Consider the following 115,343-nt stretch of genomic DNA (forward strand, 5'->3'; position numbering starts at 1 on the left):
CATGACCCGCCTGATCGCCTCCACCCCGAACCTCCCAGGAGCGCCCGCCACCGGCGCCGTACTACCCGCCGCAACCCCCGTCACGGCCGCGGCGCCGGTGGCGACCTCCGCTCCCATCGCGGCCCCGGCCCTGAGCCACCCCGGTATGCCCGGCGCACCCTCCCACGAGGCCGCCACGTGACCCAGCCCGGGACGCGTGCGCCGGGTGAGCAGGGGGGCGGGCCGGGCGCGGGTGCCCGCCCCGGCGACGACACCTCCCTGGTGCGCCGCCTCAAACTGCTCGGCGTGTGCATGCTGCTGAGCGCCGTCGCGTTCAGCCTCGACCCGGCCCGGATCGTCGGCGACACCAAGATCGACCTGACGATCAACCCGCTCGGGTTCCTGGAACGGGCCCTCCACCTGTGGGACCCCTCCTACTTCGGGCAGCTGCAGAACCAGGCCTACGGCTACTTCTTCCCCAACGGCCCCTTCCACGCGCTGCTCATCGCCCTGGACATGCCCGAGTGGATGGTCCAGCGCACGTGGATGGCGGTGCTGCTGTGCGCCGCGTTCGTCGGCACGGTCAAGCTGGCCGAGGCGCTGGGCATCGGGACGGCCGACACCCGGCTGCTCGCGGGAGTGGCCTACGCGATGGCGCCCCGCGTCCTCACCCTGATCTCCTACAACTCCGCCGAGCTGCAGCCGATGATGCTGCTGCCCTGGATCATCCTGCCGCTGGTGTACGGCGCCCGCCACGGCCGCGACCCGATGCGGATGGCGATGCTCTCCGGCGTCGCGTTCCTCCTCTGCGGCGGCACCAACGCCGCCTCCGAGCTGGCGGTCCTCGTCGTCCCCCTGCTCTACCTCCTCACCCGCGCCAACGGGCCGCGCAAGTGGCGCCTGCTGGCCTGGTGGCTGGGGGCGCTGTTCCTCGTCTCGTTCTGGTGGCTGGCCCCGCTGCTGATCATGGGCCGCTACGTGTTCTCGTTCATGCCCTACACCGAGGACGCGGCCACCACCACCGGCGTCACCTCGCTCATCAACGCGCTGCGCGGCACCTCCAACTGGATGGGCTACGTCCCCACCCAGGGCCAGCCCGCACTGCCCGCCGGGGCCGAGCTGTCCACCGTGCCCTGGCTCATCGTCGCGACGGCCGTGGTCGCCGGGCTCGGCCTGGCCGGGCTCGTCAACCGGCGGACGCCCGAGCGGGTGTTCCTCGTGACCTCCGTGCTCACCGGGACGGCGATCATCGTCGCCGGGTACACCGGCGACCTCACCGGGCCGCTCGCTCCCACCCTGCAGGCGGCGTTCGACGGGGTGCTGAGCCCGTTCCGCAACATCCACAAGTTCGACGCGCTCATCCGGCTGCCGCTCGTGCTGGGGCTGGCCCACCTCCCCGTGGTCGTCGCCCTGGACGCGGCCGACCGCCGAGGCGGGCCCGTGCGCGCACTCGCGCTCCCGCCCGACCTGGTGCGCCGCGGTGTGGCCGGGGTGTGCGCGGTCGCGTTCCTCATCACCCTCACCCCGGTGGCGACCGTGGGCGTGGCCACCCGCGGCGGCTTCGAGCGCATCCCCGACTACTGGTACGAGGCGGCCAAATGGCTGGACACGCGCAACACCGGCGGCATGACCATGGCCGTCCCCGGTTCCGCGCGCGGCGAGTACGAGTGGGGGCGGCCCATGGACGAACCCATGCAGCCGCTGATGGAGAGCGCGTGGACCAACCAGCAGATCATCCCCTGGGGGTCGGCCGGCGTCTCCCGGCTGACCCATGAGCTCGACCAGCGGATCTCGTCGGGGCGCGGCTCAGCCGGGCTCACCGCGACGCTGTCCCGCATGGGCGTCACCTACCTGCTCGTCCGCAACGACCTGCAGCGCACCGGCAACAACGGCGGCTGGCCCGCCCGCGTCCACCAGGCCCTGCGCGACTCGCCGGGGATCACCCGGGAGGTCGCCTTCGGCCCCGAGGTCGGGTCGAACGACGCCTACAGCGGATCCGAGTGGTACGACCAGCCCTACCGCGCGGTGGAGATCTACAGCGTCGGCGGCGGCGTCGACGGCCGCGACGGCGGCCCCGCGCCACTCGTGGGCACCGTCCCCGCCGACGGGACGCTGCGCGTCACCGGCGGCCCCGAGTCGCTGCTGTACCTGGCCGAGCAGGGCCTGCTGCGCGACGACCGGCCGGTCATCGTCGGCGACGACCCCGGTGCCGAGGAGGTCTCCCCCGAGGACACCGTCGTCACCGACACGGCGCGGCGCCGCGAGGTCGTCTACTCCGACGTCCGGCGCAACGTCAGCCACACCCTGACCGCCGACGAGGAGCTGGAGCGGGACGCCCCGGCGCCCGACATCCAGGACCCGGCGTGGGAGCCCTACACGGCGGTGGCGGTCGACGACGGCATCGCCGCGGTCACCGCGTCCTCGTCGGAGGCCGGCGCCAACGCCGATCCGGGCACCCGCGACCCCGGCCGCCAGCCCTTCGCGGCGCTCGACGGTTCGTTCGACACCTCGTGGCGCTCCAGCTCCTTCACCGGCTCCATCGGGCAGTGGCTGGAGGTCGAGTTCGACGAGCCGCGCGACCTCGGGCAGGTCGGCATCGCCTTCGAGCAGATCACCGGCGAGCCGCCGCCCTCCGAGATCGCGCTGGTCACCGACGACGACCGCGTCACCGCACCGGTCGCCGCCACCTCCCGGCCGCAGGAGTTCACCCTCCCCAAGGGCAAGACGAGCAAGCTGCGGATCCAGGTCAGGAAGCTCGCCTGGGAGCCCGACTACCGGTTCGGCAGCCGCGTGGGCATCACCGATATCACGATCCCCGGTCTGGACGCCTCGCGCACCCTGAAGGTGCCGGGCGTCGCCGGGGCCGGAACCTTCGTGTTCACGGGGTCCACCGGCACCGTCCCCGGGTGCATGGAGGGGTCGGAGGTGTGGGTCTGCAACCCGCGCCTCGCCGTGCAGGGCGAAGACGCGTTCGGCTTGGACCGCACCTTCGAGGTCTCCGAGGACGCCGCGGGCGAGAAGCACACGATCCGCGGCGAGGCCGTCGTCACCGACCCGGTCGACGTCGAGAACGCCGCCAACCGGGCCGGCGGCTACCCCAAGGTCACCGCGTCGTCGACGTCGGTGCGCCACCCCGCGGCAGCGGGCCGCAACGCGTTCGACGACGACGAGAAGACCGTCTGGTACCCCGACCCCGACGAGGACCGGCCCCGGCTCGACGTCGACCTCGGGAAGAAGACGAAGATCAGCGGGATGCGGGTGGACTTCCCGCGCGGCATCGGCATCGCCCGGCCCATCCGGGTGACCGTGGACAGCGGCGACACCGTCCGCGATGCCTGGCTGGACGGCAACGGGTGGGTGAACTTCGCCGAGCTCACCGCGGACAAGCTGACCATCACCTTCGACCCGCCGGAGAACCAGCCGCTGGAGATCCAGCGGATCTCCCTGCCCGGAGTGGAGCCGCTGGAGCCCATCGAGGGCGGCGACGCCGCGACGGCGTGCGGGCTCGGCCCGGTGCTGCGGGTCAACGGCGAGCGCGTGGAGACCCGCATCGTCTCCGGGACGCTGGAGGACAAGCTCAACGGGCGGCCGCTGACGTATGAGAGCTGCGGCGACGTCGACCTGGAGCCCGGCACCAACCGGCTGGTCGTGCAGCCCGGCAACCAGTACGAGGTGGGCTCGGCCATCGTCGAGCAGGACGGCACGGACCGTGCGGAGGCGGCCGGGACCGGCGGCGACAGCGGCGGCGCGGACGGCAGCGGCGACACGGTCGCCATGGCGGAGGTGCCCCGGCTCGCCGGGTGGGGCAACAGCGAGCGCAGGTTCGACGTGGCCGTGAACGAGGACAGCTACCTCGTGGTCAACGAGAACTTCAACGAGGGCTGGGAGGCGACTGTCGACACTGCCGGCGCCGACGCGCCCCTGGAGCCCGTGCGCCTGGACGGGTGGAAGCAGGCCTGGAAGCTGCCCGCAGGGGCACACGGCACCGTCACCCTCACCTACACCCCCGACGCCCTCTACCACCTGACGCTGGGCGTCGGAGCGGTGCTCGCGCTGCTGGCGGGCCTGCTCGCGGCGCGCCGACCGAAGCGGGCGGGCCGCGCGGCACTGCTCGCCGACGCCGTCCCGGGCCGCGCGGGCCGGGTGGGGCGCGTCGCGCTGATCCCGGCGGGGGTCGGGCTCGGCGTGTGGGTCGCGGGTGCGGCCGGCGCCGCGGTCACCGGCGCGGTCCTGGTGTTCATGTGGTGGCTGGGGCGCCGCCCCTCGGCGCGCCTGCGCCACGCCCGACCCGAGCGCCCGGCCCTGGGCGGCCGCATCATCCGGTGGCTCGCCGGTCCGTGGACCGTCACCGTCACCCTCGCGTGCGCGGGACTGTCGCTGGCGGTGGGATCGTACCTGTCGCTGCACATGCCCTTCCACGACATCGGCGGCCTCCTCGGCGACCCGCTGCGCGGCTGGGTGGCCCAGCTGTTCTGCCTGCCGGCCCTGGCCCGCATGGTGGTGTCGCTCGGCGGCTTCACCGCACTGGAGCACCCGGAGCCGCACGAACCGGAGGAGCCGGAGGCCGACCACGCAGCCGCACCCTCGGCCCGGCCCGGAGCCCACGCCCGGGCGCTCGGCGGATCGGCCGACGAGCCGGACGGGGCCCCGACCGTCGACGGGCGGTCGCAGCAGGGCACCGACCGGGGACCGGACGACGACCGGCGGGTAGAGGAGGTGAAGACGTGACGTACGTCGACGCCGCTCCATCGACCGACGACGAGCCCGCGCGGGAACGCCCCGGCCGCGGCCTGCTGCGCCGCAACGCGGCGCCGCTGCTGGCGGCCTTCGGCGCCTTCTGTGTCACCTTCGCCCTGCTGCTGCGCTTCTTCATCTACGGCCAGCTCGCCGTCATCCCCGCCGACCTGCAACTGGAGCTGCGGCTGGCCGACGAGTCCGCGGCCTACCTCGACACCAGCACCTGGAAGACGGTGAAGGGCGCCGAGGTGGTGCGCAGCATCGGCGTCGACGGGAGGGTGAGCCCGGGGAACGCGGAATGGAGTACCTGGGACATGTCCGTCGACACCGGCACCAGCACGCACGTCATCGAGCACATGGACCGCCGCGTCATCGTGGACCGCGCGTCCGGAACGGCGGTGAACTGCTGCGGCGAGCACGTCGACGGCGACCGCGCCGTCCGGCAGGCGGGACTGGCGCTGAGCTGGCCGGCCGACGCCCTCGACGACGAGTACGCCTTCTACGACGCCGACATCCGGGCCGCGCCCCGGATGGTGTTCGACGGGGAGGAGAACATCGCCGGCACGGCCACGCGCCGGTTCGTGCAGCGCATCGAGCCGACCCAGGTCCCGCAGTCCGCCCGCGAGGTGCCCGCCAGCGCCCTCGGTCTGGACCGCCGGGGCACGGTCACCGCGACCCGATGGGTGGAGGTCGAGCGCACCTACTGGGTCGAACCGGTGAGCGGGAAGGTGGTCAACGCCGAGGAGAAGCGGAGGGAGACCCTGAGCGCCGAATCGGGCCGGGGGGAGCGCGTCCTCCTCGACGCCGACCTGGAACTCCAGGATGCCCAGGTCGCCGCCTACGCCGAGGACGCCCGCTCCACCCGCCTCCTGCTCACCGCGGTCCGCACCGACCTCCCCATCGCCCTGGGTGCGGTGGGTACGGTGCTGCTCCTCCTATCCCTGCTGCTCACGGCTCGCACTCGTTCCGGCCGGGGGTGATGACGGGGGGTGGGCGTCCTCGCCCGTGCCCGGGCGGGGAGACCACGCCGCCACGACCGGACCCGACCACTGACCACCCGACCCCACTGGGGGCGGACACCCGCCACGGGTGCCCGCCCTTGTCTAGACGCCGTCCGAGGCGCCGTGGCTGCTCATGCCCTGCGCATCGCGCGGATCCCGGCGAACAGCCCGACCAGCATGACGGCGAGCGCGGCGAGCGCCCCGTGCAGGAGGTGGGCGTCGAACACTCCGCTGAACAGGGCGCGCTCGGCCGCGACGATGTGGCTGAGGGGGTTGGCGGCGGCGACGGCCTGCATCCACCCCGGCCCCTCTTCCAGCGGGAGCAGCATTCCGGAGAGGATCATCAGCGGGAACAGCACGGCCTGCTGGATCGTCCAGAACATCCAGTCCTGGTTCTTCACGGCGAGCGCGAGCGCGTAGCTCAGGGAACCGAACCCCACGCCGAAGACGGCCAGGATCAGCAGCCCGACGACCGCGCCGAGCGGGTCCGGCCGGAAGCCGAACGGAACCGCGATCGCGATCAGCACGCACGCTTGGAGTGTCAGCGGCATCATCTCCTTCAGCGCCCGCCCGATGAGCAGCGGAGCGCGCCGCACCGGGATGACCAGCGTTCTCTCGTGAGCGCCGGTGTGCATGTCGAACTGGAGGTTCGATCCGGTCGAGGCGGTGGCGAACAGCGACACCATGACGAGTACGCCGGGGACGAACCAGTGCAGGTCGAGTGCTCCACCGCTGAAGCCGATGAGCAGCGGCGTGAACAGTCCGACGAAGACGAGCGGCTGCACCAGGCCGAAGACGATCGAGAGCGGGTCGCGCAGCACCGGTCGCAACTCGCGGACGAGCACGAGCCGAACGTCGCCGAGGAACGTGTTCGGATAGGTCGGCCCGTCGTAGCGCCCCCCGGCGCGGGGCGTCGGGCGGTCCTTGACGGTGGTCATGCCGCGATCGCCCCCAGCGCCTCGCTGCCCTCGGCGTCCTCGGTGTCCTCGGCGATCCCGCTCTCCCGCAGCCTCCGGCCGGTCAGCCGGAAGAAGACGTCATCGAGGGTCGCCCGCCTGGCCTCCGCGGTGCGCACGGTGAGGCTGTCCCGCGCGAGTGCGAGGACGATCTCGGGTAGGGAGAGACGGGCGTCGGCGACCGGAACCTCGATTCCGGCGCCCCGGCGTCGCGTGCCCGCACCGCCGCCTCCGGCCGCGTCCGCGCGCAGGCGGGACAGAGCGCTCTCGGCCTCTGCCGCGGAATCGAACCCCAACTCCACCCGGTCGCCGATGAGATCCTCCTTGAGGCCGGCCGGTGTGTCGTCCGCGATCACCCGTCCGTGGTCCATCACCAGGACGCGCTCGGCGAACGCGTCGGCCTCGTCCAGGTAGTGGGTGGTCATGAACACCGTGGTCCCATACTCTTCGCGCAGCCGCAGGATGTACCGCCAGAGACCGGCCCTGCTCTGCGGGTCCAGCCCGGTCGACGGTTCGTCGAGGAAGAGCAGGGAGGGTCCGTGCACCAGACCCATCGCGATGTCCAGGCGGCGTCGTTGACCGCCGCTGAGAGACGACACCACCTGCCGGGCGACCCGCTCCAGTTCGAGACGTGCCAGCAGGGCGTCCGCGCGGTGCGCCGCCGTGTCCCCCGGGAGGCCGTGGAAGCGGCCCTGCATGATGATCTCGTCGCGTACGCGGTGGTTGTGTCCGGCGCTGTTCAGCTGACCGATGTAGCCGATCCGGCTGCGAACCGCAGCGGGCTCCGAACGGATGTCGTGTCCGCACACGATCGCCTTGCCACCGCTCGGTTCCAGCAGCGTGGTCAGTAATTTGAGGCTGGTGGACTTCCCCGCCCCGTTCGGCCCCAGGAACGCCACGAGCTCTCCCGCACCGACCTGGAGGTCGAGTCCCTGCACGGCCCTTACCTGTTCGCGTCCGGAGGCGAACGTCTTGGTGAGCCCCGTCGCGTCGATCGCTTTCTCTTTCATGGCGGGCAAAGTAGCGATGGTTCAGGCCGGAAAGTGGCCGGAAATCGCGCTTGTATCGCGTCGATCCGGACCGTGCGGGATCGGCGTCCTGCCGAGGACCGGTTCATGAAGAAACGGGGAGGAGCACCCTATGAGCGGTGTCATGATCGCCAGGTCGCTGCGGCTGCTGTCCTTGCTGCAGGCGCGACGGTTCTGGTCCGGGCATGCGCTGGCCGCCGATCTCGGTGTCAGCGAGCGGACGCTGCGCCGGGACATCGACCGACTGCGGGAGGCCGGATACCGGATCACGGCCGAGCGGGGGGCCGGCGGCGGCTATTCGCTGGAGCCCGGGGCCGCCCTCCCGCCGCTGCTCCTCGACGATGACGAACTGGTGGTGCTGGCCGTCGGCCTGCGTTCGGTCACCGCGCGCGGGGTCGGGCACTCGGACCTCACCGCCCTCTCCGCCCTGGCCAAGCTCGAACAGCTGTTGCCGAGCCGACTTCGCCGCCGGGTGTCCGCGCTGCAGTCCCACGCGTTCCCCGACGAGGGCGGGTCGGCCCCGTCCGCGGCACCCGACCTGATCGCCCAGCTGGCGCTCGCCTGCCGGGACAGCGAACGCGTCCGGTTCCGCTACACCGATGCGAACGGCGCGATCGAGAGCTACTTCGTCGAGCCGCACTGCCTGGTTTCGGTGGAGCACGGCTGGTACCTCGTCGCATGGGAGATCGACGGGGGGACCTGGGAGGCGTTCGGTGTCAACCGTATGGACTCCTACTTCGCGACGGCGGCGCGCTTCCCACCCCACGGACTGAGCCAGGAGCGAGCCGCTGAGATCGCCCACGTCGCGGCCGGGCGCTTCGCGCGCGGCCACGTGGGGCTGCTCCGCATCCACGCCCCACTGGAGGAACTTCGGGCGGTGGCCGGCCCCTGGGCACGAGACGCCACCGCCGAGACCGACTCGACCACCCTGTGGCCGATCAGCGCCGACCAGCTGCAGGGCCTCGCCTTCGGCATCGCCTGGATCCCCGAGGAGTACGAGTTCGAAGTCCTAGAACCCGCCGAGCTCCGCTCGTTCATCCGCTCATTCGGAACCCGACTCCTGCGAGCGACCCACGACAGCCAAGGTTGACCAAGGGGCGCAGCACCACTACGGCTGCCCAGCGCGGCTCGTGCCCGCTGTCGAGAACACCGGGCTGCGGCATCGCGCGTCGCCGCCTGACAGCGAGGGGGACATCCGGAGAGGCCCATCCCCTGATTCGCCTCGGCACTCCACAGTCGAAAAGGTGCACGAACAGCACCCCCATCGTCAGCGGGTTCATGGTCGACGACGAGACCGTCGTCAACCCGTGAAAGGGTGCCCGGCCCCCTCCGCCGAGCACCCTTTGTGAGCCGTGTCGCGAGAGGACCCTCCCCTCCCGCGACACAGCGGTCTTCATGCGATGGTCGGCTGCAGCGGTCGCAAGGCTGCAAGATGCCGAATACCGTGCTGGGTCGGCGGAACTTCGGGACAGGAGGCCCGAACCTCGTGCCGGGTCCACAACCGGGAAGCCACCAGGAGTTCCAGGGCCTCGATGGTGGGGGCTTCCAGCAGGCGGGGGTGGTCGGGAACCATGGCCCACCAGCGTCGGGTGTGGGAGCCGTGCCAGACCACGGTGCCGGGGTAGCGGGCCCGCAGCCACATGGAGGCAGCGGTTTCGGGGCCGGCCATCACGCACCCCCTGCTTCCTCGCCGGTGGGCTTCCACGCGTGGCCGTTGGCGTCGAGGTGGAGTCCGCCGTGTTCGGCGGGTGCACGCCCAGCTCCAGCGATGGGACGTGCAGGCCGGCCCCGAGCTGGTGCGCCTGCTCATGCGCCAGATGTGCCTGGAGCCCTGCCAGCCGCGCCCGGACCGCGTCGCGCTCACCGGGCAAGAGGAGTCCGCGCCCATCACCGACCTGGTCCGCCGTGACTTCACCGCACCCGAGCCGGGCGTGAGACTGGTCGGCGATATCACTTATGTGCCGACATGGGAAGGGTGGCTGTATCTCGCGACGGTGATCGACTGCTGCACGAAGGAGGTCGTCGGGTACGCGATCGACGACAATTATCGCACCCCACTGACCAAGCGGGCCGTGGAGCACGCGGAGCGCGCAGGCCGTATCCAGGAAGGGGCGATTTTCCACTCCGACCGAGGAAGTAACTACACCTCTGCGGAGTTCGGTGGATTCCTGGAATCGAAATGCATCAGAAGGTCGGTTGGCCGGACGGGGATTTGCTTCGATAACGCCCTCGCGGAGTCGTTCTTCGGCGCGCTGAAGAACGAGCGTGTGAACAGGGTGGTGTATCCCAGTCGGGAGCGCGCCCGCCGCGACATCATTCGCTATATCGAATTCTGGTACAATCGCAAACGGCTTCATTCAGCGTTGGGATACAACACACCTGAAGAGATATACGCGGCCCATCAGGAGATGCGGTTGGCGGCGTGAGATAAGCGGTTGAACTCCCTGTCCGGAAACAGCAGGACCCCGCAGCTCGTTCAGCGTTAAGAAGCCGGACACCGACGGGGACTGATGGCTGCGACGGCAGCCAATGATCAGCGCTTCCGGAGGACCAGCAGCAGGTTCCAGGTGACGATCTCGCGCAGGCCCGGGATGTGGATGATGGGTTTCATCCAGGTGGGCAGGTAGCGGGGGAGGATGTCGATGACGTCGACGTCCGTGCGGGTTGTGGCCCACCTCAGCATCTCGGCGGCCGAGACCGCGAACATGGTGGAGCCGAAGTCGTTCTTCGGGCGGCGGCCGTGTTTCCGGGCGAACCGGTCGGCTGCGTAGCGGCCGCCGAGGTAGTGCCAGGGGGAGGTCTCGTGGCCGCCCCAGGGGGAGAGCCACAGGGTGTAGGAGAGGTAGACGGTTCCGCCCGGGCGGGTCACGCGGACCATTTCGTCGGCCATGCGCTGCGGGTCGGGCACGTGCTCCAGGACGTTGGACGAGAAGCAGACGTCGACCGAGCCGGTCCGCATCGGCATGTCCAGGGCGCTGCCGAGCACGGCGGTGTCGGGGACCCGGCCGTCGCGCAGGCGCAGTTCGCCGGCGTCCGCGTCGACGCAGACGCAGCGGGCACCGGCCGCGCGGAGTTCGTCGGAGAAGTAGCCCGGGCCGCCGCCCACGTCGACGACGACGGCCCCGTCGAGCGGGGTGTAGCTGCGGAGCTGGGCGACGGTGTCGCGGGCGAGGGTGCCGTAGAAGTGGTCGGGGTCGGTCTGCTCGCCGCGGAAGGCCGCGAACAGCGCGACCGAGCGGCCGAGTGTCGCGCGGAACGGAGCGGTCGACGGGCGGCCCGGCCGGGTTCCGGGGTGCGTGCCGGTCATGCGGTCCCGCCCCGGTTCCCGCCCGCCGGGGCGACGGTGATGAAGTGGCGCAGGTGCTGCCAGTGATCGCCGCCCCAGTACTCGTCCGAGGCGACGACGCGGGCGCCCGCGGGGGCCAGCACCGCGGCGAGCCGGTCCGGGGGGAGCGGGTGCATGCGCATCGGCGCCGGGTAGCGCAGGATGGCCCGCTGGGCGACGCGGATCAGCGGCCAGGGCATGTACTTGAAGACCAGCCCCTTGAACGTGCGCCGCTCCCGCGCCGGGACGCCGATGACCATGGCCCCGCCCGGCCGGACCACCCGGGCGAACTCGCGCAGGTAGCCGACGGCGAGTTCCGGTGGGAGGTGCTGCAGCACCAGGTCGGTGTAGAGGAGGTCGAACTCGGCGTCGCCGAACGCCCGCAGGTCGGTGGTGTCGTTCCGGCGGAACTCGATCCTGCCGCCGCTGCGGTCCAGGCGGCGCGCCTCGGCCAGCATCGGTTCGGAGATGTCGACGCCGACCACCGACGTGAAGTGCTGCGCGAGCGCGTTGGACAGCCGTCCCGCGCCGCAGCCGAAGTCCAGTGCGCGCCCGCCGTCGGGGCGAATCCCCAGCTCACCGAGGCGGCGTAGGGCACCATCGATCTCGGCGGCTCCGGAGGCGAGGAACTCGTCGTCGTCCCAGCCGCCGTTGCGCTTGGCCGGGTCGACGCACACCGCCCACAGCGGTTCGGCCGACCCCAGTCGGGTCCAGTCCTCACGCACCTCGTCGAGGCCCACGATCCCACCCCCTGGCGGCATCCGTAACCCGGGGGTGAACCCGGTTCCTGTTCTGATTTTGCCACCTGCATGGACCTGCGGTGACAATCACAGCGGCATGTGAAACTTGTTATATTGTGACATCTCTTTGTGTGGTGGCGTCAACTGCCCTGGCGCCGACTGGCGGAAGTGAGAGCACATGCCCGGTTCCGAAGGCACGCGGCAGGCGGCCGGGGAGCGCGACGGCGGTGGCGACTCCACCCCCGACGTTACCCCCGACACCGCGTCGCCCGCCGACTCCTCCGCCGAGGCCGCCCCGGTACCCGCCGCCGACGGTTCCTCCGCCGCCGACCGGAGCGGCCCCACACCCCTCCGCCGGGCCCTCGCAGCAGCCGACCACGGTCTGCGCGACCCCATCGTGGTCCTCGGCGGGGCGCTCATCACCGCAGCCCTCGCGCTGAAGATCTACGTCCTGGGCTCCGCCTACTTCGTCGAGGACGACTTCCTCTTCTTCGGCAACGCCGCCGCCAACAACCTCACCCCCGAGTACCTCACCGACCTGCACAAGGGCCACCTGATGCCCGGGGCGATGCTGCTCGCCTACATCCAGACCGCCATCGCCCCCTACGACTGGGGCCTGGCGTCCGGCATCATGCTGGCCTTCCAAGCGGGCGCGTCGGCCGCCGTCTTCCGGCTGCTGTGGGTGCTCTTCGGACGCCGCTGGGCCATCCTCGCCCCGCTGTCCGTCTACCTCTTCGCCCCGCTGAGCATGCCGGTGCTCGCCTGGTGGTCGGCGGCCCTGAACGCCGTACCGTTCCAGCTGGCCATGGCGCTGTCCCTGTTGTGGACGGTCCACTACCTGCGGACCGGTGCCCCCCGCTACGGCTGGATGACCGCGGGCGCGGTCGTCCTCGGCATGGCGTTCTCGGTGAAGGCGATGTTCCTACCGCCGCTGCTGTTCGTCATCGCCGCCGCGTTCCTGGTACGCGGCCGCTTCCCGCGGGTCCTGGCCACCACCCTGGAGCGCGACATGCCGTTCTGGGTCGGTATGGCCGCGCTGTCCGTGGGCCACGGCCTGCTCTACCTCACCAAGCAGGACTCCGCGCACGGCGAGGGCGCCGGGATGCCCAAGCTCGACACGGCGGTGTCGGCGGCGCGCAAGCTCCTCGGCGAGACCTTCCCCGCGGGTGTCGTCGGCGGCCCGTTCGAGTGGGGCCCGGTCACCCCGGCCGGCGGCCTGCTCGACCCGTCGATGCCGATGGTCGTCGGCGCCTGGTCGGTACTGGCCGTGGTCGTCGGCGCCAGCCTGCTGCTGCGCCGCCGGTCGTGGCGCGCCTGGGCGATCGTGCTCGGCTACCTGGTGGTCGTCGACGTCATCCCGACGCTCATCGCCCGCGGCCGCTACGAGGACGCCTTCGGCTACGACCCGCGCTACGTGGCCGACGCCGCGCTCGTGTTCGCGATCTGCCTCGCCTTCGCGTTCCTGCCCACGCGGGAGGAGTCCCCAGGGAAGGACGACCCGGGAAACGGGGCGCACGCGGGCGGCGAGGACGGCCGGGGCGGCGGGGCCTACCGGTGGACGCCGCCGCCCAAGCGCGCCCGCGACCTCACCGTCGCGGCGACCACGGTCTTCATCCTCGCCGCCGGGTACTCCACCTACGCCTTCGCCGACACGCTCAGCGGCGACCGGGTCCGCTGGTACCTGGACACCGTGCGCGGCCAGATGGGCGGGGTCCCCACCGAGGCGGGCGTGTATCCCCGCCCGGTGCCCGACGACATCGTGCTGCCGTGGAACGGCCCGCGCCGCCTCAGCTCCTTCGTGCTCAGCCCCCTGGCCGAGCCGGGTGTCGCCGAGCGCATCCGCGACCCCGAGCCCGCCGCAACGGCACTGGTGTTCAACGACGCCGGGTACCTCGTCCCCGCCAAGGCCAAGCCGGACAGCGCGTTCTTCGACAAACCGGAGGACGAGGAGTGCATGTCCACACTGGGCGGCGACGTGATGTGGGAGGTCGAGTCGTTCGGCGGTCCGACGATGATCCTCACGGTCGCCTACACCGCCGAGACCTCGACGCGCATCGGCGTCGTCCTCGGCGACTCGTGGATCGACACCGAGCTGCCCGCCGCCCCCAAGGGCGGAAACTGGTACATCCCCGTCCCCGGGGCCGGCGACAAGCTGCTGCTGCACACCAACACCGAGGAGCTGTGCATGCAGTGGGTGACCTTCGGCGAACTGGACCCGCAGACCGACGGCGACCCGTGGGCGCAGGCCGAGGCCGAGGAGAACGACGGCGGTGACGGCGACCAGGACGACTCCTGACCCCGTCCTCCGTTGATCTCGGCGAAGTGCACCGAACACTAGAAACCACCGCCGATATTCGGTGCGCTTCGCCGAGATCAACGAGAGGAAGGCGGCGCGGTGGCCCTGGCCTGTCCGCGCCCAGGGCCGACCGCGTTGTACCAGCGGCGGCTGGGCTCCTCCACCCACCGGTAGGTGGCGGCCGCGCACAGGATCGTGCCGATGGTGACGGGGACGATGTCGAACCAGAACGACCCGGTGAAGATCTCCTGGCCGGTGAAGCCGCGCCACAGGTAGAGCACCGCGAACTGCCACAGGAAGATGCCGTAGGAGATCTTGCCGAGGTAGACGCTGATGGGGTGGGCCAGCAGGACGCGCAGCCAGCCGCCTTCGGACCGGCGCGACGCCGCTCCGCCGGAGGGGCCGCCGGAGCGCTGGTCCGCCTCGGGGCTGGGCATGAGGGCGACCGGGGCGATGAGGAAGAACGCGAAGGCCGTCGCCGTGAGCGAGCTGAACCAGCCGACCCACAGGCCGTCCACGCCGACGAAGCGGGGCCCCGCCGCGGGGGTCGCGTGGAGGATGTAGACGACCGCGGCCAAGCCCCAGAACAGCGCGGCGTGGCGCGGCACGGTCCGGCAGAAGCGCCGCACCGGCCCGTCGGGGCCGGACTCCCGCCAGGCCCACTCGGAGACCACCGCCAGCGCCATGCCGACGGCGAACATGCCGAGTGTGCGCGGCAGCCACATGTGCAGGTACTGCCGCGGCTCCGGGTAGAACTGCGGGATCACCGCGAGCAGGCTGACCAGCACCATGATGCCGAGGCCGATGAGCAGGCGCCGGGCGCGGGCGTCGGTCGTGTCGGCGCCGGAGGTGCCGACACGACCCGCGTAGCGCGCCAGAAGGTAGGCGAACACGGGGAGCAGCAGGTAGTAGGAGACCTCGACGCACAGGCTCCACATCTGGCCCAGCCCGTAGGGCCCGGTTCCGACCCACCACGGGTCGAGGTTGTAGATGAAGGTCAGCGTCATGACCTCGACCCAGGCGCCGACCGAGTGGAGGTGGTCCTCGGACCAGATGAGCATCGCCGTGATCGCGACGATCCAGTAGGCGGGCAGCACCCGCAGGGCGCGCCGCCACAGGTAGGGCAGGACCGGCGGGCGCGGGGTGCCGTCGAGTGCGGCGCGTGCCCAGGGGCGGTAGAGCAGCAGGCCGGAGAGCACGAAGAAGAGCGGGACGCCGAGCTCGCCGCGGGCCAGCAGCGCGCCGACCGCACCGGGTTCCAGGGCGGTGCCGGTCTCGATCGCCACGTGGAACACCAGAACCATCAGGGCGGCGATGGCGCGGATGCCGTCGAGGCCGGTGAGGTGTCCGCGGACCTGGGGCAGGAAGCGGGGGTCGCGGGCGGCGGGGGCGTCCCGAGCGGTGTCGGCGCCGCCGCCGGTCGGGTCCCCGGCCGCGGTCCCGTCGGTTTCGGGTGGTGCTGTCACAGGCCGGCCTCCTCCAGATACCTGCGGCTGGCGGGTGTGGGCGTGGGACGCGAGCGCCGAGCCCTCGACACGGGGGTGCGGTGCGTGCAGGTCATCCGCTCCGTGTCAGACTAGAACGTGTTATAAAAATTCAGACACGCCCTGGTGACGTTGCACACCATGGAGAAGTACTCTACCCGAAAATGAAGCAAGTTCCAGATCCGCTTAACTCTGCCCGGGAGAACTCATGCGTCGAACCGTCGCAGTCGTCTGCATCGCGCTAGGGGTCTTCAGTCTGGTTCTGGCCCCGCTGCTGCGGTTCTGGGTCGCCGGTGCCGCGATGAAGGCTCCCCTCGACCAGTACAGCGAGACGGTCAACCGCGGTGACGACGTCACCTACTTCAGCGCCCAGGACCTTGAGCAGGTCGACCACGCCACCGTGGAGGCCTACACCACCGTGCGCGGCGATGTGGCCGCAAGCGACGCCGACATCGCCGTCTGGGACCAGTTCACCTGGGTCAAGGACGTCGACGAGGACTTCGCGTTCCTGTCCACCAGCCGCCGCGCCGGCCACGACCGCGTCACCGGTGAGGCCGTCGACTGCTGCGACGCGTCCGTCAACGAGGAACCGGTCAAGCAGAAGGGCCAGGCGTTCAAGTTCCCCTTCCTGACCGAGAAGAAGGACTACGAGTTCTTCGACACCGCCACCCGGCAGACGCTGCCCATCAGGTTCGAGGGCGAGGAGACCCTCGACGTCGACGGGGAGCAGATCGACACCTACAAGTTCGTGCAGGTGGTCGAGCCGACCAAGATCGAGGAGCGCACCCTGCCCAAGTCGCTGCTCGACATGGACGGCGACGGTGACGCCACCGCCGACGTCATGTACAACGTCACCCGCACCTACTGGATCGAGCCGACCACCGGCGCCCCCATCGACCTTCTCGAATCGCAGCACCGCGGCGCCTTCGTCGACGGCGAGGAGCGGCTGGTCATGTTCGACGGCGACATGCGGTTCACCGACGAGACCATCAAGTCCAACGTCGAGACCGCGGCCGAAGGCGCCTCCCTGATCCCGCTGGTCCGTACCACCATCCCGCTGGTCCTGCTCGTCACGGGCGTGGCGCTGGTCGCCCTCGGCGGCATCCTGCTCGCCACCGCCCGGACCGCGGCCCACGGCAAGCGCTGAGCACAGGTGACCCCGTGGCCGAACAGCTGCCCGCCACTCCGGCCCCGACGTTGACGCCCGCGGCGCCGACGCCGGGGCCGGGCGCGCGTGCGGCCGGACTGCTCCGGGCCTGCCGCCCCAAGCAGTGGCTGAAGAACCTGCTGGTGCTGGCCGCTCCCGGCACCGCGGGTGTGCTCACCGACCCCGGTGTGCTCGGCTGGACCGCGCTGACCTTCGCGCTGTTCTGCCTCGCCGCGAGCGGTACCTACCTGCTCAACGACGCCCGCGACGTGCACCGCGACCGGCTGCACGAACGCAAGCGGCACCGACCCGTCGCCGCCGGCACCGTCCCGGTCCCGCTCGCCGTCGGTACCGGGACCGCCCTCATCCTGGTCTCCCTCCTCGCCGCTCTGGCCAGCGGCAACCTGCCGCTGCTGGCCGTACTCCTCGGCTACCTCGCCCTCACCACCGCCTACACGCTGTGGCTGAAGGACATCACCGTCGTCGACATCGCCGCCGTCGCCGGGTGCCACGTGCTGCGCGCGATCGCCGGCGGCGTGGTCATCGGCGTCCCCCTCACCGCCTGGTTCGTCATCGTGGTCTCCCTGGCCGCGCTGCTGGTCGTCGCCGGAAAGCGCGAAGCCGAACTCCGCAATCCCGGCAGTGACGGGGCGCGGGCCGCCCTCGACGGCTACTCCCGCAGCTACCTGGTCCAGATCCGCACCATGGCCTCGGCGGCGATGATCGTCACCTACTGCCTGTGGGCGCTGGAGGGGGGCGCGGACCAGGCCCCCGACGGCTTCCGCGCCGCGAGCATCGTCCCGTTCTTCGTGTTCGTGCTCCGCTACCATCAGCTCGTCGACCGCGGCGTGGGCGAGGAGCCCGAGGAGATCGCGCTGCGCGACCGCCCGCTGCAGCTGTGCCTGTTCGCCCTGGTGGCCCTCGTCGGCCTGGGGATCTACACATGAACCGCCGAATGCTCACCGGGTGGGGCCGCACCGCGCCCACACTGGCGACGGTCGCCCGCCCGCGCACCGCCGAAGAGGTCGCGCTGCTGCTGCGCTCCGCGGGCGCGCCGGGGGAGTCCGCGCCGCCGGGTTCAGGGCGCGGCATCATCGCCCGGGGCCTGGGCCGCAGCTACGGCGACGCGGCGCAGAGCGCCGGCGGCCTGGTCCTCGACTGCTCGGCCCTGGCCCCCGGTGTGCGGCTCGACCGGGCCGCCGGCACCGTCACCGCGTCGGCCGGTACCAGCCTCGCCGACCTCATGGAGCACCTGCTGGCCCGCGGTCGCTTCGTCCCGGTGACCCCCGGGACGCGGCACGTCACCGTGGGCGGCGCGATCGGCGCCGACATCCACGGAAAGAACCACCACGTGGACTCCTCCTTCGGCGCGCACGTGCGGTCGCTGACGCTGGTCACCCCCGATGGCGCCGAGCGCGTCATCGGCCCGGACCGGGAAGCCGACCTGTTCTGGGCGACCGTCGGCGGCATGGGCCTGACCGGGGTCATCACCGAGGCCACGTTCGACGTCATCGCGGTGGAGACGGCGGCCGCGCGGGTCGACACCGACCGCACCCCGGACCTCGACGCGGCGCTGGCGCTGATGAGCGCGACCGACGACCGCTACCACTACACGGTCTGCTGGATCGACCTGCTGGCCCGCGGCGCCGCCCTGGGCCGGGGCGTGCTCACCCGCGCCCACCACGCCCGCCGCGCCGACCTGCCCGCCCGGTGGCGCCGCGCCCCGCTGCGCTACGCCCCCCGGACACTGGCGGGGGCGCCGCCGTGGGTGCCGCCGCGCCTGCTGAACGCGTGGAGCGTGCGGGCGTTCAACACCGCCTACCACGCCCGCGCCCCGCGCCGCGGCCGCGACGAGATCCAGGGCCTGGGGTCGTTCTTCCACCCGCTGGACGCCGTGCGCGGCTGGAACCGCATGTACGGGCCGCACGGCCTGGTGCAGTACCAGTTCGTGGTGCCGTTCGGCGAGGAGGTGGCGCTGCGCCGGATCGTCGAACGGCTGGCGTCGGCCGGCGCGCCGTCCTTCCTCACCGTGCTCAAGCGCTTCGGGGCACCGACGCCCGCGCCGCTGTCCTTCCCCATGCCCGGCTGGACCCTGGCCCTGGACCTCCCGGCCGAACTGCCCGGCCTGGCCCGCCTGCTGCGGTCCTGCGACGACCACGTGCTGGCCGCGGGCGGGCGCGTCTACCTGGCGAAGGACAGCAGGGCCGCGCCCGCCGCGGTCCACGCGATGTACCCGCGCCTCGACGAGTGGCGCGCGGTCCGCGACCGCGTCGACCCGCGCCGCGTGCTCGTCTCCGACCTCTCCCGCCGCCTCGACCTCTGACCCCGCCCCCTCTTCCGATGATCTCGGAGATATCGGGGTTTCAGCGGCGATTGTCACCCCACTATCTCCGAGATCAACGGACGCAGCGGGTCAGGGTGCGGCGACGCCGAGGCGGTCGAGGGCGGCGCCCACCTCGCGGTCCTCCTCGGCGAGGAACGCGCCGAAGTCGTCGCCGGTGAGGTAGGCGTCGGTCCAGTGGGCCGCGGCCAGGGCGTCCCGCCACTCCGGTGTGGAGTGCAGGTCGTCCAAGGCGCCGATGAGGACGGCGCGCTCCCGCTCACCGACACCGGGCGGGGCGAGCAGGCCCCGCCAGTTCATGAACTCCAGGTCGACGCCCAGCTCCCGCAGGGTCGGCGCGTCGATGCCCGGTGTGCGCTTGGGCCCGCTGACCGCCAGGACCCGCAGCTGCCCCGCCGCGATCGCCTGGCGGTACTCGCCCGCCCCCGCCGCCGCGGCGTCGACCTCGTGCTGGAGGAGTGCGGCCAGCGTCTCCCCGCCCCCGTCGTGCCACACGTAGTCGACCCGGTCGGGGTCCACACCGATCTCCTCGGCCAGCAGCATCAGCGGCAGGTGGTCGGGGCCGCCGGGGCTGGAACCGCCGCCCAGGGTGAGCCGGACGCCGGGGTCGCGCCAGTCCGCGACGAGGTCGTCGAACGTCCGGTAGGGCGAGTCGGGCGGCACCAGGACCACCATGGGCTCCTCGACCAGTCGGGCCAGCGGGGTGGCCGCGGTGACCGGGGGCTCGTCGTGGATGTGGGTGCGGGCGACCAGGCCCAGCCCCATCTGCAGCAGCAGCCGGGCGTTGCCCTCCTCGTAGAGCAGCCGGTGCAGGCCGGTCGTCCCGGCCGCCCCGGGCACGTTGACCACTTCGGCCTTCCCGGCCAGCCCCGTCTCCTCCAGGGCGGCCGCGACCGTGCGGGCGGTGGTGTCATAGCCGCCCCCGGGCGGGTTGGGCACCATGATGCGCACTTCGGGGACAGCGGGTGCCGGTGCGCATCCGACCACCGTCGCCGCCGCGACCAGCAGCGCCAGCGCCACCGCCAGGCTCCCCGCTCCCGTTGATCTCGGGCGTAGCGACCGAATTCCGGCGAGAACTCGGTCGCTACGCCCGAGATCAACGGGGATAGGGGGTGAGCGGCGCCCGGTCCACATGTGCGGTTTTCCTACCTCCGGTCGGCGGTGTCGGTGTCCCGGTCGTGCTTCCCCTCGGTGCCGTCGGCCGCGCCGCCGCGGCCGCCCCGCACCCGGGCGATCAGCGGACCCACCACCGCCAGCGCGGCCAGGGCGAGCAGTACCGCGGCCACCGGCGAGGTCACCAGCACCGTCCAGTCGCCCGAGGAGATCTGCAGCGCCTGGCGCATCGAGCGCTCCATCATTCCGCCCAGGATCAGGCCGAGGATCAGCGGCGCGGCGGGGAAGCCGTTCTGCCGCATCAGGTAGCCCACGACCCCGAAGCCGAGCAGCAGCCACAGGTCGAACACGCTGAAGCTCAAACCGTACACACCGACCACGCAGAACACGACGACCAGGGGCAGCAGCACCGCCTTGGGCGTCTTCAGCACCTTGGCGAAGACCGGGATGAGCGGCAGGTTGAGGACCAGCAGCACGATGTTGCCCACGTACATGCTGGCGACCACGCCCCAGAACACGTCCGGGCGGTCGGTCAGCATCAACGGGCCGGGCTGCACGCCGAGCACCAGCAGCGCGCCGAGCAGGATCGCGGTGGTGCCCGAGCCGGGCACGCCCAGGGTGAGCAGCGGGACGAAGGAGCCGACGGCCGCCGCGTTGTTGGCGGACTCGGGCGCGGCCACACCCTTGGGGTTGCCGGTGCCGAACGTGTGCCCGTCCTTGGCGATGCGCTTCTCCGCCGAGTAGGACAGGAACGACGCCACGGTCGCCCCGGCGCCCGGCAGCACCCCGGTGAAGAACCCGAGCACGGACCCGCGCCCGGTGGCGGGAGCGATCCGGGCGAGATCGCGGCGGGTCAGCCGCAGCGACGAGACGGTTCCGTCGGCGCCGCCCGCCCCGCGGCGGGCGAGCATCGCCAGGACCTCGGCCAGCGCGAACACGCCCAGCGCCACGATGAGGAACTCCACGCCCTCGTACAGCTCGGGCAGGTCGAAGGTGAAGCGGGGGGTGGCGGTCTGGGAGTCGATGCCGATGAGCGAGATCATCACCCCGACCACCGCCGCGATCAGCCCCTTGACCAGGTTCTTTCCCCCCAGGGACACCACGGCGGTCAGCCCGAGGACCATGAGCGCGAAGTACTCGGCCGGGCCGAAGCTCACGGCGAAGCGCGCGAGCACCGGCGCGATCAGCATGAGGAGGGCGACCCCCACCGTTCCGCCGACGAACGAGGCGATGGCGGCGATGGCCAGCGCCTTGCCCGCACGGCCCTGGCGCGCCATCGGGTACCCGTCGAACGAGGTCGCCACGGTCCCGGCCACGCCGGGCGCGTTCAGCAGGATCGAGGAGGTCGACCCGCCGAAGATGGCGCCGTAGTAGACGCCGGCGAGCATGATGATGGCGGTGGTGGGGTCCATCCCGAAGGCGATCGGGATCATCAGCGCGATGGCGCTCATCGGGCCCAACCCCGGCAGGATGCCGATGACCGTCCCGGCGAGCACGCCGATCAGGACGAACAGGAGGCTTTCGGGGGAGAACGCGATCCCGAACCCGTAGCCGATGTGACTGAGTGTTTCCATGGTCGACTCCGCGGGTCGGGGGTCAGAAGGGCAGCGGCCCGGGGGGCAGCGCCACGTTGAGGAAGTCGGACATCAGGAAGTACAGGCCTGCGGCGACGCCCACGCTGAGCAGCCCCGTCACCCAGTGGCGGCGGTAGCCGAGATAGGCGGTGGCCCCGGCGAGGTACACGGCGGTCGAGATGAGGAACCCCACCGGTTCGAGCAGCGCGATGTAGACGGCGATGGACGCGGCGAACAGGGCGAGTTCCAGCCGGGTGTCGCCGATCCGGCCCAGGCGGGCGTCGGGCCCGGGGCTTGCGGTGGTTGCGGTCGGCGCGGAGTCCGCGCCGACCCCGGCTTCCGGATCCCTGCGCTGGAAGAACAGCAGCACGGCCAGGAGCAGCAGGACGGCGCCGAGCCAGCGCGGCAGGGTCGCGGGCTGCACCGGCACCTGCACCGCGGTGAAGTCCGGCAGGTCGAAGGCGAGCACCAGGTAGCCCGCCGCGAACAGACCGATCGCCACCGCGAGGGTGCGGTCGGAGAAGCGGAAGGGCCCCATCACGCGTCCCCGCCCTTGCGCAGCCCGACCTCTGCGAGGATCTCGGCGGACTCCTCGCGGGTCCGGTCCAGGAACGCGCCGAAGTCCTCGCTGCCCAGGTAGGAGTCGGTCCAGCCGAGCTCGGCCGTCGCGGCCTTCCAACCGTCCTGCCCGACCATGTCGGCGAACACCTTCTCGTAGTAGGCGACCTGCTCGTCGGTCATGTCGCCCGGCCCCATGACGCCGCGCCAGATGTCGAAGGTGTAGTCGACGTCCTCCTCCACCAGTGTGGGCACGTCCGGCAGGGTGTCCAGGCGCTCCGGTGAGGAGACGGCCAGTGCCCGCAGGTCGCCCGACTCCAGCAGCCCGGCGGCCTCCGATGCGCCGGTGACGGCCGCGTCCACATGGCCGCCGAGCGCCTGGGCGATCGCCTCGCCGCCGCCGTCGAAGGGCACGTAGTTGAGGTCCTCGGGGTCGAGCCCGGCGGCGTTGACGGCCCCGGCCAGGGCGACGTGGTCCATGCTGCCGGGGGCCGAACCGCCGGCCACCGAGACCTTCTCGGGGTCCTCGCGCATCGCGTCGGTGAGGTCGCCGAAGGTCCGGATCGGGGAGTCGGCCGGAACCAGGTAGGCCATGTAGGCGGTGCTCAGCCGCGCGATGGGGGTGAAGTCGTCGTGGTCGTAGGTGGAGCCGTCGGTGAGCGGGACGAGCGTGATGGGCGGGCTCGTCACGAACAGCCGGTGCGGATCGTCGGGTGCGGCGGCGACGTAGGCCCAGCCGATGGCGCCGCCCCCGCCGGGCTTGTTCACCACCTGGACCGGCTTGTCGACGAGCCCGTCCTCCTCCAGGACACGGGCGCTGGTGCGGGCCAGCGTGTCCCAGCCGCCGCCGGTGGCGGCCGGGGCGACGATCTCGATCGGGCGGGTCGGGGACCAGGTGCCGTCGGCGTTCCGGCCGTCGCCCGAACCGCAGGCGGTGGCGGCCAGAACGAGGCCGACACCGGCGGCGGTCGCGGCCGCGACGCGGGCGGGAGGGGTGGCGGCGGGGCGTGCGCGGAACATGTGCGCCTCCGGGGCTTTCGGGGAGCGGGGGATGTCCGCCGACGGGCGGAGTGACGTAACGCACATGAAAACAGCGGGAAACGCGCCCGGAACAGCGTTGTGTCGGTTGTGCGGGCATTGGTGGTAGTGGACGTTTCGGTCATAGTGGTCATGGCCCCTGCCGCCGCCCCCCACCCCCGCCACGTGCGACGATGGCGCATCACCGCCGCTTCGGCCGAGAGGAGCCCCCGGTGCGCCGACCGCTGGCACGCCTGACCCTGGCCGGTCAGTTCCTCGCCCTGCAACTGGTGATCGTCGTGGCCGTGCTGATCGCCGTCGCGGGCGTGTCCCTGGCCCAGGCCGACGCGGGCTTCCGGCGGACCGAAGGGCAGCGCATGCTCGCCGTCGCCGAGACGGCCGCCTCGATGGAGACGGTGCGCGTCGGACTCGGTGACCCCAAGCGCGAAGGCATCCTGCAGCCCACCGCGGAGAGCCTGCGCGGCCTCGCCGGGGCCGACCACCTCGTCATCGCCCGCCCCGACCTGCGTGCGCTGAGCGGCGCCGACCCGCGCCGGATCGGCGCCGAGGTCGACACCGGCGACAGCGACGTCCTCGACGGGCGGGCGTGGATCGGCGTGGTGGACATCGGCGGTCGGCCGGTGCTGGCCGCCCACGCCCCGGTGATCGCGGCGGACGGCGAGATCCTCGGCTTGGTGGCGGCCGGACGCGACTATCCCGGCCTCGTCGAGCGGCTGGCCACCGCCGCGCCCACCCTGCTCGTCTACCTCGGCATCGCCCTGGTCCTGGGCGTCGCCGGATCCCTGCTGCTCGCCCGCCGCGTCAAACGCCAGACGCTGGGCCTGGAGCCCGGGGAGATCACCCGGCTCGCCGAGCACCGCGAGGCCATGCTGCACGGCATCAAGGAGGGCGTGCTCGGCCTCGACGAGCAGGACCGGGTCACCCTCGTCAACGACACCGCCGCGCAGCTGCTGCGGCTTCCCGCCGACACCGGGGGCCGTGGCCTGGCGGAGCTGGGGGTCGCCCCGGACCTCCTCGACGCCCTGACCGACCGGGTGCAGCAGTCCGACCGGGTGGTGCTGATGAACAACCGCCTGGTCACGCTCAACCGGATGCCGCTGTACCACCGGGGCCGCCCCATCGGCTCGGTGACCACGATGCGCGACCGCACCGCCCTGGTCGAGCTGCGGCACGAGCTCGACGCCAGCCGCACCTCGACCGAGGCTCTGCGCGCCCAGGCGCACGAGTTCAGCAACCGGCTGCACGTCATCGCTGGGCTGCTGGAGCTGGAGGAGTACGACGAGGTGGCGCGCTACGTGCACCGCATCGGCGGAGCGCGGGCGCGGCTCACCGAGGACGTCGCCTCCCGGGTGGCCGACCCGTCGGTGGCCGCGCTGCTCATCGCCAAGGCGAGCCTCGCCGCCGAGCAGGGCAGCCGGCTGCTCGTGTCGGACACCACCGACCTGTCCTTCCACGACGAACGCCTCTCCTCCGACCTGGTCACTGTCGTCGGCAACCTCGTCGACAACGCGCTGGACGCCACCCGGGGCGACGACGGGGCCTGGGTCGAGGTGGAGCTGACCGAAGAGGGCAGGGGCCCGGTGGAACCGGACGGCGGGGCGGGACCGGGGGGCGCGCGGTCGGCGGACGCGACCGCCGTGCGGGTGCGGGTCCGCGACTCCGGGGCCGGCGTCCCGCACGAGCTGGCCGAGCAGGTGTTCCGCAGCGGCTTCAGCACCAAGGAGCCGGGCCGCGACGGCGCTGCCCACAGCGCGGCGGCGCCCGGACGGCCCGCCGGCCGCGGGGTGGGCCTCGCCCTGGTCCGGCTGGTGTGCGCGCGGCGCGGCGGCCGGGTGGACGTGGCGGGGGCGGAATTCACCGCCCGGCTGCCCTTCGGCGCCGAGCCGGGAGCGCGGGCAGGGGCCGCCGGAGCCGCCAGGGCCGCCACGGCCGAGGACAGGACACACGACGTGGGAGGTGAGGCGTGATCCGGGTGCTGGTCGTCGACGACGACTTCATGGTGGCCCAGGTCCACCGCAGGCTGGTGGAGCGGGTCCCGGGGTTCTGCGTGGTGGGCGAGGCGCGTACCGGCGCCGAGGCGCTGCGGATGGCCGCGGAGCTCCGGCCCGACCTGCTGCTGCTCGACATCTATCTGCCCGACATGGCCGGGACCGAGGTGCTGCGGCGGATGCGCGCCGAGGGCCGCCCTGAGGCCGACGCGCTCGTCATCACCGCGGCCCGCGACGCGGCCACCGTGCGCCAGGCCCTGCGGGGCGGCGCGGTGAGCTACGTGATCAAGCCGTTCGAGGCCGAGACGCTGCGCGACCGGCTGCTGCGCTACCAGGAGGCGCGCGGGATCCTGCGGGGCGGCGGCGAGCACGGCCAGGCCGAGGTGGACCGCGTCTTCGGGCGGTCGGCACCCGCGGGAACCGCCGGGGCCGGGGCCCGCGAGATGCCCAAGGGACTGACCCGGGAGTCGGCGCGCCTGGTGGAGCGGGAGTTGAGCCGGGCGGGCGAGGTCTCGGCGTCGGAGTGCGCCGAACTCACCGGACTGGCGCGGGTCAGCGCCCGCCGCTACCTGGAGTTCTTCGTCGGCGAGGGCAAGGCGGAGGTGCGGCTGCGCTACGGCACGGCCGGGCGTCCGGAGCGCCGCTTCCACTGGATCGGTCCACCGTCGGCCTGAACCGGCCGCGGGCGTCGGCCGTGGGCGGCGGCGGACCTGTCGGGCCGGGCGTTGCGGGGCGGGCGTTGCGGGGCGGGGCGATGAGGGACAGGGGCATGGGTCGGTCGTCAGGGGGAGGGAGGAGCGTCGCCCATCAGTCCCAGCGGTCCTCGTAGTGCCGCTGGTGAAGTGGGCTGCGGGGCGCCCGCACGTTCCACACGAACGCCGCGAGGACGGAGCCGGTCAGGATCGCCAGCAGCGACAGCTCCAGGACCTGCGCGGGTACGGTGGCCGCCAGCACCGCGGTGACCACGATGACCCCGGCCATCCACGAGGAGTAGGGCGCGAAGGTGCGGTGGACGTGGTGCCAGCCCTCGTCCCCGTTCCCGGGGTCTGCCCCCGGGGAGCCGGCGCCGGGAACGGGCACATCGGGGCGTCTTCGCCGCGCGTTGCCGACGGCGAGGACGGCTGCGGTCAGCGCGGCGCAGATCAGGCAGACGACAGCGAATCCGACCACGGAGGCCTCCTGATTATTCGGTTGTCGAAGTTGTTCTCGGGGTACGGATGCGTCGTTGTCACCTACCCGGAGTAAGCGCTCCCAGTCCTCCTGTGAGCGGACTTCGATATTGCCCCTGGGCAATTGCAGAAAGAATTCTCCGGGCCGTGCCCGCCCCAGGGCGCCGGGGTACGCTGCGTTGCATGGAGCCCCTTTCCCCATCTCCCGCGCCGCGCCGGCGCGCCTCCGACGCCGACCGGGAGCAGGTGGTGCGCCACCTCAACCAGGCCTACGCCGAGGGGCGGCTGAGCCTGGAGGAGTTCGACGACCGCTCCAGTGCCGCCTACCGCGCCACCTTCGACGACGAGCTGCGGGCGCTGCTGCACGACCTGCCCGACGCGCAGCACGCGGTGGCCGCCCCCGTCGACACCGTCGAGCTGCGCACGGACAGCGCGACGATCAAGCGCACCGGCGACTGGGCGGTGCCGCGGCGGCTCAGGGTCACCTCCGCCTCCGGCACGGTGCGCCTCGACTTCACCGAGGCCAGGGTCCCCTTTCCGGTGGTGGACGTCGAGCTCACCGTGGACAGCGGGACCACGGTGATCATCCTGCCGCGCGGCGGTACGGCCGACCTCGACGGGGTGCGGACCGACCACGGCACCATCCGCTCCCGTGTCCCGGCGCGGCCCGAACCCGGGGTGCTGCACGTCCGCGTCAGCGGGTACACCATGTGCGGAACCATCAAGGTGCGCCAGGGCCGCCGCTGAGCCGCCCGCCTCGCGGTTCGCCCGGGTCGGCCCTTCCCCTGGCCGTCGGCGTCTGCGAGGCTACCGCCACGACCTCGGACAACGCGGAGGAATGCAACGATGCGCAACGCGGTGGGGGCGGTGGACACGGTCCTCCTCCTGGGCGGCCGGAGCGAGATCGGGCTGACCATCGTCGAACGCCTGGTCCGGGACGGCGCCCGCAGGGTCGTCCTGGCGGCCCGGCCCGCACCCGAGGGGGAGAAGGAGGCCGCCGGTGAGACGCGCGCAGCCCGGGACGGGGCCGCGGAGCGGCTGCTGTCCCTGGGCGCGACCGCCGTGCACACGATCGACTTCGACGCGGCCGCGCCCGACACCCACGCCGGCGTCGTCGCCGAGGCGGTGAAGCTCGTCGGCGACCTCGACGTCGTCGTCGACGCGTTCGGCGTGCTCGGCGAGCAGTCCGCCTTCGACGCCGACCCGGTGGCCGCCGCCGAGGCCGCCACCGCCAACTTCACCGGCCACGTCTCCACCGGAATCGCCGTGGCCGCGCGGCTCCGCGAGCAGGGCCACGGCACCTTCGTCGTGATCTCCTCGGTGGCCGGGGTGCGGGTGCGCCGGGCCAACTTCGTCTACGGCGCGGCCAAGGCCGGGCTCGACGGCTTCGCCCAGGGACTCGGCGACGCCCTGCACGGCACCGGTGCCCGGGTGATGATCGTCCGCCCCGGGTATGTGCCCACGCGGATGAGCGCCCATGTGCCCTCCGCGCCCTTCCCGGCGACGGCCCGCCAGGTCGCCGAGGCGGTCGCCGAGGGGCTGCGCAGGGGGTCCGAGGTGGTGTGGGTGCCGCGCAAGCTGCGGTTCGTCTTCGCGGGCCTGCGCGCCCTGCCCCGCCCCCTCTGGCGACGCCTCCCCCGCTGACACCTCCCTCCCTGTCGTTGATCTCGGAGATATCGGGGTATCCTGCGCGATTTTTACCCCGATATCTCCGAGATCAACGACAGGGGGTCGGGGCAGGGCCGGGAAAATGGCGTACAGCTCATCTAGAACGTGTTTCAGTTTCGTGTTTCCATGGCCGCATGCGAACCCGTGCGACCGAGATGTTCGGCATCGAGCTTCCGATCTTCGCCTTCAGCCACTGCCGCGACGTCGTCGCCGCGGTCAGCCGCGCCGGGGGCATGGGCGTGCTCGGCGCGCTCTACTTCACCCCCGAGGAACTGGAGCGCGAACTCACCTGGATCGACGCGCACACCGGCGGGCGGCCCTACGGCGTGGACGTCGTCATGCCCGCCGCCTACACCGGGGCCGACCTCGGTGCTGCCGACGGTGACGGGCTGCGCGAGCGGCTGGCCGCGTTCATCCCCGACGGCCACCGCCACTTCGTCGACGAACTGCTCGCCCGGCACGGCGTCCCCGAGCTCACCCACGACGACACCGCGCACCTCCTACTCGGGTGGACCGACGCCACCGCGCGACCCCAGGTCGAGGTCGCACTGGGGCACCCCATCGGCCTGCTCGCCAACGCCCTGGGCGCGCCGCCCGCCGACGTGGTGGAGCGGGCGCACGCCTCCGGCGTCCCCGTCGCCGGGATCGCCGGAAGCGTGCGGCACGCGCGCAAGCAGCGCGAGGTGGGCGTGGACGTCATCGTCGCCCAGGGCACCGAGGCCGGCGGCCATACCGGCGACGTGGCCACCATGGTGCTGGTCCCCGAGATCGCCGACGCGGTCGCCCCCGCCCCCGTGCTCGCGGCCGGGGGCATCGGCCGCGGCCGCCAGATGGCCGCGGGGATGGCGCTGGGCGCCGAGGGGGTGTGGACGGGGTCGGTCTGGCTGGCCACCGAGGAGGCCGACACCCCGCCCGCCGCGCTGGCCCAGATCCTCGCGGCGACCTCCCGCGACACCGTTCGGTCGCGGTCCATGACGGGCAAGCCCGCCCGCATGCTGCGCAATGACTGGACCGAGGCGTGGGAGGGGGAGGACTCCCCGGGGCCGCTGCCGATGCCGCTGCAGTTCATGCTGATCGCCGACGCGCTGCGCCGGGTCGGACGGGTCGGCCACCCCACGCTCACACCCTCCCCGGTCGGCCAGATCGTGGGCGGCCTGAACCGGGTCAAGCCCGTCTCCCAGGTGGTCTACGAGCTCATGGCCGAGTTCGGCGACACTCTGGAGCGGCTGAACGCGGCGACCGCCGATGACCGCACCGGTAGGCAGATCGGGGAGTCGGCGGGGGAGTCGGCCGGGCGGCAGGGGGCCGGGTAGGTGCCCCCGCCTCCGCGGCCGCTCAGGCCGTCCGCTGCTCCGGGGCGAGCTCCTGGCCCTGCTCGGGGACGCGGATGCCGGTGCCGGGCACCTCGGTGGTGACCAGGTCGTGCGGGACCGGGCAGCCCTGCGGGAAGGTGCCGATGCGGTTGACGTCGAACCCGGCGGGGTAGCTGCGGATGTTCGGGTTGTCCTTCTCCATGAGCGGCTCCACCCGAGGCGGCAGGAAGCGGACGACCTTGGCCCGGGCCCGCAGCCCGGCGCGCGCTGCCACCCGCCAGAAGCGCGACGGCTCGGGGTAGCGGAAGGCGGTGATGAGCCGGTCGTCGAGCAGGGCCATGCTGAACGGCCGGATGACGGGGCGCTGCCACGGCGGGTAGAAGTCGACCATCAGGTCGAGGGTGGCGTCGGAGACCGCGCGCCCGCCCTCGGAGTAGGCGAAGTTCTCCCGCTCGTAGGAGTCGAACAGCTCGTGGAACTCGGCGTAGGTCGCGGGGATCTCCTTGATCCCCATGTGGCGGCCGAGCTCGCGGTAGTAGTTCGTGGAGGCGGTGATCTCGTGCTCCGTCAGCCGCCGCCAGCCGTAGCCGAGGTCGTTGAGCCAGCGCACCGGCATGACCACGAACGTGCTCAGGACGTAGCGGTAGTCGTCGTTACCGATGTCGAACGAGCGGTGCATCTGGTTCATCCGGCGCAGCGCGTCGCGCCCCTCGCCCGGTTCGAAGCCGTGGTGCAGCATCGCGCCCAGCAGCAGTGCGGTGTCGTCGTACCGGTACTGGGTGCGCGTGGTGAACTCGCGGGTGCGGCCCAGCAGCTCGCCGATGCTGGGGACGGCGTAGGTGCGGTACAGGGCGAGCCCCAGGGCCTGGGTGATGTCCCAGGGGAACTCGTGCCAGGCGAGGATCTGGGTGATCCGCCGGAAGTCGGCTTCGGCGTCCAGCCGGTGGATCTCGTCGTACCAGTCGTACCGTTTCATGCGAACATCTTCCGATTCCGCCGTAGTTGTGGGGGATAGGCGGCGAACGAGCTATATGCGCGCTCACCGCCTATTTCCAGCCAGGGTAAGGCGACGGGAACCGGTAGCGCCACGCGGGTGCGACCCTGTGGATAGCCGCGGTCACCCAGGGCAGGCCGACCGGGCGCGGCGGGGGACGCTCACACCGGCATGGCCATGCTCTCGGCGACATGCCTGACCAGCGCCAGCAGCACCTGCTTGCTCGACTCCCGGTCGCGCACGTCGCACAGCACGACGGGCACACCGGGCGAGACGTCGAGCGCGGTGGCGACCTCCCCCACGTCGTAGCGGTGCGCCCCCTCGAAGCAGTTCACCGCGATGACGAACGGCAGCCCGCGCCGCTCGAAGAAGTCCACCGAGGGGAAGCAGGTTTCCAGGCGCCGGGTGTCGGCGATGACCACCGCGCCCAGCGCCCCCAGTGCCAGCTCCTCCCACATGAACCAGAAGCGCTGCTGGCCCGGAGTGCCGAACAGGTACAGCACGAGCTCGTCGGAGATCGTGATGCGGCCGAAGTCGAGCGCGACCGTGGTGGTGGTCTTGTCCTCCACCCCGTCGAGGTCGTCGACACCGAGGCTCGCCTCGGTCATCACCTCCTCGGTGTTCAGCGGGGTGACCTCGCTGACCGAACCGACGAGTGTGGTCTTACCGGCTCCGAAACCGCCTGCGACGAGGATCTTGATCGCGGAGGGGATGTGGTCCGCGGAGCGGTCAGAGTCGTTGGATGCCATCGAGTACCGCCTGGAGTATGTCCCGGCTCACCGGGCTCTCGGTCGTGTAGGGGGCGCGGGCCAGGACGTAGCCCCGGCCGATGAGGTCGCCGATCAGCACCTTGGTCACCGCGATCGGGAGGTGCAGGTGGGAGGACACCTCCGCCACCGACTGCGGGCGGCGGCAGAAGTCCAGGATGCGCAGCTGCTCGGGTTCGAGGGACACCTCGTCCACCTCGGCCCGCGCCGCGATGACCACACTGACCATGTCCAACTGGACCGTGTCGGAGCGTTCCCGCCCCTGCGCGATGACGTAGGGGCGCACCAGCGGGCCGATCTCGTCCGCGTCATGCTCCTGCTCCCTGCGATCTGGCATGGCTCACCTCCGCGTCAACCGGTGGAATCGTCGGCGGTGCCGCCGATGGTGGAGGCACTGGGTGAGCCGTTCTCCCGCGGAGCGGCGTTGAGGAACCGTCCGGCCTGCTCCACCAGGACGTTCATCTCATAGGCGATGAGCCCGACGTCGGACCCCTCGTCGGCGATCACCGCGAGGCAGGCGCCGCTCCCGGCGCCCGTGACGAACAGATAGGCGTGCTCCATCTCCACGACGGTCTGCAGCACCTGCCCGCCGCCGAACTGCCGGCCGGTGCCGCGGGCCAGGCTCTGGAACGCCGAGGCGACGGCGGAGAGCTGCTCGGCGTCGTCCTTGCCGAGTTCCCCCGACCGGCCGATGAGCAGGCCGTCGGCGGACAGGACGATGGCGTACTTGGCCCCGGCGGCTCGTTCGACGAGCTCGTCCAGCAGCCAGTTCAGGTCCGTTGCGGCGTTGTTGGTCAAGATCAGGTGTCCTTCTCGCTCTCGCTGTCGTGCTGGCGCTGCTTCGCTTCGAGCCGACCTTGCTCGGTGCCCTTCTGGAACGCGGCCATGTTGCGGCGCAGGCGCGCAGAACGGTCCTCATCCTGCTCCGTCGTGCGGGGGCGGGCAGGCGCGGGGGTCGCCTCGGGTGCCTCGGAGAGCTGCGGGGCCAGATTCACCTGGGGAGTGCGTCGGGGCAGCGCCGGGCGTCCGTCCTCGGTCGTGGTCGGTTCCTCCTTGGCGGCCGTGGGCGGGTCGGTCGGGGGCGGGGCGTCGGCGGGCGGAACGGGGAACACCGGCGACGCGTCCTGGGCGGGCCGCGAAGCCGTGTCGCGGCGCCGCGGCAGCTGCGGCGGCGCCGGGCGGTCCTGCGAGTGCCGGCGCAGCTCGTCGGCGCCCTTCCACACACCGGGCCGCGGCTCGCGCCGCGGGAGTGCGGGCCGCTCGCCCGTGTCGGCGGTGCCGGTCGCGGGCGGGGCGCCGGCGAGCACGTCGCCGGTGAGCGTGCCCGGAGCCAGGGCCGGGTCCTTCTCGGGCTTGGCCGCGGCGCCGGAGCCGTTCCGCGCCGCGCGGGCGGTGGGGTCCGACTCGATGTCGTCGTCGCCGGCGGTCCCGCTGCCGTCGCGTCCGTCGGTGCAGCGGCGCAGCCCGCCGGACGCGTCCGGCGCGGAGCTCCCTTCCCCCTCCGCGGAGGGGGAAGGGAGCTCCGCGGGCGGCGGGTCCTGTTCGGCGGTCTCGGTGGCCGCGGGCAGGATCCGCTGCTCGCCGGTGCTCTCCACGCCCTGCGGCAGAGCCAGCGGGTCGCCCGCGATGACGGCCGTGGGCAGCAGGACGATCGCCTGCACACCGCCGTAGGGCGAGGAGCGCAGCTGCACCTTGATGTCGTGGCGGTGCGCCAGGCGCGAGACCACGAACAGGCCCAGCCGCATCTTCTCGTTGAGCCGCATCACGTCGAACTCGGGCGGGTTGGCCAGCAGCTCGTTGGCGGCCTCGAACTCGTCCTCGCGCATGCCCAGCCCGCGGTCCTCGATTTCGATGACCACGCCGTTGGGCACCTGGTCACTGCTGAGGCGGACCTGGGTGTGCGGCGGCGAGAACGTGGTGGCGTTGTCGACCAGCTCGGCGACGAGGTGGATGACGTCGGCGACGGCCGGGCCCTTGAGCTGGACCCGCGCGATGTGCTGCCGGTCGACGCGCGTGTAGTCGCCGGACTCCGAGATGGCGCCCCGCAGCACGTCGATCAGCGGCATCGGCCGGTGCCAGGTGCGGCCCGGTGTCTCGCCACCCAGGATCAGGAGGTTCTCGGCGTTGCGCCGGGCGCGGGTGGCCAGGTGGTCGAGTTTGAACAGTTCGGTGAGGTGCTCCGGGTCCTCCTGCTCGTGCTCCATCTTGTCCAGGAGGCGCAGCTGCCGGTGGACGAGGGTCTGGCTGCGGTGCGCGATGTTGAGGAAGACGCGGTTGACGCCCTGGCGTAGCTCGGCCTGGCGGACCGCCGCCTGCACGGCGGTGCGCTGGGCGGTGTCGAACGAGCGGGCGACCTGGCCGATCTCGTCGTTCTCCTGGCGGGAGACGAGGTCGGGCAGCTCGGAGTCGAGGTCCACGGGTTCGTGCCGGGTCAGCCGCCGCATGATGCCGGGCAGCTTGACCTCGGAGAGGTCGCGGGTGTCGTCACGGAGCCGGTTGAGCCGCTGGATCAGGCTCTCGGCGGCCCGGCGGGCGTAGCCGAACGCCAGGATCGACAGCACGGCGATGCTGATGCTGCCCGCGACGGCGTAGGTGATGGACCGGACCGCCACGCCCGCCTGCAACTCCGAGGAGTACAGCGCCTGATCGGCGCCGATGTCGGTGAGGGCGGCCTTGACCGGGTCGTAGGCGGCGTGCCACTCCTCGGCGGTCACCGGCATGGACAGGTCGGGGGAGGCCGCACCGGTGACCGGGTCGGTGGTGTCGGCGATGGGCCGCTCGGAGATCTTGTCCTCGAACCGGCGCAGCTGCTCCCACTCCTCGCTGCGCCGCAGCTCCTGCAGGGACTCGGTGGTCTCAGGGCCGTAGTACTCGTGCAGCGACTCGACCATCCCCCGGTAGGAGCCGACGAACCGGGTGAACTCCACCTGGTCCTCACGGGACAGCTCGCCGGTCGCGAAGGCGCGGGCGATCTGTGCGTCGGCCTGGCCCAGGGTGTCGACGACGCGGAAGGTGTAGACGGCGGTCAGGCCCGGGCCGACCGTCTCGGCGGCGTGCCCGTTGCGGCCGACCTCCTCGTACAGGTCGGCCCCGGCCTCGGTGAGGGTGTTGTAGTACTCCAGCACCGCGGCGCGGGAGCCCTCGCCGTTGCGGACGTCGTCGTCGACGTGCCCGCGGAAATCGTCGATCTGGGCGAACTGCTCGTCCAGATCGTGGAGGCGCTTCTGGACGGACTCCGGCGAGTAGGGCAGCACATCCTTGAACTTGTCCAGGAAGCCGCTCATCTGCTCGTCGGAGGTCTCGCGCGCCTGGCGCAGCTCGTTCCGATGGCCGTCGGGGTTCTCCAGGAAGGAGATGGTGGCGGTGCGCTCGTCCATGACGGCGGTGAGCGCGACGGCCGAAGGGGTCAGCAGCTCCTTGTTGCCCTGGACGAGGGCGTACTGGAGCACGGCGCCGTAGCCGAGGTAGCCGGTCACCACCAGCCACAGCGCGATGAGGGCCGCTGTGGGCGCAAGGACGATTCTGCGGAGGCGAGTGCCGATGCCGTGGACTCGCTGTTCTTTTGCTGCCTGCACTGCTCTCCTATGGCCCGGAGGCGGGCGCACCGGACCGGGGGTTCACGTCGACTGTCGGGGGCGGACCACGTGACGGCACCGGGGATCAGGGGTGCGCCGGTGAAAAAGCCATTGTTCTAGGGGGGTCGGCCAGGGGATCGTATCTCGCCCGAGATCATCTGTTTGCGTAGAGGTTGCTGTATGAGGTCGAGTGATGACGCGATGGCCGAGCTGGGACTTTGGTCCTAAGCAGGGTGTTCGTCCTGTGGCCTGCGTCTACGTGCGGGTCTGGAGGTGTTGGCGGGACAGGAGAAGGATTATCAAAAAGTTACCGAATGCGTGGCACATGTGGTCCTTCGTCCGGTCATGCGGGGCCTGCTGCCGGTTCGGCGGGTTCGGTGTTTTCCCTGCGCATGGTGGAAGGTGCCGTTAGCCTGGGGTGGCTATGGCAGGGATTTTCGCGAGCGATCCCACAGTCGCGGCGATCGCCTATCCGGCGGTCGCGCTGGGGACCCTCACCGGAGCCGCAGTGTTCCTGGCGCGACACCACCGGCGCTACGGACGGCTGCGCGGCTGGCCTGGGCAGGTGACCCTCGCCACGCTCCTGGTCGGCGTCGGCGTCGTGCTGTACGCCGTCTACCCGCTGCCGCGCAGCGCCGACGGCCTGTGCGCGATCCACGGCGGCGCCGTGCCGCTGCCGGCCCCCTCCGGCCGGGCCGCGACGTGGGCCGACGCCGGGCCGTGGCACGCGGCCGCGCATGTCGCCCTCGTCACCGCCGTCTACGTCCCCGTCGGGCTGCTCGCCCGCTACCGCTACCGGCGCGGTGCGGCGTTCACCGTCGGCCTCGGCCTCCTGCTCGCTCTGCTGGTGGAGACCGTCCAGCTCACCGGGGTGCTGGGGCTCTACCCGTGTGCCTACCGGGTCGCGGCCGCCGATGACGTCCTCCTGGGCGGCGCCGGCGCGCTCGCCGGGTGGCTGCTCGGCGTGGCCGCGGTGCGGTGGCTGCCGCGTCCGTGGCCGGGGGCGGCGGCCGACACCCTGCCGCCGGATGCCTCCCGGCGGCTGCTGGGCCACGCGCTCGACCTGGGACTGTGGTGGTTCGGTGCCGGGACGCTGGCCGCTCTCGCCGTGGCGTTCGGCGCGGTCCCCGCCTATGAGGTCGATCGTGCGACGTACGTCGCCCTCATCGGGCTGGCGGTGCTCTTCGGCCTGCTCCTGCCGCTGGTGCGGGAGGACCGCTGCACGCCCGGCCGTGCCAGTGTCCACCTGGCGCTGGCCGGCCTCGGCCGCCCGCGGCCCGCCGCCCGGTGGCGGGTGCTGCTGCGGTCGGTGTCGCTGTACGCGCCGATCACCGTGCTGTTCGTGCTGGGCTGGGAGTGGTGGGCGCTGGCGGTGGTGGCGCTGCACGGCCTGTCGGCGCTGGTCCGCAGCGACCAGGCGGGCCTGTTCGACCTGCTCGCCGGGGTGCGCGTGGTCACGCGCAGCACCGTCTCGGGCGGCCTGCCCCGCGAACTGGTCCGCTACTCCGCCCCCGACCCCACGACCGACCCCACCCCCGCGCAGCGGTGATCCCCGAAGTACCGACCGATCGCCCCAAGCGTGAGGCCGATACTCCCGAGGCCACAACGGGTTTCAGGTGCCGGTGAAGCGGGCGGGCCGCTTCTCGGCGAACGCCCGGGTGCCCTCCTCGGCGTCGTCCGAGGCGAGTACCTGCCAACCGATCCGGTCGGAGACCCGCAGCGCCGCGTCCTCGTCCATCCCCTCGGTCTCCCGGTAGGCGCGCAGGATCGCCTGCACGGCCAGCGGGCCGCAGCCGGCGATCGCCTCGGCGGCCTCGCGGGCGGCCTCCAGCGCCGTCCCGTCGGGAACGACCCGGGTCACCAGCCCGATATCGGCGGCCTCGCGGGCGGTGTAGGAGCGCCCGGTGAGCAGCATGTCCATGGCGTGGGTGTAGGGGATCTGCCGGGCGAGGCGCACAGCGCAGCCGCCCATCGGGAACAGGCCGCGGCGCGCCTCGTACAGGCCGAACGTCGCACTCTGCCCGGCGATGCGGATGTCGGTGCCGACGACCAGTTCCGTTCCGCCCGCGACGGCCGGCCCCTCCACGGCGGCCACCAGCGGCTTGCCCGGGCGTGCGGCCCGGAGCAGGCCCTTCCAGTGGAAGTCCTCGATCTCGGCCGCCCGCTGACGCACGTGGGGGTCGTCCGACGGCGTGCCCATGGCCTTGAGGTCGGCCCCGGCGCAGAAGGCCCCGTCCGCGCCGGTCAGGATGCCCACGCGCACGCCCGGTTCGGAGTCGATGTAGCCGAAGGCGGTGGCCAGCCCGACGAGCATGTCGGTCGACAGGGCGTTGCGGGCCTCCGGGCGGCGCATCGTCACCGTCACGATGGCGCCGTCCCTCACAACGTGGCAGTGCGGGGTCGAAATATCGGGAAGCTCGGCCATGTGGCCTCCTGGATGTGAACACCGTTAACGATGTACGGCCGCGTGAATTGCGCCGTCATCGGAAACCGATTCTAGATACTGATGGCAACGATTAGAGGTATTGCACGGTAAAACGAGAACATGCTCTACTTGGCGCCGAGTCTGCATCGATGTGAGGGAGATCGGCATGGCGGATCCGCTCCGGCCCGGCTTCTGGCGGCTCGCGCAGGCCCACCCGACACGGCTCGCCTGCGTCGACCCCGACGGCACCGAATACCGGGCCGGGGAGCTGCTCGGCCGGGCCAACCGCCTCGTCCACGCCCTGCGCGGCATGGGACTGCGCACCGGCGACGGCTTCTGCGGGCTGACCCCCAACGGCGCCGACGGAATCACCCTCTACCTCGCCGCCGCCCAGGCCGGCCTCTACTACACCCCGATCAACTGGCACTTCACCGGGCCGGAGATCGCCCACATCCTCGCCGACAGTGGCGCCAAGGCGTTCGTCCTGCACGAGCGGTACGCCGCCGAAGGACTCCGCGGAGCCGACACCGCCGGGCTTCCGGAGGCCGCGCGCATCGGTATCGGCCGCGTCCCCGGCTGCACCGAGCTCGGCGACCTCCTCGCGCGCTACCCCGACGTCACCCCCGAGGACCGCACCGCCGGGCTCCCCATGCACTACACCTCGGGCACCACCGGACGGCCCAAGGGCGTGCGCCGCCCCCTGGGCGGGCTGGACCCCGACGACGCCGCCGAGCTGATCACCGCCCTGTTCCACGTGTTCGGCATCGAACCGGGGCCGGGCCACGCCCACCTGGTCACCTCGCCGACCTACCACACCGCCGTCACCCAGTTCAGCACCACCGCCCTGCACCTGGGGCACACCCTCGTCCACATGGACCGGTGGTCGGCCGAGGAGGCGCTGCGGCTGGTCGAGCGGTACCGGGTCACCAGCACCCACATGGTTCCGACCCACTTCAAACGCATGCTGCACCTGCCCGAGGAGGTGCGCAAGGCCTACGACGTCTCCTCCATGCGCTGGCTCATCCACGGTGCCGCGCCCTGTCCCCGGGCGGTGAAGGCGGAGATACTGCGGTGGTGGGGCGACTGCGTGTACGAGTACTACGCCGCGACCGAGGGCGGCGGCACCGTGTCCACCCCCGAGGACTGGCGCACCCGCCCCGGGTCGGTCGGGCGCCCATGGCCCATCACCGAGCTGATGATCGCCGACGACCAGGGCGACGAGGTCCCCACCGGGGAGATCGGCACCGTCTACATGAAGATGTACGCCTCGGACTTCGAGTACAAGGGCGACCGGGAGAAGACCGCGGCCAACCGGCTCCGCGGCTTCTTCACCACCGGCGACCTGGGACATGTGGACGCCGACGGCTACCTCTACCTCAGCGACCGCAGAGCCGACCTGATCATCTCCGGCGGCACCAACATCTACCCCGCCGAGATCGAGAACGAGCTCATGGCCCACCCGGAGGTCATGGACGTCGCGGTGTTCGGCGTCCCCGACGACGAGTGGGGCCAGCAGGTCAAGGCCGTCGTCGAACCGGCGGACGGCGCCGAACCCGGCCCCGAACTCGCGGAGCGGCTGCTGCGCTCCCTACAGGGGCGGCTGGCCCGGATGAAGTGGCCCAAGAGCATCGACTTCATCGCCGAGATGCCCCGCGAACCCAACGGAAAGCTGATCAAACGACGCCTCAGAGACCCCTACTGGCAGAACCACTGACCCCCCTTCGCGTCGATCTCGGAGATATCGGGGTCTCACCGCCGGATTTCACCCCGATATCTCCGAGATCAACGGGGGAACGAGCGCGCAGGAGGTGCCATGAGTCCGGACCGGCAGACAGGCTCCCCCGACGAGACCCTCTCCGGCGGACACACGGTCGAGTTCCCCGGCGGCTACACCCGCAGCACCGGCCCGGTCATCGGCCGCTTCCTCACCGAACTCCGCGACGGGCGCATCGTCGGCGTGCGCGCCCGCTCGGGACGCGTACTCGTGCCCCCCACCGAGTACGACCCGCACGACGGCTCCCCGGTCACCGGCGAGTTCGTCGAGGTCGGCCCTGCCGGGACCGTCACGACCTGGACGTGGGTGGCCCAGCCCCGGCCCGCCCACCCCTTCACCCGCCCCTTCGCCTGGGCGCTGATCCTCCTCGACGGCGCCGACACGCCCCTCGTGCACGCCCTGGACCTCGGCCCGGACAGCGGCCCCGCCCCGCCCCGCCGCCTGCGCACCGGCCTGCGGGTCCGGCCCCGGCTGCGCGACGAGCGCGTCGGCGACATCACCGACATCGCCTGCTTCCGCCCCGAGGTCGACCGGATCACCGCCCCCACCCGGCTCGACTACACCATCCGCGCCGGGCCGGCCCTCACCCGCTACCTCGACGCGCAGCTGGAGGGCAGGATCCTGGGGATGCGCTCCCGGCACGGAACGGTCTACGTGCCCCTGCGCGACGTCGACCCCACCGACGGCAGCCCCGGAACGGAGGAGGTCGAACTCCCCGACACCGGCGTGCTCACCATGTTCTCCGTCAACCACGTCCCCGACCCGCGCGCGCCCGAGGTCCCCTTCGTCACCGGCTACGTGCGCCTCGACGGAGCCGACGTCGACCTGCTCGCCCTCATCGGCCGGGTGGAGCCGTCCCGGGTCCGCACCGGCATGCGGGTGCGTGCCGAGTGGCTACCGCCCGAGGAGCGCTCCCGCACCCGGCCGAGCATCCGCTGGTTCGTCCCGGCCGAGAAGGGAGAGGACGACCGATGAGCACCCCCGGCACACCGCCTCCCACCGCCGTCCCCCCGTTCCCCCGAGACCGACGGGAGGGTGACGTCGCCGTCGTCGCCTTCTCCCAGACCCGGCACATGGCCGCCGACAGCGGTGCCCCCGAGGCGCGGCTCGTCCACACCGTGGTCTCCGACGTCCTGCAGCGCGCCGGGATCGACCGCGGCGACATCGGCTTCACCGTCTCCGGCAGCCTCGACTACCTCGCCGGCACCCCCTTCACCTTCGTCGGCGCGCTCGACGCGGTGGGGGCCTGGCCGCCCATCAGCGAGAGCCACGTCGAGATGGACGCGGCCTGGGCGCTGTACGAGGCCTGGCTGCGGCTGCGCCACGGCGACATCGACACCGCACTCGTCTACGGCTTCGGCAAGGCCACCCAGGGCGACCTGCCGGACATCCTCACCCTCCAGCTCGACCCCTACTACCTCGCGCCGCTGGGCATCGACGACATCTCGCTGGCCGCACTGCAGGCCCGCGCCCTGCTCGACGCCGAGCGGGTGACCGAGGCGGACCTCGCCGCGGTGGTGGACCGCTCGTATGCGGCCGCCCGCGCCAACCCCTACTCCGCCCAGGCCGGGTTCACCCCCGACACCCTCCTCACCTCGGAGTACGTCGCCCACCCGCTGCGCCCCGGCGACATCGCCCGGCCCTGCGACGGCGCCGCCGCGGTCCTGCTGGCGACCGGCGACACCGCCCGGCGCATCGCCGAGGCCCAGGGCACGCGCCCCGCCTGGATCCGCGGACTGGAGCAGCGCGTCGACGCGCACGGCCCGGGCGCCCGCGACCTCACCCGCTGCGACGCGGCCGAGCGCGCCGCCGTCGCCGCCGGCGTCGGCGCGGCCCCCGTCCAGGTCGCCGAGGTGCACGCCCGCTACAGCCACCAGGAGCCGCTGCTGCGCGGGGCGCTCGGGCTCGACGACGGCGTCGAGGTCAACCCGTCGGGCGGGCCGCTGGGCGCCGACCCGGTGATGGCCACCGGACTGGTGCGGGTCGGGGAGGTCGCCCGCAGGATCGCCGCGGGCGCGGCCGAGCGGGGCGTCGCCCACGCCGCGCAGGGGCCGTGCCTGCAGCACAACCTCGTGACGGTACTGGAGGGGTGAGATGAGCGGCAGGCCCGTGGCGGTCATCGGCGTCGGGCAGACGCGCTACCGGACCCGGCGCGACGACGTCTCCATCGCCGGGCTGGTGCGCGAGGCGGCGCTGCGCGCCCTGGAGGACGCGGGGCTGGACTTCGCCGACATCGACGCCGTCGTCCTGGGCAAGGCGCCCGACCTGTTCGAGGGCGTGGTCATGCCCGACCTCTACCTCGCCGACGCCCTGGGCGCGCGGGGCAAGCCGCTGCTGCGCGTGCACACCGCCGGTTCGGTCGGCGGGTCCACCGGCATCGTGGGGGCGAGCCACATCGCCTCCGGTGCGTTCGAGCGGGTGCTCGTGGTGGCGTGGGAGAAGCAGTCCGAGTCGAACGCCACCTGGGCGCTGACGCTCGCCCACCCCATGTCGACCTCGCTGGTGGTGGGCGCCGGCGGCTACTTCGCGCCGTTCATCCGCGCCTACATCGAGCGCTCCGGGGCGCCCGGCCGCATCGGGCCGATGGTCGCCGCCAAGGACCGCCGCAACGCCCTCCGCAACCCCTACGCCCACCTGCGCATCCCCGACATCACACCGGAGATGGTGGAGGCCACGCCCATGCTGTGGGAGCCCATCCGCTACCTGGAGGCCTGCCCGTCCTCCGACGGCGCGTGCGCGGTGGTGCTCGGCGGCCGGACCGCCGCCCGCGCGGCGCCCGGCGCACCGGCGTGGGTGCTCGGCACGGCGATGCGCAGCGAGCCGATCGCGTTCGCCGGGCGCGACGCCGTCGACCCGAGGGCCGGCCGGGACTGCGCGGCCGACGTCTACGCCCAGGCCGGGATCGCCGACCCGCGCCGCGACATCGACGTCGCCGAGGTGTACGTGCCGTTCAGCTGGTATGAGCCGATGTGGCTGGAGAACCTCGGCTTCGCCTCGCCGGGCGAGGGGTGGCGGCTCACCGAGTCCGGGGCCACCGCCATCGACGGCGACACCCCGTGGAACCCCTCCGGCGGGGTGCTGTCCGCCAACCCCATCGGAGCCTCCGGGCTGATCCGGTTCGCCGAAGCCGCCCAGCAGGTGCGCGGCGCCGCCGGGGACCACCAGATCGACGGTGCGCGCACCGCGCTCGGCCACGCCTACGGCGCCGGCTCCCAGTTCTTCGCCATGTGGATCGTCGGATCGGAGTGCCCATGACGACCTGACCCGGCCGATGGCCACCCACCCGACCCATCACACCACTGCCGCACGACCGGACGGGGACCGGCGGGGGCGCAACGGGGACAACGGGGCTGACCTCCGGGGGAGTCGACGACACCGGGAGGCCGGATGCACTTCAACCTCGCCGACCTGTTCGAGCGCGTCGCCGACCGCATCGGCGACCGCACCGCCCTCGTCTGCGGCGACGACCGCCGCAGCTACGCCGAGCTGGAGGCGCGCGCCAACCGGCTGGCCCACCACCTCACCGCCGCCGGGATCGGCCCCGGCGACCACGTCGGCATGCAGCTGTACAACGGCACCGCCTACGTCGAGTCGCTGTTGGCCGTGCTGAAGATCCGAGCCGTTCCGGTCAACGTCAACTACCGCTACGTCGCCGACGAACTGCGCTACCTCTACGACGACGCCGATCTGGCCGCGCTCGTCTACGACGCCGGGTTCGCCGACCGCGTCGCCGCCGTGCTCCCCGGCGCGCCCCGGCTGCGCCACCTCGTGGCCGTCGGCGGCCCTCCCCTCGACGCCGCGGAGCACGCCGCGAGCGTCGGCTACGAGGACGCGCTGTCCGCGCACACCCCCCGCCGCGACTTCCCCGAACGCTCCGGCGACGACCTCTACATCATCTACACCGGCGGCACCACCGGCCTGCCCAAAGGGGTGATGTGGCGCCAGGAGGACCTGTTCTTCAGCGGCCACGGCGGCGGCAACCCCGGAGGGGCGCCGGTCGCCACCCCCGGGGAGCTCGTCGAGAAGGCCACCTCGGGCGGGGGCGCCGTGATCATGCCGGCCGCCCCGCTGATGCACGGCGCCGCCCAGTTCGCCACCTTCATCTGCATGTGGACGGGCGGCACCGTCGTGCTGGTCCCGCGGTTCGACGCCGATGCGGTGCTGCGTGCCATCGAGCGAGAGCGGGTACTGACGATCAACCTCGTCGGCGACGCCATGGCCGCACCCCTCGCCGACGCGCTCGCCGCGGGCGGCCACGACGTCTCGTCCCTCCTCATCGTCAGCTCCAGCGGCGCCATTCTCTCCGGTTCGGTCCGCGCCCGCCTGGCGGAGCTGCTGCCGGGACGCGCCATCATGGACAATTTCGGCTCCACCGAGGCCGGCCTGGTCGCGTGGGGGGTCGACGGCGCCACACCGGAGACCGGGCTGCGCTACCGCTTCGACGACGACCGCACCACCGTCCTCGGCCCCGACCTGCGCCCGGTGGCCCCGGGATCGGGGGACATCGGCCAGGTCGCCCGGTCCGGGCGGGTCCCACTCGGCTACTACAAGGACCCCGCGAAGACGGCGGCGACGTTCGTCGAGGCCGACGGCGTGCGCTACACCCTGACCGGGGACATGGCCACCGTCGGGGCCGACGGCACCGTCACCGTGCTCGGCCGCGGGTCGGTCTGCATCAACACCGGCGGCGAGAAGGTCTTCCCCGAAGAGGTGGAGGCGGTGCTGAAGGGGCACCCGCGCGTCGCCGACGCGGTCGTGGTGGGGGTCGAGGACGCGCGCTTCGGGCAGCGGGTCGCGGCCGTGGTGAGCGCGCCCGGCGGGGTCGCCGAGGCCGACCTGGACGCCTTCGTCCGCGACCGGATCGCCGGCTACAAGGCGCCGCGCACCTACCGCTTCGTCCCCGAGGTGCGCCGCTCGCCCAGCGGCAAGGCCGACTACCGGTGGGCGCGCGAAGTGGCGTCGGACCGGGCGGCGCCGCCGCTGCTCGCCGGGTTCGACGCCACCGACCCGGACCTGATCGCCGAGCGCATCCCGCACGAGGAGTTCGCGGCCCTGCGCGCGACCCGGTCCGTCCACTGGAACCCCCAGCCGCGGTCCTGCGGCTTCGACGACGGCGGGCTGTGGATCCTCAGCAGGCACGCCGACGTGCGCGCGGCGTCGATCGACACCGACCTGTACTCCTCCCACGCCAAGACCGCGATCGTCCGGTTCTACGAGCGGATGACGGAGGACGGCTTCGAGGTGCAGCGGCGGAACCTGCTGATCAACCTCGACCCGCCGCAGCACACCAAGCTCCGCAAGATCGTGCAGCGCGGCTTCACCCCGCGGGCGATCGGCGCGCTGGAGGACGCGCTGCGCTCCCGCGCCCGGCGGATCGCGGCCGACGCCGCCACCCGGGACACCGGGGACTTCGTCGCCGAGGTCGCCACCGAGCTGCCGCTGCAGGCCATCGCCGAGCTGATCGGGGTGGCGCAGGAGGACCGGGCGCGGCTGTTCGACTGGTCCAACGGGATGCTCGGGTACGACGACCCGGAGTACACGGTGGACCCGGCGGCCGCCGCCGCGGAGATCCTCGGGTTCGCCATGGCGCTGGCGGGGGAGCGCCGCGAGCGGCCGCGCGGCGACATCGTCTCCGAACTGGTGCACGCGGACGTGGACGGGCGCGGGCTGAGCGACGACGAGTTCGGGTTCTTCGTGATCCTGCTCGCGGTGGCCGGGAACGAGACCACGCGCAACGCGATCACCCACGGGATGCTGGCGTTCCTGGACCACCCGGAGCAGTGGGAGCTGTACCGGAGGGAGCGGCCGCGGACGGCGGCGGACGAGATCGTGCGGTGGGCGACGCCGGTGATCGCGTTCCAGCGCACGGCGACGGCCGACACCGAGATCGGCGGCCAGGCGATCCGCCGCGGGCAGCGCGTGGGGCTGTACTACAGCTCGGCCAACTTCGACGAGGAGGTGTTCGAGGACCCGTTCGCCTTCGACATCACCCGCGACCCCAACCCCCACCTGGGCTTCGGCGGGACGGGGGCGCACTACTGCCTGGGCGCCAACCTGGCCCGGCTGGAGATCGGCCTGATCTTCGACGCGATCGCCGACCACCTGCCCGACATTCGGCAGGCCGGGCCGCCGCAGCGGTTCCGCTCCTCCTGGATCAACGGAATCAAGCATCTTCCGGTGCGCTATCGCTGATCACCCCGGAGCCCGGAGAACGGGAGAAGGGCGGTGCGGGAATCGGCGCCGCCCATTCCCATGCGACGGGTACAAGCAGCCGCGAGGATCCTAGCCCGATTCCTTCGCGGTGGAGACCCGAAGGTTGCGGTTTGGTCGCGCCGGTCGTCGAGCGGCGCGCCACGATTTTCCCGAATCATGGTGGAATCTTAAAAATCTCTTGGTGAAACGCCGCATTCTCGCAAGTGGCGCATTCTCCGTTTCTGGGAATTCGCTGGGTGGCCGCAGGAAAAAACCCGACAGTGAGTTCTGACACAGTTGCACCTTGTCATTGTGCTCTGGCAGCCTTATCCGCGTTTTATGTCGTCGCCCGATTCCGGGGGCGGCGGTCGGAGTCAAGCTGATGTGAACGGGTGCTGGAGCACATGCGTGCCGTGGGAATGAGTGCCGCCGTGGTGGCGACCGTGCTGGTGGGGAGTCTGCTCTCCGCAGCACCGGCCGCCGCCGAGCCCGATGCTCCGGCGGAGGACCTGACCTCCGACGAGCGCTCGGCTGCGGAGCAGGCCGCTACCTCGGGCGAGCGGGTGGAGATCCCCTCGGCGACCGACGAGCGGTCGCAGGTGTTCGCCGAGCCCGACGGGTCGTTCACGCTGGAGCAGTCGGCGGTGCCTGAGCGGGTGCGCACCCGGGACGGGTGGGCTCCGATCGACACCACCCTGGTCGCCTCGGGCGACGGCACCGTGCGGCCGAAGGCGGCCTCGGCCGACGTGGCGTTCTCCGGCGGCGGGGACGAGCCGATGGCGCGCATCGCGCTGGGCTCCAAGGCCGTCGAGCTGGACTGGCCCGGCGAGCTGCCCGCACCCGAACTCGACGACGACCGGGCGACCTACGCCGACGTGCTGCCCGGCGTCGACCTGGTGCTGACCGCCGGCACCGACGGGTTCTCCCAGGTCCTGGTGGTCCACACCCGCGAGGCCGCGGAGAACCCGGAGCTCGCCGAGCTGGAGCTGGCACTGGGCACCACCGGAGTGCGGATGGACGCCGATGCGGCCGGCAACCTCGAAGCGCTCGGGGAGAACGGCGGGCAGAGCGTGTTCACCGCCTCCACCCCGGCCATGTGGGACTCCTCCGGCGACGACGTCCCCGAAGTCGAGCGGACCGCGCGCGCCGCCACCGGCGCCCGCATCGAGCCCATCGCGACCACGGTCGAGCCGTCCTCCATCAAACTCGTGCCCGACCAGGCCATGCTCACCGACCTCGACACGGAGTACCCCGTCTACATCGACCCGTCGGTGTCGGTCAGCCGCAAGGCCTGGGCCTACGTGAACAAGCGCTTCCCGTCGCAGGTCTACTACAACCGCTCCGACAAGGACACCGGCGTGGGCTACGAGCCGGAGACCGGCAGCACGAAGCGGGCGTTCTGGCGGTTCAGCGTCTATGAGCGCACCAAGAAGCCCACGACCACGATCCAGTCGGCCACCCTGCGGGCCGAGGTCACCCACGCCTTCGGCTGCACGAACGCGACCTTCACCCTGTGGCGCACCCGCATCCTGTCCTCCAAGACCACCTGGAAGAACCAGCCCGAGAAGCTGACCAAGCAGGACACGGTCAACGTCGACAAGGGCCGCCCGGGCTGCGGGGGCAAAGGCGTGGAGTTCGACGCCACCCAGGCCTACAAAGCCGCCGCCGCCTCCGGCAACGGCTCGGTGACCTACGGGCTGTACGGCAACGAGAGGGTGTCGGGCTCCAACTGGGACTGGCGGCGCTTCGCCAAGAACCCCAAGCTGGTCGTGAAGTACAACAACAAGCCAGCCCAGCCCGCCACCTCGAAGATGTCGGACTCCCACGGCGGGATCTGCTCCACCGACCCCAAGAAGCCCCGGCTGATCAACACCACCTCGCCGACCTTCCGCGCCTACGTGCGCGACTACGACACGGCGTTCGTCGGGCAGAAGCTCAAGACCCGATTCGAGTGGAAGATCGAGGGCAAGGGCGACCGCGTCGGGCACGTGGACACCGCCTACAAGGACGTCGACGCCTGGCCCAAGGGCAGCTACCAGAGCGCCAAGGCCAAGGACCTGCCCGAGGGCAAGCTGCTCGGCTACCGCGCCATCGCCCACGACCAGACCGAGTGGGGCTACCCCTGGTCCGACTGGTGCTACATCAAGGTCGACACCTCCAAGCCCGAGTCCGGGCCGAAGGTGACCTCCGACGACTACCCGGCCGGTGACACCCCCACCGGAACCGTCGGCCGGTCTGGCCGCTTCACCTTCTCCGCCAACGGCGTGAAGGACGCCGCCGCTTACCACTACAGCGTCAACGACGCCTCCTGCTCCACCAAGATCACCCCGTCCACACCCGGCGGGTCGGTCACCACGACCATCACCCCCCGCTCGGACGGCCCCAACCTCGTCCACGCCCGCACCACCGACGCGCACGGAAACTCCTCGGACTGCGTGCTCGTCTACACCTTCACCGTGGCGCCGCCCAGCGACCCCGTCGCCCACTTCACCTTCGACGAGGGCGAGGGCACCGAAGCCGCCGACGAGGCGAAGAGCGGCCGCAGCGCCACGGCGTCCGGCGGGGTCGAGTGGACCCGCGGCCGGATCGGTCAGACCTCCGGCGACACGTACCGGCTCAACGGCACCGCCGTGGCGACCGACGGCAAGAGCGGCCGCCTGGCCACTGACGGTCCGGTCGTCGACACCTCCACGGCGTTCTCGGTCGCGGCCTGGGTACGGCTGGACGACCCCACCCGCAACCACACCGCCGTCGCCCAGGAGGGCGACTGGCACAGCGGCTTCTACCTCGGGTACAACCACCGGGGCGGCAACGGGTCGTGGGTGTTCAAGATGGCGCCCAGCGACGACACCGACGCCACCAGCGTCGCCAACCGCATCTACTCCACCGAACCGGCTGCGGCCGGTGTGTGGACCCACCTGCTGGGCACCTTCGACCCCGCCAGCGGCGAACTCGCCCTCTACGTCGACGGCGTCAAACAGGGCACCACCACCCAGAAGGCCCCGTGGAACGCCAAGGGCCCCCTGGTGATCGGCGGCGCCAAGTACAAGGGCGGGCCGGTCGACGCCTGGCCCGGCGCCATCGACGACGTCCGCGTCTGGGACCGCGTCGTGGTCGACGAGGTGCTGGACGAAGCCGACGAGCACCCCGAACCGTGGCACCTGGCCAACCGCCCCGCCGCCCTGGAAGGCCGCTGGGAGCTGGACGAGACGTCGGGCACCTCCGTGGCCGACTCCTCCGACCACCGGCTGACCGGCACCCTGCACGGCGACCCCGCCACCGCCTGGGCCGGAGCCGACAACGACCACACCCTGTCCACCGGCGTCACGCTCAACGGCAAGGACGAGCGGATCACCACCGACTCCCCGGCGATCCGCACCGACCGCAGCTTCAGCGTCGCCGCCTGGGTGCGCCTGGACGAGACCGGCACCAACTCCACCGCCGCCTCCCAGGACGGCGCCGCCCACAGCGGCTTCTACCTCGGCCAGCAGAACACCCAGGGCTACGACAACTGGGTGCTCAAGATGCCCCCCTCCGACACCGTGGGTGCCAAGGGCTGGTCGCGGGCGACCTCCAAGGACGCCCCCGAACTGGGCGCCTGGACCCACCTGGCCGCGACCTACGACCACACCACCGGCGAGACGACGCTGTTCGTCGACGGGGTCAAGGAGGGCACCGACGTGCAGAAGACCCCGTGGAACGCCGACGGGCCGACGGTGATCGGCGCCGCGCGGTTCGAGAAGCGGCTGACGGGCGCCTGGGGCGGCGACGTCGACGACGTCCACGTCTACCAGGGCGTGCTCAGCGAACAGGACGTGCTGCTGGTGCGGAAGGGCTTTGTGCCGTGAGCATGATCCGCCGCTGACGCACAGCGGCCGCCCCCGCCCCCACCTCTCTTCTTCCCCCAACCCAGTCGGACAGGGTCCGCCGACGACCATCGTCGGCGGACCAGGAGGATCCCCGTGTCTGAACCCCCTGCGACCCCAGCGGCTCCCGCCCCGCGGCGCTTCCCCGGACGCAAGGCCGTCTCCCAGGGCCTGGCCGTACTCATGGCCCTGGGCCTGCTGTCGGTCATGCCGGCCTCGGCCATCGCCTACAACCACCAGCCCGACGCACCCGACGAGGCATCCGTCGCGGGCAGCGACGCGTCCGTCCAGGTCGAGGCGCCGGAGGACGACGAGACCGAGGACGCGGCGCTCACCGCCCTCCCCGAGGCCGAGTGGCCCGAGCCGGAGACCGTCCAGGTGCGGGCGGGCGGCGCCGAGGCGTCCAGCAGCGGTGACGACCCCGTCATCACGCTGAAGGCCCTCCCCGAGGCGGAGGCCGAGGAGTGGGAGTCCCCCCTCCCCGAAACACGGGAACAGCAGCCCCCGGAGGACGGTGAGGAGTCGGCGGACGCCCGCCGCGACTCCGCCCGATCCCCCGACCCCAACGGCGCCCTCAACCAGCGCTCCCCGGAGACGGCCGCCTCGCCCGACGCGCAGCCCTCCGCTCCCGGCGACGACGCGCCGCCTGCCCCGAGCGGGCAGCCCGAAGGGGAGTCCTCCCCGCAGCCCGACCCCGCCGGTGACGACGCGCACGCCGCGGCCGAGGGCGACCACGAGGAAGAGGAAGAGGCCCAGGAAGCGGACCCCGCCGAGGACACCGCCACACCCGCCGAGGTCGAGGCGGTCGAGCGCGCCGACCTGGAGATCCTCGACCGCGATGTGGCCGAGAAAGCGGGCATCTCCGGCCTGCTGATGCGCCTCACCCGCACCGACGGCAGCGACGCCGACGGACCCGTCGAGATCTCCGTCGACTACTCCGACTTCGCCACCGCCTTCGGCGCCGACTACGGGTCCCGGCTGCGCCTGGTCGTCGTCGACGAGTGCGTGCTCGACGAGGACGGCTGCGCCGACGGCGACCCCCAGGTCGTCGAACTCGACTCGGCGAACGACGCCGAGGAGCGGACCGTCACCGCCGTCGCCCCCGCGCAGCAGGGCGCCGACATCCCCGAACCCGGGGAGTACCGCTCCGCGCTCGCCCCGAGCGCACCGGGCAGCGGCCGCAGCGGCACCCTGGTCGCGCTCAGCGCCGCCGCCGGCGGCGGCGGAACCGGCGACTTCGGCGCCACCCCGCTGCAGGCGTCCTCCACCTGGAGCGTGGGCGAGCAGACCGGTGACTTCTCCTGGTCCTACCCCATGGAGACGCCCGGCGTCGCCAACGGCGAATCCCCCGAGGTCGCGCTCGGGTACTCCTCGCAGAGCGTGGACGGCCGCACCGCCTCCTCCAACAACCAGACCTCCTGGGTCGGCGAAGGCTTCAACTACGACGCCGGCTACATCGAGCGCCGCTACAAGGCCTGCGCGCAGGACGGCCAGAAGGACCCGAACAAGACCGGCGACCAGTGCTGGGGCCGGCACAACGCGACGATGTCGCTCAACGGGACCTCCACCGAGCTGATCATCGACTCCGACGGGAACTGGCACCCGCGCAACGACGACGGCTCCAAGATCGAGCGGCTGACCGGCGCGAAGAACGGCGACAACGACGGCGAGTACTGGAAGGTCACCACGACCGACGGCACCCAGTACTTCTTCGGCCGCAACCGCCTGCCCGGCTGGACGTCCGGCAAGCCCGAGACCAACTCGGCCTGGACGGTCCCGGTCTACGGCAACGACAAGGGCGAACCGTGCCACGCCTCGTCCTTCGCCGACTCCTGGTGCCAGCAGGCCTACAAGTGGAACCTGGACTACGAGGTCGACGTGCACGGCAACGTCACCACGTACTACTACGACAAGTACACCGACTACTACGGCCGCAACCTCACCACCACGCCGACGCCCTACACGCGCGGCGGTGACCTGAAGCGGATCGAGTACGGCCTGCGCTCCGACGACGTCTACGCGAAGGCCCCGGCCCGGGTGAACTTCACCGCGGGCGAGCGGTGCATCCCCACCGACGACTTCGACTGCGCGCCGTCCAAGCGCACCAAGGCCAACGCCAAGCACTGGCCGGACGTGCCCACCGACCAGGAGTGCAAGAAGGACGGCAAGTGCACCGGAAAGCACTCGCCCTCCTTCTGGACGACGAAGAAGCTCGACAAGGTCACCACCGAGGTCTACGACGGGTCGAAGTACCAACCGGTCGACTCCTGGAAGCTGGAGCACTCCTACCCCAAACCGGGGGACGGCACCGACCCCGCCCTGTGGCTGAAGTCGATCACGCACACCGGGCACGTCGGCGGCACCGAGACCATGCCCAAGGTCGTCCTCCACGGCCAGGCCATGGACAACCGGGTCGACTCCAACCGCGACGGCCTCGCGCCGATGATGAAGTACCGGATCACCTCGGTGTCCAACGAGACCGGTGGGCGCGTCCACGTCGAGTACTCCGCACCCGAGTGCAGGGCCGGATCCACCCCCAAGCCGGACAAGAACACCAAGCGCTGCTACCCGGTGATCTGGACGCCCGAAGGCGAGGAAGAACTCACCGACTGGTTCCACAAGTACGTCGTGACCAGGACCGTCGAAGAGGACCTGGTCGGCGGGCAGCCCGACGTCATCACCTCCTATGACTACCTGGGCGGCGGCGCCTGGCACTTCGACGACGCCGACGGCCTGGTGCCCGAGAAGCAGAAGACCTGGTCGCAGTGGCGCGGCTACGAGCGCGTCAAGGTCCACGAGGGCCACCCCGACGACACCCGCTCGGAGACCGAGTACCTCTTCTACCGCGGCATGGACGGCGACAAGCTGTCCTCGGGAACCCGGTCGGTGAAGATCACCGACTCCGAGGGCGGCACCGACACCGACCACGACGCCTTCAACGGGCAGACCCGCGAGGTCATCGAGCGCAACGGCCCCGGCGGCGAGGTGATCTCCAAGGAGATCAGCATCCCGTGGAAGAAGCAGACCGCCGAGCGAAAGTACTCGTGGGGGACGCTGCGCTCCTTCCACACCGACACCCAGTCGGAGCTGACCTACACCCCGGTCGAGGGCGGGAAGCAGCGCGTCACGCGTACCGACAGCACCTTCGACGACTACGGGTTCGTCGTCCGGATCGACGACCACGGCGACGTGTCCGACCCGGATGACGACCAGTGCGTCCGCATCACCTACGCCCGCAACACCGACAAGTGGCTCATCGCGCTGCAGTCGCGCGAGGAGGTGCTGTCGGTCAAGTGCGGCCAGAAGCCGTCCTACCCCGACGACGTGATCTCCGACGAGCGGATCATGTACGACGGCAAGGGCTTCGGTGAGGCGCCCACGCGCGGGCTCGCCACCAAAGCCCAGGAGCTCAAGGACTACGACGGGGACAAGCCCGTCTACCTGACGATCTCCGAGGCCACCTACGACTCCTACGGCCGCCAGCTCACCGACAAGGACGCCAAGGGCAACGTCTCGACGACGAAGTACGAGTCGGCCGTGCCCGGCGGCCCGGAGACGGCGATCACCACCACCAACGTGCTCGGGCACGCCACGACCGTGCGCATGGACCCGCTGCGGTCCTCGCTCCTCTCCGAGACCGACGCCAACGGCAACCGCACCGACCTCGCCTACGACCCGCTCGGGCGGCTGACCGCCGTGTGGCTGGCCGACCGCGACAAGGAGCGCAACGCCGAGCGGCCGAGCCTGAAGTTCGAGTACAACATCCGCACCGACGCGCCCTCCAGCGTCGTCACGCACGAGCTCGACCATCGCGGCGACTACGCCGCGAGCTACGAGATCTACGACGGCCTGCTGCGGCCGCGGCAGCAGCAGAGCCCGGGGATCGGCGGGCGGCTGATCAGCGACGTCTTCTACGACTCGCGCGGCAACGCCGTCCTGGAACGGGAGTCCTACCCGAACGACGAGAAGCCCGGCGACAAGCTGTTCGTCGTCAACAACGAGGACGAGATCCCGCGGCAGACCGAGTCGGTCTACGACGGGGCGGGGCGGCAGACCGCCACCATCCAGCGGTCACGCGGCAAGGAGGTGCTGCGCACCAGCGTCCAGGAGCTCGGCGACCGCACCCTGGTCACCGTGCCCGACGGCGACACCGCCAGCACGACCCTGTACGACACGCGCGGGCGGACCACCGAGGTGCGCCAGCACCACGGCAACAAGCCCGAGGGGTCCTACGACGCCACGACCTACACCTACACCAAGGCCGACGAGCTCGCCTCGGTGACCGACCCGGCCGGCAACGTCTGGCGCTACAGCTACGACCTGCGCGGGCGGAAGACCAAGACGGTCGACCCCGACGCCGGGACCAGCACCTTCGAATACGACGACCTCGACCAGCTGGTCTCGCAGACCGACGGTCGCGGGCGGACCCTCGCCTACACCTACGACGAGCTGGGGCGCCAGACCGGGGTCTTCGACGACTCCCCGAAGGGCGCGCAGCGCGTCGGCATGGTCTACGACACCGTGCAGAAGGGGCAGCTGACCTCGGCGACCCGCTACAGCGGCGACAGCGCCTACACGCAGCGGGTGGTGCGCTACAACAAGCTGTACCAGCCGCTGGTGACCGAGATCGGCATCCCCGCGAGCGAAGGGGTGCTGTCCGGGAAGTTCCAGTTCTCCACCGACTACAACCCCGACGGCTCCGTCCAGGGCATCGTGCTGCCCAAGGCGGGCAAGCTCCCGCGTGAGCTCGTCCAGTACCAGTACAACGAGATCGGGCTGCCCACGCTGGTGCAGGCCGGCCGTGACAAGATCATCAGCGAGGCCAAGTACTCCAAGATCGGCGAACTGGTCCAGCGCGAGTACCACAAGGGCAACAGCGGGTCGAAGAAGACGTGGGCGACCTACGACTACGACCTGCGCAACGGGCGCCTCAAGTCGATCAGCACCGTGCCCGAGATCGGGTCCGGGTCGCTGAGCCACCAGACCTACGGCTACGACGACGCGGGCAACGTCACCAGCATCAGCGACAAGCCCACGGCCGAGGGGCTGGCGGCGGACACGCAGTGCTTCGCCTACGACAGCCTGCGCCGCCTCACCGACGCGTGGACGCCCAAACCCGGTGGCGAAGACGACGACACGGGCACCTGCGGCCAGGAGCCCTCGACCGACAAGCTCGGTGGCGCCGCCCCGTACTGGCACTCCTACAGCTACGACAAGGTCGGCAACCGGCTGACGGAGACCCGCCACTCGCAGAGCGGCGACGTCAAGCGCAGCTACACCCACCCCGACCCCGGGCAGCTCCAGCCGCACGCGCTCAAGAAGGTCGAGGAGACCGGGCCCGAGGGCGACCGGCTGGAGAAGTACGACTACGACGAGTCGGGCAACATGACCGGCCGACTCACCGCGGAGCACGACCAGAACCTGGAGTGGGACGCGGAGGGGAACCTGGTCAAGGTCACCGAGAACGACGGCGGCCAGGCGACCACCTACACCTACGACGCCAACGGCGACCGGCTGATCCGGCGCGACGCGCAGTCCTCCACGCTCTACCTGCCCGGCATGGAGCTGCGGTTCGACGCCACGACGCAGAAGACCGAGGCGACCCGGTACTACGAGCACGCCGGAGAGACGGTCGCGGTGCGGGAGGACGACGGGTCGCTGTCGTGGCTGGTCTCCGACCACCACGGAACCGGCCAGCTCGCCATCGACGCGACGACGGGCGAGGTCGCCCAGCGGCGCTTCACGGCGTTCGGCGAGGAGAGGTCGTCCACCGGCGAGTGGCCGGGCGAGAAGGGCTTCGTCGGCGGCACCATCGACGCGTCCACCGGCCTGACCCAACTCGGCGCGCGGGCCTACGACGCGGCCATCGGCCGCTTCATCTCGGTCGACCCGGTCATGGACCCGACCGACGCCCAGCAGATGCACGGCTACGTGTACTCCAACAACAACCCGGTCACCTGGAGCGACCCGTCGGGCCTGTTCCTGAGCAAGGCCTGGAACTGGACCAAGAGCAAGGTCAAGAAGGGCGTCAAGAAGGCCAAGTCGGTCTACAACAAGGGCAAGAAGTACGTCAAGAAGCAGTACAAGAAGGCCAAGAAGTACGTCAAGAAGAAGTACCACCAGGCCAAGCGGTACGTCCGCAAGAAGTACACGCAGGCCAGAAGGTACGTCCGCAAGGCCTACGCCAAGACCAAGAGCTACGTGCGGACGGCGTACAGGAAGACGTCGGCCTTCGTCCGCAAACACAAGAACACCATCATCGCCACAGGCGTCGGAATCGCGGTCGGCGCCGCCTGCACGGCGGCGACCGCCGGAGCCGGAGCCATCGGCTGCGCGGCCTTGGGTGGCGCGGCATCCAGCCTGGTCCAATACCAGCTCGACACCCCCAAGGACCAATGGAGTGTCACCGGAGCCCTGGGCGCCACGGCCATGGGAGGCGCCTTCGGTGCAGCAGGCGGCGCGATCGGCGGCAAGGTGGCATCGGCCGCAGCCAACAGGATGAGCAGCGGCACGGGCCTGTCGAGCAGGGTCGGCAGCCTCTTCTCCCGTAGCAAGGGCGGCGGAGCATCCAGTGGCAGGGGCAGCGGCACGTGCCCTGTGGGAAACAGTTTTATTCCCGGCACGGGCGTGCTGATGGCCGACGGCTCGAAGAAGCCAATCGAAGACGTCGACGTCGGCGACAAGGTCATCGCAACCGATCCAGAGACCGGTGAGCAGTCGGAGAAGACGGTTCTGGCGACGATCGTCGGCGCGGGTTCGAAGGACCTGGTCGAGATCACGATCGACACCACCACCGAACGACCGGCCGACACCGAACTGAGCCCCGACAAGGGAGGCCTGAACGGCAACGGTGGACTCCCAGGTCCACTGGCCGGTGGCGACATCATCATCTCCACCGAAGGCCACCCGTTCTGGGTCCCCGAACTCGGCGAGTGGCTGGACGCGGGAGACCTGCGCCCGGGCATGTGGCTGGAGACGTCGTCCGGCACCTGGGTCCAGGTCACAGCGACCAGAGCCTGGACTCAGCCCGCCAAGGTCCATAACCTGACGGTCGAGGGTGTCCACACCTTCAACGTCGCCGTCGGCGCGTCGAGCGACGTCCTCACCCACAACTGCGGTGGCTCTATCAACCCGGGGTTGGTGAGGTTCTCGCAGGATTCAGTAGGTAAGAACTTCAGCAATGGCATGAGCATCGAGCACGTCGCTGCAGGGCTGAGGAGTAAGTGGATTAGTGCGGGAGACATTCCTCCGATTCGTCTGACCGTGAGGAATGGTAACCTCTTCACGTTGGACAATCGACGCTTGGTCGCCTTCCAAAAAGCCGGAGTGCCAGCTCCATTCAGGATGGCAACGGCTGAAGAAGCTGCGTCTGAGGCGTGGAAGTTCACGACTGTAACGAATGGCCGGTCGATCCTGATTAGAGGGACAGAGAAGGTGTGGTCACCGTGACGGGTATAAACCCCGATGTCTCGTCGATAGAAAGTCGAGAAGATCTTTCGAGATTTCTAATCGACTTGGCGGAGAAGGTCGAATCGGGCGCCTTTCCGTGTGCGAATGGCGGTTCAGTCGACTATGTTCGGGCTGCGGGCTACTGGGTTCGCGCGATGCATGGGTTCTATATGAATCAGGGCGAGCAGGTTCCGGCATCGCCGGATTGGTCAACCATCGCTCAGATTTTCTCGGCGGCTTTCGTTTATGAGTAGTAGATTTAGGTGATCGGGTCAACCTCACTCTTAGTTAGACCCGAGGGAGTGGGAAGCGCTGATGGATCTGGATATCGATCCACCTCGCAGGGTGGGGCCTATCGAAATTGGCATGCCGTTCGACCGGGCAGCGCGGGCTCTGCAGGATATTCCTGGGTTCACGCCACCACTTCTAAAGGAGAGGAACCCACCCGGATTCGCACATTATGAGTCCGAGATGTCAATTGCGCTCGAACCGGGCCGAGATGGTCGAGTGAAGTCGATTGAGATCTATCGGCCAACTCGGAACATAAACGTACTTTATAGAGGAATCTCGATCTTCGGAGAGTCTGCGAGCGACGTGATTCGAAAGCTCGCCCAGATAACACGCCTGAAAATTGAAGACGACGGTCTCGGGGTATTGGCGCATGAATTGCTCATGTCGCTAGGGAGGGCTGTCCTGCCGGAAGGGCCGGATGATCCGGACGGCAGATATTTCGAATCCGTCTTGATTGCAGCTCCGGGGTATTACGAATAGCTGAAAAAGCGAAGCCTGGCCTCTTTGGGCGCGTGGCTGCCGAGGGAGATGGTTCCATAAGCGGCGCAGATATTCATAGAAGCACCGACAGGTATGGAGCGCCGAGTCTCGGAAAGTTTCGCGGGGACGACGGCATGTGGGAGCATCATGATGCTCCCACATGCCGTCGTCGTCAATAATGGGTGAGGATTCGACGCGACAAAGAGCAGGTGCAGAGATTTGATAATCAGTAGGTCGCGGGTGGGTCACAATCCGCGGCGATCCTGCTGACATGTCCGCTTTTGGTCTTTCCGCGTGAAATCATTGGTCATGCCGCGCAGCCGCGGCCCCATGTTTCCCGCTCGTGGGCTCCCTTCGATGTGTAGAAAGCCGGATATCGCCGTGCGATCCCGTATCCCCGCTCTTCTGGCCGCTGGCGGCCTCGCCCTTGTCACCACTGCCTGCGGTGGCGGAGCCGACGAGGCTCCGTCCGAGAAGAAGGATGAGCAGAAGCAGGAGGCGGCGGCCAAGCCCCGCGACATCTTCGCGCTCCTCGGCTCCAAGACCGCCGACATGACCAACTACCGCATCGACATCGAGATGACGGTGGAGGACGACGAGCTGGAGGGCACCTTCCGCCCGACCTTCACTTACCAGGTCCAGGACGACCCGAAGTCGGTCCTCGCCGAGATCGACATGGGCGATGAGTACCGGGATGTCGTTGCCGAGGAGATGGGCGAGTTCCTGACGGGCGTCGACCCCGAGGCCCTCAGCACCTTCACGATCCTCAAGGCCGACGACGAGGTCTACCTCAAGAACCCGCACGGGATCCACGGCGACGCCGACTGGGTGACCGTCGCGTCCAAGAAGGACCTTGAGGAGATGCCGGACATCGACTTCCAGGCCTTCGTCGTCCTCACCGAGGTCCTGGCCGGCGCCGAGGACGTCGCCGACGACGGGACCGAGGAGATCAACGGGCAGGAGACCACGAAGTTCGCCGGGTCGCTGACCCAGAAGGACATCGACGCCGTCGACGACGCGGAGAAGAGCGCGGCCCTGGAGGAATTCTTCGACGAGAAGATCGCCGACAAGGTCGACTTCGAGGTGTGGGCCGACGCCGACAGCGTCCCGCACCGCATCACCATGAAGGAAGGCGACGACGAGATGAAGCTGGAGTTCTCCGACTTCGGCAAGGTCTCCTTTGACCTCCCGGCCGACGACGAGATCGGCGAGATGGAGGCCTGATCCGTTCCGGTGGTCGGCCCCCGCACACGGCAGTCGGCCACCGGCTAGGAACACCATGAAGGGCGCTGCCCGACTCCACTCCGGAAGCGGGCGGCGCTCCAACGAACGAACTGCGGCGGCCGGTCTCTCACTGGACGCCGCAATTCGTTACGGCCGTGAGGGAGTGGAACCCCTGCTCTGAATGCTCTGCGCTTCTACCGTCTTCACAGGGGGCAGAGGCGCTTCGAACTATGCGGTGTTCAGCGGAGGCTCCCGTCGATGATTCCGCGTGCGCCCTTGCGGAGCAGGTCGGCGGCGACGTAGGCGCCCAGCTCGGCAGGCCGGTCCACCGAGTCCCATTCGTGGGAGTAGGCGAACGTCCCGCCTTCGCGGGTGAACACCATGCCGATCAGCGAGAGCTGCCCGTCGGCGGTGGTGTGGCAGTGGCCGGCGATCGGGCTGTTGCAGCGTCCCTTGAGGCCGTGCAGCATGGTCCGCTCGGCGGTGATGTGGGTGCGCGTCGTTGGGTCGTCGAGGAGGCGCAGGAGTTCGGCGATGTGGGTGTCGGCGGTGCGGCACTGGACCCCGATGACGCCGGAGCCGACGGCCGGGCACACTATGTCGGGTTCGAGGACCTCGGTGGCCCGGTGCGCCAGGTTGACCCGGTGCAGGCCGGACAGGTTCAGCACGATCGCTTCGAACCGCTTCTCCTCATCCAGGCGGGCGATGCGGGTGTTGACGTTGCCGCGGATCCGGTCGACGTGCAGATCGGGCCGGTGCTTGAGCAGCTGGGCCTTGCGCCGTACCGAGCTGGTGCCGATCTTGGTCCCCGGAGGGAACTCTTCGAGCAGCTTGTAGTGGGAGCCCTCGCGAACGACGAGGACGTCGCGAACGTCCTCGCGCGGCAGGTAGGCGGCGAACGCCGTCCCCTCCGGCATCGGGACGTCCCCCGGGACGTCCTTCATCGCATGGACGGCGATGTCGATGCGCCCCATGAGCAGGGCACGGTCGATCTCCTTGAGGAAGGCGGCCTTCCCGCCGAGCTCGGCGAGGTCGCCCATCCACCGGTCGCCGCTGGTCTCGATGCCGATGATCTCGGTGGCGATGTCGGCGTTCTCGGCGATCAGCGCCTGCACCTGGCGGGCCTGGGCCATGGCCATGGGCGAGGTACGCGAGCCGATGCGCAGGACGGGCCGTTCGGAGAGCACCCGTCCAAGGTAGGCGCTGGGGGACGCTGCTGTGGGGTGTTCCGGCAGGTGACGGGTGGTCACGATCTCGTTGGACAAAGGAGAGTCCTTCCCAGGGTGGAATCCGTCGGCTGCGGCGGTGCGCGAGTGCGGTCGTTGTGGGGTCGCCCGGCCCCGCCCCTCTCCTCTCGGGGCCGGGCGACCGCCTTTCGGGGGTGGTCAGTTCCGTTCGCCCTGGACACGGTGAAGGTGGGCCTGGACCTGCGCGAGGTAGGGGTAGGTGCGCTTGGTTCCGGTGGTGTGGTCGGTCAGGGTGAACCGCCACCCGTCGCGGGTGCGGTACCAGCTCAGCGAGCACCCGAGGTCCTCGGCGGCCTGGCGGACCTCGGTGAAGACGGTGCCGAGGTGGCCGGGCGGCAGCTGGGGGAGGATCACCGCCGCCTCCGAGGGTGCTGGTGGGCGGCGGCGATGCGCCAGGCGGCGCGGTGCGCGGCCTCGTGGGCCAGGTCCGACAGCCGCCACATCGCCTCGGCCGCCCGGTCGGCCGCATCCCCCGTCGTGGGCACCGTCAGGCGGGCCTCGCCCAGCACCAGGTGCGTGTAGTTCCCGTCGGCGGAGTCGGCCAGGTGCATCCCCTCGGCGTCCAGACCCTCGACGTCGATGGTGGTGGCCCAGGTGGCGCCGGTGATGTCCATGTGCGGCCCCGCATGGTCCGCCGGCCGGGCGCACGGCAGCCGCACCGGGCCCGGTGCGGCCGCCTGGTACCCGGGCCGCCGCTGGGCGCACCGCGGCGGCCCGCCGGCCCCGACCCCGGCGGGGTTCATCGGCCCGCCCCCGCCCGCACGAGCCGGTCGAGCTCGCCGCGCTCCAGGGCGGCAGCAGAGCGCTGCTGTGCGGTCAGCGCGGCGGGGCGCGGCCAGGCGGGGGAGGTGATGCTGTCGAGCATCGCCCCCAGATCGGCCACACGCGCGGCGGCGATGACCATCTGCGGCTCGGCGCGGTTGCGCGCGGTGTAGGGGGCCAGCGCGGTGTGGTCGTAGGTGAAGTTCCACCCCGGGGCGTGCGGGGAGAGCTCGGCCAGCCGGTAGAAGGCGTCCCGGTCCGGGATCCGGGAGGGCCCCGGCGCCGGGGCCGGGGGCGCGGCGACCTCGGCCGCATACGGACGCGGCCGCGGTGCGCGCCGAGGCGCAGGGGTGCCGCCCGCCTCCGAGCGGCGTCGCCCGGCGGCGTGCCGACCGTGCGGGGGCTGGTGCTGCCCGCTGACGCGCAGCAGCAGGACCGCGACCGGCAGGAACAGAGACAACAGTGATCGCATGAGTATCAGCTCCGTTCGCGACCTTGCGTCGCTACGGTGAGAAACAACTAGGTGACACCCATGGTTCATAGAAAACTTCGATTTTTCAAGCGATTCAAAGAAAACATCCATGAGTGTGCGTGGACTAGGGTGATGATCCATGCAACGGACCTACAGCCCCTCGGTGCGACGCCGACGGCTGGCTGCGGAACTTCGTCGAGCACGTGACCTGAGCGGACTCACCGGCCTTCGCGCTGCGAAGGAACTGGGATGGCCCCACTCGAAGCTCACGAAGATCGAGTCAGCGAAGCAGGGAGTCAAAGCTGCCGACCTGGAAGCTCTGATGGACCTGTACAAGGTCGGCGACAGGGACACCCGCGAAGCGATGCTCCGGCTTGCCCGCGAGTCCAAAGAGCGCGGCTGGTGGTGGAAGTACAGAGACATCTTCGGTGAGCGGGCGCTCCCCGACTTCGAAGCCGAGGCATCGGGCATCCGCTGCTGGCAGGCGCAGCTGGTACCCGGGCTGCTGCAGACCCCCGATTACATCGAAGCCGTGTTCCGGGCGGGCAACGCCCAGGACGATGCTGTCGTCCAGCGCCACGTGCAGGGGCGGATCGAACGGCAACATATCTTGAACGGAGTCCATCCACCTCGGTTCGCGGCGATCCTCGATGAAGGAGCGCTTCGGCGGCAGATCGGTGGCAGAGAGGTACTGCATGAGCAGCTGCAGCACCTGTGCAACATGGCGACGCGTCACAACATCGACCTGAGGGTCCTGCCCTTCGTCGCGGGTGAGCATCAGGCGTCGAACGGTTCGTTCACGGTCCTGGACTTCCCGAACCCACTCGATGTTCCGGTTGCTTTCACCGAAACCGTGACAGCTAGCATGTTTGTGGAAGAACCGGCAGAAATCGCCACGTACAACGACGTGTGGTCGAACCTTCAGGGAGCGGCGTTAACGCAAGCGCGGTCAGCCGAGTTCATTCAGAAGGTGATGCGAGACCTTACGTAGTCTCTTAGGAAGTCCCAAGTGATACCCATGACTGACCTGGAGTTCCGCAAGTCCTCCTACAGCGGGAACCGGCAGGACTGTGTCGAAGTCGCGCGACACACCGCGATCGGTGCGGCCATGCGGGACACGAAGAACCGGGGTCTCGGCCACATCGAGTTCCCGGCCGCTGAGTGGGCTGCATTCATCGAGGCTGCTAAGACTCACGAGCTCTAGCCCGCTACACACGAAGGCCCTCACCCGATCGGGTGAGGGCCGCCGCGTACCTAGTCGCTCTCTCAAGCGATACCGCCGCCGACCCTATCGCGGGCTGGTGTCCGCCATGGAGTGGCGGTGCGGAAGACCCGCCCAGGACGCCGTTGCCCCTGCCCCTCCCGCTCCCGCGTGGTCTGCGGATGTCAGCTGGCAGACCCTGGCTCCCCTCGATGATCATGGGCAGCCTTCCGACAGACCGGACACGGCCGGATCAGCCCCCATCATCATCGATGGGAACCGGCCAGAGGTCCGCTGGGCGCCCGCCCGTCTCTCCGTTGATCTCGGAGATATTGGGGTAAAAATCGCCGACGATACCCCGATATCTCCGAGATCAACGGGGGAAGGCGCTGCTCAGGGTGGTTGAGGTACGGGCCGGGAGGGGAGGGCGCCCCTTCCGGCGCCCCCTGCAGGCCGTCCCCAGCCCGGCTTCGAAGTCAGGGGTTCCTGAGGATGACGAGCTGCCGGGTCGCCCTGGTCATCGCGACGTAGCGGTCGACGGCTCCTTCGATGCCCTCGCCGAACCCCTCCGGGTCGACAACGACGACCAGGTCGAATTCGAGCCCCTTCGCCAGGCCCGGGGTCAGCGACCGGACGCGGGACGTCTCCTGGGAATCCGCCTGGGGCGTCGCCCGGAACGTCGTCTGGAACGTCGTCTGGAACGTCGCCTGGAACGCCGTATCGCCGATGACGCAGGCGGTCCCCTCCGCGTTCTCAGCCAGCCAGGTGTCCAGGACCGACCCCAGGTCCGAAACAGACCCGCGGACGACGGGGATGCCGCTGCTGCGGATGGACGTCGGCACGTTGGCGTCCGGGAGGGCGGCCCGGATGGCCGGCTCGGCCTCCACCATGACCTCCTCCGGCGTCCGGTAGTTGATGCTCAGTGAGGCCAGGTCGATCCGGTCGAACCCGACCCGCTCCAGCCGCTCCCGCCACGACTCGGTGAAACCGTGCCTGGCCTGGGCGCGGTCCCCGACGATGGTGAAGCTCCGCGACGGGCAGCGCAGCAGCAGCATCTGCCACTCCGCGTCGGTCAGCTCCTGCGCCTCGTCCACGACGATGTGCGCGAACGGGCCGGCGAGCAGGTCGGGGTCGGTTCCGGGCAGTGCGGCCTCGTCGACCAGGCTGTCCCGCAGGTCGCGTCCGTGCAGCATCGTCACGGCCCCCTCACCGTCGTCATCGGCGTGGAGGATGTCGTCGATGACGCTGCTCATGCGCTCGCGTTCGGCGGCGGCCGTGGCCTTGTACCGGCGTTTGCGGCGCGGCGCCTCCGGGTCGCCGAGCCGCTGCCGCGCCGCGTCCAGGAGCGGCAGGTCGGACACCGTCCAGGCCTGGGAGTCCTCGCGCTGCAGCCTGCGGATCTCGTCGATGCTCAGCCAGGGCGCGCACTTGCGCAGGTAGGCGGGGACCGACCACAGGTCGCCGACGAGGTCGGTCGGTTCGAGCAGCGGCCACGCGCGGTACAGGGTCCTGATCAGCTCGGTGTCCTGCAGCAGTGTCCGGTGGATGAGGTCGGGTGAGATGTCGCCGTCGTCGTCCTCATCGCTGTCGCCGCGGCTTCCGTCGGCGTACTTGTCCGCCAGGATCGCGGCCAGCTCCTCCAGGATCGGCTCCCGGGCCTCGTTGTGCGGGATGCTCCGGTCCAGCGCGTCGAACGCCTCGGCCCAATCGTCGGCGCTCACCCACATCTCGAACCGGTCCGTCGCGACCGCCATCCCCTTCGCGGGCGGCTGCTCGTAGAACCTGACGGCCTCCTCGATCGCCTTCACCAGGTCCGCCGACGACTTCAGGCGGGCGACCTCCGGGTCGGCCTCGGCCGCTGCCGTAGCCCCCTCAGGGACGAGGTCCCGCACGGTGCAGGTCTGCACGCCCTCCTCGCCGAGGCTGGGCAGGACGTCGGCGACGTAGGCCAGGTAGGGCTGGTGCGGGCCGACGAACAGCACACCTCCCCGGCGGTGGCCGAGGCGGGGGTCGGAGTAGAGGAGGTGGGCGGTGCGGTGCAGGGCGACGACGGTCTTGCCCGTGCCCGGGCCGCCGTCGACGACGAGGGCTCCGGCGGAACCCGCGCGGATGACGGCGTTCTGGTCGGCCTGGATGGTGCCGAGCACGTCCCGCATCCGGGCCGACCGGTCGGCGCCGAGGCTGGCGATGAAGGCGGACTGGTCGTCGAGCGCGGCGTGGCCGTCGAAGCCGTCCGAGGTGAACACCTCGTCCCAGTAGTCGCTGATCCGGCCGCGGGTCCAGCGGTACCTGCGGCGGCTCGCCAGCCCCATCGGATCGGCGTGCGTCGCCGCGAAGAACGGTTCGGCGGCGGGGGAGCGCCAGTCGACCAGCAGGCGGTTGCCCTCGCTGTCGGCGAGGCCGAGGCGTCCGATGTAGACGGGTTCGGGGGCGTCGGCGGCGTCGGTGGCGTCGGCGGTGACGATGCGCCCCAGGCACAGGTCCAGGCCGAAGCGCCGCAGGGTGCGTAGGCGTGTGGACAGCCGGTGGATCTCCAGGTCCCGGTCCAGTGCCTCCCGGCCTCTGCCGCCGGGTGCTCTGCGTTTGGTGTCGAGGCGCTGGGACAGGTCGGCGATCGACCGGTCGAGGCTTTCCGCGATTGCCGCGAAGTGCCGCTCGTCGTCGGCGATCAGCCGCGGGTCGGCCTTGGGAGAGAGGCGGTCGGGCAGGTCGAAGGCGCTGGTGGCCTGGGGAATCACGTCGTCTCCCATGTCGAAGGTGGTGAACACGGTCGACGATTGTCCGGCATGACCCGGGTCTTGCCGCAAGCCCCGGGGTCTGCTATAGATTAAGACTGGCGGGGAGTGGCCGGAGCCCTCCCCTTTTCGTTTGCCCGGATTTCCTGGTGTCGAAGGACGGCCTTCCCGCGCGGATCCGAGCCGTCGGCGGGCAGCGGTACCTGCGACCGGTCCGGGCACGTCTGCTCCGAGGGGGTGCTCGCCGCCCGCGGGGCCGCGGCTGAGTTCGCGTCGCTTACCGGACGTGGTCGGCGAGGCGGACGACCGCGCTGATCAGTTCGGGGCCGTCGAGGAGGGCGAGGTCGTTGTGGTCGGCGCGGTCGACGGCGACCTCCTCGAAGAGGTTGGCGGAGGCGGCGGCCACTTCGCGGCTGAAGTCGGGCGGGACGATCGTGTCGCGGGTGCCGTAGACGACCGTGGTCGGCGACTCGATCTCGCGGACCGCGTCGGCCACCGGGTAGTGCTCCTTCAGTAGCGTCCGGACCGGCAGGAACGGGTAGTGGTAGCGCCCCGCGTCGGCGAGTTCGGTGAACGGCGAGCGGAGCACGAGGCCCGCCGGAGCGCGCTCCCGTGCGAGGCCCGCGACGACCGCGGCGCCCAGGCTCTCGCCGAAGTACAGCGTGTCCTCACGGGCGTATCCCCCGTCGGGGCCGAGTTCTTCCAGTGCGTCGGCCGCGGCGGCCACGTCGAGCGCGAGCCCGTCCTCGGTGGGGCTCCCGGGGTTGCCCCCGTAGCCGCGGTAGTCGAACAGCAGGACGGAGATCCCCTGGTCCGCGAGTGCCTCGGCCAGCGGGGCGCGCACCTCACGGTTCCCGGCGTTGCCGTTGGCTACCAGGACCGCCATGCCGCTGTCGGTTTCCCTGGCGGGGACGAACCAGGCGCCCAGGTCAAGGCCGTCCTCTGTCGTCAGGGTGATGTCCTGGGCGCCGTCGATGACCTCGGCCGCGGGTGGTACGTCTCCCCGGGCCGGGAGGTAGATGAGCGAGCGCTGAAACGCCCATATGAATCCCACGAACACCAGGATGACGGTTGCGACGACCGCGGTGAAGGTCAGCCCGGGGCGTAGGCACCCGCCCTCCTCGGTTGCCGCCGTCTCGGAGGCCATGCCGTGCTTCCCCTCCTGTACCTCGGCTTCCTGCCGTCGTTCCGTGTTCTCCCGGCCGGGCGGACCACCGGCCCCTGGGGCGGGAGCAGGTGTCAGTTCCCATGCCCGGGGGCGGGGCGGGTGATACCCGGCCGGAGCGGTCGGTCCGGCCGGTCGCCGAGGATCGCCGGTCGTGCCGACCCCGCCGGGCTCCCCGGCCTCGCCGGGCTAGGTGATCGGGACGCTGACCTCGCCGAAGGGGCCGGCGTCCAGGGTCACCTCGTCGGTCTCCGGGGACGGTGCTGGGAAGAGCATCGCGAGCCGGAAGGTCTCCCCTGGTTCCATCTTCCCGACCCGCTCGGCGACCGGCGCGTATTCGCCCTCGTATTGGAAGAGGAGCGGGTAGCGGGTCAGTTCCGGAGTGGACTGGGTGATCCGGAATCCGCTCAGCGACTCGCCCCTGCTGGTCGAGTACCGCCTCAGGGACCGGTCGTCTCCCAGGTCGGGTTCGGCGCCCAGCTCCCCGGTATTGGTGAGTTCGAACTCGGCGACCAGGTGGGCGCCGTCGCGCAGCAGGGGGTAGACGGCGAGTTTGAAGTCGTCGTGCCGCTGGTCGGCCACGGGGTCACCCGGGTCGGTGCGGTAGGACGCGGGGGCGGAGACATGCCGTTCGGCGGCGGCGATGCCGGAGCCCTCCTGAGCGCCGTCGCTGCCCCCGCCGCTGTTCCCGGATACGGCATGGTAGGACAGCTCCACGCGGCGGTTGCGCTTGCGCGCCTCCTCGTCGTCCGCGCCGCCCTCGGCGGCCAGCGGTTCGGTACTGCCCTTTCCGGAGACGTCGTAGTCGTAGCCGGTGTCCAGCAGCGCCTCCAGCGCCTCCTGCACGGCCTGTGCCCGGGCTTCGGAGAGCGTGCGGTTGTAGTCGTCGTCGCCGACGCCGTCGCTGTGTCCGGTGACCACGATGGTCCCGCCGTCTCCGGTGGCGTTGGCCTCGATCGAGGCGGCGGCGTCGGCGAGCAGGTCGGCGGCCTCGGTGGTGAGTTCGGATTCGTCGAACGCGAAGAGCACGTCGGCGGCCAGTGCGATGGTCTCCTGTTCGCCTTCGCGGATCAGGGTGGCGTCCGCCCCCTCGACGTAGCCCTCGGTGTCCAGGACGGTGGCGTGCTCGTCGCCGTCGGGTTGGCGTACCGGCCAGTCGAGTGTCTCGCCGGGCTCCGGCTCGCGGCTCTCGCCGTCGACGCCGGGTGCGGGAATGGGCCGGTGCTCGTCGACCCGTTCCACGGGGACACCGGTCATCGCTCCCGCACCGAAGCCGAAGAAGGTGACGTGGTCGGTGTTCTCGGGGAGCGGGGGGAAATAGAAGCGGAATGCGTTGTCGGCACCTTCGAAAAAGGGAACGCGGGCCCCGTCGCTATGGCTGCCGTAGTACTTCGGGTTCCTGTGACCGAAGGGCTGGTCGGACAGGGGCGGGTACGCCGCGCCGTCGACGGGGTCCATGAGGGTGGGCATGGTGCTGTCGACTGAGGGGCCGCTCATCGTCTCACCCTGGTTGGTGAGGGTGAGGTGGACCGCCGTGGACTCGTCCGTTGTCTCGACGGCGTCGAGTCTCAGCGTGGCCGACGCGTTGTCGCCGCGTTTGTTGGACAGCATCACCTCGCGGGTGAAGGCCTCGGGGCGTACGACATCCGCGCTCCGGTCGTCTTCGGTGTCGGCGGAATCGGCCTGCTGGGCGTCGTTGAACAGGCCGCATGACGACGTGGCAAGGATGACCGGTGCGAGTAGTGCCATGGTGCGGATGCGTCTGCCCAGGCGGGGGTCTGCCGCGGCGCGGTCGCCTGAGCCGGGCCGGATGAGGGGTGGCATCGGGGATCCTCTCGGTGGGTCGGGGCAGCGGAGATTCTTCCACGGTGTTCGGCGCATGGGGGCCTATTAAGGTTCCACGATGTTTCGCTGAGTGGCTGGAGATACCGTGGATGCGCCGATGGGCCCGGTGCTGAACCATCCACGAGGACGAGGAAGAAGGTCGAATCGACAGGATGCTTCGCCTCGGTGAGGTTATGGGGAAGAGCGCATAAGTGTCGGCGGGCGAGCTTTCGTCATTCGCCTTCGGGAAGCAGAACGAGGGCGATGGCGGTGGTCCATGCGAGGCCGATTGTGATGGAGATGCGCTGGTAGAGGCCGCCGAGTTCGGTGTAGCCATCCGTTTGGGAGAAACCCATGCCCGCGAGTAGGAAGAAAGCGACGAAGGCTGTCGCGGTGAGGGCGGAGTAGGCGGCGAGGAGCCGGCGGCGGGTGCGTAGCGACCAGAGGGTGAACGCCATGCAGGCCAGAGGCAGGCCGAAGAAGAACAGCATGGAGAACGCGTCGTGCGCGATTCCGGGTGGTGTATAGATCAGTTCGTCGGGGGTGCCGGGCGGGTAGCCGCTGACGGGGTCGCCGGGGAAGAGACCCGCGCCGATCAGTCCGACGCCGCAGGCCCCGAGGAGCCATGGCTTGAAGCCGGTGCGCCCGGCGAGAGCCGGGGCGCGGCGGACGCCGAACGCGAACGCGGTCAACAGCGTGCCCACCACGAGAAAGTTGGCGACCTGCGTCCACCCGGCGCTTGTGAGCGCGAGGGAACTGACCGGGTGGCGGAGCTGGTCGTAGTCAGGGCGCAGGCTTCCGGTGATGAGGAAAGCGGCGACGAAGATCGGACCTGCCGCCGCCCCGCACAGTAGGAGTCTGCGTGTCGCCACCACGGCCGTCCCTCTCTGCCGACTCGGTGGAGTCGGGTTCGGTGCGTCTGCGTGGGGAGCCTAGTGTCCTGATTGGTTAGTTCGTTTATGGTTGTGGGATGAGTCTTCCCGGACCGAAACCGCCACCGCTGGACCTGTCCGAGGACGAGCGCACCGAGCTCCAGCGGTGGGTCAGACGCCGCAAGACCGCCCAGGACCTGGCCCTGCGGGCGCGGATCGTGCTCGCCTGCGCCCAGGGCATGTCCAACGCCCAAGTGCGGCGCGAGCTGGGGGTGTCGGCGCCCACGGTGACCAAGTGGCGGCAGCGCTTCGCCGAGCACCGCTTGGAGGGCCTGACCGACGAACCACGGCCGGGCCGGCCGCGCACCGTCACCGACGCCCAGGTCGAGGCGGTCGTGGCCGCGACCCTGGAGACCAGGCCCGCCCACGGCACCCACTGGTCCACACGCTCCATGGCCAAGCACACCGGCCTCACCCAGAACGCGGTCTGGCGGATCTGGAACGCCTTCGGCCTGCAACCCCACCGCACCGAGTCGTTCAAGCTCTCCACCGACCCGTTCTTCATCGACAAGGTCCGCGACGTGGTCGGCCTGTACCTGGACCCTCCCGAACGGGCGGTCGCGCTGTGCGTGGACGAGAAATCCCAGATCCAGGCCCTCAACCGCACCCAGCCGGTCCTGCCGATGATGCCCGGCACACCCGAGCGCGCGACCCATGACTATGTGCGCGCGGGAGTGACCAGCCTGTTCGCAGCCCTGGACACCGCCACCGGCCGGGTGATCACCTCCATCCACCGCCGGCACCGCGCCACGGAGTTCAAGAAGTTCCTGGCCAAGATCGACCGCGAGGTCCCTGCCGAGCTGCAGGTACACCTGGTCCTGGACAACTACGCAACGCACAAGACACCCGAGATCCGCAGGTGGCTGCTGCGCCACCCCCGGTTCCACCTCCACTTCATCCCGACCGGCTCGTCCTGGCTGAACCTGGTCGAACGCTGGTTCGCCGAGATCACCGAGCGGCTGATCCGCCGCGGCACCCACCGCAGCGTCCAAGCCCTGGAAAAGGACATCCGCGCCTGGGCCGCGTCCTGGAACGAGGACCCCCGCCCATATGTGTGGACCAAGACCGCCGAGGAGATCCTCGACAGCCTTGCCTTCTACTGCCAACAAATCAACAAACGAACTAACCAATCAGGACACTAGGGCGTGTTTGGCGGATGCTTTCCGGTGAGCGAGCGGCCGTCCGGGGCGGCGCTCGCAAGCCGCTTCACGAAGTCAATCCAGGTCGGCTTTACGAGTGGAGCGGCGCAGCGAGCGTCGTTCCGGTGGCCGCGAGCCGGGAATGATCCGTCAAACACGCCCTAGTGGCGGGTGGGTTTCGGTGGGAAGTGGAAATCGGCTATGTGGTTCGCGGTCGATATGGCGGTGCTTTTCCGATGCGGGCTGCCGTCGGGTGGTGACGGATACCGGGACGGTGGGGGCCGGGGGGTTCAGATGCCGAGTTCTCGTCGGGCTTTGGCGTAGGCGTGGCCCGGGGCGATGTGGACGATGCCCCAGGGGAGGTAGGCGGAGACGCGGCTTCCCGCGCAGGCGAGGAGCCGGCGGGCGCGCCGGGTGTCGCCCGCGAAGTAGGCGGCCGCTCCGAAGAGGTGGGCGGCGACGGCCGACTGCGGGTTGGGGTGCGGGGCGACGAGCCAGCGGTCGGCGGCCTCGGCGATCTCCGCGGCCACCGGCGGGCTGGAGATGCAGTCGCGGACGAACGACGCGTGGTTCACGTCGTCCGGGACATCGTTCAGCAGGTCGGCGATGACCTCGAAGTGGGCGAGGGGGAGCACGGCGGAACGCGGGTCACCCGCCTGGCAGGAGTCGGCCACCTCGCGTGCGAAGGCGAGGAGCTCGTCGTGCGAGCCCTGCCACTTCCGGCACAGGACCTGGGCTCGGGAGTAGTGGCCGGCGAAGGTCTGCGGCGCGCGTGTGCGCACCTCGTCCCAGATGCCGTCCATCTCGGAGCGGTCCAACTGCATGCCGAGGCCGAACCACTGCAGGCAGTCCCACGGGACGGGGTCGTCCGGCCGCAGTTGCGCGGCCCGGAGAAGGGGGTCGGATGCCGTCGCGAGCAGCGCCCAGAACCCTTCGAACCGCTCACTGCTGACGTACCTGGCGCGGGCGGCGCCGCGGATGTTCCACGCGGCCCGGATGCGCGCGCAGCCGAGCCAGAGGAGGCCGTCGGCGTCGTCTCCCGCGAGGCGTTCGATGGCGTCCAACCGGGAAGCCGCCTCCCGCGCGAGGATGTTGGCCCGGATCGCCCGCAGGTCCCAGTTGCTTCCGGCGGCCTTGATCAGCTCCAGTCCAGGGGCCAGCCGCCCGGCGCGGATGTCGGGAAGGACGCGGTCCATCTCCGGGTCGTCCCAGACCTCCCACCCCACCTCCATGCCGGAGGTCTTGTCCATGACGGTGGCGACGGCGTTGACGAACTTCTCCATGAGCACCGGACAGTTATATCCCGGCCGGTGAGGGAGGTTCGTGGGATTGCGGTCGAAAGCGGAGAAAGTGGTGATGATCGCACGGTGGCGAGGCGGGTCAGCAGGGCGTGGTTTCGGCTGGGCCTATTCGGTGGATTGTGTAGGGACGATTCCCGGTCGGTGCGGCGGGCGTCCCGGATTCGTGACCAGAGTCCGATCACGTTGGGTGATCGGATTATGGGCCGTGTTCAGGAGAGCGCTGGTCGTCGGGGCCTTCGTGAACGTCGTTACCTGCGGTGGTGCGGTGGTCGGCCGCCCGGTGGGCCCCGAGGGGTCGGATGCCGCGGCGACACTGTGTGTTCTGGCGACATACATCACACTTCGCACCCCCTGAGTTCGCGGTCGGGTCAGCGCCACCATGCCTTTTGCGTGATTCGTTGAATCTCGCTCCTCGATTTCCGGGTTGTCTGTTCCCTGCCCACGAACCGGAGCATCCCCTATGGCCCACAGCACCCCCTCCACCGGTGACCAGCCCACCGCGATCGTCTACACCGACCGGTGGATGCGCCGCTACGACCTCATCGTCTGCACCCTCTCCACACGCCTCGCCTGGGGCTGCTCCGAGCCCCGGCTCGTCGAGCACTACCGGCGCAACCTGCGCGAGCGCCACCTCGACGTGGGGGTCGGCACCGGCAAGCTGCTGGACACGGCCGGCGCACCGGCCGGGCGGGCCGACTTCGACGAGCTGCACATGCTCGACATCAACGCCGTCCCGCTCCAGATGACCGCGCACCGCCTGCGCCGCTTCTCCCCGGTCACCCACCAGGCCGACGCGCTGGCCACCTGGCCGCTGGAGGACGACAGCCTGACCTCGGTCTGCGCCTCGCTGATGCTGCACACCCTCCCCGACCAGGGCCGCGGGTTCGCCGCCAAGACCGCCTTCTTCGACCAGGCCGCCCGCGTGCTGGCCCCTGGCGGCCGGTTCTTCGGATCCACCATCGTCAACGACGTTCCGTTCGCCCGCCGCTGGCCGGTGGCCCGGCTCCTGATCTCCACCTACAACAAGCGCGACTTCTTCACCAACGCCAACGACAGCTCCACCGACCTGCGCGCCGAACTCGAAGCGCGCTTCGACAACGTGCGCGTGCGGGTGCGCGGCTGCACGGCGCTGTGGGAGGCGGATGCACGATGAACGCACCGGTCCTTCGCGGCGCCGTCGACGTGGCGATCACCGGGATGTCCTGCCGCCTGCCCGGGGGCGTCAGCACCCCGGCCGAGCTGTGGGACGCCCTGCTCACCGGGCGCGACCTCATCAGCGACACCCTCGCCCCCGGTGACGAACGGCCGGCGGAGCTCCTGCCCGCCGGCCTGCTGTCCCCCACCGAGTTCCAGGGGTTCGACGGCGACCACTTCGACGTCCCCGACTTCGAGATCGACATCATGGACCCGCAGCAGCGCTGGCTGTGCGAACTGGTCGACGAAGCCCTGCAGGACGCCGGAATCGCCCCCGCCTCCCTCCGCGGCAGCAACACCGGCGTGTGGATCGGGTCGGCCGCCGTCGACCAGGCCATCATCTCCCTCGGCCCGCGCTACGACACCGTCCTCACCGCCCTCGGCGCGGCGCCCAGCATCCTCGCCAACCGCATCTCCTACCACTTCGACCTGCGCGGTGCGTCGATGACCATCGACACCGCGTGCTCCTCCAGCCTGGTCGCCGTGCACAGCGCCATCACGGCCCTGCGCGCGGGCGACGTGGACCTCGCGATCGTGGGCGGGTCCAACGTCCTGCTGAAGGAGAACCACTCGGTCGCCTTCCGCGCCTCCGGCATCCTCGGCCCCGGCGGCCGCTGCCGTCCCTTCGACCAGAAGGCCGACGGCTACGTCCGCTCCGAGGGCGCCGGTGTCGTGGTCCTCCAGCGCGCCGACGACGCCCGCGCCCAGGGCTCTCCCGTGCGCGCCCTGGCCGTGGGCAGCGGCGTCAACTCCGACGGCCGCTCGCGCACCGGCATCGTCCGCCCCAGCCCCGAGAGCCAGAGCGAGCTGCTGCGACGCGTCTACGGGCGCTCCGGTGTCGACCCCGCCACCGTCGACTACGTCCAGGCCCACGGCACCGGCACGCGCGACGGCGACAGCGTCGAGGTGCGCTCGCTGGGCGCGGTCCTGGGCCGCGCGCCGGGGCGGGAGCGCCCGCTGCTCGTGGGCGCGGTCAAGTCCAACCTGGGCCACACCGAGGGCGCGGCCGGGATCGTCGGCCTCATCTCGACGGTGCTGGCCATGCGGCACGCCACCGTTCCCCCCGTCATCCACCACACCCAGCCGCGCCGGCGCATGCCCAAGGACGGGCTGGTGGTCCCCACCGAGCCGCGGCCGTGGCCCGCCGGCGAGGTCCGCGTCGCCGGGGTGAGCTCCTACGGCTTCGGCGGCACCAACGCCCACGTCGTCCTCCGGTCACCTGAGCCGGCGGCCGACACCCGTGATCCCCGCGACGAGGCCACGGGGGCCGCCGCGACGGACTCCGCCCGGCTGATCCCCGTGTCGGCCGGCACCCCCGCCGCGCTGGCCGCCACCGCCCGCCGCTGGGCCGACCGCATCCGGCCCGACGAGGACCTGCGGGCGCTCGCGGCCACCGCCGCGCACCGCCGCGACCACCTGGGGCGGCGCGCCGCCGTCGTCGCCGACAGCCCGCAGACGGCGCGGGCGGCGCTCCACGCGCTCGCCCGCGGCCGGGAGCACCCGGCCCTGGCGGGCCCGCATACGGCACGGGACGTCGAGCGCGTCGTGTTCGTGTTCTCCGGCCACGGCGCCCACTGGACGCGGATGGGGGAGCGCCTCGCCGCCACCGAGCCCGCCTTCGCCGCCGCCCGCGACGCCGCCCACGCGGCACTCGCCGCCCACCTGGACCGCGCCCCCTGGACACCCGGCGACCCCCTGCGCGGTATGGACACCATCCAGCCCGCGCTGTTCGCCGCCCAGGTCGGTCTGGCCGCGCTGTGGCGGGAGCGCGGCATCACACCCGACATCGTGGTCGGCCACTCCATCGGCGAGGCCGCCGCCGCTCACACCGCCGGGGCCCTCGGCCTACAGGACGCCGCGCGCCTGGTGGTCGAGCGTTCGGCGCTGCTCGCCGAAGCCTCCGCCCACGGCGGGCTGCTCGCCACCGACCTGGGCGCCGAGGCCGCGGAGAAGGCCGCGGCCGAGTCCGGGGCGAGCGTGGCCGTGTACAACGGCCCGCGCGCCACCGTCCTGGCCGGCGCCCACGCCGCCCTGGCCGACCTGCACGAGCGGTTGACCCGCGAGGGGGCGCAGGCCCGCCTGTTCGACGACGCGACCCCCGCCCACAGCCCCCTCATCGCCGAACGCACCGCCCGACTGGAGGAGGCGCTGGCCGGTCTGCGCCCGGAGGGCGGGCACACCGCCATGTGGTCGACCGCGACCGCCGCCCCCATCGACGGCACCGACCTCGATGCCGCCTACTGGGGCCGTCAGCTGCGCGCCCCCGTCCGCCTGCAGCCGGTCGTGGCCGAACTGGCGGCGCGGCACCGCTGCCTCTTCGTCGAGATCGCGCCGCGCCCGGTCCTGGCCGGAGCGCTGGCCGACGTCATCGCCGACGTGCCCGGCTACGACGCCGACGATGCCCCGGTGGTCGCCGCCACGCGCCCCGACACCGACGGCGCCTACGACGAACACGCCGACCTGCTGCGCGCACTGGGCGAGGTCGCCGCCCACGGCCGCACCCCCGCCTGGCCGGTGCCCGCCGACCTGGACGCCGTGGACCTTCCGCTGCGCCGCTGGTCGCGGCCGGGAGCCGAGCACGACGACGCGCTGAGCCGCGCTGTCGACGCGGTCCGGTGCGCCGCGAGCGACCGGGAGCGCGACACGGCCGCCGTCCGCCTGCTGGGCGACCTCGTCGCCGGGCTCACCGGGCGGCCCGACGGAGGGCTCGCCGCCGACGCCCCGCTCTACGAGCTGGGTGTGGGCTCGCTGGACGTGTTCCGGCTGCGGGCCCGCCTGCGCAGGATCACCGGCGCCGACATCCCGGTGGTCCCCGACTCGACCCTCGTCGGCCTCGGCCGGGAGCTGGCGCTGTGGGCCGTCGACCAGGGCGGGACGCGGACCGAGGACCCCGGCACCGACCGGCCCGGTACCCGGGTCGAGCACTGCGTCGCTCCCGCATGAGAAATCCGCATGGCCGCCCCCTTCGGACGCGGGGGCGGTCTGTGGGACGATGACCCCGCTATCCGGCCGATGCCTCGATTCCGGCTCATCACCCCACGTGTGCGCGAACATGCCCAGGCCCCGCAGAGCCGCGCCTCGGCCGGTTACGGACAGTGAGGAGATGATGTGCGCAGAATAATGATCGTCGGCGCCGGCCAGAGCGGGCTCCACCTCGCCCACACCCTGCTCGACCACGGCTACGACACCACGATCGTCACCGCTCAGAGTTCCACCGAGATCCGCACCGGCCGCCCCTCGGCCACTCAGCTCACCATGCCGCGCGTCCTGGAGATGGAGCGGGCGGCCCGCCTCGACCGGTGGCGGGACCAGGCGCCCCGCTACACCGGCGCGCGGCTGTCCCTGCGCCCCCAGGGCGCGTCCCCCATCGAGTTCACCGGCACGTTCACCACCGGCTACGGCGTTTCGGTCGACCGCCGGATGAAGATGGCCGACTGGCTGGAGCACTTCGAGGACCGCGGTGGCAAGGTCACCATCCACGGCGTCACCGTCAGCGACCTCGACTACTTCACCCGCATGTACGACCTGATCATCGTCGCGGTCGGCGCGGGCGAGCTCGGCGCCCTGTTCGGCCCGGACCCCACCCGCTCGGGCGGCGCTCATGAGGGCGTGCTCACTCAGGCGCTGCTGACGGGGGTCGCCCCGCCGGAGGGCACGGGGGAGCAGGGGCTCGGCGAGGCGATCTCGCTGGGTCCCCGCGAAGCGGCCGACGGCGGCCTGCTGCCCGGCGGCGAGGTCTTCATCGTCCCGATCCTGTGCGCCGACGGCCCCGCCACCAGTGTGTTCGTCAAGGGGCGCCCGGGTTCCGCGCTGGACTGCGGCCCCGACATCGGGGGGCGCGCCACCGAGCAGGAGATCCTCGACGCCCTCATGGGCCGCCTGCGCGAGCACGTCCCCGACGTGGCCGCGCGCTGCGAGGGGGCCGCCCTCGTCGACGACCGGGCCGCGAGCATCGACCGGATCGTGCCGCAGGTCCGCCGCCCGGTGGGCGTCCTGCCCTCCGGGGGACGCGTCCTGGGGATGGCCGACGTGGTGCTGTCCAGCGACCCCATCAGCGGTCAGGGGTGGAACAACTCGACCCTGTGCGCCGACGCCTACCTGCACGCGATCACCTACAGGGGGGAGGCCCCGTTCACCGAGGAGTGGATGGAGCAGACCTTCGACGCGTTCTGGGAGGACACCGGTCGGCACGCGGCGGTGTTCAGCGAGATGGTCACCGGCTTCTGGGCCAACTCCCTGCCCGACCACTTCCCCGAGCTCATCGAGGCGGTCGTCGCCCACCCGGAGGTCCGCGACCGGTGGATCACCGGCTTCGACCGCCCGGACGACTACGAGAAGTGGATGTTCGACCCGGCCAAGGCCCGCGCCTACATCTCGCGGTTCGGGTAGCCCCCACCCGTTCCCACCGCCGCCTCCGTCGACCTCGGGAGAGCGGCCGGAACTCTCGACGAGGTTCCGGCCGCTCTCCCGAGATCGACGGAGGGGCGGGAGGGACCCTCACCACCAGGCCAGGTAGGCGAGCAGGGAGCCGATGCCGATGAGCAGCAGCCCCACCGTGGTGAACATGTTGCGGACCCACGGGCTGAGCCAGGGGGCGGCGACGATGCGGGCGTGTTCGGGGCGGTCGGGGTCGTAGTCGACGGTGACCAGGTCGCCGTGGCGCGAGGCCGTCCAGCCGGTGTTCTCGTGCTTGGCGTCGATGACGCGGCCGTCCTCGGTGTGGAAGCGCACGATCATGCACGCGGAGGTGCTCGACTCGGTGTAGCCGACGATCTCGCCTTCGGCGCGGGCGCCGCGTGCGGCCAGCAGCGCGGAGAAGCTGAGGTGCCGGAACAGCACGCCCAGCATCACCACGCCCGAGATGATGGGCAACAGGGGGTACAAGTCCGCCAAGGTGGTATCCAGTGCACTCTGGTCTCGGTGATGTCGGGGGTACCGTAGCGAACTCGGTCCCGTACCGGCCAGGGGCCCGGTCCCGCCGCCGCGCGACGGGCGGCCCGCTCAGGTGTCCGGGTCGGGGTCGGTCAGCAGGACGACGCGGTCGGCGGTGACGTCGAAGCCGAGGTCCGCGTGGGGGGACCCGCCCTCCGGCGTCATCAGTACGGGCTTGCCGAGGCGGCGCCCGATCGCGCGGAGGAACCCGCACAGCACGTCCAGCCGCTGTTGGCCCTGCAGCTCCCGGAGGTCCACGTCGAAGTCGATCTGCTCGGCGGAGTGCGGGCGGAAGATCGCGAGCACGCCGGGGTCGGGCCACACCCGCAGCTGCGGGTCGGCCTCGTCGCGGCGGGCGACCATCCGCTCGGCGGTGGGCAGCCGGCACACCGCCCCCTCCTCGGTGTACGCGTACCTCCACCCGCGCGCCCGGACCAGGTCGAGTACGGCCTGCCAGTCCGCGACCGACGTGTCGGGGACGTGGACGTCGGGCAGAGTGCCGTTCGGTTCGGGGTCGAAGAGGCCCCGGACGTCCTCCCACCGCAGATCGGCCATCCGCCCATACTGCCAGGATCCGCCCGGTGGCCGGCGCGGCGGCTGCTTCCCACCCCCGTGAACTGGGGGTCTGACCGTGGAGGTGAGACCCCTCCGCCGGGAGGAGGAAGGGGGTACCCCCCAGGGATGGAGAGGTGAATACGCCGGTGGGTCGATGCCGGGGATCAGCGCGCGAACTTACGGTGGGGACCACGGTCGAAAGGGATGCAAACGGGGGTGTCCCGGACGGCCGGGTAGTGAGGACAGGGGCCTAGACAACGCTGGGCGCGCACCAGGCCCCGGGCGATCGGCGGGCTCGGATGGAGTTTTCTCGTATCCGGGCCCGCCTTCGAAACGTGCAGAGCGGACACTCTGGTGGAGGACCTGCACTGGGATCTGCGCCGACGGCGGTTCAGATCTTCAGGGGCGGGTGCAGGTCCTTCATGGACCAGGTCCGTCGTCGTTCCACCGACATCCAGCTCAGCACCAGCGCGCCCACCAGGTAGGCGGTGAGCACCCGGACGGCCTCCCACACCGCGGTGAGCTCGCCGCCGCTGATCAGGTGGCGCAGCGCCTCCACCACGTGGCTCATCGGCAGGTACGGGCCGACCTCCCGGAAGAAGACCGGGCTGGTCTCGATCGGGTAGGTGCCGCCCGCCGAGGTCAGCTGCAGCATCAGCAGGACCAGGGCCACCCCCTTGCCGACCGCGCCGAACCGGGCGACGAGGAAGTGCACGACGGCGGTGAAGGCCCCCGCGGCCAGCACGAGCACGCCGACCACGCCGGGCCAGTGCCGTGCCTGCAGGCCCAGGCCGAGGTGCAGCACCCCCAGCATCAGCACGACCTGGGCGGTGGCGATGGCGAACCCCGGCAGCCACCCGGCCAGCGCGATCCGCCAGGACGGCGCGGTGGACGCCAGCCCGCGCCCGCTCAGCGGCGGCAGCACGATGTAGATGACCATGGCGCCGACCCACAGTGACAGCGCGATGAAGAACGGGGCGAACCCGGTGCCGTAGTCCGGGGCCTCGTTGTCGATGGTAGAGCTGAGCCGCACCGGTTCGCTCATCATGTTCCCGCGGTCGCGCCGGTCGGCGGCGTCGAACGTGGGGATGTCGTCCGCGCCCTCGACCAGGCCGTCGGCCAGCTCGTGCGCGCCGTCCCGCAGCTCGCCGATCCCCTCGTCGAGGTCGCCCGCGCCGGAGTGCAGGTCGCGGATGCCCTCGTCCAGGTCCTTGGCGCCGCTGTCCGCGCTCGCCAGGCCGTCGCGCAGGTCGCGGCTGCCCCGGGCGATGTCGGCGAGCGCCGCGTCCAGTGCGTCGACCTTGTCCCGGGCCGCCTCGGCGTCGTCGGCCAGAGTCGGCGCATCCCGCGCGAGCGCGGAGGCGAGCGCGGCGACGCGGTCGGCCTTCCGCTTCACATCGGCGATCTGCCCGCCGCTGTCCCGGACGAAGGCGTTGAGCCGTACCGCCCGTTCGGCGACCTGCCGCGCCTCGGTGAGCAGCGTGTGCAGTTCGGGGTCGTCCTGTTCCAGGTCCGGGTGGGCGGCCAGGTGGTCGCGGAGCCGGTCGCGGATGCCCTCGGCCCGGACCACCCCCTGGGCGCAGCAGTCCGGCAGCCGCCCCAGCGCGGCGGACAGGGTGGAGGCCGCGGTGGCCACGGAGCGGGCCGTCGACTCGATCGCCGGAGTGTCGGTGCGCAGGACGGGGACCCACTCGTCGGCCAGTGTGTCGAGCCGGGCCGTGGCGTCGGCGACCTCCCCGGAGACGGCGGTGGCTCCGTCGGCCAGTTCCCGGGAACCGTCGTAGAGGTCGCCGATGCCCGAGCCGAGCTCGTCCGCCCCCTCCTCTGCGTCGCCGAGCCCGTCGTGCAGCCGCCGGGAGCCGTCCTTGGCGTCGTCGGTGCCGTCGGCGAGCCGCCCGGCGCCGTCGGCGGCCTCCTCGGTCTCATCGTGGATGTCGTTGAAGCCGAGGAACATCCGCTCCAGGTAGTCCTCGGTGGCGGTCCGCCCCGCCGCGGACTGGATCTCCTTGAACGCCGCGGCGAGCAGTTCGCGGACGATGTAGCTGTTGGCGTCGTTGTAGTGCGCCCGCAGCCGCGCGGGGATGGGCAGCGCCTCCTCGTCGGACGGCGTGGCCAGGTCGGCGCTGAAGTCGTGGGGGATGGTGAGGGAGACGTAGTAGCGGCCCGCGGCCACGCCGTCGGCGGCCTCGTCGGCCTCGACGAGGTGCCAGTCGAGGTCACCGCGCCGCAGGAGTTCGTCGGTGAGGTCGTCGCCGGCCCGCAGCTCCTCGCCGTCGGCGGTGGCGGGTTCGTCCTCGTTGACCAGGGCCACCGGCAGGCTGCTCATCCTCCCGAAGGGGTCCCAGAACGCCCACAGGTACAGGCCCGAGTAGAGGAGCGGGACGAGGGCGAGCGCGATGAGCGCCGCCAGGGGCAGCGGGGCGCGGAAGAAGGACCGCACCGAGAGCCACGCGATGCGCAGGGTGGGCAGGAGGCGGAGCCGGGGCCGCGTCATGCGTCGCCCTCCGGTTCTGTCCGCTCGGGCAAGCGGTGCCGTCCGACGTGCCCGGTGTCGAGGGGCAGGACACGGGTGTCGCCGCCGCTGTGGCGCCCGCGCGGCCGGTCCCCATCGGGTCGGGTGAGGGGGATGAGGGTGGTGTCGGTGGGGGTGCAGGTGGGGTCGGTTGTGGTGGTGATGATGGTGAGGCCGTGGTGGGCGAGGTCGGTGAGGGTGTGCCAGAGGTGGGTGCGGTGGGTGGGGGAGAGGCCGTTGTCGATGTTGTCGATGAGGAGGAGGCGGGGTTCGTCGATGAGTGCGAGGGCGATGCCGAGGCGGGTTTTCTCGTTGGCGGTGAGGTCGGAGATGAGGCGGGTGGTGTCGAGGTCGGCGAGGCCGGCGTGGGTGAGTGCGGTGTCGGTGAGGGTGGTGTTGGCGGGGCGGAGGCGGAGGTAGTGGCGTTCGGTGAGGTGTTCGTGGACGCGGAGGTGGTTGTCGAGGTCGTTGACGCCGGGGGTGTGGGCGAGGGCGGCGATGTGGCGGATGGTGCGGGCTTTTTTGGGGTGGGGGTGGCCGTCGATGGTGAGGGTGCCGCTGGTGGGGGTCATGCGGGCGGCGAGGGTGAGCAGGAGTGCGGTGCGGCCGGTGCCGGAGTCGGCGTGGAAGGTGGTGATGGTGCCGGGGTGGGCGGTGAAGGTGATGTCGGTGTAGACGGTGCCTTGGCGGGTGTGTAGTTCGAGGTGGTCGGCTTCGACTCTGGCTCCTGTGGCCCGACGCATGCCTGCCCCCTCTCACCCCGCTTCGTGCGTCCGTGCCTGACACGTGGTCGGGGCGGCGCGGCCCGGCCGACCCCGATTCGAGCTTCGAACTCCGACGTAGCGGCACACAACGCGCCACGCGTGGATTTGGGGAAGTGCGTACCGATAAGGCCATGGTCCGTGATGGACCATGGCCTTATCGGGTGGAGGCGCGCCGTGTGCTCCCGGCCGCCGCAGGGCCGCCGGGAGCACACGGCGCGGTGGTCGGGGCGTCTAGGTGGTGAGGAAGCCGTCGATCAGCCGGACCAGCGTCGCGTGGATCTCCTCCACGGGGCGCTCCGGCTGCAGGGTGCGCCAGTCCAGGGCGACGGTCAGGACCATGCCGAACAGGCCGGAGGCCGCCACGCCGATGTCGAGGTCGCCGGGGAGATCCCCTTCGGCGACCAGGTCCTCCAGCAGCCCGGAGATGACGCCGATCGCCCCGCTGCGGATCTGGCGGACCGTGTCGTACCAGCTCTGCCGGGTCCGCCAGGCCTCCGCCATCAGCAGCCGGGCCAGCGACTCATGGGTACCGATGAACTCCAGCTCGGTGCGCAGCACATTGGCCAGCGCCTCGCGCGGCGGCCCGACCGCGGCCACGTTCAGGTGGTCGGTGAGCCGCTGCACGCCCCACTCCATGAGCGCGCGGTACAGCTCCGCCTTGCCGGAGAAGTTGTAGTAGACCGTCCCCTTGGCGACTCCGGCGCGCTCGGCGATCTGGTCCACGGACGTGGCGCCGAAGCCCTGTTCGGAGATCAGTGTGACCGCCGCCTCGAACAGGCGCCGGCGGGTCGCCTCGCGCCGCGTGCTCATGGGCCGCTCCTGGTGGGATGGGGGATGTAGCGCGGTACCCATTATCGGTTCTCCCGTCTGGGGCGGCCGCACACGCGGCCGCCCCGTTGCGTCGGATCAGACTTTCAGCGCCGGGTGGAGGTCCTTCATGGTCCACATCCGCTTGCGCGACACCGCGAACCACGTCAGCGCCAGTGCCCCGACGAGGTAGGCGGCGAGCACCCCGCAGGCGGTCCACACGGCGCCCAGGTCGCCTCCGCTGATGAGGATGCGCAGCGCCTGCACCACGTGGCTCATCGGCAGGTAGGGGGCGATGGCCTGGAAGAAGCCCGGGCTGGTCTCGATCGGGTAGGTGCCCCCGGCCGAGGTGAGCTGGAGCATCAGCAGTACCAGCGACACGATCCGCCCGGCCGTCCCGAACTGCACGGACGCCCATTGCACGACGGCGCAGTAGGCGCCGACGGTCAGCACGAGCAGGCCGATCACGCCGCCCCAGCGCGCCGCCTCCAGACCGAGCAGCAGGTGCAGGGCGGACATCATCACCAGCACCTGGGCGATGCCGATGGCCACGGGCGGCAGCCACCCGGCCAGCGCGACCCGCCACGAGGGCGCGGTTCCGGCCAGGCCGCGCTTGGAGACGGCCGGCAGCACCATGAAGGTCATCATCGCGCCGACCCACAGCGACAGGGCGACGAAGAACGGGGCGAACCCGGTGCCGTACTGCGGCGCCTCGTTGTCGATGCTGTCGCTGAGCCGCACCGGCTTGCTCATCATGTCGCCGCTGGTGTCGCGCTCGCCGTCGTCGAACGTCGGGATCGCCTCGGCGCCCTCCTCCAGGCCGTCGGCGAGCTCGTGCTGGCCGTCCTTGATCTTGCCGATGCCCTCGTCGAGGTCACCGGCGCCGGAGTGCAGCAGTCCGATACCGGTGTCGAGGTCCTTGATGCCGGTGTTGGCCTTCTTCAGCCCGTCGCGCAGGTCGCGGTTGCCCTTGGCGAGGTCGGCGAGGCCGTCGTTGAGGTCGTTGACCTTGTCGACGGCGTCCTCGGCCTTGTCGATGTAGTCGTCGGCGTCCCCGGCCGCCTCGGAGACCTTGTGCGCGTCCTTGCTGAGCTTGTCGGCCTTGGACTGGATCTGGTCGATCTTGTCCTTGTCGACCTCGACGGTGCCGCCGGAGCCCCCGCTGCCGCCGGAGCCCCCGGCGCGGTCGGCGAGCTTCTTGCCGTCGGTGAGTAGGGCGTAGAGCTGCGGGTCGCTCTGCTGCAGGTCGGGGTTGGCGTCCAGGTAGGACTGGAAGTCGGTGGGGGTCTTCGTCGCGCCCGCCTGCGCCTTGGGCAGGTTCGGGAGGTGGTCCTCCGGGTGGGCGACGGCGTCGGCGAGGTCGCTGATCTCGTCAGCCGTGTCCTTGACCTTCGGCGCATCGTTCCGGATGACCGGGATCCACTCGTCGGCGGCGTCGTTGAGCTTGTCGGTCTTCTCCGCCACCTCCTTGGAGGCCTTGGTGGCGCCGGTGGCGAGCTTCTTGGACCCGTCGTAGAGCTCCCCGATGCCGTCGCGCAGCTGGGACGAGCCGTCCTTGGCGTCGCCCAGGTTGGTGTAGAGCTTGCCGGAGCCGTCCTTGGCGTCGTCGGTGCCGTCGGCGAGCTGCCCGGCGCCGTCGGCGGCCTCCTCGGTCTTGTCCTGGATGTCGTTGAAGCCGAGGAACATCGAGTCGAGGTACTTGCCGGTCGCGCTCTTGCCGGCCGCGGCCTGGATCTCCTTGAACGCCGATCCCATGAGCTGGCGGACGATGTAGCTGTTGGCGTCGTTGTAGTGCGCCTCCAGCATGGCCGGCACCGGGTCGGCCTCGTCCTCGGAGGGAGAGGCCAGGTTGGCGCTGAAGTCGTGGGGGATGGTGAGGGAGACGTAGTAGCGGCCCGTGGCCACGCCGTCGGCGGCCTCGTCGGCGTCGACGAGCCGCCAGTCGAGGTCGCCGCCCTCCAGGAGTTCGTCGGTGATGTCCTGGCCGGCGTGGGTCTCCTCGCCGTCGACGGTGACCGGTTCGTCCTCGTTGACCAGGGCCACCGGCAGGTTGTCCATCTTGCCGAAGGGGTCCCAGAACGACGCCAGGTACAGCCCGGAGTACAGCAGCGGGATGAGCGCCAGTGCGGCCAGGGCGGCGACCGGCAGTGGTGAGCGGAAGAAGGACCGCACCGAGAGCCCGCCGAGCCGCAGTGCCGGCAGTATCCGGACCTTCGGGAGCTTCACGCGTTCTTCTCCTTCGTCTTCTTCTCGTCGTCGCCCGTGCCCGACCCGTTGCGCCGTCCCTCGCCCTTGCCCTCGCCCCGGCCCAGCAGCCCGGCCAGGCTCAGCCTCCGGTGTCGCCCTCGCGGGAGGGGCGGCGGGACGTATTCGTTCTCGGGTCGGGTGAGGGGGATGAGGGTGGTGTCGGTGGGGGTGCAGGTGGGGTCGGTTGTGGTGGTGATGATGGTGAGGCCGTGGTGGGCGAGGTCGGTGAGGGTGTGCCAGAGGTGGGTGCGGTGGGTGGGGGAGAGGCCGTTGTCGATGTTGTCGATGAGGAGGAGGCGGGGTTCGTCGATGAGTGCGAGGGCGATGCCGAGGCGGGTTTTCTCGTTGGCGGTGAGGTCGGAGATGAGGCGGGTGGTGTCGAGGTCGGCGAGGCCGGCGTGGGTGAGTGCGGTGTCGGTGAGGGTGGTGTTGGCGGGGCGGAGGCGGAGGTAGTGGCGTTCGGTGAGGTGTTCGTGGACGCGGAGGTGGTTGTCGAGGTCGTTGACGCCGGGGGTGTGGGCGAGGGCGGCGATGTGGCGGATGGTGCGGGCTTTTTTGGGGTGGGGGTGGCCGTCGATGGTGAGGGTGCCGCTGGTGGGGGTCATGCGGGCGGCGAGGGTGAGCAGGAGTGCGGTGCGGCCGGTGCCGGAGTCGGCGTGGAAGGTGGTGATGGTGCCGGGGTGGGCGGTGAAGGTGATGTCGGTGTAGACGGTGCCTTGGCGGGTGTGTAGTTCGAGGTGGTCGGCTTCGACTCTGGCTCCTGTGGCCCGACGCATCCCCAGCTCCCATTCACGTATTTGAACTGACCAGTCAGTTCAAAAATAGTACGCACGAGAACCCGTTCGTGGCGCCCGCAAACGTGGGTTGGGACACAGTTCTGCCTACAGGGAGGGGAGTGCGAGCACGGCACGACCGCCTGACCGCAGCAGATGGCTGAAATCGGCCAATTTCGTGGGATGTGTTCCCCCGGTGGGGGCAGGAGGCATAGCGTCGGCTCCATCCCCCTGCGATCGGAGGAGCCCAGCCATGCCTCGTCAGCGCCCGGCCGCGCTCGACTCCCCGCTCACCAAGCGGGCCCTGAAGATCATGTCGCGCGTGAACGCCTTCGCCTACCGGGCCACCGACGGCTACGTCGGCGGCAGGCTCCCCGCGCACAGCGGCGCCCCCGACGGCATCCCCGTGTGCCTGCTGACGACCCGCGGGCGCAAGACCGGGCGGCTGCGCACCGCTCCGCTGCTCTACCTGAGCGACCCCGGCTCCGAGGGTGAGCGCGTGGTCGTCGTCGCCTCCCAGGGCGGGATGGAGCGGCACCCCCTGTGGTTCCGCAACATCCTCGCGGAGCCCACCGTCATCGTGCAGACCGGCGGCCGGATGCGCCGCATGCGCGCCCGGGTCGCCGACGACCTCGAACGCGCCGAACTGTGGCCGCGGCTCGTCGAGCTCTACCCCGACTACGCCGACTACCAGTCCTGGACCGACCGGGTCATCCCGGTCGTGATCTGCGAGGCCGCCGCCCGACCGGCCGCCTGATCCGTTCCCGCAGGCCCCGCAGGCCCGGGGCCGGTGCGCGCACCCGGTGCGGCCGTCCACGTCACCGGGAACGCGGGAGGGGAGCCCCCACGACCATGGTGGGAGCTCCCCTCCGCGGGAATGCCGGTGTCGGCGCGCCCTCGTGCGGCGTTCCGCGCCCGACCGTTCCCGTGCGCTTCCGTGCCGGCTCCGCCGCCGGCAGCGAGGCCCGGCCTACCAGCCGCTCGGCACCGGCATGCCCTCGCTGTAGCCCGCGGCGCTCTGCACACCGACCGTGGCGCGCTCGTGGAACTCCTCCAGCGTCGTCGCCCCGGCGTACGTCATCGAGCTGCGCACGCCCGCGATGATGTCGTCGACCAGGTCCTCCACGCTCGGCCGCTCGGCCTCCAGGTACATGCGGCCGGTGGAGATGCCCTCCTCGAACAGCGCCTTGCGGGCGCGGTCGAACGGGGAGTCCTCCGAGGTCCGCAGCTTGACGGCGCGCGCGGATGCCATGCCGAAGCTCTCCTTGTACAGCCGGCCCTGCGCGTCGCGCATCACGTCGCCCGGGGACTCGTAGGTCCCGGCGAACCAGGAGCCGATCATCACGTTGGAGGCACCGGCGGCCAGGGCCAGCGCGACATCGCGCGGGTGCCGCACGCCGCCGTCGGCCCACACCGACCTGCCCAGCTCGCGGGCTGCCGCCGCGCACTCCAGGACGGCGGAGAACTGCGGCCGTCCCACCGCCGTCATCATCCGCGTGGTGCACATGGCGCCCGGGCCCACGCCGACCTTGACGATGTCGGCTCCGGCCTCGATGAGGTCGCGGGTGCCCTCTGCGGTGACGACGTTGCCGGCCACGATCGGCACCTGCGGGTCCAGCGCGCGCACCTTGCTCAGCGCGGAGATCATCTTCTCCTGGTGACCGTGGGCGGTGTCGACGACCAGGGTGTCGGCCCCGGCCTCCAGCAGCTCCGCCGCCTTCCCGGCGACGTCGCCGTTGATGCCGATGGCGGCGGCCACGCGCAGCCGCCCCCCGGAGTCCAGCGCCGGCTCGTAGAGCGTCGAGCGCAGGGCGCCGGTGCGGGTGAGCACGCCGACCAGCGCGCCCTTGTCGTCGATGACCGGCGCGAGGTGGTGCCGGAAGTCGTAGAGCGTCCCGAAGGCCTCCTTCGGGTCGGTGCCCGCCGGGATCGTCAGCAGGTCGGCCGACATGATCTCGTGCAGCTGGGTGAAGCGGTCGACGCCCACGCAGTCGTTCTCGGTGACCACGCCGAGCGGGTGCCGGTTCTCGTCGATGACGATGACCGCGTTGTGCGCCCGCTTGGGCAGCAGGTTCAGCGCGTCGCCGACGGTGCTGTGCGGGCTGAGCGTGATGGGGGTGTCGATGACCAGGTCGCGCTGCTTGGTCCAGCCGATGACCTCGGTCACGACGTCGATCGGGATGTCCTGCGGGATCACGGCGATCCCGCCGCGGCGGGCGATCGTCTCGGCCATGCGTCGGCCCGCCACCGCGGTCATGTTCGCGACTACGATGGGGATGGTGGTACCCGTGCCGTCGTGCGAGGCGAGATCCACGTCCAGCCGGGATCCCACGGCCGAGCGCCGGGGGACCATGAACACGTCGCTGTAGGTCAGGTCATGGTCGGGGACCTGGTTGTTCAGAAAGTGCACGCCTGCTACCTCGGTCGAAGCCGTTCGGGGCGGACGGTGCCGGGCGCCACCGCGATGAGTGGAGACCGGATCGAACCCCCTCTTACCTACACATTATTGCCGGACCGATTAGCCCAGGTGACATGTCGTCTGGAATGATCGGCGGCTGACACAGATCCCCTCCCCACCCGGATACCCTCCCCGCTCACCCGAGCGTGAGCGATCACCCTGCGTGGTCGAAATCCGACACGCGGCACGGGGCCGGAGTCCCGCAGGAGACGACATGACGAGCTTCACACTCGCGGACGTCCGCGAGCGCACCTACAAGAGCCGCGACGCCTGGTGGACGGTGTTCCTCGTCGACCCGCTGGCGTCCCGGCTGGTGGTGTGGACCGCCAACCGCACGAACATCACGCCGAACCAGATCACGTTCGGCGCGGGCGTGCTGGGGGTGGGCGCCGCCGTGTCCTTCGCGCTCGCCGACTGGCCGTGGCTGGTGCTCGGTGCTCTGCTGTTCCACCTGAGCTTCGTGCTGGACTGCATGGACGGCAAGATCGCGCGGCTGAAGAACAACGGCTCGGTCTTCGGCGCGTGGGTGGACTTCGTCTTCGACCGCGTCCGGTTCTTCGGCTGCATGATGGCGCTGCTGATCGGCCAGTGGGCCGCCACCGGCCAGGTCGCCTACCTCGTGCTCGCGCCGGTGGTGATCTTCCTCGACCTGTTCCGCTACCTGAACGGCTCGCAGGTCGCCAAGACCCGCAGCGCCATGCGGGAGAAGCTGCGCGCCGCGGCCGAGGGCCGGGCCGTGGACGGGACGGTCGACGACCCGGAGAGCACCGAGACGGCGGAGGGCCGGCGCGGGGAAGGAGAGGACGGCGAGAACGGGGAGGACCGCGTCGTCTTCATGGAGGAGGTCCTGCGGGACAACCCCGAGCTGAAGGCCGAGGATGTGCGCAACGGCCGGCACCCGGCCGGGGCGCGGGTCATCGACGTGCACCAGGGGTTCAGCCGCAGGTTCGGCGCCTACGAGCGGGTCCGCGACGCCCTGCTGCGCAGCCGGGTCCGCCCGCACCTGTTCAGCGGGATCGAGTTCGAGATGTTCGTGTGCGTCGTCGCGCCGCTCACCGCGCTCCTCTCGCTCGTCACGGGCCTGAGCAGCCTGATCATCCCGGTGACGGTGTTCTCCTGCCTCGCGCTGGCGGCGTTCGAGGTCGTCATCATCTACAAGCTGTGGCTGGCCACCCGCGACTTCACCCGGGAACTCGCCAGGCTCCAGGCCTGAGGCCACCCCGCCCCTCCGACGGTCCCGGGGCCGCCGACCCACTACCGCTGCGCGGTCGGCGGTTTCCGAGACCATCGGAGGCGGTGGGGCGCTGCGAGGAGGTCAGCGGGCGGCGTACTCCAGGCGGCGTGCCTCGCCGGAGGGGCCGCTGCCGGAAGGCGCACCCTGCCCGGTTCCGCGCCGGATGGCCCAACCGACCGACGGCTCCACGGCCCACCTGGTGGCCCGGCGCACCCACGGCGAGCACAGCGCCAGCGTCACCGGGATCGACAGCAGCAGGTTCACGGCGAACGAGCCGTGCGGGCCGAACACCGCGTTGGAGTAGTCGTACCAGCCGAACTGGTCGGAGATCCGGATCACCAGTCCGTGCAGCAGGAACACGTACATGGTGAGCGCGCCCAGCCGGGTGTACCACGTGGTGCGGCGGGGCGTGAGCGAGAGGAACGCCGCGGTCAGCGCGAACGCGAGCAGCAGGAAGGCGACGCGTCCGGGCAGGCCCACCGGGAGGATGTCGACGTCCCGGTCGGTCAGGCTCTCCCGCCAGTAGATCCACTCCCGGCTCAGCTGCTCCAGATAGGCGTAGCAGAGAATGAACGTCGCCACCATGAGCACGGCGCTGCCGGCCTTCACCCAACCCGCCCTGAGCAGCGCGAAGTGCCGCTTCTCCAGCAGCAGCCCGGCGACGAAGAACGGGAGCAGGCTGATGATGCGCGAGATGCCCAGCGCGTCGCCGGTCGCCGCCAGGCCGCCGAACAGCGAGATGGCGATGGCGGCGGTCAGCGGCCAGCGCAGCCGCTTCCACAGCGGGACGGTCAGCCGCCACACGAACAGGGCGGCCAGGAACCAGGTCAGCCACAGCGGCTCCAACGGGCCGTCGGGCAGCCCGCGCTGGACGCTCAGCGACTGCAGCGCATAGATGCCCCAGAAGACGAGATAGGGCGCGGCGACCGTGGCCAGCAGCCGGTCGATGCGCGCGGGCGAACCGTCGAACGACTTCGACAGGTAGCCGCTGATCAGCGCGAACGCCGGCATGTGGAACAGGTAGATCCAGAAGTAGACCGCATTGGCCTCGCGGGTCTCGGTGGTCGGTGCGATGACGTGACCGATGACCACCAGCAGGATCAGCAGGAACTTCGCGTTGTCGAGTAGGGCGTCACGCGGCTGTGGCGGAGGCTCCTTCCGCCCCTCGGGCGTTTTCCGTGACGGGTCGGCGTCGCCGGGCTCGGGTTCGGGTTCGGACGGACGTGTCGAGATAGAGGCCACTGGTGTCTCCAAGTCACCGGATTCGGGGCTGTGGGGACGTGCCGGAACGTTCGGGTGGCCACCGGCCCCCTGCGGCGCGGAGCGGGGGCGCGCCGCCGCCATCGCGTGTGGTGGAACCGGCGGGGGTGAGGGCCGATGACCGCAGCCTGAGAATCGGCTGTGAACCCTGGGAGGGCACCCTACCGCCCATGGCCGGACCAGGCCACGGGGTACCGTGACCGATCGCGCACGTCCGGTAGGGGGCGCCGCATCGGTAATGGCTCGGATCAGGCACGATACGCACTTGGCCGCTCATTCCCCCCGTAATCCCCCGTAGCCGCCGACCCTAGCGACAGGTGGAGAAACGGTGCGGAAGGCTGGGCGATCACTCAGGGTTCTCCCAGGTTTCTCGTGGTGAGATCGGCCGGTTTCCGGGCATGGCCGTCCCGGAAGGGAGCCCGGCGGGAGTTTGAGATTCGCCGGGGCGAGCGAGACAATCGGCGCGGCGGACGTCCGCCGGTGAAGTGGCCGGACACCCCCCGGCCGCCTGCCGAACCGATGGAAGAAGGCGGTGGAAGCGGTGCCGCACGCGGTCGATCCCAGGCGCGTAGCCCAGCACGGTGGCGCGGTCATGCGACTCGTCGACGAGATCTTCCCCCTCGTCGAGGGGTTCTACGTTGACCTGCACAAGAACCCGGAACTCTCGCACGCCGAGTACCGGACGGCCAATTCCGTGGCCGAATGGCTCACACGCTCCGGCTTCGAGGTGACCACCGGTGTCGGCGGCACCGGTGTGGTCGGTCTTCTGCGCAACGGCGACGGGCCCACGGTCATGTTGCGCGCCGACATGGACGCGCTGCCCATGGAGGAGAAGACGGGGCTGCCCTACGCGAGCACCGCGCACGGCACCGACGCCGACGGCAACGAGGTCCCGATCATGCACGCCTGCGGCCACGACGCGCACACCGCGTGCCTCGTGGGCACCGCCGACCTGCTCGCCGAGGCCCGCGACCGGTGGCGCGGCACGCTCATGGTCGTCGCGCAGCCGGCCGAGGAGACGATCGAGGGCGCGGACGCCATGGTGGCCGACGGCCTCTACGAGCGCTTCGGGCGCCCCGATGTCATCCTCGGCCAGCACGTCGGCCCGCAGCCGGCCGGAATGGTCTCGCACCGTGCCGGTGTCCTGCTCGCCGCCAGCGAAGCCATGTCCGTGCGGGTCTTCGGATCCGGCGGTCACGCCTCACGGCCCGACGCCACCGTCGACCCCGTGGTGATCGCCGCGAACATCATCACCCGGCTGCAGACCGTGGTCTCGCGGGAGATCAGCCCCAGCGAGATGGCCGTCGTGACGGTCGGCATGGTGCGCGCCGGGACCAAGGCCAACATCATCCCCGACGAGGCCTACCTGGAGATCAACACCCGTGCCCTGAACGAGCTGGTGGCCGGGCGGCTGCGCTCGGCCATCGACCGGATCGTCCGGGCCGAGGCCGCCGCGTCGGGCGCGCCGCGGGACCCCGAGATCACCGTGCTCCAGCAAGCCGGGGTGACGGCCAACGACCCCGACCACACCCGCGACGTCTCCGCGGCGCACCGCGCGTACTTCGGCGAGGGCTACGTCATCGACCTGCCCGAGCCGGTGACCGGCAGCGAGGACTTCGGTGCGTTCGGCCTGCCCGGCCATCCGGAGCCGATCCCCTACGTCTACTGGTTCATCGGCGGGACACCGCACGACGTGTGGCAGGCGGCGCCGGGCGACACCCCCTACGAGAAGCTGGCGTCGGTGCCGAGCAACCACTCGCCGTTCTTCGCCCCGGACCGCGAGCCCACCCTGCGGGCCGGGCTCGCGGCGCTGACCATCGGCGCCCTCACCTACCTGGGGCGGGAGCGGGACGCCGCGCCGACCGGGGAGCAGCAGGCGTTCCCGGCCGAGGCACCGCCGGAGTCGGCCGTGGCAGACGCCGCGCCGTTCGCCGAGCCCGCGGCCCCGACCGTCGCCGAACCGGCCCCGATGGCGACCGCCGCTCCGGTCCCGGCCCCCGAGCCGGAACCGGAACCGGGCGAGGCCGCCGCCCCGGAGGAGCCCGGTGCCGAGGGCGCCGACGAACCGGCCGCGGGCGGGGAGGAGAGCGACGACGAGTCCACGCACCAGGCCGACATGGCGGCGCTGCTGGAGGAGACCGGCGGCACCCGATCCTCCGGGGACGACGTGGAGGAGTCCACCCAGAACGCGGACATGGCGGCGCTGCTGGCCGAGGAGGACGCGGTCCTGGCCCCCACCCCGCCGCAGGGCACCCCGGTTGCGGCACCGCCGCCCCAGGGCGCGCCGATCGCCGCCCCGCCGCCGCCCCAGGGCTCGACCCCCTACCCCGGCAGTGCCGCGCACACCCCTGACCAGGACCCGCCGCAGGAAGAGCCGCCCTACCGCCTCTAGGCTCCCTCCGCCGCCCCCCTCCGATGATCTCCGGAGAACGGTCCGAATTCCGGTGCGAATTCGGACCGGTCTCCCGAGATCGTCGGAGGAGAGGGCGGAGCGGCACCACAATGGTCGGATGGGATGGGTGACGTGGGGGAGCCGACGTCGGCGCCGGGTGTTGCGGCACCCGCGAGAGAACCTGTTCCTGGGGATGTGCGTGGCGGTCACGCTGCTCGCGGTCATGGGGGCGGTGAACCGCTCGGTCGGCGGTGACACCGGCCAGCCGCTGCTCCTGCTCAGCGTTCCCGGGGCGGTCTTCTTCGCACGCGGGATCCTGTATGCCAAACAGCGGTCCAACGGGGTGCGGATCTCGGAGACGCAGTTCCCCGCAGCGCACCGGATGGTCGTCGACGCCGCCCGCGAACTCGGGCTGCCGAAGGTCCCCGACGCCTACGTGGTGCTCGGTAACGGGCAGCTCAACGCGTTCGCCTCCGGGCACGGCTTCCGCCGCTACGTCGCGGTCACCAGCGACCTCTTCGAGGTCGGCGGCCGCCTCCGCGACCCGGACGCGCTGCGCTTCGTCATCGGACACGAGGTCGGGCACATCGCGGCCGGGCACGGCTCCTACTGGCGGCAGTTCGGGGTGTCGGTCGCCAACGTCATCCCCGGCATCGGGGCGACGCTCAACCGCGCCCAGGAGTACACCGCCGACAACCACGCCTACGCGTTCTGCCCGCAGGGCGTCGAGGGGCTGCGCATCCTCGCCGCCGGAAAGTACCTGTACCGCGAGGTCGACTTCGCCGACATCGCCGACCGGGCCCGAACCGACCACGGCTTCTTCGTGATGTTGGCGAACCTTCTGTCCAGCCACCCGGTGAACACCTGGCGTTTCCACGCGCTGCGCGACCGCTCGCGCCCGGGCAGGGTGCTGTGACACCCGCCCCGGGAGCACGGGTGGTGCCCGCCCGGCGGTGCGCGTCCAGGACGTGTCCGGCGGATGTTCGCCGGTGAGCGGGCGGCCGCCCGCACGCCGCTTCACCGAGTCGATCCAGGCCGACTCGGCGAGTGGAGCGGCGCAGCGAGCGTCGTTCCGGTGGCCGCGAGCCGGGAATGATCCGCCGAACCCGCCTCAGGAGGGGGCGTGCTCCTCCTGGCGCAGTTTCTCCGCCAGCTGCGGCGGCAGCGGATCGTGCCGCAGGTAGCGGCGGTTGAACGAACCCGTCCCGTGCGACAGGGACCGCAGGTCGACCGCGTAGCGGCCGATCTCCAGTTGCGGCACTTCGGCGCGGATCAGCGTCCGCCCGGTCTCCCGGGGCTCGGTGCCGATGACCCGTCCGCGGCGTGACGACAGGTCGCTCATCACCGCGCCCATGTACTCGTCGGCGACCAGCACCGTCACCTCGTCGACGGGCTCCAGCATCGACGTCCTGCCCTGCTCGGCCGCGTCCTTCAGGGCGAGCTTCCCGGCCTTCTGGAAGGCCATGTCGGAGGAGTCCACCGAGTGCGCCTTGCCGTCGTACAGCGTCACCCGGATGTCCACCAGCGGGTAGCCCGACTTCACCCCCTGCTCCATCTGGGCGCGCACGCCCTTCTCCACCGACGGGATGAACTGGCGCGGGACCACGCCGCCGACGATCTTGTCGACGAACTCCAGACCGGTGCCCGACGGGAGCGGTTCGACCTGGATCCGGCAGATGCCGTACTCGCCGTGACCCCCGCTCTGCTTGACGTTGCGGCCCATACCCTGCGCCGGGACCGCGAAGGTCTCGCGCAGCGGGATACGCACGTCGTCGGTCTCGACCCGGACCCCGTAGCGCGTGGTCAACCGGTCCAGTGCCACGTCGAGGTGGGCCTCGCCGGTGCACCACAGCACCATCTGGTGGGTCTCCGGGTTGACCTCCACCCGCAGTGTCAGGTCTTCGGACGCCAGCCGCGAGACCGCCTGGGAAAGCTTGTCCTCGTCGCTCTTGGCGGCGGCCTGCACCGCCACCGGGAGCAGCGGGTCCGGGAACTCCCACGGCGGCATGCGCAGCGGGCGCTCCTTGTCGGAGAGAGTGTCGCCGGTCTCGGCCTGGGTCAGTTTGGCGACCGCGCAGATGTCTCCGGCGATGACCTCGCCGCACGGCTCGTTGGCGCGGCCGATCGGCGTGGACAGCGCGCCGATGCGCTCGTCGACGTCGTGGTCGTCGTGGCCGCGGTCGGCCAAGCCGTGCCCGCTGACGTGCACGACCGAGTCCGGCCGCAGCGTTCCGGAGAACACCCGGACCAGGCTGACCCGGCCCACATACGGGTCGCTGGCCGTCTTGACCACCTCGGCCAGCAGCGGGCCGTCGGGGTCGGCCGTCAGCCCGGCGACGGGCTTGCCGTCCACCGTGGTCACGTCCTCCGGGAGCGGGCGCTCGACCGGGGACGGGGTGGCGCGGGGCAGTTCGTCGAGCAGTTCGTGGACGCCGACGCCCCGGGTGGCGGAGATCGCGAGGACCGGGTGGAAGTGGCCCCGGGCCACCGCCGCCTCCAGGTCGGCGATGAGCAACTGCGGATCGAGCGCGGCGCCCTCCATGTACTGGTCCATGAGAGCCTCGTCCTCGCTCTCCTGGATCACCCCCTCGATCAGGGCGTTGCGCATCGCCTCGATCTCACCGTCCAGCCCCTCGGGCGGCGCGGCCTCGGCGCGCTCCGGGCCGGAGTGGTCGTAGTAGCGCTGCGAGATCAGCCCGACCAGCCCGCGCACGGTGCGCGCGTCCCCCTCACCGGCGTACACCGGCACATAGGCGGGCAGGACGCCGTCGCCGAAGGCCTCCCGGCACTCCCGCACCGTGCCCTCGAAGTCGGCGCGGTGGTGGTCGATCTTGGTGACGGCGACGGCACGCGGCATGCCCACCGCGGCGCACTCGTCCCAGAGCAGCCGGGTGCGGCCGTCGACGCCGTCGAGCGCCGAGACCACGAACAGCACGGCGTCGGCCGCGCGCAACCCGGCGCGCAGGTCGCCGACGAAGTCGGCGTAGCCGGGGGTGTCCAGCAGGTTCAGCTTCACGCCACCGCAGCGGAGCGGGGCGAGTGTGAGGTTGACCGAGCGCTTCTGCCGGATCTCGACGTCGTCGTGGTCGCTGACCGTCGTGCCCTCTTCGACCCGCCCGGCACGCGGGATGGCGCCGGAGGCGTGCAGCAGCGCCTCCATCAGCGTCGTCTTTCCTGCTCCTGACGGGCCGACCAGAACAACGTTGCGGATGTCCGTCGGTCGGTCGGCCTTAGGTGCCCTGCCGGTGGTCGCTGGACCGGATTTGTCCGCCATGCTTCCCAACCTTCTTCCTTCGGCTCCCATGCGGATGACGCCGGCGCACCGCGTTGGGTGTGACGCGGGACACTCTCTACCGTCACCCGTAGCGCCGGATATCACAAGGGGTCATTTCGGGAAACAAAGGGTGACGCAGCGTGTGGCGGGCATGGCGAAGCGGCAGGTCGTGCGGGCAGCACCGGAAAACCCGTGCCTGCGTGGCCGGAATGGCCGTGAATGCTGTCCCAATCTCCTAGGCTGTGCCCGTGCCGTGGTCCGAGAGCATTCCCCAATTCAGTCTCATCGCGATGATCCTCGGGATCGCGCTGATGGCCTACGCCGCCGTCGGCGAGCCGATCCTGGGCCGTATCGCCTACGCGTGGCTGCGCCGCCGACGCGAGACCGACGCCTCCGCACTGGTCAAGTACTACGGGCTGACCATCGCCATCCAGTGGCTGTGGATCGCCGCCATCGTCGCGATCCTGGTGACCTCGCCCGGTCTGGGACTCGACGACCTGGGGCTGCGCGCGCCCGACAAGTGGGCCCCGTTCCTGGCCGCCCTCGTCGGCTTCGGGGTCGGCGGCGGCATCTTCTGGCTGCTCACCCGTGACCGGGCCGGAAAGAAGGACAAGGGCCGGAAGAAGGGGAAGGGCGCGGCGGGCGGCCGCGCGGCCGATGCCGACGACGAGTTCGAGGCCGAGTACCCCGGCGATTCCGCCTACGACCCTTCCCACGGCCCTTCCTACGAAGCACCCCACGGCGGTGGGTACCCGTCCGGCCCCGGGGTGCCGCCCGCCCACGGGTACGGGACCGGGCCGCAGTACGGCCACGGGCCGGGGCCCCAGCACGGTGGGCCGTCCTACGACATCGGTGCGACCGCGGCCTTCGCGCCCGGCGAGGTTCCCGGGCACCACTCCGGGGGCCGCCCCGAGACGCACCCGGACGGCGGACCCCGGCTGCCCCCGGCGCCGGCCCCCGGTGCCGAGGTCAACGAGGCCCTGGCGCCGCGCACGCCCGCCGAGCGGCGGCTCGCCGCAGCCCTGGCCATCACCGCGGGCATCGGTGAGGAGCTGCTCTACCGCGGCCTGTTCATCGCCCTCGGCGTGAGCTTCGGACTGCCGCTGTGGGCGGCGGCGATCCTGTCCTGCGTGCTCTTCGCGATCGCCCACCTGTACCAGGGATGGTGGGGGCTGGTCGGCCCCGGCCTGGTCGGGGTCCTGTTCACCGTCGTCTACCTGGGCACGGGCAGCCTCATCATCCCGATCCTGCTGCACATCGCCCTGGACGTGCGCTCCCTGCTGATCTCCCGCGGATCAGGGGGAGGCGGTGGCGACCACGGCGGACGACCCGCCGATCGCGGTGCCCGCAAGGGGCGCCGCGGGGGCGGTCGCAGGGGCGGCGACCGCGGACACGCACGGGCCGCCGGCCGCGGCGGGGGTCGGCGCGACCCGCGGGACGGCGCTCCCCGTGCCACGGGCGGCCGCAGCGGCGGTGGGCGCCGAAGGCGCGGCGCACCACCCATGTGACCCCGCCGGGAGGGGGACGCGCACGCCGGAGCCCCCCGGCACGGCCGCCGCCCCGCCGGTGGTGCCTCCTCTACCCGGGGGACACGTGCGTCCTTCCGTGTCCATGAGGAGCGCGATCATGCAGGATGGTGGGGTGTCCGACGCCCTGCACTCCACCCCCAGGCCCGCCCCCGAGCGTCGTCGGCTGAGCACCACCGACGGGGTCCACCTCGACTCCGTTCTGATCCGTTCCGGGACGGGGGCGGCGCGCGGTACCGCGGTCGTCCTCGCCAACGGGTTCACCGGCACGTGGCGCAGTCCGCACACCAAGATGATCGCCTCCCGCCTGCTGCCGGTGGGTGACGTCATGACCTTCGACTTCCGCGGCCACCGCGCGTCCACCGGTGCGAGCACGGTCGGCAACGACGAGGTCAACGACGTACAGGCGGTCGTGGAGCACCTGCGGGGCCTCGGGTACACCGCCGTCGCCACCGTCGGCTTCTCCATGGGCGCCGCCGTCGTCATCCGGCATGCGGCGCTGTTCGGCGGGGTGTCGGCCGTCGTCGCGGTAAGTGGACCCAGCCAGTGGTACTACCGGGGCTCCCGCCGGATGCGGCTGCTGCACTTCGGGGTGGAGCAGCCCGTGGGCCGCTGGTTCCTACGCGTGGCCCGCCAGGTCCGGGTGACCGACCGGGAGTGGAACCCCCGGCCGCAAGACCCCGTCGAACTCGCCCCGCTGGTGGCACCGGCCCCGCTCCTGGTGGTCCATGGCGACCGGGACGGCTACTTTCCCGTCGACCACGCCCACCGCATCCACGACGCCGCCCACCACCCCAAGGAGCTGTGGATCGAACCGGGCATGAACCACGCCGAGCGGGGCGTCACCCCGCGTCGCGCCGAGCGCATTTCCCAGTGGCTCGCCGCCAATCAGGCCGTGGTGCGCGAGCGGGAACGGCTGACAGGCCCCGAGTGAGGCGGGTCTGGGCCCCGCGCACCCCGGGCGGAGGGCACAGGGCGGACCCGTGGGATGACGGCCACGTGACCGAGTGTGGCCGCGTATTCGAGAAACCATGCGGCCCGTTCGAACGTGTGAGTAGCATCTGAACTGCTGGGCGGCGCGGACGCTCATAGAAGGCGAGGCCGTCCCCACCACTCCCGGGGACGGCCTCCACAGCGCAACCGTGCTACGGCTGGGCGCGGTCAGGCGAGGAGCTGGCGCTCCACGTCGGAGTTCTGCTCGTAGGCGCTGCGCGCGTTGGAGAGGAGGTTCTGCCAGGAGTCGACGTCGGGGCGCCGACGCAGCAGTGCCCGGCGCTCGCGCTCGGTCATGCCCCCCCAGACCCCGAACTCGACACGGTTGTCCAACGCGTCGGCCAGGCATTCGGTGCGTACCGGGCAGCCCCGGCAGATGAGCTTGGCCCGGTTCTGGGCCGCTCCCTGGACGAACATGGCGTCGGGGTCCGTCTCCCGGCACAGTCCCCTGCCAGCCCAATCCCTATTCCACATGTTGCCCCACTCCCAAGATCAGCATGTGAGTCTTGTCGGTTCCGCCGACGGGCGCGGTCGTCGGCATCGGGGGAGGGAGAGAGTTCGGCGGACGGTGCCACTCGCGGAGTCCGGACAGGGGGCCGGTACTCCACGGGCCGCTCATTTCGGCCTACTGTGTCCCTCCTCACCGCTGGGGTCGAAACTACGGATCGGCGAGCGGGACCGACAGGCCCCATTAGGCCCATTTCTGATATAGCCCAGGTGGGCCATTGCGATCCGCGGGATGAGTCATGAGGACTGCGCGGAGCGTCACGTACTTACACGTATGTCCGGGTGGGCTGGTCTGGCATGTGACACAGGGTGAGGCGGAGGGGGAGCAGGACGTCGATCACCTGCCGCTGCTGAATGCGGTCAGGAGACAACCATGATCCGCCCAGGCCGCTACGCGGCCACCCGGGGCGCACCATCCCCAAAGGACAGCACGGGCCGGGGTTTTCGCCCCGGCCCGTGCTGACACGTGTGGGAAAACCCGGGCAGGCCCCGGTTCTCCTCCGCGCACGCGGACGCGTCGCCGTCAGAACGACGAGACGTGCACGTGGTCGTAGTGGTTCTCGGTGATGCTGCCCCGGTCGTTCATGGGCTTCCAGCCGGCGCCCGGGTTACGGGAGTCCCAGATCTTCTGCTCCCAGATCACGTACTTGACGCCCAGGCGGCCGGCGTTGGCGCGGGCGTATTCGGCGATCTGCTGGCCGAGCTGCTGGTTGGCGGAGGACGGGTAGCCGCCGTTGGCGCTCATCATGAAGTCGCAGGCCTGCCCCGTGCCGTGGTCGTCGCTGCTGCTGCGCAGGCAGCCCACCGGGTAGGGGGCGCCGAACCTGCCGATGATCTCGTCGCGGATCGCGGCCATGCGCGGGGTGGCGCCGTCGAAGCCCCAGCCGCGGGCGCTGGCCGGGACCGTGCCGTTACCCCCGCCGCCGGAGCCGGCGCTGTCGTCGGAGGGCGGCGCGGGGACCTTCTCCTTCTCGTACTTCTCGATCCGCTTCTTGATCTCGTCGCGCTGCTCCTCCAGCTCGTCGATGACCTGCTTGGCCTCTTCGAGCTTCTTGTCGGCCTTGGCCGAGGCCTTCTCGCGCTTCTCCTTGAGCGAGGTGAGGTCCTGCAGGCGCCCGGCGTGCGTCTGGGCGAGCTGGCTGACCAGGGCGGCGTCATCCAGCATGCCTTCGGGTTCGCGGCTGAGCACGACCTCCATGACCGGGTCGACACCGGAGCCCTTGTACTGGGCCGCCGCGATGCCCGAGACGTCGTCCCGGGCCCGGCCGAGGTCCTTCTCGGCCTTCTTCAGGGCCTTCTCCGCCTCCTCGGCGGCCTCCTTGGCGTCCGTGTACTGGATGAGGTCGCCCGCGTACTCGTCCTCCAGCTCGTCGGCCCGCTCGTTGAGCTCCTCAAGGCTGAGTTCCTCGTCCTCGGGCTCGGCGTCGGCGGCCGCGGGGGCGAGCAGGGCGAGGGCCGCCGCGGCGGCGGTGGCCAGCAGGCGCGCACGGTGGCGCACAGGACGTACCGAGGGGGTGTGCATTGATGTCAAGGGGTCACTCCGTAGACGGACCTGTGGCCCCGCCCGGGGGTGAGACATGGGCGGTTCGGGGGCGGGCAGGTGCCCGTGGGCCACGGGGTGCTTCAGCAGACGATACGAGACTCCGCTGTTATCTGCCTAGTGATGGTAGAGGATTAGTGGGCGAGTCCGGGATGATCAGGACAATCCTCCGAAAGCGCTGGGCAGCTTCGGTGGCGTGGGTTCGGTGGGCGTGTCGCGCAGGAACCACGCCGACTGCCGGACTTCCCGCATCGCCGCGCGCCGGGTGTCGCGCTCCAGGCGGTCGAGGTAGAGCATCCCGTCGAGGTGATCCGTCTCATGCTGCAGGCACCGCGCCATGAGACCGGAACCGCGCACGGTGACCGGATCATTGCGCTTGTCGACTCCGGTGACCACCGCATGCATCGCCCGCTTCGTCGGGTACCACAGGCCCGGGACCGACAGGCAGCCCTCGTGGCCGTCCTGCGACTCCTCCGACAGCTCCGCGATCTCGGGGTTGAGCACATAGCCGATCCGGCCCTCGACGTTGTAACCGAAGGCCCGGAGCCCGACGCCGATCTGCGTCGCGGCCACGCCCGCGTGCCCGGGGGCGTCGACGGTGTCGAGCAGGTCGCGCACGAGCGCATCGGTGTGTCGGTCGAACGTGGTGATGGGGGCCGTCGCCGTCACGAGGACCGGGTCGCCGAAGTAGACGATGGGGCGCTTGCTCATGGGTGACACATTAGCCGCGCACCGGGCGGAAGGGGGCGGGGGTATCCACAGGGTGTTCAGGCGAGCCGCGGGGCGAGTGCGTCGTCGAGCACCATCTCGATGTAGTCGAGTGCCGCCCGGCGCCGTGCCAGGGCGTTGGCGTACAGGGAGGGGAGCCTGCTGCCGCGGCGGATGCGCAGGCACTCGTTGACGATGCGGTCCCACCGGTCGGGGAAGGCGTGCAAGGCGTACGCTCCGGCGCCGGATTTGGAGGTGATCTCCCCGGTGGCCAGGGTGAAGTGCAGGCGGCTGACGCTCAGCACGCTCCAGGAGGGGGCCAGCGACCCGAGCACGGCCAGGCCGCGGGGGCTGACCAGGCGCCCGGCCTTGGCCCGCCAGCGGCGCCACTGCTCGTCGAGGTTTCCCAGGGACCAGTCGCGCAGGCTGGCGGGGGAGTCCCACACGGCCAGCTCGACCGGGACCGGGCCGCGCGCGGTGACGCCGCGTTCGGCCAGCACATGCCAGGTGACGGGGTTGATCTCGGCGGTGTCCTTCTCCTTGAACCTTCCGCCGAGAACGGAGGCGACGGGGCCGCACGACATCGGGTCCTCGGTGAGGTCGTCCCAGGTGACGTGGATGCCGTTGAACTGGGGGCGGCGGACCTGGGAGCGGGTACGCGCATGCGCGCGGCGGAGCGCGTCGAGGTCGGCGTCGGTGAGGGGACGGGCGGTCACGGCGACGAAGTCGACGTCGCTGGAGTGCGGGCGGAAGTCGTCCAGGGCGACCGATCCGGTCAGGTAGAGCCCTTCGACGAGGCCGGGTGCCTCGCTGTCCACGTTGTGGAGGAATGCCTGCACGAGGTCCTGCACGCGTGGGTGGATCGCCATTCGGTCTCCAGTCTGATTGCGCTCGGGGCTCGCGGATCGCGCCGGCCGGCCGCTGCCGACCCCGCCGTGCGTGCACCGGTCGGCCACGGCACCCGGTGGCATCCCAGTGCAGCGGTGTCCGGCCCCGCGGGAGATGTGCCTGGGGGAGGGCACCGTCCGGTGTCCGCTGGAGGAGAGCCAAACACCGCTCCTCAGGCCATAAGTCTGAGAGGTGGAGCAGGCGATGGCAAGTGAGCGGCCGTGATCGGCATCCTGTCTCCCCACGTCAGGGAGGTGGTCATGTGGGATGAAGTGGGGTTCTGGCTCCATTGACGGGGGTCGCTCGGGGGTGCTAAAGGGTCGTTTGCGACCGCGTCCGTTCCGTCCGGGAAGATCGAGACGCGAGCGCATATGCACGCGCATTTTCGCGCCGCCTTTCGGGAGGGACCTGTGTCACGTTAATTCGTGTCGGAAGCGGGTATTGCTGGTTTCCCAGGGATGCTGAGATCCAGTTGTGCTTTCAAGTACGACCGCGGCTCTGTAGAGAGGTCGAGATTCGTGTGATTGCCGGATATTTCGATGGTCGAGGCCGTTGTGCCCGGGGATCACGATGTTGTCGAAGAATGGGCGGCGATCGGAGTGGAAATCCATCCCTGGTGGACTGACGGGGTGTCGGAGACCTCTGGTTCCACGTGAGTGTCAGGCCTGGCCAGTGTGGTACGTCACCCTGCGAGTCGCGATAGGGACGCGCGCGCCGACCCCTCTTGGGAGGATCTTTCCCTTCCCTTTGCCGGGTGTCCCCCAGCTGGTCGAACTGCAGTTTTCACGTGCGTAACAAGAGGTCATTCGTGAGAAACCGCTGGATCCTATGGTCGGGGGTAGCGGACCGGCGGAATCGGTGACTCACAAGGAGACGGATATGGTCCCAACGATGGTTCTCGTAGCAGATGATTCGCGTGACACACATCGCAGGGATGCTCTGTGCGACCTCGCCGAAGCGGTCGCCGACCGCGGCGAGGCACCGGTGGTCCCGGCATTCGGGTCCGGGCCGGAGGTGAGCGAGGCCGTAAGGGCCGTCGACGGCCCGATCGTCGTCGTCCCCGCCTTCCTCGCCGGCGGCGACCACGCCAGCGCTGAGATGTTCGCCGAGCTGAACCTGGACGACCGCGTCGACGCCTGCCCGACCGCGCCGCTGGGCGCGGTGCCCTCGATCGTCGCCGACCTCGCCCACCGGCTGCTCAGGGCCGGCTGGACCCGGAGCGACGGTGTCGTGCTGGCCGCCGACGGCGGCAGCGCCCAGGAGGAGCGCAGCGAGGTGGCCGACGTGGCGCGGATGCTCAGCCGCCGCCTCGCCGCCCCGGTGCAGGTCGGCTACACCAACGGGTGGGCGCCCTCGGTGCCCGATGCCGTGCAGCGGCTGCGCCGCAACGGGCACGACCGGGTCTCGATCGCCACCTGGCGCCTGGTCGAGGGCGCCGACTACGACCGCCTGCGCTGCCTCGACGGGGTCTCCCTCACGGCCCCGCTCTGGCCGTCGTCGCTGGTCGTGGACACGCTGCTGGCCCAGCACCGCGCGGCCAAGGCGAGACTGGCGGCCTGAAGGTCAGGGCGGCGGTCCGGTGATGTGCGGGAGCGGGTCCCCCTTGGGGTGAGGGGGACCCGCTCCCGTATGGCACGGGGACCCGGGGCCGGTCCGGGCGGACCGGCCCCGGGTGCGGGATCAGTGGCCGCCGTGCTCGTCGCCGTCGCCTGCGGCGTCGCCGTCCGTGCCGGAGTCGCCGAGCATCTCCTTCATCTCGGCGATCTCGCCCTCCTGGGCGTCGACGATGTCCTCGGCCATCCGGGTCGCCTCGGGGTTGACCCCGTCGTCGATCTCCTCCTGGGCCATGTGGACCGCGCCCTCGTGGTGCTCGATCATCAGTTCCAGGAACAGGCGGTCGAACTCATCGCCCGTGGCCTTCTCCAGGTCGGCCATCTGCCCGCCGGTCATCATGCCGTGCCCGCCGTGGTCGGCGTCATCGGCGGCGGGCTCCTCACCCCACGCCTCCAGCATGTTCCGCAGCTGCTCGATCTCCGGTCCCTGGGCCGCGGAGATCCTGTCGGCGAGTTCCTGGACCTGCTCCCCGGCGTCGTTCTTCTCCGCCAGGTCCGACATCTCGATGGCCTGCTCGTGGTGCGGGATCATCATCCGCGCGAACTCGACGTCGGTGTCGTTGAACTCGGCCGACGGGGTGGTCTGCTCAGTGGTCGGGGCGGCGTCCTCGCCGTCGCCGCCGCAGGCCGCGAGGAACAGGGTTCCGGCGAGTGCCGCGGGCAGCAGCAGGAAGGTGCGGTTGCGTGTGAACATAGGTGTCCTCTCATCGGTGCTGAGCGCGCACGGCGAATTCGGTCGCGTGCGCGATGTACAGGTGGGCGGTCCGATACCGGGTGGCGCGCCGTGGGCGCACTCCACCCCTGGGGCATCTAGATCCGCAGCACCTGGAGCGCCGAGAGGGACGGCGGAGAGGCGGGTGGAACGACGTTCGCGTCGAGGCGCGACAGCTGCCCCGCCGGGTGGGCGACCAGGGGCGGCCATCGGGTGAACGCTCCGGCGGCCACCCAGGGCACCGAGAGGACCAGGCCCGCGACCGCCAAGCACATCGTGGTGGGATCCATGTGGACCGAAACACCGTGGTCCGTGCCGGAAGCACCGGTGACCGGCGCTGACGCGGCCGACGCGTGGTCGGGGTGGGCCGACTGGGCCGACGGGGCCGGGTGGTCCGCTGCGGCCGGCGCGTGAGGCGCGGCTTCGGCGGGGGAGCCCGGCTCGATGTGGCCGAGCGTGTGCATGGCCCCGACACCCAGCAGGACGAAGGTGAGCAGCAGCAGGCGCGCCCACGCCGAACAGGCGGCGCTACGCTCCCCCGCTGTCATCATGGCGCCATGGTAATACCGAAGCGGGTATATGACCGCCAGGCACGGGGGTAGGGAACCCTGTGATGCCCCTGCCGGTCCAGACCGGGTCCGGGATTCTCCCGAAGGGGACGGAGAGACGACATCACCCCTGGTTTCCGCGCGGGGCCGATTCGTAAGGTGGACGCATGAGTGACGTCACAGCGCAGTTGGTCGACGGCAAGCAGCGCGAGCGGCTGCTGCGCAGATTCGGCGCCGGGTGCGACGACTGGCTGGCCGGCCTCCCCGCCCTCGTCGACCACCTCGCGGCCGAATGGAAGCTCACGGTGCTGGGGCCGGCGCCGCACGGCCGCACCTCCGTCGTCCTGCACTGCCGCCGCATCGACGGCAGCGCGGGAATCCTCAAGATCTCCCCGGACCCCGGGCTCGCCGCCACCGAGGCCCGGCTCCTGCGGCTCTGGGAGCCCAGCGGGCGGGTACCCGCCGTGTGGGAGGTCGACGCCGAACGCGGCGCTCTGCTGCTGGAGGCCATCGGCACCGGCCGCACCGTCGCCCTCAGCGGGGAGGTGCCGCCGATGGAGACCGTCGGCGCACTCATCCGCGACCTTCACTCGGTCGACGTCCCCCGCAACGAGCTGGGCGAGTTGCACCCCCTGATCACCCGGATCAACTTCATCTTCGACCTGTGGGAGCGCTACCGCCAGGAGGGCGCCGCCGCCGACGTCGTCTCCGCCGCCCTCCTCCACCACGGCCACGCCCGTGCGCGGGCGCTCGCCCACGGCGAGGAGGACGTCGTTCCCCTCCACGGCGACCTGCACCCGGGCAACGTCCTCGACGGCGGTCCCGAGCGCGGGCTCGTCGCCGTCGATCCCCGCGCCTGCGTCGGCGACGCCGCGGCCGACGCCATCGACTGGCCGCTGTGGAAGGCCTCCACCCTGGAAGAGGTCGAAGGCCGGATCGGCGTGCTCGCCCCGGCCATCGGCGTCCCTGCCGACCGCCTACTGGCCTGGTGCCGCGCCTGCGCCCCGATCTTCGCGACGGCCCTGGCCAACCGGGGCCGCTCGGACACCGACGAGTTCCGCATGCTCCTCGACCTGTGCTCCTGCTGACAGCCCCGGGGCCCCACCCGCCCCCGGCTCCGCCCGGGGGTCCGCCGGCATCGGTCCACGGCCCGCCGCCCGCTCCGGGCGGCGGGCCGCCGCATATCACACGCGTCGCACCAGTGTCACGATCCCGTCCACAACCGGACGCCGCATGGACATTTCCCCGGCGCGTGGGTTGTCGTTCAGTCCCGGTGTATCGGCGTGACGCGCACGACCGGCAGCCTGTACGGCCGGGACGCGGGCGCCGACCACCGGGGGCGCCCCGCCCCAGGGCACCGCCCCACCGCGACGACCGAAGGAGCCCCATGCCGCGCAGCACCCCGGCCCCGAGCCGGATCGCCCTGACCGCCCCCGTGATCGCACTGGGCCTGCTGGCCGGCGTCGCCCCGGCGGCCGCGGCCCCCGCCGAACCTCCCCAGGCGAGACAGGAGGCCCAGGTGGCCCCGATCGTCGACGTCCCCTGGGTGATCGCGCACCGCGGCGCCTCCGCCTACCGGCCCGAGCACACCCTGCCCGCCTACGAGCTGGCCGTGCGGCAGCGCGCCGACGTCCTGGAACCCGACCTCGTCCCCACCTCCGACGGCCACCTCATCGCGCGGCACGAGAACGAGCTCAGCGACTCCACCGACGTCGCCGACCGCGCGGAGTTCGCCGACCGCCGCACCACCAAGACCATCGACGGCCGCCAGGTCACCGGCTGGTTCTCCGAGGACTTCACGCTCACCGAGGTCAAGCGGCTGCGCGCCGTCGAACGCCTCCCCGACATCCGCCCGCGCAGCGCCCGCCACGACGGCAAGTACGAGGTCGCCACCTTCGAGGAGGTCCTCGACCTGCGCGACGACGCGGCGCGGCGCACCGGTCGCGACATCATGGTCATGCCGGAGATCAAGCACGGCGCCTACTTCGACTCCATCGGCCTGGACGCCGAGGCCCTGCTCGCCGAGGTGCTGGACGAGCGCGGACTCAACCACCCCGACGCCCCCGTCGCCGTCCAGTCCTTCGAACCGGACAGCGTCCGCGAGCTCGGCGAGCGGGTGGAGGTCACCCTGATCCAGCTGATCGGAAGCCGCCAGCAGCACCTCACCACCCCCGAGGCCCTGGACGAGATCGCCACCTACGCCGACGCCATCGGCCCCGACCTGCGCTGGGTGCTGCCGATCGGCGACGACGGCCTGCCCGGCGAACCGACCCCGCTGGTGTCCGACGCCCACGACCGCGGCCTGCTGGTCACCCCCTGGACGCTGCGCAGCGAGAACGCGTTCCTCCCCGCCGGCTACCGCAAGGGCGACGATCCCTCCGCCCACGGCGACCACCGCGGCTACTACATCGAGGTACTGCGCACCGGTGTGGACGGCGTCTTCACCGACAACCCCGACCACCTCTACAAGGCCCGCATGCATTTCCTGAAGGAGCAGCGCTAGCCCCCCACCCCACCCCTCCCCTCCGTCGGTCTCGGGGATATCGACCTCGTACCGGCGAGTATCACGTCGATATCCCCGAGACCGACGGAGGAACCGGTGGGTCAGCCGTCCTTCTCGAAGCGGTAGCCCATCCCGGCCTCGGTGATCAGGTGGCGGGGGTGGGCGGGGTCCTTCTCCAGTTTGCGGCGGAGCTGGGCCAGGTAGACCCGCAGGTAATTGGTTTCGCTCTGGTAGGCCGGACCCCACACGTCGTGCAGGAGCTGGCGCTGGCTGACCAGGCGGCCGGCGTTGCGGGCGAGGATCTCCAGGATGTGCCACTCGGTCGGGGTGAGACGCACCTCCTTGCCGTCGCGCGTCACCCGCTTGGCCCCGAGGTCCACGGTGAACGTCGGGGTGGCCACCACCGGGGCCTCCTCGACGGGCACCGAGCGGCGCTGGGCGGCGCGGATGCGGGCGAGCAGCTCGTCCATGCCGAACGGCTTGGTGACGTAGTCGTCGGCGCCCTGGTCGAGCGAGCGCACCTTCTCACTGGCCGAGTGGCGCGCCGAGAGCACGATGATCGGGACCGATGTCCAGCCGCGCAACCCCTCGATGACCTCTCCGCCCTCCATGTCGGGCAGGCCGAGGTCGAGCAGGACGACGTCCGGCGGGTGCTTGGCCGCGATCCGCAGGGCCGACGCTCCGTCACCGGCCGTCTCCACGTCGTATCCCCGCGCCCGCAGGTTGATCCGCATGGCCCGGATGATCTGCGCGTCGTCATCGACGACGAGAATTCGCATCACGCGTCCTCGGTTTCCGTGACTCGGTTCCTGTCGGTGTCGCCCCGCACGGGTGCTGCCGGTGGTGCCGGGGCGGAGTCGGCGGCCGGATCCGCGGTCGGCTCCTCAAGCAGGGTGTTCCCCGTCCCGGTGGTGCCACCCGACGCCTCCGGCGGGGCGCCGGCCAGGGTCAGGACCATGGTGAGGCCGCCGCCGGGGGTGTCCTCGGCGACCAGGGTGCCGTCCACGGCCTCGGTGAACCCCCGGGCCACTGCGAGCCCGAGGCCGATTCCGGTGCCGCGGGGCGCGTCGCCGAGGCGCTGGAACGCCTCGAAGATGCGCTCCTTGGCCTCGTCCGGCACCCCTGGACCGTGGTCGGTGACCCGTAGCTCCACCGTGCCGCGCAGGGAGCTGGCCGACACCCGGACCGGGGCCGCGCCGTCGGGGTTGTAGCGCACCGCGTTCTGCACGACGTTGGCGACGGCCCGCTCCAGCAGGCCGGAGTCGACGCGCACGCGGGGCAGGTGGTCGGGCACGTCCACGCACACGCTCTCGGCGGGCAGGCCGAGCAGCGCCGCGGGGACGACCTCCTCCAGGCCCACGGTCCGCATCTTGGGTCGGACGTTGTCGGTCTGCAGGCGGCTCATGTCCAGCAGGTTGCCGACCAGGCCGTTGAGCCGGTCGGTGGACTCCTCGATGTTCTCCAGCAGCTCGGCGCGGTCGGCCTCATCCAGCTCGAACTCGTCCGAGCGCAGGCTGGACACGCTGGCCTTGATCGAGGTCAGGGGGGTGCGCAGGTCGTGGGAGACGGCGGCGAGCAGCGCGGTGCGGATCCTGTTCCCGGCGGCCTGGCGCCGGGCTTCGGCGGCGTCGCCCACCAGCCGCTGCCGCTCCAGCGCGATCCCGATATGGGTGGCGAAGGCGCCCAGGACCCGTCGGTCGGCGGCGGGCAGCATGTGCCCGCGCAGGGCCAGGGCGAGGGAGTCGCTGACCGACACCAGCGCGTCGGCGTCGTCCGGCGACGTGCACGGCGCGTCGCCCACCGACTCCACGCGTTTCCACCGGTTGCCGTCCCCCTGCTCCAGCAGGGCCGCCGACTGCTGTCCGAAGGTCTCGCGGATCCGCCCCAGCAGCGCGGGCAGCGGCTCCTGTCCGCCTAGGACGCTCCCGGCCAGCAGGCTCAGAGTGCTGGCTTCGGCGCGGGCGCGCGCGGCCTGGAGGGACCGCCGCTTGGCCAGGTCGACCACGACCGCGACGAGGGTGCCGACCACGACGAAGATGACCAGCGCGATGATGTTGTCGGGTTCGGTGATCGTCAGGCGGTACAGCGGCGGAGTGAACAGCACGTTGAGCAGGAAGCTGCCCCACAATGCGGCGGCCAGTGCCGGCCACATGCCGCCGATCATCGCGGCGGCGACGGTGAGGCAGAGGAACAGCAGGATGTCGGTGGTCAGGCCGACGTCGGCGAGGAACGGCAGGTGCAGCACCGCGGCCAGCACCACCGGGCCGAGCAGGCCGGTCACCCACCCCCACAACAGCCGCATCCGCCCCAGGCTCCCGGCCAGCGGCGGTAGCAGCCCCCGCCCCCGGCCCACCTCCTCGTGGGTGACGATGTGCACGTCGATGTCGCCGGATTCGCTGGCGACCGTCTGGCCGACGCCGGGGCCGAGCATGTACTGCCAGGCGCGGCGCCGCGACGACCCGAGCACGATCTGGGTGGCGTTGGCGCCGCGGGCGAACTCCAGCAGCGCGGTGGGGATGTCGTCGCCGATCACCTGGTGGTAGGTGCCGCCGAGCTCGGCGAGCATCTGCTTCTGGCGGGCCAGCGCCTCGGGCCGGATCTGGGTGAGGCCGTCACCGGCGACCACGTGGACCGCCATGAGGTGGCTGGGCTGCGGCTGGCCGCCGCGCGACCGCGCGGCGATCCGGGCGGCGCGGCGGATCAGCGTCTCGCCCTCGGGGCCGCCCGTCAGGGCGACCACGATGCGTTCGCGGGCCTCCCAGGTCTGCCTGATGTTGTGCTCGCCCCGGTAGCGGGCCAGGCCCTCGTCGACGCGGTCGGCGACCCACAGCAGCGCCAGCTCGCGCAGGGCGGTCAGGTTGCCCTCGCGGAAGTAGCTGGACAGGGCGGCGTCGACCTTCTCCGCCGGGTAGATGTTGCCGTGGGACATGCGGCGGCGCAGCGAGTGCGGCGACATGTCGCACAGCTCGATCTGGTCGGCGCGGCGCGCGATCTCGTCGGGGATGGTCTCCCGCTGCCGCACCCCGGTGATCTGCTGGACGACGTCGTTCAGCGACTCCAGGTGCTGGATGTTGACCGTGGAGATGACGTCGATGCCGGCGTCGAGCAGTTCGTCGATGTCCTGCCAGCGCTTGGGGTTGCGCGTGCCGGGGACGTTGGTGTGCGCCAGCTCGTCGACGACCGCGACTTTCGGGGCGCGGGCGAGCACCGCGTCGAGGTCGAGCTCCTCGAAGGCGGCCCCGCGGTGGGTGAGCGTCGTCCGGGGCAGCACTTCCAGGCCGTCGAGCAGGGCGGCGGTCCTGTCCCGGCCGTGCGTCTCGACGAAGCCGATGACGATGTCGGTGCCGCGCTCGGCACGGCGGCGCGCCTCGCTCAGGGCGGCGTAGGTCTTGCCGACCCCGGGCGCGGCGCCGAGATAGATGCGCAGTTTTCCACGTGCCACGTATCCATTGTGCGGCTTTTCATCGGGTCTTCCGACTTTTCTGTGCAAAAGGCCGGTCAGGGGGCGGGGAACGGAGTGCCCCGGACCGGCCTGCGGTCCGTGTCGCGTCGGCCTTCCACGCTCACGTTCCTCACTCACTGCGGCGCCGGTGCGTTGGGGCATGCGGCCGTTCGGCATCGGCGCCTCCGTTGGCTCGATCACGTTCGGGTGGGCGTGGGTGGTGGATGGGCCTCTGAGCAGACCGTGACACGGTGCTCGTCACATGGACGCCTCCAACGCCCGGTTGAGTTCGGTCACGTTCACGCCGGGCGCGCCGATGAAGCCGAGGGAACGACCGACGGTGTGCTCGGCGACGAGGTGTTCGACCTCCTCGACGGACATCCCGCGGGCCGCGGCGACACGGGGCGTCTGGAGTTCGGCGTACTCGGGCGAGATGTGCGGGTCGAGCCCGCTGCCGCTGGCGGTGACCGCGTCGGCGGGGATCTCGGCCTCGTCGACGCCCTCCGTGGCGGCGACCTCGGCCTTGCGCTCCTCGATCTGCTCCAGCAGCTCGGCGCTGTTGGGGCCGAGGTTGGACGCGGAGCTGGAGCCCCCGTCGTAGCCCTCCTCCCCGGCGGCCGACGGCCGTGAGTGGAACCACTCGTCGCCGTCGAAGTTCTGCCCGAGGAGCGCGGAGCCGACGACCTCTCCATCGTCGTTCCGGATCAGCGACCCGTTGGCCCGGTCGGGGAAGAGCAGCTGGGCGACGCCGGTCATGGCCAGGGGGTAGATGAGCCCGACGACCGCGAAGCATGCGAGGGTCAGGCAGACGTACGCGACGTCGAGCATGGACGTCGATCCCCCTTCCACCCGGGCCGGGGGGAGCGCCTTTCGCTCAGACCACCACCGGTAGGGCCAGAAGTGATTGAAGTGGGCATTCCGGTTGGAAACGGGCGCCTTGACGCGGCCCTGACGGGGGTGGGGGTGACTTTGACGGCCCTTTAATAGGTGGCGTGGCCGGGTGATGGGACCTTGGGCGTACGTGTGTCGAGGGGCCTGGAACGTCGGCGCCGCAGGCGGTCCAGGCCCCTCGTCGGCGGCGTGCGGTCGGTGTCGTTCCGGTTCAGGAGCGCGGTGGCAGCCCGCTGAACCGCGGTGGCCGCTTCTGGCGGTAGCTCGCGATCCCTTCGGCGAAGTCCGGCGTGCCGAACACCGGCGGCATGAGGGCGTCGGCCTCGGCCGTCGCCGCGTCCAGGCTCGCCTCCAGTGCCCGGTGGACCTGGCCCTTGATCGCGGCCATCGACGCGGGGGAACAGGTGGCCGAGAGCGTGCGGGCATACTCCAGGGCGGCGTCCAGTACCTGCGCGGCCGGCAGCGCCCGGTCCACCAGGCCCATCCGCTCGGCCTCCGCGCCCGGCACCACGCGCGCGGACAGCAGGAGGTCCAGCGCGCGGCTCGTGCCGACGAGCCGGGGCAGCTGCCAGGCGATGCCGTACTCGGCGATCAACCCCAGTCGGCTGAACGCCGTGGTGAACTTGGCGTCCTCCGCGGCGAACCGGAGGTCCGCGAAGAGCGCCACCACCAGGCCGACCCCGGCCACCGGCCCGTTGATCGCCGCGATCACCGGTTTGCGCAGCGTCGAGGGAAACGACAGTGGGCGCGCCCCGTGCTCGAAGGTGTCGGACTCGACGGAGGCCAGCGCGTCCATGTCCGCCCCCGCGCAGAACCCGCGCCCCGCGCCGGTGACCACGATGACGCGCACGGCCGGGTCGTCGTCGGCCGCCGCCATCAGGTCGAACAGGCGCTTCTCCATGACCGGGTTCCAGGCGTTGAGCTTTGCCGGGCGGTTCAGCGTGAGCAACAGGACGCCGTCGCGCTCCTCCCGCAGCACCTGGGTCTCCGGATCACGGGCCCACTCCGGGGTTTCGGCCGTTCCGTTCGTTGCGGCCATCTCGCCTCCTCGTCACGCGGTACGCGGCGGGAGCGATCCTACCGATCAGTAGCGTGACGCCCGTCACTCGGGGGGTCGACGGGGGCGCCGAACGCGCCCACCAGGGCGGTGGCGTCGTCGTGGAGCTTGCCGCGCGGCACCCCTCGGCGGCGCTCCTCGGCGCGCACCCGGGAGACCAGGGACTCGGCCCCCTTCCTGTGCAGGTGCAGCCAGACCTGCTCCCAGGAGTGCCCGTAGTACTCGACCAGCCGCGAGCAGCCGTCGGTCAGGAGTGCGAAGCGGCCGCCCTCGGCGGCGACCGTCCCCGTGCGGGCCTCGTGCGCCGCTTCGACGCGAGTGGCGGCGACCCAGAACCCGCCGGGAGCATTGCGGTGGGCGCGGACCAGCTCACGCGAATAGGGGCGTCCACCGGGGAGGTGGTCGAGTCGGTCGTCGGTCACGGCGGTCACGCGGCCGCCGTCGAGCTCGAACAGGACCGTCGAGTCGGCCAGTACCAGGTACTCCAGGCGGTCTCCGGCCGGTACCTCGCGGTCGGCGCGCCGCACGAGCGCGACCGTGCTCGACGGGCTGTCGGGGTTGTCCAGGTCGCAGGCGCCGCCGTGGGCGGCCCGCGTCCGCTCGATCGCCCCGGCGAGCACATCGGTGAGGGAGGCGCGGCACGCGGCGCCCAACTCCGCGGCGAGCCCCGCCGCCAACCGGTCGACCAGCCACGCGACGCCGTGCCGGCACCCGCTGTCGACCCCGGCCGGCGCCGTCGCCCCGTCGAGGACGAACGCCCAGTCCACCCCCGAGGCCACCCGGTCCTCGTTGACCAGGCCCTGGCCCTGCCGACTCACATACTCGATCCGCACGCGAGCCAGCCTAGGACACGGAAGCACCCCCGCTCCTCCGCCGAGATCGGCGGAGGAGCGGGGGAAGTCGACCCCGGCCGCCACCGCCAGGAGAGGGGAGAGGGAGAGGGGCTTGGCGGGGGCGGCCGGGTGGATGGGGGAGGGCGGGACGCCGGTCAGGCGCCCGCCCTCGGCGTGCCCTTGTGGGGCGGGTCCGGGATCAGCTTGCCCGGGTTCAGGACACCGACCGGGTCGACGGCGGACTTGACCGCGCGCAGGATGTCCGCGCCCAGCGGCCCGATCTCGGCCGTCATCCACGGCCGGTGGTCGGTGCCGACCGCGTGGTGGTGGCTGATGGTGCCGCCGTGCTCGGCGATGGCGTCACTCGCGGCGCGTTTGGCGGCGGCCCACCGGGACAGCGGGTCGGCGCCCGCGGCCGTCACGACGGTGAAGTACAGCGAAGCGCCGGCCGGGTAGGTGTGCGAGATGTGGCACATGATCACCGCACCGCCCTCCGGCCCCTCCAGCGCCTCCTTCAGGGCCGCGCCGACCGCTTCGTACAGCGGCAGCAGGCCCGACCAGGTCGTGGCGGTCTCCAGGGTCTCGCTGAGCACACCCGCCGACAGCAGGGTGTCGCGCAGATAGGGGCCGTGGAAGCGGGAGTGGCGCCACTCGGCGACCGGTTCGGTGCCCAGGGGGGTCCCGCCGGCTTCGGTCAGGGTCGTGGTCACGGCGGCGCGCCGGGCCGCCACCTCTTCCTCGTCGGTGCCGTCGAAGCCCACGACCGCCAGGCAGCCGGGCGCCGCGGACTTGCCGGAGAGGGCGGCGTTGACGAACGTCTCGGTCTCGTCCGACAGTCGCGCGGTCGTGGGTCGGGAGGCCGACTGGGCCAGCCGCCGCAGCGCGGCGGCGCCTGTCGCGTAGTCGGGGAAGGACCACGCCTCGTCGTGCTGGACCTCGGGGAGCGGGCGGACCCGCAGCGTCACCTCGGTGATGACGCCGAACGCCCCCTCCGAACCGACCAGCAATTGGCGCAGATCCGGTCCGGCCGCCGAGGCCGGGGCGCGGCCCAGGTCGAGGGTGCCGCGCGGGGTGGCGGCCTTCAGGGCCACCACCATGTCGTCGAACCGCCCGTACCCGGCCGAAGCCTGCCCACTGGAGCGCGTGGCCGCGTACCCGCCGATGGTGGCGAACTCGTAGCTCTGCGGCAGGTGACCCAGCGTGAAGCCGTGTGCGGACAGCAGCTGCTCGGCCTCGGGCGTGCGCAGGCCGGCCTGGAGTGTCGCGGTCATCGAGTCGGCGTCGACGGACACGAGCCGGTCCAGGCGGCGCAGGTCGAGTGAGATGACGGCGGGGAACGCGCCGCGCAGCGCGTCGACACCGCCGACGACGCTGGTCCCGCCGCCGAACGGCACCACGGCCACACGGTGCTCGGCGCAGAGGCGCAGGACGGCCTCCACCTGGTCGTGGTCGGCGGGCAGCACGACGGCGTCGGGCGCGGTTCCGGCCTCCCCCGCGCGTCGGCGCAGCAGGTCGGGTGTGCTCTTGCCGCCGCAGTGGCGGAGCCGAGCCGCGGAGTCGGTGTGCACGTTGTCGGCTCCGACGACGTCGGTGAGCGCCGCGAAGGCGGCGGCGTCCAGGGCCACGGCGGGCAGGCGCACATCCGACTCGTCGACGGGCGGCAGGTCGCGCAGTTCGGCCCCGAGTGTCCGGGCGATGAGGTCGCGGAGGGAGTCCGACAGCTCTGTGGCCCGGGCGGGGTCACCCCAGGCGAACCAGGACATGTCCACGGCGCGGTTCGTGCTCATGCCGTACAGTTTTACACATGACGTCAAGACGTAACGTTCAGGACGACGTTCTCGACGCGGCCCGCGCCTGCGTCGAGGCGTTCGGGATCCGTCGCACGACGCTCACCGACGTCGCCCGCCGCG

Annotated in this window: 89 protein-coding genes and 1 pseudogene (2 of these 90 only partly in view); 42 read left to right on the forward strand and 48 right to left on the reverse strand. The window is 71.3% G+C overall.

Annotated features, from left to right (window positions below; genetic code table 11):
* The 3 genes in view from HNR23_RS01230 to HNR23_RS01240 are tightly spaced (each overlapping or abutting the next) and all read left to right on the forward strand, a layout consistent with a single transcriptional unit that may run on beyond the window.
* On the forward strand, nt 1–181 hold the final stretch of the coding sequence (locus tag HNR23_RS01230) for a glycosyltransferase family 4 protein (protein WP_343070377.1). It extends 1,370 nt beyond the left edge of the window; 181 of the gene's 1,551 nt are visible here — the last part of the coding sequence; its start codon lies beyond the left edge, outside the window; its stop codon occupies nt 179–181.
* Nucleotides 178–4,707 carry an alpha-(1->3)-arabinofuranosyltransferase gene (locus tag HNR23_RS01235; RefSeq protein ID WP_394353733.1) on the forward strand — a complete coding sequence of 1,510 codons (4,530 nt, stop codon included), beginning with the start codon at nt 178–180 and terminating at the stop codon, nt 4,705–4,707. Before HNR23_RS01230 ends, HNR23_RS01235 begins: the two co-directional genes overlap by 4 nt.
* On the forward strand, nt 4,704–5,696 hold the full coding sequence (locus tag HNR23_RS01240) for a DUF3068 domain-containing protein (RefSeq protein WP_343070378.1): 993 nt from the start codon (nt 4,704–4,706) through the stop codon (nt 5,694–5,696). Before HNR23_RS01235 ends, HNR23_RS01240 begins: the two co-directional genes overlap by 4 nt.
* 152 nt (nt 5,697–5,848) lie before the next feature.
* Here the strand turns inward: HNR23_RS01240 and HNR23_RS01245 are convergent, their stop codons facing one another.
* Complete coding sequence (locus HNR23_RS01245) at nt 5,849–6,655, reverse strand: ABC transporter permease (RefSeq protein ID WP_184072658.1); 807 nt, start codon at nt 6,653–6,655, stop codon at nt 5,849–5,851.
* Nucleotides 6,652–7,683: an ATP-binding cassette domain-containing protein gene (locus HNR23_RS01250; protein WP_184072660.1), complete on the reverse strand. Its 1,032-nt coding sequence runs from the start codon at nt 7,681–7,683 to the stop codon at nt 6,652–6,654. Before HNR23_RS01250 ends, HNR23_RS01245 begins: the two co-directional genes overlap by 4 nt.
* Before the next feature lie 130 nt (nt 7,684–7,813).
* Here HNR23_RS01250 and HNR23_RS01255 point away from each other — a divergent pair, with 130 nt between their 5' ends.
* Nucleotides 7,814–8,791, forward strand: coding sequence for a helix-turn-helix transcriptional regulator (locus HNR23_RS01255; RefSeq protein WP_184072662.1), 978 nt, complete (start codon nt 7,814–7,816; stop codon nt 8,789–8,791).
* 303 nt (nt 8,792–9,094) lie between these two features.
* Here the strand turns inward: HNR23_RS01255 and HNR23_RS01260 are convergent, their stop codons facing one another.
* Complete coding sequence (locus tag HNR23_RS01260) at nt 9,095–9,370, reverse strand: hypothetical protein (protein WP_184072664.1); 276 nt, start codon at nt 9,368–9,370, stop codon at nt 9,095–9,097.
* 79 nt (nt 9,371–9,449) lie between these two features.
* Here HNR23_RS01260 and HNR23_RS01265 point away from each other — a divergent pair, with 79 nt between their 5' ends.
* Entirely contained in the window at nt 9,450–10,127 is a 678-nt protein-coding gene (locus tag HNR23_RS01265) for an IS3 family transposase (protein WP_184072666.1), read from the forward strand.
* Nucleotides 10,128–10,234: 107 nt separating this feature from the next.
* Here HNR23_RS01265 and HNR23_RS01270 read toward each other — a convergent pair whose 3' ends face one another.
* Together HNR23_RS01270 and HNR23_RS01275 are read right to left on the reverse strand one after the other, a co-directional pair.
* Nucleotides 10,235–11,008, reverse strand: a complete 774-nt coding sequence (locus HNR23_RS01270; protein WP_184072668.1) for a class I SAM-dependent methyltransferase — start codon at nt 11,006–11,008, stop codon at nt 10,235–10,237.
* Complete coding sequence (locus tag HNR23_RS01275) at nt 11,005–11,766, reverse strand: class I SAM-dependent methyltransferase (RefSeq protein WP_343070379.1); 762 nt, start codon at nt 11,764–11,766, stop codon at nt 11,005–11,007. Before HNR23_RS01275 ends, HNR23_RS01270 begins: the two co-directional genes overlap by 4 nt.
* Before the next feature lie 178 nt (nt 11,767–11,944).
* On the opposite strand from HNR23_RS01275, the gene HNR23_RS01280 reads away from it, so the two are divergent.
* A complete protein-coding gene (locus tag HNR23_RS01280; protein WP_246421521.1) occupies nt 11,945–14,062 on the forward strand; it encodes a hypothetical protein in 2,118 nt (705 codons plus the stop codon).
* Between the two features lie 77 nt (nt 14,063–14,139).
* On the opposite strand, the gene HNR23_RS01285 is transcribed toward HNR23_RS01280, so the two are convergent.
* Nucleotides 14,140–15,528, reverse strand: coding sequence for an acyltransferase family protein (locus tag HNR23_RS01285; RefSeq protein ID WP_184072671.1), 1,389 nt, complete (start codon nt 15,526–15,528; stop codon nt 14,140–14,142).
* Between the two features lie 226 nt (nt 15,529–15,754).
* Between HNR23_RS01285 and HNR23_RS01290 the strand changes: the two genes are divergently transcribed.
* The 3 genes from HNR23_RS01290 to HNR23_RS01300 are packed head-to-tail and all read left to right on the forward strand — an operon-like array spanning nt 15,755 to nt 19,016.
* Nucleotides 15,755–16,693, forward strand: a complete 939-nt coding sequence (locus HNR23_RS01290; RefSeq protein ID WP_184072673.1) for a DUF3068 domain-containing protein — start codon at nt 15,755–15,757, stop codon at nt 16,691–16,693.
* A gap of 26 nt (nt 16,694–16,719) precedes the next feature.
* A complete protein-coding gene (locus HNR23_RS01295) occupies nt 16,720–17,640 on the forward strand; it encodes a decaprenyl-phosphate phosphoribosyltransferase (protein WP_184079703.1) in 921 nt (306 codons plus the stop codon).
* Complete coding sequence (locus tag HNR23_RS01300; RefSeq protein ID WP_184072675.1) at nt 17,637–19,016, forward strand: FAD-binding protein; 1,380 nt, start codon at nt 17,637–17,639, stop codon at nt 19,014–19,016. The genes HNR23_RS01295 and HNR23_RS01300 overlap by 4 nt, the downstream gene beginning before the upstream one ends.
* Nucleotides 19,017–19,106: 90 nt before the next feature.
* Here HNR23_RS01300 and HNR23_RS01305 read toward each other — a convergent pair whose 3' ends face one another.
* The 4 genes from HNR23_RS01305 to HNR23_RS01320 all read right to left on the reverse strand — a co-directional run bounded on the left by HNR23_RS01305 (nt 19,107) and on the right by HNR23_RS01320 (nt 23,299).
* Nucleotides 19,107–20,054 carry a Bug family tripartite tricarboxylate transporter substrate binding protein gene (locus tag HNR23_RS01305; protein ID WP_343070380.1) on the reverse strand — a complete coding sequence of 316 codons (948 nt, stop codon included), beginning with the start codon at nt 20,052–20,054 and terminating at the stop codon, nt 19,107–19,109.
* Nucleotides 20,055–20,179: 125 nt separating this feature from the next.
* A complete protein-coding gene (locus HNR23_RS01310) occupies nt 20,180–21,721 on the reverse strand; it encodes a tripartite tricarboxylate transporter permease (protein ID WP_184072678.1) in 1,542 nt (513 codons plus the stop codon).
* A gap of 22 nt (nt 21,722–21,743) precedes the next feature.
* Nucleotides 21,744–22,259, reverse strand: a complete 516-nt coding sequence (locus HNR23_RS01315) for a tripartite tricarboxylate transporter TctB family protein (protein WP_184072680.1) — start codon at nt 22,257–22,259, stop codon at nt 21,744–21,746.
* The gene (locus HNR23_RS01320; RefSeq protein ID WP_184072682.1) at nt 22,259–23,299 is read right to left on the reverse strand and encodes a Bug family tripartite tricarboxylate transporter substrate binding protein; all 1,041 of its coding nucleotides are present in this window, start codon (nt 23,297–23,299) and stop codon (nt 22,259–22,261) included. Before HNR23_RS01320 ends, HNR23_RS01315 begins: the two co-directional genes overlap by 1 nt.
* 230 nt (nt 23,300–23,529) lie before the next feature.
* Between HNR23_RS01320 and HNR23_RS01325 the strand changes: the two genes are divergently transcribed.
* Both HNR23_RS01325 and HNR23_RS01330 read left to right on the forward strand, forming a co-directional pair.
* The gene (locus tag HNR23_RS01325) at nt 23,530–25,284 is read left to right on the forward strand and encodes a sensor histidine kinase (protein ID WP_343070381.1); all 1,755 of its coding nucleotides are present in this window, start codon (nt 23,530–23,532) and stop codon (nt 25,282–25,284) included.
* The gene (locus HNR23_RS01330) at nt 25,281–25,979 is read left to right on the forward strand and encodes a response regulator (RefSeq protein ID WP_184072686.1); all 699 of its coding nucleotides are present in this window, start codon (nt 25,281–25,283) and stop codon (nt 25,977–25,979) included. Before HNR23_RS01325 ends, HNR23_RS01330 begins: the two co-directional genes overlap by 4 nt.
* A 133-nt stretch (nt 25,980–26,112) precedes the next feature.
* On the opposite strand, the gene HNR23_RS01335 is transcribed toward HNR23_RS01330, so the two are convergent.
* Nucleotides 26,113–26,475, reverse strand: coding sequence for a hypothetical protein (locus tag HNR23_RS01335; RefSeq protein ID WP_184072688.1), 363 nt, complete (start codon nt 26,473–26,475; stop codon nt 26,113–26,115).
* A 182-nt stretch (nt 26,476–26,657) separates the two neighbouring features.
* On the opposite strand from HNR23_RS01335, the gene HNR23_RS01340 reads away from it, so the two are divergent.
* The 3 genes from HNR23_RS01340 to HNR23_RS01350 all read left to right on the forward strand — a co-directional run bounded on the left by HNR23_RS01340 (nt 26,658) and on the right by HNR23_RS01350 (nt 29,455).
* Nucleotides 26,658–27,221: a DUF1707 SHOCT-like domain-containing protein gene (locus HNR23_RS01340; RefSeq protein WP_184072690.1), complete on the forward strand. Its 564-nt coding sequence runs from the start codon at nt 26,658–26,660 to the stop codon at nt 27,219–27,221.
* Between the two features lie 99 nt (nt 27,222–27,320).
* Nucleotides 27,321–28,118, forward strand: a complete 798-nt coding sequence (locus tag HNR23_RS01345; protein WP_184072692.1) for a decaprenylphospho-beta-D-erythro-pentofuranosid-2-ulose 2-reductase — start codon at nt 27,321–27,323, stop codon at nt 28,116–28,118.
* A gap of 158 nt (nt 28,119–28,276) precedes the next feature.
* Nucleotides 28,277–29,455, forward strand: coding sequence for an NAD(P)H-dependent flavin oxidoreductase (locus HNR23_RS01350; protein ID WP_184072694.1), 1,179 nt, complete (start codon nt 28,277–28,279; stop codon nt 29,453–29,455).
* 22 nt (nt 29,456–29,477) lie between these two features.
* Here the strand turns inward: HNR23_RS01350 and HNR23_RS01355 are convergent, their stop codons facing one another.
* From HNR23_RS01355 to HNR23_RS01375, 5 genes are all read right to left on the reverse strand, one after another.
* Nucleotides 29,478–30,431, reverse strand: a complete 954-nt coding sequence (locus HNR23_RS01355) for an oxygenase MpaB family protein (protein ID WP_184072696.1) — start codon at nt 30,429–30,431, stop codon at nt 29,478–29,480.
* Between the two features lie 179 nt (nt 30,432–30,610).
* Nucleotides 30,611–31,198, reverse strand: a complete 588-nt coding sequence (locus HNR23_RS01360) for a GTP-binding protein (RefSeq protein WP_184072698.1) — start codon at nt 31,196–31,198, stop codon at nt 30,611–30,613.
* Nucleotides 31,179–31,553, reverse strand: a complete 375-nt coding sequence (locus HNR23_RS01365; protein WP_184072700.1) for a DUF742 domain-containing protein — start codon at nt 31,551–31,553, stop codon at nt 31,179–31,181. The genes HNR23_RS01360 and HNR23_RS01365 overlap by 20 nt, the downstream gene beginning before the upstream one ends.
* A 14-nt stretch (nt 31,554–31,567) precedes the next feature.
* Nucleotides 31,568–32,014, reverse strand: a complete 447-nt coding sequence (locus tag HNR23_RS01370; RefSeq protein WP_246421522.1) for a roadblock/LC7 domain-containing protein — start codon at nt 32,012–32,014, stop codon at nt 31,568–31,570.
* A 2-nt stretch (nt 32,015–32,016) separates the two neighbouring features.
* Nucleotides 32,017–34,791 (reverse strand): nitrate- and nitrite sensing domain-containing protein, encoded by a 2,775-nt coding sequence (locus HNR23_RS01375; RefSeq protein WP_184072702.1) that lies wholly within the window; start codon nt 34,789–34,791, stop codon nt 32,017–32,019.
* 424 nt (nt 34,792–35,215) lie between these two features.
* Between HNR23_RS01375 and HNR23_RS01380 the strand changes: the two genes are divergently transcribed.
* A complete protein-coding gene (locus HNR23_RS01380) occupies nt 35,216–36,340 on the forward strand; it encodes a VanZ family protein (protein ID WP_184072704.1) in 1,125 nt (374 codons plus the stop codon).
* 63 nt (nt 36,341–36,403) lie between these two features.
* Here the strand turns inward: HNR23_RS01380 and HNR23_RS01385 are convergent, their stop codons facing one another.
* On the reverse strand, nt 36,404–37,216 hold the full coding sequence (locus HNR23_RS01385) for a crotonase/enoyl-CoA hydratase family protein (protein ID WP_184072706.1): 813 nt from the start codon (nt 37,214–37,216) through the stop codon (nt 36,404–36,406).
* A 166-nt stretch (nt 37,217–37,382) separates the two neighbouring features.
* On the opposite strand from HNR23_RS01385, the gene HNR23_RS01390 reads away from it, so the two are divergent.
* The 11 genes and pseudogenes from HNR23_RS01390 (at nt 37,383) to HNR23_RS27350 (ending at nt 58,492) form a co-directional block, all read left to right on the forward strand.
* Nucleotides 37,383–38,930 carry an acyl-CoA synthetase gene (locus HNR23_RS01390; protein WP_184072708.1) on the forward strand — a complete coding sequence of 516 codons (1,548 nt, stop codon included), beginning with the start codon at nt 37,383–37,385 and terminating at the stop codon, nt 38,928–38,930.
* Between the two features lie 99 nt (nt 38,931–39,029).
* Nucleotides 39,030–39,965: a Zn-ribbon domain-containing OB-fold protein gene (locus HNR23_RS01395; protein ID WP_184072710.1), complete on the forward strand. Its 936-nt coding sequence runs from the start codon at nt 39,030–39,032 to the stop codon at nt 39,963–39,965.
* The gene (locus HNR23_RS01400; RefSeq protein WP_184072712.1) at nt 39,962–41,083 is read left to right on the forward strand and encodes a lipid-transfer protein; all 1,122 of its coding nucleotides are present in this window, start codon (nt 39,962–39,964) and stop codon (nt 41,081–41,083) included. The genes HNR23_RS01395 and HNR23_RS01400 overlap by 4 nt, the downstream gene beginning before the upstream one ends.
* A 1-nt stretch (nt 41,084) precedes the next feature.
* On the forward strand, nt 41,085–42,245 hold the full coding sequence (locus HNR23_RS01405) for a thiolase domain-containing protein (protein ID WP_184072714.1): 1,161 nt from the start codon (nt 41,085–41,087) through the stop codon (nt 42,243–42,245).
* A gap of 132 nt (nt 42,246–42,377) precedes the next feature.
* Nucleotides 42,378–43,967: pseudogene (locus HNR23_RS26435) on the forward strand (acyl-CoA synthetase); the annotation flags it as partial.
* Nucleotides 43,944–45,182 (forward strand): cytochrome P450, encoded by a 1,239-nt coding sequence (locus HNR23_RS26440; RefSeq protein WP_343070729.1) that lies wholly within the window; start codon nt 43,944–43,946, stop codon nt 45,180–45,182. The pseudogene HNR23_RS26435 and the gene HNR23_RS26440, both read left to right, overlap by 24 nt.
* A gap of 419 nt (nt 45,183–45,601) precedes the next feature.
* Nucleotides 45,602–49,030, forward strand: coding sequence for a LamG domain-containing protein (locus tag HNR23_RS01415; RefSeq protein ID WP_184079707.1), 3,429 nt, complete (start codon nt 45,602–45,604; stop codon nt 49,028–49,030).
* 114 nt (nt 49,031–49,144) lie between these two features.
* Nucleotides 49,145–56,497, forward strand: coding sequence for an RHS repeat-associated core domain-containing protein (locus HNR23_RS27345; RefSeq protein ID WP_184072718.1), 7,353 nt, complete (start codon nt 49,145–49,147; stop codon nt 56,495–56,497).
* Nucleotides 56,494–56,751 carry a DUF7660 family protein gene (locus tag HNR23_RS01425; RefSeq protein ID WP_184072720.1) on the forward strand — a complete coding sequence of 86 codons (258 nt, stop codon included), beginning with the start codon at nt 56,494–56,496 and terminating at the stop codon, nt 56,749–56,751. The genes HNR23_RS27345 and HNR23_RS01425 overlap by 4 nt, the downstream gene beginning before the upstream one ends.
* 61 nt (nt 56,752–56,812) lie before the next feature.
* On the forward strand, nt 56,813–57,268 hold the full coding sequence (locus HNR23_RS01430) for a hypothetical protein (RefSeq protein WP_184072723.1): 456 nt from the start codon (nt 56,813–56,815) through the stop codon (nt 57,266–57,268).
* A gap of 381 nt (nt 57,269–57,649) precedes the next feature.
* Nucleotides 57,650–58,492, forward strand: a complete 843-nt coding sequence (locus HNR23_RS27350) for an LppX_LprAFG lipoprotein (protein ID WP_184072725.1) — start codon at nt 57,650–57,652, stop codon at nt 58,490–58,492.
* A gap of 239 nt (nt 58,493–58,731) precedes the next feature.
* On the opposite strand, the gene hemC is transcribed toward HNR23_RS27350, so the two are convergent.
* The 4 genes from hemC to HNR23_RS01455 form a co-directional block, all read right to left on the reverse strand.
* The gene (gene hemC / locus HNR23_RS01440) at nt 58,732–59,757 is read right to left on the reverse strand and encodes a hydroxymethylbilane synthase (protein WP_221307993.1); all 1,026 of its coding nucleotides are present in this window, start codon (nt 59,755–59,757) and stop codon (nt 58,732–58,734) included.
* A 120-nt stretch (nt 59,758–59,877) separates the two neighbouring features.
* On the reverse strand, nt 59,878–60,093 hold the full coding sequence (locus tag HNR23_RS01445) for a hypothetical protein (RefSeq protein WP_184072727.1): 216 nt from the start codon (nt 60,091–60,093) through the stop codon (nt 59,878–59,880).
* Nucleotides 60,090–60,482, reverse strand: coding sequence for a hypothetical protein (locus tag HNR23_RS01450; RefSeq protein ID WP_184072729.1), 393 nt, complete (start codon nt 60,480–60,482; stop codon nt 60,090–60,092). The genes HNR23_RS01445 and HNR23_RS01450 overlap by 4 nt, the downstream gene beginning before the upstream one ends.
* The gene (locus tag HNR23_RS01455; protein WP_184072731.1) at nt 60,479–60,973 is read right to left on the reverse strand and encodes a hypothetical protein; all 495 of its coding nucleotides are present in this window, start codon (nt 60,971–60,973) and stop codon (nt 60,479–60,481) included. The genes HNR23_RS01450 and HNR23_RS01455 overlap by 4 nt, the downstream gene beginning before the upstream one ends.
* A 139-nt stretch (nt 60,974–61,112) precedes the next feature.
* On the opposite strand from HNR23_RS01455, the gene HNR23_RS01460 reads away from it, so the two are divergent.
* Entirely contained in the window at nt 61,113–61,964 is an 852-nt protein-coding gene (locus tag HNR23_RS01460) for a helix-turn-helix domain-containing protein (RefSeq protein WP_184072733.1), read from the forward strand.
* 27 nt (nt 61,965–61,991) lie between these two features.
* Nucleotides 61,992–62,177 carry a DUF397 domain-containing protein gene (locus HNR23_RS01465; RefSeq protein ID WP_184072735.1) on the forward strand — a complete coding sequence of 62 codons (186 nt, stop codon included), beginning with the start codon at nt 61,992–61,994 and terminating at the stop codon, nt 62,175–62,177.
* A 473-nt stretch (nt 62,178–62,650) separates the two neighbouring features.
* Here HNR23_RS01465 and helR read toward each other — a convergent pair whose 3' ends face one another.
* The 4 genes from helR to HNR23_RS01485 form a co-directional block, all read right to left on the reverse strand.
* Nucleotides 62,651–64,924 (reverse strand): RNA polymerase recycling motor ATPase HelR, encoded by a 2,274-nt coding sequence (gene helR / locus HNR23_RS01470; protein WP_221308308.1) that lies wholly within the window; start codon nt 64,922–64,924, stop codon nt 62,651–62,653.
* A gap of 262 nt (nt 64,925–65,186) precedes the next feature.
* On the reverse strand, nt 65,187–66,056 hold the full coding sequence (locus HNR23_RS01475; protein ID WP_184072737.1) for an alpha/beta hydrolase: 870 nt from the start codon (nt 66,054–66,056) through the stop codon (nt 65,187–65,189).
* Nucleotides 66,057–66,263: 207 nt separating this feature from the next.
* Nucleotides 66,264–67,898 (reverse strand): OmpA family protein, encoded by a 1,635-nt coding sequence (locus HNR23_RS01480; RefSeq protein WP_246421523.1) that lies wholly within the window; start codon nt 67,896–67,898, stop codon nt 66,264–66,266.
* Nucleotides 67,899–68,131: 233 nt separating this feature from the next.
* On the reverse strand, nt 68,132–68,770 hold the full coding sequence (locus tag HNR23_RS01485; RefSeq protein ID WP_343070382.1) for a DUF998 domain-containing protein: 639 nt from the start codon (nt 68,768–68,770) through the stop codon (nt 68,132–68,134).
* A 98-nt stretch (nt 68,771–68,868) separates the two neighbouring features.
* Here HNR23_RS01485 and HNR23_RS01490 point away from each other — a divergent pair, with 98 nt between their 5' ends.
* Nucleotides 68,869–69,972, forward strand: a complete 1,104-nt coding sequence (locus tag HNR23_RS01490) for an IS630 family transposase (RefSeq protein ID WP_184072741.1) — start codon at nt 68,869–68,871, stop codon at nt 69,970–69,972.
* Between the two features lie 287 nt (nt 69,973–70,259).
* Here the strand turns inward: HNR23_RS01490 and HNR23_RS01495 are convergent, their stop codons facing one another.
* Complete coding sequence (locus tag HNR23_RS01495) at nt 70,260–71,258, reverse strand: glycoside hydrolase family 95 protein (protein WP_184072743.1); 999 nt, start codon at nt 71,256–71,258, stop codon at nt 70,260–70,262.
* A 472-nt stretch (nt 71,259–71,730) separates the two neighbouring features.
* Here HNR23_RS01495 and HNR23_RS01500 point away from each other — a divergent pair, with 472 nt between their 5' ends.
* The 3 genes from HNR23_RS01500 to HNR23_RS01510 all read left to right on the forward strand — a co-directional run bounded on the left by HNR23_RS01500 (nt 71,731) and on the right by HNR23_RS01510 (nt 76,853).
* Nucleotides 71,731–72,423 carry a class I SAM-dependent methyltransferase gene (locus tag HNR23_RS01500; protein ID WP_184072745.1) on the forward strand — a complete coding sequence of 231 codons (693 nt, stop codon included), beginning with the start codon at nt 71,731–71,733 and terminating at the stop codon, nt 72,421–72,423.
* Nucleotides 72,420–75,407: a type I polyketide synthase gene (locus HNR23_RS01505; RefSeq protein WP_184072747.1), complete on the forward strand. Its 2,988-nt coding sequence runs from the start codon at nt 72,420–72,422 to the stop codon at nt 75,405–75,407. Before HNR23_RS01500 ends, HNR23_RS01505 begins: the two co-directional genes overlap by 4 nt.
* A 165-nt stretch (nt 75,408–75,572) precedes the next feature.
* Nucleotides 75,573–76,853 (forward strand): styrene monooxygenase/indole monooxygenase family protein, encoded by a 1,281-nt coding sequence (locus HNR23_RS01510; protein WP_184072749.1) that lies wholly within the window; start codon nt 75,573–75,575, stop codon nt 76,851–76,853.
* A gap of 108 nt (nt 76,854–76,961) precedes the next feature.
* Here HNR23_RS01510 and HNR23_RS01515 read toward each other — a convergent pair whose 3' ends face one another.
* The 7 genes from HNR23_RS01515 to HNR23_RS01545 form a co-directional block, all read right to left on the reverse strand.
* Nucleotides 76,962–77,357 (reverse strand): DUF3592 domain-containing protein, encoded by a 396-nt coding sequence (locus tag HNR23_RS01515; protein WP_184072751.1) that lies wholly within the window; start codon nt 77,355–77,357, stop codon nt 76,962–76,964.
* Between the two features lie 108 nt (nt 77,358–77,465).
* Nucleotides 77,466–77,951, reverse strand: coding sequence for a hypothetical protein (locus HNR23_RS01520; RefSeq protein WP_184072753.1), 486 nt, complete (start codon nt 77,949–77,951; stop codon nt 77,466–77,468).
* Between the two features lie 391 nt (nt 77,952–78,342).
* Nucleotides 78,343–80,445, reverse strand: a complete 2,103-nt coding sequence (locus HNR23_RS01525; protein ID WP_184072755.1) for a YhgE/Pip domain-containing protein — start codon at nt 80,443–80,445, stop codon at nt 78,343–78,345.
* Complete coding sequence (locus HNR23_RS01530; protein ID WP_184072757.1) at nt 80,442–81,206, reverse strand: ATP-binding cassette domain-containing protein; 765 nt, start codon at nt 81,204–81,206, stop codon at nt 80,442–80,444. The genes HNR23_RS01525 and HNR23_RS01530 overlap by 4 nt, the downstream gene beginning before the upstream one ends.
* Nucleotides 81,207–81,458: 252 nt before the next feature.
* Complete coding sequence (locus HNR23_RS01535) at nt 81,459–82,037, reverse strand: TetR/AcrR family transcriptional regulator (protein WP_184072759.1); 579 nt, start codon at nt 82,035–82,037, stop codon at nt 81,459–81,461.
* A 96-nt stretch (nt 82,038–82,133) separates the two neighbouring features.
* The gene (locus HNR23_RS01540) at nt 82,134–84,260 is read right to left on the reverse strand and encodes a YhgE/Pip family protein (protein WP_184072761.1); all 2,127 of its coding nucleotides are present in this window, start codon (nt 84,258–84,260) and stop codon (nt 82,134–82,136) included.
* Complete coding sequence (locus HNR23_RS01545; RefSeq protein WP_184072763.1) at nt 84,257–85,057, reverse strand: ATP-binding cassette domain-containing protein; 801 nt, start codon at nt 85,055–85,057, stop codon at nt 84,257–84,259. The genes HNR23_RS01540 and HNR23_RS01545 overlap by 4 nt, the downstream gene beginning before the upstream one ends.
* A 250-nt stretch (nt 85,058–85,307) precedes the next feature.
* On the opposite strand from HNR23_RS01545, the gene HNR23_RS01550 reads away from it, so the two are divergent.
* Nucleotides 85,308–85,811 carry a nitroreductase family deazaflavin-dependent oxidoreductase gene (locus HNR23_RS01550; protein WP_184072765.1) on the forward strand — a complete coding sequence of 168 codons (504 nt, stop codon included), beginning with the start codon at nt 85,308–85,310 and terminating at the stop codon, nt 85,809–85,811.
* A gap of 213 nt (nt 85,812–86,024) precedes the next feature.
* Here the strand turns inward: HNR23_RS01550 and HNR23_RS01555 are convergent, their stop codons facing one another.
* Entirely contained in the window at nt 86,025–87,464 is a 1,440-nt protein-coding gene (locus HNR23_RS01555; RefSeq protein WP_184072768.1) for a GuaB1 family IMP dehydrogenase-related protein, read from the reverse strand.
* 262 nt (nt 87,465–87,726) lie between these two features.
* Between HNR23_RS01555 and HNR23_RS01560 the strand changes: the two genes are divergently transcribed.
* Nucleotides 87,727–88,725, forward strand: a complete 999-nt coding sequence (locus HNR23_RS01560; protein WP_184072770.1) for a CDP-alcohol phosphatidyltransferase family protein — start codon at nt 87,727–87,729, stop codon at nt 88,723–88,725.
* A 102-nt stretch (nt 88,726–88,827) separates the two neighbouring features.
* Here the strand turns inward: HNR23_RS01560 and HNR23_RS01565 are convergent, their stop codons facing one another.
* On the reverse strand, nt 88,828–89,988 hold the full coding sequence (locus HNR23_RS01565; protein ID WP_184072772.1) for an acyltransferase family protein: 1,161 nt from the start codon (nt 89,986–89,988) through the stop codon (nt 88,828–88,830).
* Nucleotides 89,989–90,538: 550 nt separating this feature from the next.
* Here HNR23_RS01565 and HNR23_RS01570 point away from each other — a divergent pair.
* Both HNR23_RS01570 and HNR23_RS01575 read left to right on the forward strand, forming a co-directional pair.
* Nucleotides 90,539–92,398 carry an amidohydrolase gene (locus HNR23_RS01570; RefSeq protein WP_184072774.1) on the forward strand — a complete coding sequence of 620 codons (1,860 nt, stop codon included), beginning with the start codon at nt 90,539–90,541 and terminating at the stop codon, nt 92,396–92,398.
* 118 nt (nt 92,399–92,516) lie between these two features.
* Complete coding sequence (locus HNR23_RS01575; RefSeq protein ID WP_184072776.1) at nt 92,517–93,314, forward strand: M48 family metallopeptidase; 798 nt, start codon at nt 92,517–92,519, stop codon at nt 93,312–93,314.
* A gap of 195 nt (nt 93,315–93,509) precedes the next feature.
* On the opposite strand, the gene HNR23_RS01580 is transcribed toward HNR23_RS01575, so the two are convergent.
* The gene (locus HNR23_RS01580) at nt 93,510–95,672 is read right to left on the reverse strand and encodes an elongation factor G-like protein EF-G2 (RefSeq protein WP_184072778.1); all 2,163 of its coding nucleotides are present in this window, start codon (nt 95,670–95,672) and stop codon (nt 93,510–93,512) included.
* Nucleotides 95,673–95,962: 290 nt separating this feature from the next.
* Here HNR23_RS01580 and HNR23_RS26235 point away from each other — a divergent pair, with 290 nt between their 5' ends.
* Both HNR23_RS26235 and HNR23_RS01590 read left to right on the forward strand, forming a co-directional pair.
* The gene (locus tag HNR23_RS26235) at nt 95,963–97,180 is read left to right on the forward strand and encodes a CPBP family intramembrane glutamic endopeptidase (protein WP_246421524.1); all 1,218 of its coding nucleotides are present in this window, start codon (nt 95,963–95,965) and stop codon (nt 97,178–97,180) included.
* Nucleotides 97,181–97,298: 118 nt separating this feature from the next.
* Nucleotides 97,299–98,132, forward strand: a complete 834-nt coding sequence (locus tag HNR23_RS01590; RefSeq protein WP_184072780.1) for an alpha/beta hydrolase family protein — start codon at nt 97,299–97,301, stop codon at nt 98,130–98,132.
* 227 nt (nt 98,133–98,359) lie between these two features.
* On the opposite strand, the gene HNR23_RS01595 is transcribed toward HNR23_RS01590, so the two are convergent.
* The 4 genes from HNR23_RS01595 to HNR23_RS01610 all read right to left on the reverse strand — a co-directional run bounded on the left by HNR23_RS01595 (nt 98,360) and on the right by HNR23_RS01610 (nt 101,815).
* On the reverse strand, nt 98,360–98,665 hold the full coding sequence (locus tag HNR23_RS01595; protein ID WP_184072782.1) for a WhiB family transcriptional regulator: 306 nt from the start codon (nt 98,663–98,665) through the stop codon (nt 98,360–98,362).
* Nucleotides 98,666–99,221: 556 nt separating this feature from the next.
* Nucleotides 99,222–100,220, reverse strand: a complete 999-nt coding sequence (locus HNR23_RS01600) for a coiled-coil domain-containing protein (RefSeq protein ID WP_184079717.1) — start codon at nt 100,218–100,220, stop codon at nt 99,222–99,224.
* A gap of 174 nt (nt 100,221–100,394) precedes the next feature.
* Nucleotides 100,395–100,949, reverse strand: a complete 555-nt coding sequence (locus HNR23_RS01605) for a peptide deformylase (protein WP_184072784.1) — start codon at nt 100,947–100,949, stop codon at nt 100,395–100,397.
* Nucleotides 100,950–101,005: 56 nt separating this feature from the next.
* Nucleotides 101,006–101,815: an aminoglycoside adenylyltransferase domain-containing protein gene (locus tag HNR23_RS01610; RefSeq protein ID WP_184072786.1), complete on the reverse strand. Its 810-nt coding sequence runs from the start codon at nt 101,813–101,815 to the stop codon at nt 101,006–101,008.
* An 898-nt stretch (nt 101,816–102,713) separates the two neighbouring features.
* On the opposite strand from HNR23_RS01610, the gene HNR23_RS01615 reads away from it, so the two are divergent.
* A complete protein-coding gene (locus HNR23_RS01615) occupies nt 102,714–103,394 on the forward strand; it encodes a sirohydrochlorin chelatase (protein ID WP_184072788.1) in 681 nt (226 codons plus the stop codon).
* A gap of 120 nt (nt 103,395–103,514) precedes the next feature.
* Here the strand turns inward: HNR23_RS01615 and HNR23_RS01620 are convergent, their stop codons facing one another.
* Together HNR23_RS01620 and HNR23_RS01625 are read right to left on the reverse strand one after the other, a co-directional pair.
* Entirely contained in the window at nt 103,515–104,141 is a 627-nt protein-coding gene (locus HNR23_RS01620; RefSeq protein WP_184072790.1) for a DUF305 domain-containing protein, read from the reverse strand.
* 116 nt (nt 104,142–104,257) lie between these two features.
* On the reverse strand, nt 104,258–104,710 hold the full coding sequence (locus HNR23_RS01625) for a DUF6153 family protein (RefSeq protein ID WP_184072792.1): 453 nt from the start codon (nt 104,708–104,710) through the stop codon (nt 104,258–104,260).
* A gap of 164 nt (nt 104,711–104,874) precedes the next feature.
* Between HNR23_RS01625 and HNR23_RS01630 the strand changes: the two genes are divergently transcribed.
* On the forward strand, nt 104,875–105,795 hold the full coding sequence (locus HNR23_RS01630) for an aminoglycoside phosphotransferase family protein (RefSeq protein ID WP_184072794.1): 921 nt from the start codon (nt 104,875–104,877) through the stop codon (nt 105,793–105,795).
* Nucleotides 105,796–106,094: 299 nt separating this feature from the next.
* The gene (locus HNR23_RS01635) at nt 106,095–107,210 is read left to right on the forward strand and encodes a glycerophosphodiester phosphodiesterase family protein (protein WP_184072796.1); all 1,116 of its coding nucleotides are present in this window, start codon (nt 106,095–106,097) and stop codon (nt 107,208–107,210) included.
* A gap of 101 nt (nt 107,211–107,311) precedes the next feature.
* On the opposite strand, the gene HNR23_RS01640 is transcribed toward HNR23_RS01635, so the two are convergent.
* The 6 genes from HNR23_RS01640 to HNR23_RS01665 all read right to left on the reverse strand — a co-directional run bounded on the left by HNR23_RS01640 (nt 107,312) and on the right by HNR23_RS01665 (nt 115,220).
* Nucleotides 107,312–107,989, reverse strand: coding sequence for a response regulator (locus tag HNR23_RS01640; RefSeq protein ID WP_221307996.1), 678 nt, complete (start codon nt 107,987–107,989; stop codon nt 107,312–107,314).
* Nucleotides 107,989–110,652, reverse strand: coding sequence for a DUF4118 domain-containing protein (locus HNR23_RS01645; RefSeq protein ID WP_184072801.1), 2,664 nt, complete (start codon nt 110,650–110,652; stop codon nt 107,989–107,991). The genes HNR23_RS01640 and HNR23_RS01645 overlap by 1 nt, the downstream gene beginning before the upstream one ends.
* Before the next feature lie 258 nt (nt 110,653–110,910).
* Complete coding sequence (kdpC, locus tag HNR23_RS01650; protein WP_184072803.1) at nt 110,911–111,480, reverse strand: potassium-transporting ATPase subunit KdpC; 570 nt, start codon at nt 111,478–111,480, stop codon at nt 110,911–110,913.
* A gap of 274 nt (nt 111,481–111,754) precedes the next feature.
* On the reverse strand, nt 111,755–112,582 hold the full coding sequence (locus tag HNR23_RS01655; RefSeq protein ID WP_184072805.1) for an enoyl-CoA hydratase-related protein: 828 nt from the start codon (nt 112,580–112,582) through the stop codon (nt 111,755–111,757).
* A gap of 38 nt (nt 112,583–112,620) precedes the next feature.
* Nucleotides 112,621–113,433 carry a protein phosphatase 2C domain-containing protein gene (locus HNR23_RS01660; protein ID WP_184072807.1) on the reverse strand — a complete coding sequence of 271 codons (813 nt, stop codon included), beginning with the start codon at nt 113,431–113,433 and terminating at the stop codon, nt 112,621–112,623.
* Between the two features lie 155 nt (nt 113,434–113,588).
* Entirely contained in the window at nt 113,589–115,220 is a 1,632-nt protein-coding gene (locus tag HNR23_RS01665) for an FAD-binding oxidoreductase (RefSeq protein WP_246421525.1), read from the reverse strand.
* A gap of 17 nt (nt 115,221–115,237) precedes the next feature.
* On the opposite strand from HNR23_RS01665, the gene HNR23_RS01670 reads away from it, so the two are divergent.
* A protein-coding gene (locus tag HNR23_RS01670) for a TetR/AcrR family transcriptional regulator (RefSeq protein ID WP_184072809.1) crosses the window boundary here: on the forward strand, nt 115,238–115,343 show its start. It continues 548 nt past the right edge of the window; the window shows 106 of its 654 coding nt (coding positions 1–106); it begins with the start codon at nt 115,238–115,240; its stop codon lies beyond the right edge, outside the window.

This window comes from Nocardiopsis mwathae (assembly GCF_014201195.1).
GTDB lineage: Bacteria > Actinomycetota > Actinomycetes > Streptosporangiales > Streptosporangiaceae > Nocardiopsis_C > Nocardiopsis_C mwathae.

Bases quoted from the DNA above. Each gene is read 5' to 3' on its own strand.
- HNR23_RS01245 (WP_184072658.1), bottom strand. From the start codon at position 6,655: ATGACCACCGTCAAGGACCGCCCGACGCCCCGCGCCGGGGGGCGCTAC.
- HNR23_RS01250 (WP_184072660.1), bottom strand. From the start codon at position 7,683: ATGAAAGAGAAAGCGATCGACGCGACGGGGCTCACCAAGACGTTCGCC.
- HNR23_RS01255 (WP_184072662.1), top strand. From the start codon at position 7,814: ATGAGCGGTGTCATGATCGCCAGGTCGCTGCGGCTGCTGTCCTTGCTG.
- HNR23_RS01260 (WP_184072664.1), bottom strand. From the start codon at position 9,370: ATGGCCGGCCCCGAAACCGCTGCCTCCATGTGGCTGCGGGCCCGCTAC.
- HNR23_RS01270 (WP_184072668.1), bottom strand. From the start codon at position 11,008: ATGACCGGCACGCACCCCGGAACCCGGCCGGGCCGCCCGTCGACCGCT.
- HNR23_RS01280 (WP_246421521.1), top strand. From the start codon at position 11,945: ATGCCCGGTTCCGAAGGCACGCGGCAGGCGGCCGGGGAGCGCGACGGC.
- HNR23_RS01290 (WP_184072673.1), top strand. From the start codon at position 15,755: ATGCGTCGAACCGTCGCAGTCGTCTGCATCGCGCTAGGGGTCTTCAGT.
- HNR23_RS01300 (WP_184072675.1), top strand. From the start codon at position 17,637: ATGAACCGCCGAATGCTCACCGGGTGGGGCCGCACCGCGCCCACACTG.
- HNR23_RS01310 (WP_184072678.1), bottom strand. From the start codon at position 21,721: ATGGAAACACTCAGTCACATCGGCTACGGGTTCGGGATCGCGTTCTCC.
- HNR23_RS01315 (WP_184072680.1), bottom strand. From the start codon at position 22,259: ATGGGGCCCTTCCGCTTCTCCGACCGCACCCTCGCGGTGGCGATCGGT.
- HNR23_RS01320 (WP_184072682.1), bottom strand. From the start codon at position 23,299: ATGTTCCGCGCACGCCCCGCCGCCACCCCTCCCGCCCGCGTCGCGGCC.
- HNR23_RS01340 (WP_184072690.1), top strand. From the start codon at position 26,658: ATGGAGCCCCTTTCCCCATCTCCCGCGCCGCGCCGGCGCGCCTCCGAC.
- HNR23_RS01345 (WP_184072692.1), top strand. From the start codon at position 27,321: ATGCGCAACGCGGTGGGGGCGGTGGACACGGTCCTCCTCCTGGGCGGC.
- HNR23_RS01350 (WP_184072694.1), top strand. From the start codon at position 28,277: ATGCGAACCCGTGCGACCGAGATGTTCGGCATCGAGCTTCCGATCTTC.
- HNR23_RS01355 (WP_184072696.1), bottom strand. From the start codon at position 30,431: ATGAAACGGTACGACTGGTACGACGAGATCCACCGGCTGGACGCCGAA.
- HNR23_RS01360 (WP_184072698.1), bottom strand. From the start codon at position 31,198: ATGGCATCCAACGACTCTGACCGCTCCGCGGACCACATCCCCTCCGCG.
- HNR23_RS01365 (WP_184072700.1), bottom strand. From the start codon at position 31,553: ATGCCAGATCGCAGGGAGCAGGAGCATGACGCGGACGAGATCGGCCCG.
- HNR23_RS01380 (WP_184072704.1), top strand. From the start codon at position 35,216: ATGGCAGGGATTTTCGCGAGCGATCCCACAGTCGCGGCGATCGCCTAT.
- HNR23_RS01385 (WP_184072706.1), bottom strand. From the start codon at position 37,216: ATGGCCGAGCTTCCCGATATTTCGACCCCGCACTGCCACGTTGTGAGG.
- HNR23_RS01390 (WP_184072708.1), top strand. From the start codon at position 37,383: ATGGCGGATCCGCTCCGGCCCGGCTTCTGGCGGCTCGCGCAGGCCCAC.
- HNR23_RS01395 (WP_184072710.1), top strand. From the start codon at position 39,030: ATGAGTCCGGACCGGCAGACAGGCTCCCCCGACGAGACCCTCTCCGGC.
- HNR23_RS01400 (WP_184072712.1), top strand. From the start codon at position 39,962: ATGAGCACCCCCGGCACACCGCCTCCCACCGCCGTCCCCCCGTTCCCC.
- HNR23_RS01405 (WP_184072714.1), top strand. From the start codon at position 41,085: ATGAGCGGCAGGCCCGTGGCGGTCATCGGCGTCGGGCAGACGCGCTAC.
- HNR23_RS01415 (WP_184079707.1), top strand. From the start codon at position 45,602: ATGAGTGCCGCCGTGGTGGCGACCGTGCTGGTGGGGAGTCTGCTCTCC.
- HNR23_RS01430 (WP_184072723.1), top strand. From the start codon at position 56,813: ATGGATCTGGATATCGATCCACCTCGCAGGGTGGGGCCTATCGAAATT.
- HNR23_RS01450 (WP_184072729.1), bottom strand. From the start codon at position 60,482: ATGAACCCCGCCGGGGTCGGGGCCGGCGGGCCGCCGCGGTGCGCCCAG.
- HNR23_RS01455 (WP_184072731.1), bottom strand. From the start codon at position 60,973: ATGCGATCACTGTTGTCTCTGTTCCTGCCGGTCGCGGTCCTGCTGCTG.
- HNR23_RS01460 (WP_184072733.1), top strand. From the start codon at position 61,113: ATGCAACGGACCTACAGCCCCTCGGTGCGACGCCGACGGCTGGCTGCG.
- HNR23_RS01465 (WP_184072735.1), top strand. From the start codon at position 61,992: ATGACTGACCTGGAGTTCCGCAAGTCCTCCTACAGCGGGAACCGGCAG.
- helR (WP_221308308.1), bottom strand. From the start codon at position 64,924: ATGGGAGACGACGTGATTCCCCAGGCCACCAGCGCCTTCGACCTGCCC.
- HNR23_RS01475 (WP_184072737.1), bottom strand. From the start codon at position 66,056: ATGGCCTCCGAGACGGCGGCAACCGAGGAGGGCGGGTGCCTACGCCCC.
- HNR23_RS01480 (WP_246421523.1), bottom strand. From the start codon at position 67,898: ATGCCACCCCTCATCCGGCCCGGCTCAGGCGACCGCGCCGCGGCAGAC.
- HNR23_RS01490 (WP_184072741.1), top strand. From the start codon at position 68,869: ATGAGTCTTCCCGGACCGAAACCGCCACCGCTGGACCTGTCCGAGGAC.
- HNR23_RS01500 (WP_184072745.1), top strand. From the start codon at position 71,731: ATGGCCCACAGCACCCCCTCCACCGGTGACCAGCCCACCGCGATCGTC.
- HNR23_RS01505 (WP_184072747.1), top strand. From the start codon at position 72,420: ATGAACGCACCGGTCCTTCGCGGCGCCGTCGACGTGGCGATCACCGGG.
- HNR23_RS01520 (WP_184072753.1), bottom strand. From the start codon at position 77,951: ATGGCCGATCTGCGGTGGGAGGACGTCCGGGGCCTCTTCGACCCCGAA.
- HNR23_RS01525 (WP_184072755.1), bottom strand. From the start codon at position 80,445: ATGACGCGGCCCCGGCTCCGCCTCCTGCCCACCCTGCGCATCGCGTGG.
- HNR23_RS01530 (WP_184072757.1), bottom strand. From the start codon at position 81,206: ATGCGTCGGGCCACAGGAGCCAGAGTCGAAGCCGACCACCTCGAACTA.
- HNR23_RS01535 (WP_184072759.1), bottom strand. From the start codon at position 82,037: ATGAGCACGCGGCGCGAGGCGACCCGCCGGCGCCTGTTCGAGGCGGCG.
- HNR23_RS01545 (WP_184072763.1), bottom strand. From the start codon at position 85,057: ATGCGTCGGGCCACAGGAGCCAGAGTCGAAGCCGACCACCTCGAACTA.
- HNR23_RS01550 (WP_184072765.1), top strand. From the start codon at position 85,308: ATGCCTCGTCAGCGCCCGGCCGCGCTCGACTCCCCGCTCACCAAGCGG.
- HNR23_RS01560 (WP_184072770.1), top strand. From the start codon at position 87,727: ATGACGAGCTTCACACTCGCGGACGTCCGCGAGCGCACCTACAAGAGC.
- HNR23_RS01575 (WP_184072776.1), top strand. From the start codon at position 92,517: ATGGGATGGGTGACGTGGGGGAGCCGACGTCGGCGCCGGGTGTTGCGG.
- HNR23_RS01580 (WP_184072778.1), bottom strand. From the start codon at position 95,672: ATGGCGGACAAATCCGGTCCAGCGACCACCGGCAGGGCACCTAAGGCC.
- HNR23_RS26235 (WP_246421524.1), top strand. From the start codon at position 95,963: ATGATCCTCGGGATCGCGCTGATGGCCTACGCCGCCGTCGGCGAGCCG.
- HNR23_RS01590 (WP_184072780.1), top strand. From the start codon at position 97,299: ATGCAGGATGGTGGGGTGTCCGACGCCCTGCACTCCACCCCCAGGCCC.
- HNR23_RS01595 (WP_184072782.1), bottom strand. From the start codon at position 98,665: ATGTGGAATAGGGATTGGGCTGGCAGGGGACTGTGCCGGGAGACGGAC.
- HNR23_RS01600 (WP_184079717.1), bottom strand. From the start codon at position 100,220: ATGCACACCCCCTCGGTACGTCCTGTGCGCCACCGTGCGCGCCTGCTG.
- HNR23_RS01605 (WP_184072784.1), bottom strand. From the start codon at position 100,949: ATGAGCAAGCGCCCCATCGTCTACTTCGGCGACCCGGTCCTCGTGACG.
- HNR23_RS01610 (WP_184072786.1), bottom strand. From the start codon at position 101,815: ATGGCGATCCACCCACGCGTGCAGGACCTCGTGCAGGCATTCCTCCAC.
- HNR23_RS01615 (WP_184072788.1), top strand. From the start codon at position 102,714: ATGGTCCCAACGATGGTTCTCGTAGCAGATGATTCGCGTGACACACAT.
- HNR23_RS01620 (WP_184072790.1), bottom strand. From the start codon at position 104,141: ATGTTCACACGCAACCGCACCTTCCTGCTGCTGCCCGCGGCACTCGCC.
- HNR23_RS01625 (WP_184072792.1), bottom strand. From the start codon at position 104,710: ATGATGACAGCGGGGGAGCGTAGCGCCGCCTGTTCGGCGTGGGCGCGC.
- HNR23_RS01630 (WP_184072794.1), top strand. From the start codon at position 104,875: ATGAGTGACGTCACAGCGCAGTTGGTCGACGGCAAGCAGCGCGAGCGG.
- HNR23_RS01635 (WP_184072796.1), top strand. From the start codon at position 106,095: ATGCCGCGCAGCACCCCGGCCCCGAGCCGGATCGCCCTGACCGCCCCC.
- HNR23_RS01640 (WP_221307996.1), bottom strand. From the start codon at position 107,989: ATGCGAATTCTCGTCGTCGATGACGACGCGCAGATCATCCGGGCCATG.
- kdpC (WP_184072803.1), bottom strand. From the start codon at position 111,480: ATGCTCGACGTCGCGTACGTCTGCCTGACCCTCGCATGCTTCGCGGTC.
- HNR23_RS01655 (WP_184072805.1), bottom strand. From the start codon at position 112,582: ATGGCCGCAACGAACGGAACGGCCGAAACCCCGGAGTGGGCCCGTGAT.
- HNR23_RS01665 (WP_246421525.1), bottom strand. From the start codon at position 115,220: ATGAGCACGAACCGCGCCGTGGACATGTCCTGGTTCGCCTGGGGTGAC.